Origin of the sequence: Paenibacillus tianjinensis (assembly GCF_017086365.1) — a bacterium.
In the GTDB taxonomy this organism is placed as follows: Bacteria; Bacillota; Bacilli; order Paenibacillales; family Paenibacillaceae; genus Paenibacillus_AQ; species Paenibacillus_AQ tianjinensis.
The window spans coordinates 5,293,842-5,409,184 of the sequence record NZ_CP070969.1 but is presented as its reverse complement, the minus strand read 5'-3'; the positions used below and the strand labels follow the sequence as shown (position 1 = coordinate 5,409,184).

Genomic DNA, 115,343 nt, shown 5'->3' with positions numbered 1-115,343 from the left:
GGGCTGGAAAATTGAAGCAGACTCATGGTGTCCTCCTGTAGATCAGGTTTAGAAATTGAAAGTTTAGGTTGGGAATTTGCTACATTTCCTCGAGTATATCACCTATAATTTACTCCTAGCAAGGTAATCTGCAGGCAGGTTACAAGGGTACTATCCAAGAGTGTAGCAGGATGAGGGGGAGTTCGATTAGTGAAACCCAACGTGAAACTAAAGACAGGAAACGTCGGGCTCTGGGTGCTGGCCTGGCCGATCTTTATTGAAATTTTTCTGCAGACGCTGCTGGGAACCGTGGATACCATTATGGTCAGCCGCATTTCGGACGATGCAGTGGCGGTCGTCGGGATATCGAACCAGCTGTTCGGGGCGCTGACAACATTGTTCACCACCTTTGCCGGCGGGGCGGGCATTCTGATTGCCCAGCGGCTCGGATCAGGACGGCAGGAGGATGCGCGCATAATAGCAATAATGGGAGTTACAGCAAGTACGGTGCTGGGACTTCTCGTCAGCATCATTATGTTCCTGTTCGCCGATCCGGTCGGCGGAGCGCTGAATATTTCCGGAGAACTGATCCCGCTTGCCCATGTCTATCTGACTTATGTCGGCGGCGGATTGTTTCTGATAGGACTGACTGCTTCCCTGGGCTCGGCTATCCGCAACACGGGCAATACCCGGGGGCCGATGTATACAGGGGTTGCAGTCAATGTGATCCACATTGTTCTGAATTATATTTTTATCTTTGGCATGTTCGGACTGCCGCAGATGGGACTTGGCGGAATCGCCATCTCCAATGTAATCAGCAGAGGGCTTGGCGCGATAGTACTGCTGATGATGTTCTGCGGTGCCTTTGAACGCAGAATCCGGCTGCGGGACTTCGCTACCTTCAAGCGGAAGCTGTTCGGGGAGATTGTGAAGATCAGCTGGCCGCTGGGGCTGAATTCCTCGGCTTGGGTCGTATCACAGCTGGCGATTTACTCCTTTCTGGCTATGCTCGGGGCCAAAGAGCTGGCGGCACGCACGTATCTGAATACGCTGGAATCCTTCTGCTTCACCCTGGGCTATGCGGTAGCAATGGCAGGCCAGATCCGGATAGCGACTTTGTTCGGTGCACGCCAGCTGTCAGAGGTCTACCGCAGTGCCTACCGGACGCTGTATATCGGGCTGGCTATTGTCAGTGCGAATGTTGTGCTGCTGTTCGCTTTTGGCAAGACGCTGCTGGGCATGTTTACGGTCGACGGGGAAATTGTCTCCATCGGCGTGGCCCTGCTGGCACTGAACCTGCTGCTGCAGCCCTGTAAAATGCTCAACATGGCCATGGGAAATGCGCTTAACGCTATCGGGGATACCCGCTATACGATGACGATCTCGCTGATCAGCATGACGCTGATCGGGATCGGAGGCTCTTACCTGCTCGGCATCAGCTGGGGCTGGGGGCTAGTCGGTATTTACTGCTGCATGATCGCCGATGAAGCGGCGAGAGGGCTACTGGTGCTGCGGCGCTGGCGCGGGCGGAAGGTGCTGTATGCAGCAGAGTCGCAGGATGGAGGCCAGCAGGCTGTCCAGTGCAAGGCGGCAGAGGCTTCTTTTTGAATAAGTAAAACCGAAAATTCACCCCGGTGTTTTCTTCTGCGGAAGAGATGCCGGGGCTATTTGACGTGCAGTAATAGACCATTATCCTGCGTTCCTTCACAAAAGTTGAAAATGTTCACTCCCCGCTGCTCAACATAATACAGGAATACCCTGAAGGTCCACTGTTCGGCCGGACGCGGCTTTTCTATACTTGGTTCATATACAGGCATAGGAGAGTGAGGGCTTTGAGACAGCGCAAACGCAAGACCGGAACACCGCTCGCGATAGAGCTTCCCTTAAAAGGAGGCGGCCCGGCAGCATCACCACTAGGGTCAGGCACGGTAAAAAAGAAGAGGAAGGGATTCCTCCATGAGCTGATCCATAACCGGGTTCTTTTTCTGATGCTGCTTCCGGCACTGTTGTTCTTCCTGGTGAATTCGTATTTTCCAATGGTGGGTGTGTATTATGCTTTTACACAGTTTGACTTCAATTCTGGATTGTTCAGTGCACCGTTCGTCGGGCTCAAAAATTTTGAGTTTCTCTGGAAATCCGGCACTTTGGTGAAGCTTACCCTCAATACAATCGGTTATAATCTGGCTTTTATTGTACTGGGGAACGTGCTGGCGATCGTTTGTGCGATTCTGCTCAGTGAGCTGCGGGTGAAATGGTTCAAAAAGCTTACGCAGTCCATTATGTTCCTGCCGTACTTCGTCTCCTTCGTAATTCTGAGCGTTATCGTCTACAACGTGTTCAATTATGATAGCGGTTTCTTAAATACGCTGCTGGCCCGGTTCGGCGCAGGTCCGGTCGATGTCTACAATAAGCCGGTGGTGTGGGTATTCCTGATCATACTTTTTTACCTCTGGAAAAATCTCGGCTACAGCATGGTCATTTATCTGGCCGCTATCACAGGAATCAGTGATGAGTATTACGAGGCGGCCAAAATCGATGGTGCGCATATCTTTCAGCGGATCTGGTACATCACGGTGCCGATGCTGAAATCTACCTTTGTCGTGCTGCTGCTGTTCTCGCTCGGAAGTATTATGAAGGGGCAATTCGACCTCTTTTACCAGCTGATCGGCAACAACGGGGTGCTGTACAATACGACGGATATTCTGGATACGTATGTGTTCCGTTCGCTCAAGGTTACTTTTGACATCGGAATGGCGACAGCGGCAGGCCTGTATCAATCGCTGTTCGGCTTCATTCTGATCATGACGGTGAACTACATTATCCGCAAAATAAACGATGATTACGCGTTGTTCTAGGAGGAGACAAGGAGTATGCAAATCAAAGACGATCATTATACGCGGCTGCTGCAGGGCCTGGCGTACACGGTCATCATTCTCGGCTCGCTGGCCTGCCTGATCCCGTTTCTGCTCATTATCTCGGCTTCTCTGACGGCCAATGAATCGATCATCAAGGACGGTTATCATCTGATCCCGGCGCAGTTCTCGGTGGAGGGCTACAAGACGGTGTTCACCTTCCCTGACGAGGTTCTGCGGGCGTATGGGGTTACGCTGTTCACGACGGTAACGGGCACGCTGCTGGGGCTGTTCTTCATGACGATGGCCGGATATGTGCTGGCCCGCAAGGATTTCAAATACCGCAACACCTTTTCCTTCTATATCTACTTCACGACGCTGTTCGGCGGCGGACTGGTGCCCTGGTACATTATGATCACCAAATATCTGCATCTGACCGATTCATACGGCGCGCTGATTTTTCCGGGGCTGATGACCCCGTTCCTGATCATTCTGATGAAGAACTTTATCCGCTCGGCTGTTCCTGAGGAGCTGTTCGAGTCCGCTAAGATCGACGGGGCCGGTGATTTCAAAATCTACTGGCGGATCGTGCTCCAGCTGTCGATGCCCGGCATCGCCACAGTAAGCCTGTTTCTGGCCCTGGCGTATTGGAACGACTGGTTCTCCTCTTCCTTGTTCATCAACGATCCGCATAAATATCAGCTGCAGTTCCATCTGTACAACGTCATCAACTCTGCGGCCTTTATCGCCAACATGGGCGCGGGCACCGGGGTCAGCCTGGGCAGTGATCTGCCGACCGAGTCGACCAAGATGGCGATGGCCATTGTTGTTACCGGACCGATTCTTTTTCTGTATCCGTTCATTCAGCGGTATTTTGTAAAAGGCTTGACGATAGGCGCTGTAAAAGGTTAGAACCGTATAGTGGAGCACGCCGTGAAGGTTGTGCCTGTTGTCCGGCTAACATAGTTTTGTTCGAAGTGACTCGAGGATGCTTAAACTAAACAAAACTAAGTTTATGCTTCCGAGGCAAGTTTTGTTCGAAGTAACTCAAGGATGTGTATGCTAAACAAAACTTTTAGGAGGGTTCATGATGAAAAAGAAGACAGGCCGAAGATCTCTGGTTACGCTTACAACGGCTGCGCTGGCGCTCTCGCTCCTTGCGGGCTGTGGCGGCAATAACAACAGCGGGAACAGCGCAAACGGCGCAAACAGCGGGACAGACGGCAATAAAGACACAGCCGCAGCAACGGACAGCACAACCAGTATGGCAGCTCCGGCAGAGACCGGAATAGACACTTCGAAGAAGGTGGAGCTCCAGTTCTATATGCTCGGCGATGCCCCTAAGGATCTGCCGGTCATTCAAGACGAAATCAACAAGATGGCTCAGGAAGAGCTGAACGCCACGGTTAAGTTCAACTATACAAGCTGGACGGACTGGGATCAGAAGTATAAGCTGCTGCTGTCTTCCGGCCAGGCGATTGATCTGATTTTTACAGCGGACTGGACCCAGTATCAATCGTACGCCAAACGCGGCGCCTTCCTGGCCATTGACGATCTGCTGCCTAAGGCTGCACCGGAGCTGCAGAAATTCGTACCGGAGTCGATGTGGGAAGATGTAAAGGTTGACGGTAAAATCTATACCGTTCCTGCCACTTATAAAGAGTACGTAACCAACGGCTTCGTCTACCGCGAGGATCTGCGCAAGAAATATGATCTGCCGGTGCCTAAGGATCTGGCCAGCTATGAGGCTTATATGGATGGCATTGTCAAAAACGAGCCGGATATGATGCCAATGTCCTTGAACAGCGATATCGGCAATAATCTCCACTACATTTATACCGAGCTTAACAAAATGATTGGCGCTCTCCCTTACGGGATGGGAGTGAAGTATGAATCGCCTACTACTGTCTACTCCTACTGGGGTTCTGATGAACAAAAAGAAGAGTTGAAAACGATGAAACGCTGGGCGGACAAAGGCTTCATCCCCAAAAACGTGCTGAATATCAAGGATACGATGCAGGATCCGGTGACTTCCGGCAAAGCGGCCAGCATGTTCGGAGATAATCCGACGCGCTATAACGACATGAAGATGAAGATCAGCACGACCCATCCCGAATGGGAGCTGGCTTATTCTCCATTCGGCCTGACCACGGGTTATGCTACACCTGTACACCCGATTCACAACGGGTTTGCGATTCCCAAGAGCAGTAAGAACCCGGAAAGAGCTCTCGCGTTCTATGAAAAGCTGGTCCTCGACAAACGCTACAATCAGCTGACGCAGTATGGTATTGAGGGCAAGAACTACACCGTTGAAGACGGCTATTACAAGCTTGTCGGCACCAGCGCCAGCAATGGCTTCTCCCGTGAAGGGATGAACGGCTGGGCTTGGAGAAATCCTGAGTTCATGCTGTTCGATAAAGGCTTTGACGGTGTGAAGGCGATCTTCGATGAGCTGGATAAGATCCAGAAGCCTGACCTGTTCCTGGGCTTTGCGGAAGACTACTCCTCTTACCAGGCTGAGAAAGCGGCACTGGAGCAAGTAGAGAAGCAATACCTCTTCCCGCTGGAGGCAGGCCTTGTAGAGGATATTGATAAAGGGCTGGAAACTTTCATGCAGAAGGCCAAACAGGCCGGGTTAGAAAAAATCCAGACCGAGTGGACGAAGCAATGGAACGCTTATGTTGCGGAGAAAGGCATTAAATAGTGGAGGTGTGCCCCGGAAGCCGATGGCTTTTGGGGCGTTTTATTTGCCGCTGGGTTGTGCGGGAGGAGTTGGTGCTTAAGTGGACGCTCCTAAAACGGAATGTTGTTCCAACCGCTGTTGTGTCCGGATTTTTTGATTTAACCTTGGCGGTGAAAATCCGGACACAAAGGCGGCCGCTGCCGCTTTTCCACAATCATTCCGTTTTATCCGCTGTTTAAGCGGTAACTGCTCCAGCCCAAACTGCTCAAAAAAAAGCCCTCCAGCCACCGGCTTCGGGGGCATAGGGAGGGAGCAGCAGAAAAGCCAGCCTCCATGTACTTGGAGGCTGGCTTGGGTGGCTTTTAAATAACCTCATGAGGCAGCCTCGGCCTTTATTTGCCGAAGCTGCTCATGGAAAGAGCGGGATGGAGGCTAAAGGCAAAGAATAAGTGCGCAGATAGAGGGAAGATTGGCTGCAACCTGAACTAGGCATTTTTAGAGCGCCGGTAGTCGGTAGGGGTGGTGCCGAAGCTGCGCTTGAACATCCGGTGCAGATAGGAGCTGCTGGTGAAGCCGCAGCGCTCGGCAATGGTCGTTACCGGCAGATCGGTGTTCTCCAGCAGGCTGCACACCTCGCGCATACGTACCTCCAGGATGACATCGACGATGCTGGTCAGGGTCTGCTGCTTATAGAGCCGGCTGATGTAGATCGGAGACATATCGAGCTCATCGGCGATCTGGTTCAGGCTAAGATTCGGCTCCATATAGTTCTCGGCTACCTTTTGATTGATCAGGCGGATCAGATCATGCTGCTTGGCGTTTTTTTTCTCAGACAGCTGTCCGCGCATTTCTCTGAACAGGGCGAAGAAGGCATCTTCCAGCTCGGCGACGGTTTCTACGGATTCCAGAGTTGGCAAGGCGGGCACTCCATCACATTGTAAACGGTTACGTTTTTGGACTGTGCTGATGATTTCTTTTATCGTCACACTAAGTCTCGAAACGGCTAATTGCACGGTATGAAAAGGATACGATTCAGCTTCCCGGATAATGGTGCTGAAATGCTCCTTGGCCTCCTCAATCTTGCCGCACATTAGCGCATCGGTCAGACGTTTTTCTTTTTCGGTCGGATAGTGGTACGTATTGGCCTGGAGTGCACTTATGGACTGCGCACTGATGATGCACCCATGCCCGTAAAACAGCCTGTGATTCGAGGCTTCTCTGACCTGCTTGTAAAGCTTATGCAGCTGCACGGCATTCCGGTCGATATGGCTGTAGGTGAGGGTTAGGCTTATTTTCAGATAATCGGAGCAGGCCAGCTGAATTTGCCGCAGGAGTGTCTCAATCAGACCGGTGTCGGTGTATTCTATTGAATCAATGATATTCAGGAGCACAAGTATTCCATCATCATTCATATCGACGGTTTCAACCCGGTAGGTCTGGCCGCAGATTTCCGAGGCGATGTTCATAATTGCAAATTTGTAAGCCAGCAGGTAGGACGACCGTTCATCCCGTAATTCTCTATAGTTGTCAATCCGCAGCAGAATCAGCCGGTAATCATCATTGAAGGTGAAGTGAATGCCAAGCTGCCTGAGTTTCTCCACCTGCTGAATGGATTGCAGCGGCTTAAGGCCCAGGACCAGATCGCGCATGGTATTTTGCCGGATCATAAACATGCTGTCCCTTTTCTCACTCTCGAGAATGTTCATCTCACTGACAATCCGGTTGATCGGCAGATACAGGCTTTTGGAGGTGATCCAGGACAGAAGAATCCCCCCAACCAGAATAAGGGCGGCGATGAGCAGAGTGGCGTTCCGGATGCTGTCGGTCTGTTTGGTGATGATGTCATAAGGGGTGATGCGCACATATTGCCAGCTTAGGTCATCCGGCGCAGTAAAAGAGATTAGCGAATTGACGCCTGCAAACTTGCCGATAAAGTAGCCTTCGGAATCTCCTGTAATCTTTTGCTCTACCATGCGGGCTTCTTCGGCTGAAAGCTCCTGCTGCTCCAGGCTGTTGCCGGACAGGAAGGAACCGTTCCCGGACAGAATAAAGGTTGCGCTTTTGGAATCGGCAGGACTGTTAATCTCTTTGTTGATCCAAGGGGCGGAAATGTTAACAATCACTGCCGAGTTAATCGTCCGGTCCCAGCCGATGGCGTCGTAGCATAAAAAGGTATAAGCCCGGACCTGATCATTCTCCTCGGCACCGTTCGAATAGACGCGCGGAATCGGCGTAAACGGCTTGTATTCCTCGTAATGGTTCAGAATATCCAGAATATTCGTATCCACCAGCTCCTGCTCGGTAAATACACCGTTCTGGCCGTGGGAAGAGGCGATATAGAGCTTTGCGCTTTTCGGGTTATAGACATAGATGGATTCGATATACGGCATAGAGCTTAAATAATTTCCGAGCTCGGACATGGCGGCTGTGACGTCATAAATATCCGGCTTGTCGTAGAAGACGATTTTGGAGATGGTGCTGTTGCGGTAGATCTGAAATGAAAGCGATTGCGCGGCTTCGTTCATGTTCACAACCTCTTTGCTGGTCTGTGTGAGATCGCTGAGGTCGGAACGGAAAGCCTGTGTCTTTTCGACGCCAATATAGTAGTTGTAATAAATAATGGTGGAAACAAGGAAGGTTAAGGATACACAAAGTGTCATACTGACCAATATCCTGCTGTATAGTGCTCTTCGATTGCCAAGCTTGTTCAGTCTCATTAGCATCCCCCTGAATTCATAATGCGCACTGGCGTCAAGGCCTCTCTGTATTGTTCACAGTATGATTATAAACTTCATAGGGGTGAACAGAACAGTGCAGCAAGCTGACAGCAGTGAACAAAATGGAATTCAGGGGGTGTGAACAAATCGGATATCAGTGTACAAAACAGCCTAACCGGTAATCTGCATCAGCAGCGGAGTGACCTTGAACCCGTTGACGGGAGCGAGGTCCTGCGAGCAGGAGGAGAGGGCGACAATCACGTCCGTCAGTGCCAGGAGAGCGACATAATCACCGGGCTTCGAGAGCGGTTCTTCAATGACATAGTCGAGGTTATCATCGAGTGCATTATTCATGAACCAGTTGATCGGATCGGGCAGCTCCTGGTCTCCAAGGTTGTATTTCTGCAATGCCCTCTGCAGATTATCGTGGCAGTTCGGGTGCTGCTCCAGTCCGAAATCAACCTTGTAGCGGTAATAATCACAGGCCGGGAAAAAGAAGTCATGCCGTCCGACCGTATCATGGGTCAGCTGCATCAGCGGCTGCCGGTAGTTGCTGTAGAGGCCGTCGCCGGGTTTAAGGCGGATGCTGCTGAGTGAAGCCCGCATATGCACAGGGGAGACATGCTCGTCAGGGTTACCGGCATTAAAGCAGACGAAATCGCCGACCTGCTTGCCCTCCACGTCTATGATATACAGTGTCTGGCCTTTGCGCACCAGAGCGCTTCTGCCTTCGTATGCCGGTACGATAATTTCCTCGATCAGAGTTCCGTTTCTCATGTCCTTCACCTGCTTAATATTTTATTCTATGAAAACTGCGACGGCCCGGATGGGAGAGCCGGTGCCTTTGCGGATTTTGAGCGGGAGCCCGAAGTAGAGGAACCGCTTCTGCGCGATTTGGTCCAGATTGCAGAGATTCTCGGTATTGGTCAGCTTGTACTCACGGCAGATTAGATGCCCGGCAAAGGTGGTATCCAGCGGGTTGTCGATGGAAGGCGCGTCGATGCCGATATTAACGACACCCTGCCGGGCCAGCCATTCAGCTGCTCCGTAATCCAGTCCGGTGTAGCGGGTCAGCCATTCGTCCGTGCCGTAAGCACGGTTATAATGACCGGTGTAGAGCAGCACGATGTCTCCTTTGTCGAGATGAAGAAACCCTTTGTCCAGGGCCAGCTCCAAATCCCTGCGGGTAATATAGTCATCGGGTGAGATATGAGAGAGGTCAAGACAGACGGCCGGCCCGTAAAAATACTCCAGCGGCATCTCGTCAATCGTCGCCCCTTGCGGGTCATATTCATAAATAGCATCGCTATGGGTCGGACCATGCTCGTTAATAAGCAGGTTATTCGTAGCGAATTCGAAGCCAAGCTTTTGCCGGCTCTCCTCATGGCTCATATTGGGGAAGATCATCGTCTTCTGATGCGGCGGGAACACCGGCATCCCCTGATAGATTTCCTGGGACAGATCGACTACCTGAATACCCAAGTGCAGCAGCCTCCTTTGATAAAATAGTGATGATCAGACCAGCGCCGGCAGTACGGTAAAGGCATCGGCATCGATCAGGCCGATGTCGGTAATTTTCCAGGCCGGGCTGGTGACGAGCGAGAGGAAGGACAGGTGCATAAACGGCACATGCAGGGTGCAGCCCAGTTCCTCACGGGCCAGACGGTGCAGCTCGGTGATTCTTGCGCTCATCTCTTTGCCGGTCAGCTCGTCGGTCATCAGACCGCCGATGCGCAGCGGCAGATCACCAACCACCTTGCCGCCTTCAATCATGGCGATCCCGCCGTCCATGGCAATCACCCGGTTGACCGCTGTCACCATGTCGGCATAATTGGTGCCGGTGACAATGATGTTGTGGGTATCATGGGCCACACTTTCGGCGATGGCGCCGGCCTTCAGCTTCATGCCGCGGACGAAGGTTTTGCCGATCTTGCCGCTGCGGCCATGCCGCTCGACAACGAGCAGGGGCAGGAGGTCATTCTCTACCGAAGGCTGCACGACGCCGTCCTTGACGGCAGCGGTGAAGATCCCCGCTCCGGTCAGATTCTGGTCGGGAATGACCTCAATAGCGCGGACCTGAACGCTGCCATGTGCCCCGCCTGAGGAGAGGTGAAGATCCTCCAGCTTGACGGGCTTCCGCTTGACTGATTTCTTCACGGAAGCGGGATAAGTATAGGATGGGATGTCACGGGTCAATTCGCCGTCCTGGGCCACCTTGACTCCGCTGATATACACTTGCGATACCGTCATCTGTGCCAGATCGCTGATGACAGCGATATCGGCCTTGGCCCCGGGGGCCAGCAGTCCGATATCCTGGAAGCCGAAATGGGTAGCCGGATTGATCGTAACCATCTGTATCGCCTCAACAGGGTCGATGCCTACAGCAATAGTGCGGCGTACAATATCGTTCATGTGTCCATGCTTCAGCAGATCCTCCGGGACCATATCATCGGAGACGAGGATCGCCCTCCGGGAATCCATCCCTTCTTCAGTAATGGCACGGATGCATTCCGCCATGTTCCGCTGCGAGGAGCCTTCGCGTATGAACACGCTGACCCCATAGCGCAGCTTCTCCACCATTTCTTCCTTGGTGGTGGTCTCGTGGCAGGAGACATGGCCGCCGCCACAAATGATATGGGCTGCCAGCTCCCGGCCAAACAAACCGGGGGCGTTGCCCTCGATGGTTTTGCCGATTGATTTGGCATAAGAGACGGAAGCAAGCAGATCATCTATTAAATAAGGCGCATTGTTGTACACCGGATGGACATTGCTGAAGCCCTGCAGCTCGCCGATTCCCTGCACATAGTCATCCTTCAGCAGATCCTGCATATCCTTGGAGCCGATATCCGCCCCGGCAGTTTCCAGGCCCGGTACATCGGGGGTGAGGCAGGGGACGGTGAACAGGACGCGGTTTGGCAGCGTGCGTGCTTCATCAATCATCGCCTTCATGCCGGGGACCCCCAGCACGTTGCCGATTTCATGCGGATCAGCCACCAGCGTGGTTGTTCCTGTAGGAATGGACAGCTTCGAGAATTCCGTAACGGTCAGCATCGCACTCTCAAAATGCATATGGGAATCAATAAAACCGGGGCTGATGAATTTGCCGCTCATGTCTTCGACAATGGTCGAGGGGCCGATCAGCTTATCCGCCTGGCCGACAAGCAGAATCCGTTCGCCTTTGACGGCGACATCGCCGGGATAAATCTCCCGGGTAATTACGTTGATAATATAGCCGCCTTTCAGTACCAGGTCGGCATAAGCATCACCGGAGAGCAGGACATCAATCATCCGGCGGCGCTGAATCGCATCTCTTATCTCTGTTGTCAGCATCTGCTACACACCTCCTGTCCGGGCGCAATCCACACTGTCCACGATCCCGACAATGGCTGCATCAACCGGGGCATTCGGATGCTGTGTTGCTCTTGAAGCCACGCTGCCCACCGCGTAGATGATCGTCTCACCGATGCCCGCGCCTACTGTATCAACGGCAACGACCGGCTGGCCCGCAGGTGCCCCATCAGGCAGGATCGGCTGAATGATCAGCAGCTTGGCACCGATCAGATTCTCATCTTTGCGCGTTGCGACGACATGCCCCGTAATGATTCCCAGCTTCATGTGATTGTCACCTCTTTGGTCTAGAATACAATTTCAATGCCATGCTGCCTGGCCAGATCCACGGCAAGCGGAGTGATCACCGCCGGAGCGGCCAGGCGGATGGACGTGGTGCACATTCTTAGTGCGGCCTGAATATCCCCCGCGGTTAGTACCTGTTTGCCCGATTTTGTCTGGGCGGAAGAGAACCAGTGTTTCACCTGATCCGGTTCAAGCAGCGTAATGCCGAAATCTTCAATGGCTGCAAGCTTATGCTGCAGTTCGTCCTTCAGCCGGGGAGGGGCCTGAAACATTCCTTGCTCCCCCCAGCGGTAATGCCCCGGATTCGCCCCAAGCGTCAGTGTCCCCACGGGTTTGCCGGCACAGAGGAACCGCACAATCAGCTCCACAAAAGGATCACCGGCATCCAGCTGGGCTAACCGGGACAACAGAGACAAAGATAGGACCGGAATAAACAGAATATCGGCATCCTCCGTTGAACAAGAGCGGAGAGCAGCAGTTGCAGTAATATCGTCAACCCCTGTTGCAGCAGCCAGCTCCTGAACTGTAATATCACGGAGCAGCTGTTCATCCCCCGCCAGCCGTAGCCGTGTCCGGGTCCGGTCAAGCTGCTTTATTGCGGAATACCCTTCCTCCATGCCAATAAAGTGACCGGCCAGCAGAATAAAGACCCGGGGAAAGTCCTTGTTCAATTCCTCTTCCCTGGACCGGTACGCCAGGCCGAGAAGGGCGCTGGCTGCAACCGCGCTATGCCGGCTATCCATAGTGAATATTATTCAATTCCCTTGGACAATAGCGCGCGTTCCACTTCACTGTGCGGCCGCGGAATGACATGCACCGACACCAGCTCTCCGACACGCTTAGCTGCGGCAGCTCCTGCATCGGTCGCTGCTTTTACCGCACCCACATCTCCCCGGACCATTACCGTTACGAGACCGAAGCCGATTTTTTCATACCCGCAAATTTCTACATTCGCAGCCTTTACCATTGCATCAGCTGCTTCGATTGCGCCTACCAGACCTTTTGTTTCGATTAATCCCAATGATTCTCCCATCTTAAAAACCTCCATTAGTTTAGTTTGGCTGATCCGGTAAATCCGGTGAATCTGATGCTTGGGCTAAGTCCGCTGACTTAGGCGGCTTAGCGGTTGTTGCATAAGACTGGTGCGGCGGAGGGGTGGAGACATCAGCACCAGCCTCAGAGCGGTTCTCAGGCAACAGGTAATGGTCCAGTATCTTGCCGGTCACATCGCTATGCGCCTTGGCGATTACATGGGCGGAGACCACGGTGCCGACCCGCTGCGCTTCTGCCTTGCCGGCCTCAACGGATGAGGTTACGGCAGCAACATCGCCGCTGAAATGCAGGGTGACGCCCAGTGAACCGCCGACGCCGATGACCTTCTCGACGGCAACCAGCTGCACATCCGCTGCTTTGAGCGCGGCATCCGCCGCGGAGACGGCGGTGGTAAAGCCCAGCGTCTCGATTAAACCCAGTGCTTGCATGAAGGAAGCCTCCTTAATGAATTCATTCGTTGTTCAGCGGTAATTGTAATCATCTACATGTCTCAGCCAGGTTTGCTAACCCGGGAGCTGCCGCTGCCATCTGTTCGGCAGCTCCGCTTATAATGCTGTAACCGTGCTCCGTGCGGAGGTGCAGCCCGGACGAAGGATGGCGCTGCAGCCACTGTTCTGCGATGCCGATGCTGTTCCAGCGGGAAGTACCGGCTACTACTGCAATGGCCTCCTGCTGTCCGCCGCCGAAATACCGCCGCAGCAGCCGGGCGGGCTGCAGGCTGATCCATATCCGGACAGGAGAAGCTGCTCCGGCCTGCATATATGCGGTGAGCTCCTCCAGCTTGGCTGCCACCTTATGCTGATCCTTGCCGAACAGCTTAAGCTCAAACCCGCCACCGTCGTTGCTCCAGCAGATGTCCGATTCCAGCTCAGGCTCGCCGGAGAGCAGCTCTTCGGCGGCGAACAGCTGGCCCGGGTGGCAAGCAGCTGCGCTGATAACCCCGGCAGAGCTGTAATTGCGGCTGGAGCTGCCAAGCAGCGGGCGGAGGTCATCGCGGATGCGGGGGAACAGCCAGACCTCCAGCCCGCCTGCTGCCGGGAGGCGGACCGGCGCAAGTATGTCCTGCGGCTCCGGGGTGATCCGCGGCTGGGTGGAGTTCCCCAAGGGGCTGTTATCCTTCTGCTCCAGCGGAGACAAAGTGCGCAGAAGCAGTGGAGACAGGTATTGTCCGGCCATGTCCCGGCCGGGGACAGCATCCGCTGTCGGCTGTTTTGCCGGCTGCATTACCCTGGCAGCTGCAAGGGAATCCGGCTGCCTGCCGGCAGGAGCCTGTGCCGGTGAAGGGAGCCCGGCCAGAACGGCCAGCCTCCTGGCAGTCTGCTCTTTCTGGTAATTGGTGCGCTGAAGCGGTAGCTCGGGCTTGGAGCAATGCCCCGGCTGAGCACAGGTGTGCGGGCAGTTCTCCCGGCTGCTTACCGTGCAGGAAGGAGCAGGGGCCGCTATCCCCGGAGCGGCGGTGCGATTTCTTTGCAGTACTTCAGAAACAACGTCCTTCATAAAACTGGACAAGGTCATTCACCTCCTTGATGACTTTATTCCGGCAGGAAGCTTAGAGGAGCATCCTGGCGAGATCGGGATGCGGACGCGGGATGACATTTGATGCCACCAGCTGCCCGCCGGTCTTCTGATAAGCGGCTGCACCGGCTTCGACGGCTGCGGCCACAGAGGCGACATCGCCCTCGACGATCACTGTCACCAGTCCTGAGCCAACCCGTTTGAAGCTGGCCAGCCTGACATTCGCCGCCTTGCACATAGCATCCAGCGCTTCCAGCGCCGGGGTCAGGCCGCGTGTTTCAATTAAGCCGATCGCTTGCATCATGCACCTCCTGAAAGTTTTGTGAGCCCATCTTCACAGAGTTCGCATCGTACAAAACTCACTTCGGAAGCATAGGCTAAAGTTTTGTGAGCCATCTTCACAGAGTTCGCCTCGTACAAAACTCTCATCGGAAGCATAGGCTTAAGTTTTGTGAGCCTATCCTTCATAAGGACGTTTAAGCTATATATAGTCGGCCAGCCGGATCTCATCCTGTCCCGGAATATGTGTCCTCCGGTACTGCTCTTTATGTGCGAGCGGGCAGGTGGCGTCGATGCCCATTTTGGCAGATACCCCGCGCAAATTATGTGACGGTTCCAGCGGTGAACCTTTGGCGCCCGGGACGATGAACAGATCGAGATCAGCCTGCACTCGGGTGGCAATGGCCCATTCCACATCCAGCGGGTCGAGCAGATTGACATCCTCATCGACAACTACAGCATGCTTGAGGTCTTTGTCACCGGCAAAAGCAGCCAGCAGCGCCGTTTTTCCGTCACCTTCCTGGACTTTGCGGATCTGGATGACCGCATGATAGCGGCCGACCCCGCCCATCGTAATATGGACATCCTTCACTCCAGGAACAACCTGGCGGACGGAGCCGAGCAGGGCAATCTCGCGGGAGATGGCCATCGGCAGCTTCTCCTCGTAGCTGGCCGGAAGGATGGTTTGCCATATGGGCTGGTTCCGGTGGGTGACGGCAGAGATTTCGACCACCGGCTGCTCTGTGCGCGGGCCGTAATAGCCGCCCAGTTCTCCAAACGGACCCTCCGGCTCGCGGACACCGGGGAGTATCCGCCCCTCGAACACAACCTCCGCCTCTGCCAGCACTTCAAGGTCAACCGTTTTGCACTGGACGACTTCGAGCGGCTGATGGAGCAGGGAAGAAGCCACCTCCAGCTTATCCGTATGGAATAAGTGGGTGCTGATCTGCGAGGCCAGCACGACCGCCGGCACAACCCCGAACATGAACGCCGCTTCCATCGGCTCTCCGCGGTCTTCGAATTCTTTGTACTGCTGGAACAGCTCGGGGGAGGAGATCAGAATACCGGTCCGGTTCCCCTCCAGCAGCTGCATGCGCCGGATGGAGGTATAGCGCTTGCGCCCGTCTTCGCCTTTGACGACCATCACACCGGAGACATAATAAGCGCCGCTGTCCTCCGCGTGGTACGTGCATACCGGAAACAGCTCCTTCAGGCGGATCCGGCTGGTGATAACCTTCTCGTGCACCGGTGCCTGCTCCACCAGCCGGGTTGGCGTAGGCGAGACGATGGCGGCGACCAGCCTTGGCAGCAGCTCGGCTGGAGTCATGTCCATGCTGTCTGCGATCAGCTCCTTAGAGCCGCCAAGACCGACGGTCATCGGGTCGGGATAACCTTTTACCTGTTCGAACAGCAATGGCTGCTTACCCTTTACAGCCTTCACAACGGCCCCAAGCTCAAAGCGGGGGTCAACCTCCCTGCGGATGTGCAGCAGCTGGCCGCTGCTCTCCCAGTGGTTCAGCAATTGTCTGATATTAACTGCAGCCATTTAACCCTCACCCCATCTCTTCATTAACTGATGTTCAATACCGAATGCATCAAGTACCCGGGCATTCATGAAATTCACCAGCTCCCATATTTCGGTTGGATGGTTATAGAAGCCGGGGGAGGCCGGCATAATATCGGCACCTGCCCGGGCAAGACGGAGCATATTCTCCAGATGAATCAGATGCAGCGGTGTTTCGCGGGGCACAATGACCAGCCGCCGCCGCTCCTTCAGCATCACGCTGGCTGCACGGTTGAGGAGGGTATCGCCCATGCCGTTCGCAATAGCTCCAAGTGTATTCATTGAGCAGGGGACAATCACCATTCCGTCCGTTTTGAAGGATCCGCTGGCAACGGGAGCGAACAGATCGGAATTTGGCAGGATGGTCCCGTACTGCGCAAGCTCCTGCATCTCTATGCCGCATTCATATTTCATCACGTTCGCACCGGCCCCGGTAGCGATGATATAGGTTTCGATGCCAAGCTGGTGCAGGCTGCGGATCAGGGAATACCCGTAAATTGAGCCGCTGGCTCCTGTAATGGCTACTACAATTCTCATGTACGGAATCTCCTTTGACCAAGGGCTGCATTGCTGCGAAGCCTTGGAGGTCAGATGTATATAACAAAAAGAAGCCGCTGAAATAGAGAGGGTCTCTAATCAACGGCTTCCTGCAATCTGTAAACAGATATAGGGCGAACCTTAAGGGAATTTCGGCTCATCAGGATGAATCGAGATGAAGCCTGGTATTTTGAATTATCGGAATAACAATCAATGGATACCGGCTGCTGTAAATCCGCGGGATAAATCCCGCATCATTGATCTGGACCGGAATCACAAATAATGACTGTGCAGGCCCAAGCCGTCTGGGGATCGTAGTCCCTGAGCACGCCTGCGGCTGGCAGTTCCAGGTCTTCGGTAAGCTTCTTCTGGATTCTCCGCTTGAATTCCTGATGCAGCGCGGCGTCTACGGACTGCTTCAGCTCGGGATAATGATCTTCCAGTGCGCGAAGGGCTGCGACCCGCTGATGCTTCACCAGGAACATAATCATTGTCTCGTTCACAGCCTCAATCTTTAGCTGGGTCACGCCGACTCCGTACAGCTCCTTATGAACCTCATTGTAGCAGCGGGATAATTTCTTCTTGTATTCATTGGATGAGAGAAGCAAGGTGACCGTCAAGAAATTCACTTCCCTGTAGCAAGGTTAATTGCGTAATGAAATATAACATAAAAGGTTGGGTGTATGCGAAAAGAGTAATTTTTAACGTAACTTAAACATCATTATAGAAGAAAAATCTGCAAAGTAAATGACTTATGTTACATTATATGACTTTGAACCGGAAGTGATTTAATTATTTTTAGAGGGGGTGCAGTTATCCGGACAGCTGACCGGTTTCTTCTTTTTACACACTTCTTCTTCCATGTTTTCACAAATCTATGTTAGCATGGTCTATAGTTATTTTGCAGACATCTCTTTGCAAATTTGAACATGGAGGTGCATGGCACATGTTGAAAGTCCTGATTGTTGATGATGAGCCCTGGGTACTTGAAGGGCTGCGGACGATGGTGGACTGGGAAAGATTTGGATTTGAAGTGTGCGGGGAAGCTCTTAACGGCCCGGATGCACTGCGGATGGCCGAGAGGCTTAAGCCGGATCTTGTGCTAACGGATATTCATATCCCGGTCTTTAACGGTCTTGAGCTAATTACCAGGCTGAATCAATCCATGGTTAAGCCGCCCAGGTTTGTAATATTAAGCGGTTATGACGATTTCCAATATGCAAGAACTGCTCTGCGCCAGCGGGTAGATCAATATTTGCTGAAGCCGATCGATGATGAGGAGATCGAAGCCCTGCTAAGCAGGATCAGTTTGATGATTCATAATGAAATCGCTTCCAATCTGGAGCGTCAGAAGAAACAGGCCATGATTGTCGGCAATCTGATCAACCGCCTGATTCAGGGGGAGGATGATGAGGATATCCAGCTGATGGCAGCCAATTTGATGAATATACCCACAGATGCGGAATTGTTGGGCATTCTTATCGATCCCCCCTCTGCCGCAGCGCTTCTTCAGCAGCATTTGAAGGATTACTTCCCTTGCGAATTAGCAGGCTGCTTCCAGGACAGCGCGGACCGGTTCGGCCTGATTCTGCAATCCGCCTTCCTTTCCCGGGACAGCCTGACTGCCGGAGTCAACCGCCTTCAGCAGGATTTGGCAGAGCAGCTACAGGAGCCGGTAGCCGTTATGGTCAGCGAAAGAATGTCTGGCGCCCTTTCCCTAAAGGATATTTATTTGCAGACGCTGGAAATGTGGAAGCTGAAGTACCGCAGAGAAAAGGGTGGTGTTTTTTTTAATAGCGACTTCAGGAACTCCTCTAAAGAGTTGAGTATCGACCAGGAAACCTTCACAGAGCTGCTGGAAAAAGTAAAGGCAGGCGATATTCAGGCGATTGAGCCATGTGTGAGGGATATCTTCATGTTCTACACGCAGCATTTATTTTCGGTGGAAGCTGTCCAGGCAGGGATTGCCCATCTGGAAATGACTTTATGCCGGCTGATCACTGAACGTAATGGCGAAACCGCCGGAATGATGAACCAGCATCACGAGGAGTTCGGAAACCTGGGCGAGCTGGGCGATTATTTCAGGCTGGGCAGTTATGTAAGCGGGCTGTGCAGACGGGCGGCTGTCTATTTGGCTGAGCTGCAGGAGGCTAACGAAGGGAACACGATCTATAATGTTATCCAGTACGTGGACCTTGAATTCCGCAATAAATTGCAGCTTCAAGAGCTGGCCCGGCAATTTCATATGAATTCTGCCTATTTGGGGCAGGTGTTCCGCAAAGAGACCGGCCGCAGCTTCTGTGAATATTTGAACCATAAGCGGATTGAAGCCGCTAAAGGCCTGCTGAAGCGTACGGAGCTGAAAATCTCTGATGTTGCAGCACAGGTCGGATTCAGCAATACGGATTATTTTATCGATAAGTTCAAGAGGATCGTGGGCGTCCTGCCTTCGGTATACAAAAATTCGAATAACTGTAAGCAGCGCTAAGAAGGACAGGTGCACAGGCCATGCAAAAAAAAAGATTCCGTTTCACCAATATTGTCAACGATATTCCGCTGAATTCTAAATTTATCCTGATCTATATCGTTGGTGTGCTTCTGCCTATTATGGTTATCAACCTCGTGTTTCTGGAACGGATTACTGATCTTATCAAATCAAGGGAGCAGCAGAATCTGGAGATCTCCCTGGAGCGGGCGAGAAAGGATATTCATGATTTTATCGAAGGCGGGGTTGCCGTCAACTACACATTGTCTACGGATAAGAACCTGTATGAAATGCTGGACCGGAACTATAAGGACCTTATTGATTTTTATGGTGCTTTTGATGAACAGCTGCGGGACCGGTTGAACAGCTATATGCCGGTAAACAACCAGATTGAGCGGATCAACGTGTTTACAAATAACCGCTCCATTGTTTCCGGGGGCAACTACCATATCATGGACCAGAAGGTATTGACAAGTGAATGGTATCAACAGGCGGAGTCCTCCAGCAACAGGGTTGTTGTTACCGCATACAGGACAAGTGAGAACGACAATACCTCGTCTTCGACCCCTACACTTAGTGTTATCGGATGGATGGATAATTACAGATCCTTTACCAAATATGGAAAGTTGCTGAAGATCGATCTGGATCTTAGCGAGGTTTATAACGTCATTATCAGAGAAAAAGATTACCTCAGCCTCTATCTGGTCAATGAACAGGATCAGATTGTCATGTCTGAAGACAGCGGTTACCAGCTGGTGACAGATGAGCCGTATCCTCTGTTTAAGCAGCAGGAAAATAATCAGCAGGAGCTTCATGTGCTGCCGCTAGGTTCGGCCAACTATCTCAGGGGCTGGCGTATTATCGGAATTACGCAGGGGGAACGGATCACGCAGGCAATTCTGGATATCCGGCTGTATGCAGCTGTGCTGGCGACCACGGTCACGCTGCTGACCTCTGCTTTTATTTATGTGATGCTGAGATCCTACAATTACCGGGTGAAGCGGCTCTCGAGACACATGCAGAAGGTAACCAACGAGAAGTTTGAGCTGATCCGGATTGACGAGGGACGCGATGAAATCGGCGGCCTGATTCATAATTTCAACAGGATGACCTCGCGGATCAATTCGTTGATTAATGATGTGTATAAGCTGGAAATTCAGAGTAAAAACCTTGAGATGGAACGGGTCAGGGCAGAGCTGAACTTTCTGCAAAGCCAGATGAATCCTCATTTCCTGTTCAATACGCTGAACGCGATCCTTGTGGTCTGCACCAAAAATAAATATGACGATGTGACGGATATTATCAAAAGCCTCTCCAAGCTGCTGCGCAGGCTGCTCCGGTGGAAGGAGGACCTGGTGTCACTGCAGGAGGAAATGCAGTTTATCGAGATGTATCTGAAGATTGAGAAATTCAGGTTCCGTGATAAATTCGACTATCAGTTTGAGATCGAGGAGCAGGCACTGGAGTATAAAATTCCGAAGCTCAGCATGCAGCCGCTCGTGGAGAATTCCTGTAAGCATGGCCTGCAGACGATAGAAGGGCTGGGCATCATCAAGGTAAGGGCAGCGGCCCTAGAGGACCGCCTGCAAATTACGGTTTCGGACAACGGAAAAGGAATCGAAGCTGCGCAGCTCAAGGATTTGCTGCATAATATCCGCACCGAGGATTCGTCCGGCTTGAATATCGGGATGCGCAATGTGTACCGCAGATTGGAGCTGTATTATGCCGATCAGGTGACTTTTGAAATTATCAGCGTACCGGGTGAGGGAACTGCAGTTTCGTTCGGCATCCCGCTGAAGCTGCTGGAGAAGACTCATCCCATGGGAGGCGGGGGAGTGCTATGACTTATAAAGTGCTGTTAATTGATGATGAGCCGAGTGCTCTCGAAGGTTTGCTGCTATGGATTGACTGGCGGGAGCTTGGCTTCGAGATATGCGGGACCTGCAGTAACGGCCAGGAGGGCTTACGGTTAATCCATGAGCTGGACCCAGATCTGGTCATCACGGATGTAAACATGCCGCTATTGAACGGTCTGGAGATGATTGGCGCCTGGCAGCAGGCGGGGGGCAGGGAGACCAGGTTCGTAATCTTAAGCGGGTACAGCGAATTCGAATATGCCCAGACGGCTATCAGATACGGTATTAATCATTATTTGCTGAAACCGGTGTTTCCGGAAGAAGCAACAGAGGAACTGCGGGAGATCTACCGGGAACTGGAGCAGGAGGAGCGCGGCAGGAGGTTTCAACAGATGGCAGCCTCGGAGGAAACAGCGGCGGCAATCAAAGGGCTGTTATATGAGCAGCCGGCCGATCCGCTGTTTCTCGCTGCACTGCCCGCGGATCTTTGCTGCTGGAATGTCTGCCTGGTCCAGACCGCACCGCAGCAGTATGCCGAGGTAAGGGGCAAAGCAGCCGCCTTAATCGTAGGAGCAGCCGCTATGTATCTGGTTGATCTGGAGGCAGGATGCTGCGCGATTGTATCCGGAAGTTCTACGGCTGGCCATGAAAATGATGCAATCACCCGGATGGCAGCCTCGCTGGGGCAGGAGTGTCCCGGCCAGCCCGTGTTTATTGCAGCCGGAACCAGTGTACCTGCATTGACTGGCATCATGGAGAGCTACCGGACGGCTAAGGAAGCACTGCAGCACTTTTTTTACCGGTCCTCCTCTGCCGGATTACTGATGTACCACGAAATCAAGGATACACCGTTCAGCAGGCAATACGATCATATCCGGATGGCAGATGAACTAATCGGATTCATAAACACGCTGGATCTGTCCGGCTTCCGCAGCGCAGTGGACTCGGCGGCTCACAGCTTTCAGGAGAAGCTTGTGGCTCCAGAGGCAGTGAAGAAGTTTGTTATCCATCTCATATACCGGATCAGGGAAATGACCAATGTGACAGAGAGCGGCAAGAGGCAGGAGCTGCCAGACGAGTTCCAGCTACCGGAGATCTACCATTACAGGCTTACGTTGACCGGACTGATGGGCTATCTGCTGACCTCAGGAGAGACTGGAATCGAGCTCCTTCTACAGGAGCGGAGCAGGAAGTCGCCTGATATCGTGCGGGATATCAACCAATACATTCAGGAGCATTACCGTGAAAGTCTGACGATCCAGAAGCTGGCCGAAATCTTTTATCTGCACCCTGTATATCTCGGCCAGCTCCTGATCAAGAAGAACGGTATGGGCTTCAATGAGCTGCTCCATAATCTGCGGATTGAGGAAGCCGAGAGACTGCTCCATGAGCATAAACTCAAGCTGTCGGAGGTTGCCGAGCATGTGGGGTATGCCAATTACGGCCAGTTTTTGAAGCAGTTTGAGAAAAAAATGAAGATGTCTCCGAACGAATACCGCAATACAAAGACCTAAAAAATTTGGGGTTATACCTTTAATTCTGTTGTATTTTACAAAAGAAATCACCTCTATAATTCATAAATGTAAGTGCTTACAAAAAGCGTGATCAATAATATGGAGGTGCTTTATGGGGGGCAAGTCGAAAAAAACGTTTAAGTTTTCCCTGATTATGCTATTAACCCTGAGCTTTACACTCGCCGGCTGCGGCGGGAACAAAAACAGCAATAATAATGCTACAGCGAAAGAAACCAGTGCGGCACAAACTGCGGGAGCAGCCAACACAAGTGATAAGGTTGAACCGTTCAAGGTAAGCGTCTTCATCGGCGCAGCCGGACAGCAGCCGACACCGGACAACAAAATTTACAAGAAAATCAAGGAAGAAACAGGTGCCAGCTTCGATATGGAATTCTTGGCAGGCGACATAAACCAGAAGCTTGGGGTTATGATTGCGGGCCAGGATTACCCGGATTTGATGACCGGTAATACAAAGCTTACAGCTGCGGGGGCTTATATTCCGCTTGAAGACCTGATTGAGCAATACGCTCCAAATTTGAAAGCGCATTATGCGGATTACTGGAACATGATGAAGGACCCGAATGACGGGCATATTTATATCCTGCCGAATTACGGCGTATACAACGGTAAGGTTAACAGTTCATGGTATTCAGGACCAGCCTTCTGGATTCAAAAAGCCGTCCTTAAGGAATTCGGATATCCAAAGGTGAAGACGCTGGATGAATATTTTGATCTGATTGAGAAATATAAAGCGAAATATCCGCAAATCGACGGAAGCCCGACGATCGGATTCGAAATTCTAAACTATGACTGGAAAAACTGGGGTCTGTTCAATGCGCCGCAGCATCTGATCGGCCATCCGAATGATGGCGGTGTTGTTGTAAATAACGGCGTGGCCGAAATTTTTGCAGACAAAGATTATGCTAAACAATACTATCAAAAGCTGAATGAAGTGAACCAAAAAGGTCTGATCGATAAAGAGACCTTTGTACAGAACTATGACCAGTATATGGCGAAGCTGTCCAGCGGTACGGTTCTTGGGATGTTCGACCAGCACTGGAACTTCAATGCCGCCGAGGACTCCCTGACTACCCAAGGCAAAATTGAACGCACGTATGTAGGTCTTCCGCTGGTATATGACGAGTCGACTAAAGACTACTACCGCGACCTCGCAGTTCTGAACCTTAACAACGGCTTCGGAATCAGTATCAACGCTAAAGATCCGGTGAAGATTATCAAGCTCCTTGATACCCTGATTCAGGAAGACTGGCAAAAAACCTTCTCCTGGGGTATTGAAGGCGAAGATTATATCGTTGAGAACGGCAGATTTATGAGAACCCAGGAACAGCGCGACAATGCAGCCGATGCCACCTGGCAGCTGGCCAACAAGGCCAAAGCGATGTTTGACTACCTGCCAAAAACTGAGGGAAGCTTCAGCGACGGCAACTCAACAGATGCAGCTGCACAGCCTGAAGAGTACAAAGCAGGTCTGAAGCCTTTCGACAAGGAAGTTCTTGATGCCTATGGCTTTAACTCTTATGTGGATTTCTTCAGCGAACCGCCTGCCAACCCGGTCTATTATCCTGCATGGTCCATTGACCTGATAGAAGGATCGGATGCCAAAATTGCAAGTACGAAACTGAATGAACTGCAGACCAAGTTCCTGCCTAAAGCCATCCTGGCCGATCCGGCTGATTTCGACTCCGTATGGACCGATTATGTCGGACAGATCAAAAAGGCCAACGTGAAGGCTTACGAAGACAAAATTAATGAACAGATCAAGTGGAGAATTGATAACTGGAGCAAATAACGGAGCATCAGCATCCGGAATCTGAAGGTGGGGGGCCGGTTCCGGCCTTCCACCTTCCTAAATTAAAATGATGGAGTGGGGAGATAACTAGTATGGATGAGACCCTAGAAATAGAAACCGTCGTCCGGCATCCCAAGAAAAAAAGGAAGAAGCAGCCGATCACCTGGTCCCTGTTGAAACGCCAGAATCAGCTGATTTGGATGTCTGTACCGTTAATGCTGTATATTATTCTTTTTGCCTACGTGCCTGTCTGGGGCTGGACCATGGCTTTCCAGAATTATAAGCCGGCCAAGTCATTCAGCGAACAGGAATGGGTAGGATTTAAGCAATTCAAATTCCTGTTTACCGATGATAACTTCATCAGGGTAATGCGTAATACTGTAGCGATGGGTCTGATCAACCTGATTCTCGGTTTTGTCACTGCTATCGTGCTTGCATTGCTGCTCAATGAAATCAAGAACATGTTCTGGAAAAGAACGGTGCAGACGATTTCCTATCTGCCGCATTTCTTATCGTGGATTATCGTTACCGGCATTGTGGCCACTTCGCTGTCGATCAATGACGGGATTGTCAATATCGTCCTAATGAAGCTGCATCTGGTTAAGGAGCCGATTCTCTGGCTCAGTGAAGGCAAATACTTCTGGGGAATTGTCGGGGCATCACATGTGTGGAAGGAAGTCGGCTGGAATACGATTATTTATCTGGCAGCTATTGCCTCTATAGACCCTGCACTTTATGAAGCCGCAGAAATCGACGGTGCGAGCCGCTACAAAAAAATGAGATTCGTAACCCTCCCAGGGATTAAAGCTACAATCGTCATTCTGATGATTATGTCCATCGGACATGTGCTGGAGGCGGGCTTTGAAGTACAGTACCTGCTCGGCAACGGGCTGGTTATAGACTGGGCAGAAACGATTGATATTTTTGTATTGAAATACGGGCTTGCACAAGGTAACTATTCTCTAGCGACTGCCGGCGGGATTTTTAAAACCGTGGTCAGCGTAACATTGCTGCTTATGGCTAACGGAATTTCCAAGCGGCTTGGGGAAGAGAGGTTGTTATAATTATGGATAACCGACAAATCAGCCCTCGGCAGACAGCGGGTTTTACGATGAAAAAAAGCTTGGGCACGGGCAAACTGGAACCGGTTCTGTTTGGCTCCTTCAACACGGTTTTTATGATCTGCCTGGTGCTTGTGACCTTATATCCGTTCCTCAATACGATTGCCGTTTCGTTTAACGCGGGGAATGATACGATCCGCGGCGGCATCTACTTATGGCCGAGAGCCTGGACCCTGCAAAATTACAAGGCGATTTTTGCCTCCGGCACCATTTACGACGCTTTCCTGATTTCCGTGGCCCGGACCGTGCTGTCTACGATCCTTAATATTTTTCTGACCACGATGCTCGCGTATACCTTAAGCCGGAGGGAATATGTATTCCGCCAGCCGATCACTGTCATTTTTGTCCTGACAATGTATTTTAGCGCCGGTTTGATTCCCGGTTACTTCCTGATCAAAGATCTTAACCTGATTAACAGCTTCTGGGTATACATTTTTCCGTCCATGATCAGCGCATTCAATATGATTGTTATCCGCACCTATATCGGCACGATACCGGAGAGTTTGCTGGAATCAGCGAAAATCGACGGCGCCGGCGACTTCAGAATTTTTATGAAGGTTGTGTTCCCGTTATGCAAACCGGTACTCGCAACAATTGCCCTGTTTGTAGCTGTAGGCGCATGGAATTCCTGGTTCGACGCCTTTATCTATACCTCATCCAGACAAAGCCTGAGTACGCTGCAGTATGAGCTGATGAAGCTGCTGTCCTCGACGATGAACTCCAACAGCAATCCGAACGTTGCCGCCGGGGTAGGGATGGACCAGAATTCAGCCCGAGCGCTGGTAACCCCGCTGTCGATCCGGGCAGCGATTACCGTGGTAGCTTCGGTTCCGATCCTGCTCGTGTATCCGTTCATGCAGAAATATTTCGTGGTGGGCCTGAATGTGGGCAGTGTTAAGGAATAGCATAACCTTCATTACGGCTGCGAAAAGGTTGTCTGCTTGAATATGTCTTTATTATTAGATTAAGAATTATAGAAGCCCCGGCAGCCTGTACAATGGCTGCCGGGGCTTCTTTGCAGAAACGCAGGATAATTATTACAGCAGACGCGCATGCTTAGAGATAGGCGAATTCTATCATGCCGCTGATATATCATTTTCAAAAAAATGATGACACAGCGTAGTAAATACCTTATTATTTAAAGAGATTTTTGATGAAACAGATTTTAAATAATTGTAATACACTCCGCGGGGTCAACAGGCTCTAATCAAGTCAGTCCGGAGAGGGGGAGGATTACTATTCTAACGCTGAGTGGAGTAAGCAAGAGCTTCGAACTGAAAAATGGCAGCTATCCGGCGGTCCGCCAGGTTTCGCTTGAGGTTAAAGCCGCTTCAATTCACGGCATCATCGGCCCAAGCGGGGCTGGTAAGTCCACGCTGCTGCGCCTGATTAATCTGCTGGAACGCCCCGATATGGGCACTGTAACAGTAGGCGGCAAGGAGCTGACAGCATTGCCGGAGAGACAACTGCGCCGGGAGCGGCAGAAGATCGGCATGATCTTTCAGCATTTCAATCTTGTCGGCAATGCCACCGTCAGCCGCAATGTTGCGATTCCGCTGGAGCTGGCCGGGGTAAAGCGGGGAGAGCGGCTGAAGCGGACAGCCGAGGTTCTGGAATTCGTCGGGCTGGCCGATAAAGCACAGCAGTATCCCGCCCAGCTCAGCGGCGGGCAGCGGCAGCGGGTAGCAATTGCCCGCGCCCTGGCGAACAGCCCGCAGCTGCTGCTGTGCGATGAGCCGACCTCCGCGCTCGATCCGGGAACTACAGCCGATATTCTTGGCGTGCTGAAGAATATCAATGCTGCGCTTGGTGTAACCATTGTCATCGTAACTCATGAGCTGGATGTGGTCCGCAGCATTTGCACTGAGGTATCCGTGATGAAGGACGGGGGAATTGTAGATTCCTTCTCACGGGGGGAGCATGAATTTCTTCCTCCGGCAGGTCACTCCGGTTCATACCGCCAGCAGATTACCGGCAAGGCAGGTGAAGACCATGTGGGATAGTATGCTGAAATACCAGGAGCAGATGTGGCAGTCCATCGGGGAAACCTTCGTGATGGTCGGCATTTCTGTGGGTGCGGCGGTGCTGCTGGGGCTGCCGCTGGGAACGCTCTTGTATTTTTGCCGCAAGGGCCAGCTGTATGAGAACCGGAGCCTGTCGCTGACGCTGAACAGCATCGTCAATATCATCCGTTCGTTCCCTTTCCTGCTGCTTGTCGTGGCGCTGATTCCTGTGACCCGCTTCCTTGTAGGGACTGCAATCGGTACGGTAGCGGCTACTGTTCCGCTGTCTGTAGTCGCCATAGCTTACTACTCGCGGCTTGTGGAACAGTCCCTGCTTGAGGTGCCCAAAGGCACGATTGAGGCGGCCCTCTCCATGGGGGCATCGAGGTTTGAGCTGATTTTCAAGTTTCTGTATAAAGAAGCCCGTTCAGGGCTGGTGCTTGGACTCACGGCTTCAACGATCAGCTTCATTTCTTTTTCTACAGTTATGGGGGTTGTCGGCGGGGGCGGGGTTGGCGATTTCGCTATCCGTTACGGGTACCAGCGGTTTGAGACGGAAGTGATGGCCTATGCCATCGTTGTAATGATCGTGCTGGTTCAGATGATCCAGTTCACCGGAAGCACAGCAGCCAGACTGCTGGATAAACGCTGACAGAACCTTAAGCTTTGTATGACCGCAATAACAGAGGAATATATACATTACACGGGGGGTTATCTTCAAATTATGAAAAAGTCAATGATAGCTATGCTTATGGTGCTCGTACTGATTGTCGCTGGTTGTGGAAACAACAGCAATAAGGAGAATGCCGAGGCGCCGGCAGCCACATCAACAGAACCTGTAAAGATCAAAGTAGCGACTTTGATCCCTCCGATGACCGAGATTCTGGATATTGTAAAGCCGCTGCTTCTGGAAGACGGAGTCGATATGGGGATTGTAGTACTGTCCGACAATGTGCAGCCGAATGAAGCGCTGGCGAATAAGGAAGTCGATGCGAACTTCTTTCAGCACCTTCCCTATATGGAGCAGTTCAATGCAAGCAAAGGCTCCAAGCTGGTAGGGGTTCAGCCGGTATATGACGCCATCTACGGCGGTTATTCCAAAAAGTACAAGACGATCGAAGAGCTGCCGGAAGGCGCGAAGCTGGTCATGGCCAATGACCCGTCGAACATCGGACGTTCGCTGCAAATGTTCGCAAATGCCGGTCTGATCAAACTGAAGGATGGCGTAGGCATCAAAGCGACACAGGCCGATATCACAGAAAACCCTAAGAACTTCAAGTTCGAGGAAGTCGATCTGCTGATGCTGGCCCGGATGATGGATGACGGCGATCTGGTGGCGATGACTCCTGCTTATGCCAGCCCGCTCGGCCTGACACCGAAGAAGGATGCGCTGATTACAGAAGGCGAAGATTCTGAGTTCACCATCACCCTGGTCGCCCGTGAAGACAATCAGGATTCCGATGCCATCCAGAAGCTGGCGAAGCGCATCAGCGGCCCGGAAGTGAAGAAATTCCTGGAAGAGAACTACGCGGAGATTGCACTGCCTGCTTTTGAATAACAGATCATATATAAAGAGGCTTTCCCATGGGGAGAGCCTCTTTTTTTTGTGAAACCTCCTGAGTTCGACCTGATTGCCGCAGCGGGTGTTAGCCGTGCTTTTTCAGCAGAGAAGGAACCTCATAGCATGCAGCTTCAATCCAGCTTCCGGTAGTGAAGTCCCGTCCCCGCACCAGCACTCTGTCACTATAGACTTCTACATAGTAGCCTTGACTTCCATCTTTGTGTTCATCCGCATTGGTCCAGAGGTAGGCAACGGAAGCGCAGTTGAACATCGTTGCAGTCTCCTCGTTGCCGGGATATATCGTGTTGTCTGCCTCAAGCTCCCAGTGGGTATGGCCGGTAAACAGCAGGGTCTGCGGATACTTGGCCAGTATTGAGCGCAGCTCCATATCCTGTGTAACTCCGTACCATTCCTGCGATTCCAGTGAGCCGGCTACGGTATTCTTCAGCGGCTGATGCAGGAACAGGAAGATGGGTTGAGCTGAGGCTGCCTGACCGTCCGCCGGCTGTTCACCGAGCTTGCGCTCCAGCCATTGGAGCTGTTCACTTGACAGATTGCAGAACGCCGGCAGGCCTTCTTCGGTTCCGAGGAAAATAAAATGATATCCGCCGATCCAATGATCGTGATAAGGTCCAGGCGCACCAGTACGGGAGGTATACATCGCCAGGCGCGATTCCCAGTGGCCGAGGCCAACATCATGATTGCCCAGGGTGAACCGTATTTCCGGCAGGACAGCCTGATGCCGCTTCAGAATACGCTGGACCTCCTCATATTCATCCGGGAAGCCATGGTCTGTAATGTCCCCGATATGCATAATCCCGCTGCTCCCCTGAGCATGAAGAGCCAGATCCTGCAGTGCCCGTTCGAAATTCAGATTATATTCATGCGCGGGATCGGCAGTGACATGAGTGTCCGTAATAATCTGAAAGGTTAACAGCGGCGCTTGTCCGCCCGGGTTGTTGGTATGCATGCGCAAACGTAGCCTCCTTAAGTTAAAGGATAATCAACTGGATAAGCTGTTAGCTGCTGAAGCTTAGTTCTTGATAAGACTGAACAACCGAATCGGCATCAGGCAAAAGATAATAACGTGCCGTCACAGGATCGGCAGCATCATCCCCGGCTGCATTCCCGGGTGTATGCGCCGTTCCGGTTATCCCTATAGCCACTGCTGCACCTGCCGCTTTGGCCATCTTCATATCGCCGTTCGTATCGCCGATTACAGCGGCTGCAGACGGCTGCACCCCGAGCTGCTCACAGGCCAGCAAGGCCATATCGGGAAACGGCTTGCCCCGTTCTGTCTGATCTGTGCCGATCACGGCGGAGAAGTAGCTGCGGATGCCTAGCCAGCTGAGATGCTTCTCCGCCGCCGCGGTTTCGTCAGCAGTTACTACGGCCATAGCCAGACCTTGAGCTGCACAGTCATTAAGGAAATGCAGCAAACCGGGCAGCGGGAGGGCTGGACGGTTCTGCTCCAGCATTTCATCTGCTTCCTGGCGGCAGATGTCCACCAGCTCCATCGATTCTGCCCAGGACAGGCCAAGCAGATAGCCCTGCCAGGAGAGAATAGCGTAAAGGTCGCTCATCGTTCCCATGGCCAGCGGGCCATTGCGGTCGTAGCCAGTGATTTTGCCCTCGGCATTGTGAATGGTACCAAGCAGAGAGGCAAGGTACGGTGCAGGGAATTCGAGACCGCGTACTTCCAGTTGCCGGGTGAATTGCTCCAGGAAACACTCGGCCCAGCTTCCCCAGAGGGGGACGAACTCCAGAAGTGTGCCGTCCTTGTCGAACAGGATCGCGGATATGGCATGATTTCCTTGCGGAGTGATGAGCTCTGGCATGGTGCGGCCCCCTTTAGTCAACTGTTATGTCATGTCATTGAATTATTCGTATGCCAGAATACTGGAACAAATATAAGTCCATTCTCCCAAATCCTCGTTTGGAGTGCCATTGTTCCGCAGGAAAATGGACTTTCTATTGCACAAAGTGCAATCATTCTCGAAAGCATAGACATTCCACAACTGAAAATCACTGAAATCACTCTAGGAGTGAGCCATTTCAGAAATTTCTCTTGAGAGGCCACCGCTTCTTTTGCAGGTCGGTGCCCCTCTAACTATGCCGCTGATTATTTCAGCTTATCCAGTGCCGCCTGGGCAGTCTGCTGCGCTTCCTTGAGTGCTTCGGCTGCCGGAATGTTCTCAATCTGGACCTTGTCCGCAGCGATAGTCAGCGCATCGTTGATTTTGCCGCCGGTTGGATCCTGGAACGGGGCGGAGGCATGAGATGCCTGCATTAATGGGATTTTGATCTGCGGATTGGTCCCGCTGAAAGAGACGAATGCCGGATCCTCCAGTGCAGACTGGCGGACCGCAATATAGCCGGTGTTGATCGACCAGAAGGCAGTATTCTCAGAGTTCGTGAAGTACGCCAGCCATTTCAGGGCTGCCTGCTGCTCGGCTTCTGAAGCCTTGGCGGGAATACCTGCCATGATCGCCTGTGCCACGGGCTTGCCTTCACCAATTCCGGCCCAGCCAGGCTGTTCCATCGCGGAGACGATATTGAAATCGAGATCGCCCTGGTCACCGCTGGAGCCGATGTAGCCGGCCGCCTGGCCTTTCATCACATCGTCAATGGTCTTGTACCAGTACTCCCAGCCTTGTCCGCCGGAATGGATGCGCATGATCTTATCTTCATGAATCCATTTGCGGAAGAGGTCCCACGTCTCGATCCACTCCGGGGAATCAATTGTTACGGTCTTGCCGTCTTCGCTAAGAATGCTGCCGCCCTTGCTCAGCACGGCATCGATCATATTGCCGGAGCCCCACATCGGCTCCCAGCCGTAGAAGCTCGTTTTGCCGCCGTCTTTGACCGCCATTTTCTCAGCTGCCGCAGCTAGGTCTTCCCAGGTCTTGATCTGGCTGGCATCAATCCCGCTTTTCGCAAAAGCATCCTTGCGGTAATACATTATCTGTGTCGTTCCGTACATCGGGAGGAAATACTGCTTGCCGTCGACCTGGCCTTGGTTCAGGAAAGTCTGGACAAAATCCTCTTTATTGAAATCCGGCTGCTCTGCAATCAGCTCATCCATCGGTGCAAAATATCCCTTGCGCGCCCAGTCTATATTGGAAGAGAGCACAGCAGCAGGTACCTGTCCTGTGGCGATGGCCGCCTGAAGCTTCTGCTCGGTTTCCGTATAATCCGCCTGCACGATGCCTTTGACGATCACCTCCTGCTGTGAGGCGTTGAATTTCTGAATGAGCGTCTCCATATTTTCCCCAAGCTTGCCGCCGAGTCCATACCAGAATTCAATCGTTACCGGTCCGCTTGGGGCCACAGCAGCTTCAGCAGCAGGAGCAGACGATGCTCCGCTCGCCTCCGTAACATCATTAGAAGCGGTATTTCCGCCACAAGCAGTGAGTACAGTGAATCCGGCAATCATGGACATCGCTGACAATCTTTTTAATACGTTCATCATCATTCTCCTCTTTGTTTGAAAATGTAAGATTCAGCCTTTACTGGAACCAGCGGTCATATTGACACTTTGCATAATCGTTTTTTGCGCCAGCAGGAAGACAAGCAGCAGCGGGGCGATGGTGAAGCTGCTCGCGGCCATAATCAGCGGCCATTTTAAACCGTAAGCACCTCCTTCCACGAAGAAGCTGCGCAGACCGGCGGACACCAGCTGCAGGCCGGGATCCTTGGTAATCAGCATCGGCCAGAAATAATTGTTGTACTGCTCGATGAAAGTAATCAGCGCAAGTACCGCGAAGGAAGACCTTGTGACCGGCACCAGCACCGTCCAGAGAATCCGCATATGAGATGCCCCGTCCACCTCACCGGCTTCGACCAGCTCATGCGATACCTGCAGGAATGCTTGTCTGACCAGAAAGATCGCAAAGACGCTCACACAGTTGGAGAGAATCAGGCCGCCGTAAGAGTTGAGCAGATGCAGCTCGGACAGCACCAGATAACCGGGCAGGTAGACTGCGGTAGCAGGTACCATGTAACCGAACAGGATCACTCCGGCAAAAACACCCTTCAGGCGGAATTTCATATGTGTAAGCGCATAGGCCATCATGCCTGAGTTGATCACCTGCAGAACGACGATGGCGGTGGCGACGAAGATGCTGTTGCCCATATACCGTGCGAATGGAGCCTCATTCCAGGCTGCGGCAAAATTGCCCCAGAGCGGCACCTCAGGCCAGAGTGTTGGCGGGGAACGCCAGATTTCATCATTGGTTTTGAGTGCGCTGGTAACCATCCAGTAGAACGGAAAGGCCATAAGCAGGGCAATTACGGCGAAAAAAAGTTGGCGGACCGGTTGGCCCAGCCGGGTGAATATACGCAAGCGGGGAGACCTCCTTTTGGATAGACGCAAAATCACTGATAATGAGTAGTCCGTTTACTGACGCCGAGCGAGAATACCGACAGCAGCATACAGATGAAGACCAGAACCACTGCGACGGTTGAAGCCTCACCGATCTGGAAGGACTCGAAGGCCGACTGGTAATACAGATACAGCAGAGTGCGGGTGGAGCCGGACGGGCCTCCCTGTGTCAGGACATTGATCTGATCGTAAGCCTGAAGGGCTTGGATAATCTGCACCACGAACAGGAAAAGGGTGGTCGGCGAGATCAGCGGCAGGGTAATACGGAAGAACTTCTGCAGTGCGCTGGCCCCGTCAAGCTCGCCGGCTTCCAGCAGATCGGAAGGGACATTCCGCAGCGCCACCAGATAAAAGATCATCGCCCAGCCTACCGATTTCCAGATGGTTACGAGCAGTACACCGGTAAGCGCCCACTTGGGATCCTGCAGCCAGCCGATCGGTTCCAAGCCAAGGAAATTCAGCACGGTATTGGCGAGTCCGACATCAGGCTCGTAGATCCAGGACCAGACAATGGAGACGGCAACGGTCGGCGTGACCCAGGGGGAGAACAAGAGCGCCTGGTACAGTGCGGAGCCTCCCAGCTTCCGGTTCATCAGCAGCGCAAGCCCGAGTCCGATCGAGATGACCGGCAGTACGCTGCCTGCACAGAAGAGCACGGTGACCCTCAGCGCTTTGTAGAAAGCCGGGTTGCTGAAGAGATCGGCATAGTTTTGCAGCCCGACAAAGGTTTTGTCCGGACTCATGAAATCCCATTCCGTCAGGCTGAGATACAGCACATACAGCAGCGGGGCAAGCCAGAATAGAATGAATGGGATCATCGCCGGCAGCGTGAACAGCACCGGTTTTAGGCCGTTTATTACCTTGGAGCGTGTCATTTTTGTTCGGATACCCCATTCCATCGTCTAAGTTTTGCGGTATAATGCAGAAGAAGTACACTCTGTTCAAAAAAAATTGTACACTCAAGCAGACGCCTTATGGTCAAGCGGAAGTAAAGCATGTTTAGAAATTATGTAAAATTTGCAGAAATGCTGCTGTGTTGCTTCCGTTTTGTGTAATGTAGAGAAAACAAGTCTAATTGGAGTGAAGGTGCAGCGAATGAAACAGGCCGCATTTGGCGAGGACAACGGGCAGTTATCTCCACGGGAGCAAGTGCTGCGTCCCATGATTGATGCGATTGCGCAGACTATGGATTTATACGGGGCAAATTATTCCTTCGGACAGCTCTACGGGATCATGTTCTTTGAGGATAAGCCGATGACACTTGAGGAAATGAAGCAGGTTATGAATATGAGCAAGAGCAATATGAGCTATGGCGTCCGCTCGCTGATCGCCTCCCGGATGGTAACGAAGCTTGAGGAGAAGCGGGACCGGAAGGAGCTGTATGCGGCGGAGACGGACTTTTTTCAGGCGTTCAGGAACTTCTTCACCTTGAAGCTGCAGCGGGAGATTGACGTGATGCAGGACGCAATGGGAACGGCGGTGCCGGAGCTGGAAGCGTTGATCCAGGCCGAAGATACTCCGGAGGAAGAGCGCCAGTCCTGCCGCAGAGACCTGGACAAGCTGCAGCATGCGATGGATTATTACAGCTGGCTGCAGCGTTTTGTGGACGGGCTGGAGGAAGGGGAAGTGTTTGGCGGGCCTGCAGGCAGGACGTAAGTTCAGTGCATCAGGCCGCAGCGTGCAGCAGTGCTGGATGGCGAGCTAAGGTAACGGGGCAAGCGGTGGAATCAACGGTATAAATCCCGTTGATTCCGCCGCCGGCGGGCCGAACGCGAAAATCAACGGTAAAAATCCCGTTGATTCCGCCGCTCGCGGGCCGAACGGGATATTCAACGGTAAAAATCCCGTTGATTCCGCTGCCGGCGGGCCGAACGTGGAAATCAACGGTAAAAATCCCGTTGATTCCGCAGCTGGCAGGCCGAACGAGGAAATCATCAGGAAAATTTTCCACTATAATCTTGTTGCGTGTGTTTGAGAGAGATTTTGGTGGAGAAATTCCACTTAGATATCACAGTACGGACGATAATTAAGATTCCATAAGTCAGATGATCAACAGGCCATAAATCTATTTGATTGAAAGATGCCTAAGAGCCCCTCAAGGAAACAGCCAAGAGATCGGATGTCCTTCCGCTGTTTGCTGTCATGAAGGGTTTTTTTGCGTAGGGAAAAGGGGGACATTGGCTTACGGATCGTTATTTTTTAGGGCGGATTAGTGCTTGTGTTATGACGAAAAAGCAATATTTCTGGGATGTATCATACGATTCGTTTGGGTTTGATTGCTCGTGTGTACGAATCGTTTATGAAGAAATAAATCATGCTATAATTTTTCCAGGAGGATGGGCCAATGGATGAACTGGATCATAATATTCTCAAGCTGCTGGAACGAAACGGAAGGCTGTCTCATGAGGAGATCGGCAAACTGCTGCATATCTCGCGGCCGTCCGTTCATCAGCGGGTTGCTAAGCTTGAAAAAAGCGGAATTATCAAAGGCTATAGAGGGCTTATCGACTGGAGCCGGCTGGATCAGAAGATCAAGGTGGTCATCTCGGTGAAGGTGGTCAGCCGGCATTTTCAGGAGGTTGCGGACAAAATAGTAGAGATGGAGATTCCGGGGGTAACCCTGATGGAATGTCTGCGGATGGCCGGGGAGTGGTGCATGATGCTGAAAGTGCGGGTAGGCTCACCGGAGCAGATTACGCTGCTGATTGATGAAATTGTCAAAATCCCCGAAGTGAAGGAAACGTCGACCACCTTTGTGTTATCCACTATCTATGAAGACGGCTTGAAGGGAATGTAGCACGCTTTGTAATAATATAGAAAGCTAATATTCAAAGGGAGGGGAATTATGAGTCAGACCGCTAAAGTCCAGGCCAAAGCAACACGCGCCGGCAAAACAAGCAGTTCGCTCTACATAATAGGCTTGGCGCTGGTAGCCGTCTATTTATTCTGGGGAGGCACCTATCTGGGCATGAAGGTAGCGATTGAGAGTATGCCGCCCTTTCTGATGGCTGGAGCCCGCTTCTTCTCAGCGGGACTGGTGCTCTATATCATCTCCAGATTAACAGGCGCCCGGCGTCCCGGATTCCTGGAATGGCGTTCGGCCGTGATTGTAGGTGCCTTGCTGCTGCTTGGCGGCAACGGTATGGTGGCCTGGGCGGAACAGAGGGTGTCTTCGTCGGTAGCTTCCTTAATCATTGCGGCCGTTCCGGTCTGGATGATGCTGCTCGGCTGGTCTGGTAAAAACGGAAAGCGCCCCGGCACAGGAGTGATTACCGGGATTGTTCTTGGCTTCCTCGGCATCGCCGTGCTGGTGCTTCAACCGGGACAGGGCAGTGCTGGCGATAAAGGCTTCGATGTCATCGGCATCACTGCCCTGCTTGCGGCTTCGATCAGCTGGGCAGCCGGTTCAATTTATTCGCGCAGCGCCAAGCTGCCGGGTTCCCCGCTGATGTCGACCGCGGCGCAAATGCTGACCGGCGGCGTCCTGCTGATTATTTTCTCCTATTTCACCGGAGACTGGGGGGAGCTGGAGGTCGCGGGAATTACCGCCCGCTCGTATCTTGCCTTTGGCTACCTGGTCTTATTCGGCTCGATTGTCGCATATACAGCTTATATCTGGCTGCTCAAAAATGCGGAACCGTCTCTTGTCTCCACTTATGCTTTTGTGAATCCGGTTGTTGCCGTCCTGCTTGGCTGGTTGCTGGCCGGTGAGCAGCTTACCGCCGGAACCTGGGCCGCCGCCGTCATTATAATCGCGGCAGTGGCCATTGTCACCGTGTTCCGCAGCCGCGTCCCGGGCGGGAAGCGGAAGGACCCAAGCAATACTTGAAATGCATTTTTTGGATGATCCACTACACTAAAGGCATGTTAAGCAAAGGGTGGAAGCCATGTTTGATATGCTGAAGGTAGGCCGTAATATTGCCAAGTTAAGAGGGCAGACGGGAATTACGCAAATGGGGATGGCGGACAAGCTGGGCATTAGCTACCAGGCGGTTAGCAACTGGGAGCGCGGAGCGAGTATGCCGGATATTGCGAAGCTGCCGCAGCTGGCGGGAATTTTTAATGTTAGCATTGAGGAGATTCTCGAAGAAGGAAAAGGAAGCCGGCTTATTACAAGTATGCTGGAGAACAAAACCGGAGAATACCTGCAGCAGCATGAGGTGTCCGCAGATGAGCTTTCCGGGATCGCGCCGCCTCTGAATATGGAGCAGATTGGGGAGGTTTTCGAACAAGTAAAGGATAAAGCACTCCGGGACCTGTTGCCGCTGGCCTCGTTCCTGAGCGAAGAAGTGCTGGGTGAATGTGCGCAGAAGGCGATGGAAGGTGGAACGCTCAGTGATCTGGTCCCGCTGGCCTCTTTTCTGGACAGCGATATTGCGGATGTAATTGCTCTTCGGATGTTTGCTAAATAACAGCATTAGTTACCGTGCTGACGAATAATACGGATGAACACAAAAACGCAGGCCCGCATATATCGCGGGCCTGCATTTTTGCGTTAACTGTTATTCAACGACAGCGGTGAAATGAAGCAGCTTGCTCTGGAAATCGCCGTGCAGCTCAGGCAGCAGCAGGCCGGCATGCATCAGCCGGTCGCCGCCGTATACAACTCCAGTCTCCTTGAGCACATAATCCTTAGCCGGATCAAGGCCCTGCAGGCGCAGGCGTGTGTGTCCCGGGTTCGGTCCGGCCAGTACCTGGAAGTAGCAGGCAAGCGCCTCGGAGCGGTCCGCGGACACGAACATCCACGCGGTGTCATTGCCTTCAAACGGCGAGAGCAGCCGGTACATCTCGCCCTGCTGAACGAGAGAGCGGATCTCTTTGTAGAAGGCGATCTGGGCTGCCGCCTCTTCCTGTTCTTCAGCCGTGAACCTGGTCAGGTCCAGCTCATAGCCGAAATTGCCGGACATTGCCACATCGCCGCGCATCGACAGCGGTGTGCTGCGGTGCACCTGGTGGTTAGGTACATCGGAGATATGGGCGCCTATGGCGCTGGCCGGATAGACAATACTGGTGCCGTACTGGATCTTGAGCCGTTCGACGGCATCGGTGTTGTCGCTGGTCCAGGTCTGCGGCATGTAGTGCAGGATGCCCGGATCGAACCGGCCGCCGCCGCCGGAGCAGCTTTCGAACAGCACATGCGGGAAGGCGGAGGTGATTTCTTCCATCACCCGGTACAGTCCCAGCATATAGCGGTGGGCGGTTTCCCCCTGACGCTCCGGCGGCAAGGCTGCGGAACCGATCTCGGTCATATGACGGTTCATGTCCCATTTGACATAGGTTATCGGAGCTGAAGACAGCACGCTGCTGACGGCATCGATGATATAGTCGCAGACATCCACGCGGGACAGATCCAGGATCAGCTGATTGCGGCTCTCGCTGCGCCGTTTATCCGGTACATGCAGGCACCAGTCCGGATGGGTGCGGTACAGCTCGCTGTCCGGCGAGACCATTTCCGGCTCGAACCAGAGCCCGAACTGCATACCGAGCCGTTTCACCCGTTCAGCCAAATCGGACAGGCCCAGGGGCAGCTTGCGCTTATCGACGAACCAGTCTCCGAGTGAAGTGGTGTCGTCGTCACGATGCCCGAACCAGCCGTCGTCGAGTACGAACAACTCGATGCCTAGGGCCTGTCCGGCGCGGGCGATGTCTTCGATTTTATCAGCGTCGAAGCCGAAATACGTGGCTTCCCAGTTGTTAATCAGTACCGGACGCGGTTCGTCGCGGAACAGTCCGCGCACAAGCCGCTGACGGTAGAGCCGGTGGTACGTGCGGGACATGCCGCCGATTCCCTGGTCGGAATAGACGAGCACCGCTTCCGGTGTCTGGAAGCTGTCCCCTGGCTCCAGCAGCCACTGGAAGCCGAACGGATTGATACCCATGGTGACACGGGTAGATCCGTACTGGTCCACCTCAGCTTCAGCAAGGAAGTTGCCGCTGTACACCAGATTGAAGCCGTAGGCTTCACCGCTGTTCTCCCCGGCATGCGGGGAGAGCAGGGCGAGGAATGGATTCTGCTGGTGGCTGCTCGCCCCCCGCTTGCTGTCAATGCCCTGCCGGCCGTTGTGCAGCGGAGCACGGACAACATGCCGTTCCCGGGCCCACGAGCCGGAGAGGTGCAGCAGCTCATAATTGGCATGCGGGAAATCCAGCGAAGCGGATAGGGCGCGTTCCAGCTTAAGCGGCTGCTTGCCGGTATTGATCAGGCGTGCTGAGCGGATGATCGCGTCATACCCTGTCATTACGGTATAGGACAATTCTGCCCGCAGCCCCGCACCGGCGTCTTCAAGTATCAGCACCAGCGTTTCAGCTTCTTCGTCGCTTTCCGCATAAACCGCCGGCAGGCCTTCAAGCGGAGCTTTTCCTTTTACAATACTATGGGATACATACGTCAGTTCTGTTACGGATGTGCCGTTTGACAGCCCGGCTACATAGGCCGGTTCCCGGAAATCACCTGAGCCATAACCCGGGTATTCTTGAGGAAGCGTATCCAATGAGAACGCCCATTCTCCGGGAAAAACGCTGCTGCTGAATCCTCTGCCTCGGGGCTCGAAGAGATCGGAGACAGCGGAGCTGCGGATTTTTTTGCCCCAGTACAGATGCGCCGGGTAGGCACCGCGGACAATGTTGAATACATAACTGGTATTTTCGGTTTGCAGATGGAAAATCTGCTGCTCTGGAGCATAGTGAATAGACAAGGAAACAACCTCCTATAGCTGCGTGCGGAATGTGAAGATTCAGCCTCATTATAAGTCTGTTCACCCCGCAAGCGTATGGAGAAAAGCAGAATCAATATGGAGAAATGTCGTTTATTTGGCAGGAATGAAGTTATTCCGTTTGCCGCAGCCGTTCAACAATGCTGGCCTTGCTCAGCATCCGGTAGGAGCTTAGTGTTACTGTATAAGCAATAGCAGCAAGAACCGGAACGACCAGGATAAACGGCAGCCAGCTCATGCGGAAGACGGTAAAGGCCATACTGTCCGCGATGCTTTTCGAGATGCTATAGGTCAGAATGACGCCCAGGGTGGAGGTAATGGCTGTGGTGAGAAGCACATTGTACAGCCCCTCATAGATCAGCATTTTTTTCAGCTGCCGCTTGGTCATCCCGATGCTCTCCAGCAGGGTGAACTCATTCCGCCGTGTAATGACCCCTGTAACAACCGTATTGATGTAATTAAGAACCCCGATCAGGGCGATGACGAAGCTGAGGCCGTAACCGACAATCTGAAAAATACGGATAAACCCGCTGAGCTCCTGCGTGTAATCCTCCCTTGATTTGTATACCAGCTCATCGCTGGAAGCGGCAAGAGACTTGGCGGTCTGCGAAGCACTGTCCAGCTTGGCCGGATCAATATGCAGCGTTGCCGACAGCGCCATCGGCGGAGCACTTCCCTCAGGCAGCCCTCTGGTCAATTCAGAGGAAGGGAAAAATGCATTATAGCCATACGCCGGGAAAGCTTGCGTGGTAGCAGCATACAGGGCGTCGTAGTTCAATACGGCCATCACCTCATAGCTTTTGCCGAACTGCTTATACTCAATATGGTCACCCGGATGGTAGTAGGAGACGTTATGGTCGTCCGGCATGATGACTTGAGTCACCAGCACATAGTTCCCGGAGGCGAATTTTTGCGGATCAAAATGGCCCTCCATGACATCTTTCTGCACCAGGCTATACCAGCCGTCATCAATGCCATACAGTTTAAGGACAATAAAATCATTTTTCAGAACGCCTGTTAGAGCCGGGTTAGACTTATAGGTTTCTGTCAGCGGCTCCAGTATAGTCCGTATGGTGTCATCCATATTGTAAAGCTCGCTGGTATAATAGACCTTCTCCACGCTCTTGACTCCATCGATCCCCGCTAACTTTCTGCTGAACGCTTCCGACAGCTTATAAGGATCACCAGGCTGCTCGCCGGCTGCCTGTACGACTGCATTGTTGCGGATCACCACGTCCCCGGATATATACGAACTAAGGTATTTATTCACATCCAGCGATGAGATGACGGTAAAAATAATGCTGAACAGAATCATGCTTAAGGAGAGCGAGGTCAGCATGAGACTGAGCTTCTTTTTATTGCGGAAAAGGTTAGTAAAGGCCATACTGTAAAGCTTACCTCCGCGTTTCGAACGTTTCTTCCTCCGGCGCTTGGCGTTAACGCCTGTGAACCTGACCGCTTCTACGGGGGCAATCCGCGCAGCCATCCGTCCCGGCTTGCTGGCAGCGATCCATACCGTTACATAGGCGAAAATAGCAGCGCCGATAAAAATCCACGGGCTGGCCGAATAGGCAGCTTCCATTGGTTCGCTTGAGAACGTGTTGAGCAGCGGAGTTAACAGCCGTCCGATTCCGTAACCGGCAGCGAGGCCGAAGGGCAAACCGAGCAGGTACAGCAGCTGGGACTGGACGGTAATGATCCGCTTCAGCTGTTTCGGCGTTGTTCCAATCGCTTTGAGCAGACCGTAAAATTTTACATCACGCACGACGGATATGTAAAAGATGTTATAAATCAGCAAATACCCGCTGAGCATAATAATGAGGATGACAGCCAAATAGGGGACGAAGTCGATGAGGTTGTCAGAGAAGGAGGAGGCTGTATAGCCCCAGTTGATCCCGATTGGCACCTCCACACCTGTATCCGCGAGCACTTTGTCCAGTTTCTTTTCGATATCAAATGAATTCCTGAACATTACGCTCAGCTCTAAGGTATTTACATAGGAACCGCTGGCTGCGGACTTTACCGGATCGATTCCGGACACATTCTCTTGCACCCAGGCTTCCGAGACAAAGGCCAGTCCTGCGAGCGCCAGATGTTTATCCGCCTCATAATAGCCCGACACGATAAAATCCTGCTGAATCACACGCTCCCCCATATCAATGTCCAGTTGAACCTGCTGCCCCAGCGCATGGCGGATACCGAGTTTATCCATAACCCATGTGTTCAGCACAACCTCGTTCTCAGCGGCGGGCAGGCGGCCTTCTATAAAGGAAATAAAACCATGTCTGGCATAGGCCTCATCAATCCGTTTAACCTCCACCGGGCTGTCCCGGAAGACCTCATTCCGCAAGTTTCCTGCATTTAGGGAAACGCTGTATTCCTGAATCGAGGGATGATTCTTTAACGTTTCTATCTGTTCCGGAGTCACATGTTTGAAACTGCCGTGAAAATCAGTGCCGACGGTCTTCATCCGGGTCAATTCTACAGATTTATTGAGGCTCAGAGTCATGGTGAAGATCGACGTAATGAGCAGGGTCGTCAGTACCACAGCACAGATCACAGCCAGATTGCGCAGCGGATTCGCCCGCAGGATTTTAAAGGAGAGGCGGGTAATAATCTTGCGGTTGTTCGTGGTGATCATAATAGGTGGGCTCCGTTTGTGGCTGGGTTACCGGACACAATCCGCCCGTCTTCAATTCGGATAATACGGTCGGCGGTCTGGGCGATAGCCTCGTTGTGGGTAATCATAACAATGGTCTGATTAAATTTCTCGCTCATCTGCTTCAGCAGAATCATGACCTCCTGGCTGGTTTTGCTGTCGAGATTGCCGGTAGGCTCGTCCGCCAGAATGATTGAAGGTTTGGCAGCCAGCGCTCTGGCAATAGCGACACGCTGCTGCTGGCCGCCGGACAGGTTCGCAGGCAGATTGTGGATTTTTTCCTGCAGCCCCAGGGCCCTGATTACCTCATCCAGATACTCCTGATCGATTCTGCCGCCGTCAAGCTCTATGGGAAGCAGGATATTCTCGAGCACATTCAGGACCGGTACCAGATTGTAGCTCTGAAAAACGAATCCGACCGACCGGCGTCTGAATATCGTCAGCTTCTCATCACTCATGGCAAAAATATCATTTCCGCCCACGATAACTTTGCCTGAAGTAGCCCGGTCCAGACCGCCAAGCATATGCAGCAGGGTGCTTTTTCCGCTGCCGCTGGTGCCTACAATCGCCAGGAATTCCCCTTGCTCAACGGATAGTGAGATATCGTCCAGCGCCTTTACCGTGGTCTGCGGATCTTTTCCATAATATTTCTTCAGATGCTCAATGCTTAAAATAGGCATTGCATTCCCCTCCATCATCCTTGATTGCTCCTTAAGATAGCAGACAAATCTAACCCAGCAGTGTCTGAAATCTGACAGAACTGACACAATTAGAGCTGAGGGAGGAAAATGGAGAGCTTGGTTCCCTGGCCGGGCTCAGATGCCGCCGTAATAAAACCTCCCTGGATGCTGATGATCTTCCGCGCCAGATACAGTCCGATTCCGATACCTTCAACTTCCCTTACGCTGTGTCCCCGGTAAAAACGTTTGAAAATATGCTCAAGCTCATCCTTCCCAATCCCTATGCCTGTATCGGAAATATCAATCCGCGTAAACATTTCATTACTCTCGGCTACAATCCGGATGCTGCCGCCAGGATTCGTATATTTCACAGCATTCTCCAGCAGGTTGAACAGCGCTTCACTGGTCCACTTATGATCATGACGGGCCGCCGTAACTGGATCGCATTCAAGTTGAATGCCAATCCCTTTATTTTCCGCGCGTGTATAGATGTGTGATAAGGCGCTGGTAAGCGTCGCAAGGACGGGTTTAACCTCACTGTGCAGGGTGATCATGCCCGTTTCCAGCCGGGATAATTTGATTAGCGAGGTAATCAGCCATTCCAGCTTGTCCGCTTGGGCCTCGATCTGATCCAGCAGTAGCCGGGTATCCCCGCCCAGGTCCGGTGTTTCGGCAAGCAGCTGGCTGTAAAGCAGGATATTGGAGAGGGGTGTTTTGGTCTGATGGGAGATATCCGAGATCAGTTCTTTGATGGTATTCTTTTCAGTCTCCAGATGCTGCTTATTCGCTTTGGTGATCTCAATGTAGCGTAATAATTTATGCTCCAGGGAAGAGAGGCTGGTCTCGTCAAAATGGGTCAGTTGCTCCCGTCCGTGAATCGCCCGGTCCACCATTCCATCCAAAGCATTCATAAAGCCGGCAGCCTGCCGCCGCAGCATCCACGTCCATAGAGCACCTACAATTAGTATAGAAATCACGAAGAGGGCGGTAAGGTTAAGGAAGACAGGATTTTCTCCGTTCAGATAGGTGGCTGTTCCAGCGTAACCCGATACCAGCAGCAGAAAGATCGTTAAGAATATTAAACTCACGCGTATGGAGTAGCGTGCATCCTTGCCGCTTTTCATGGGTTTGGCCTTTCCGCCCACATATATCCCAGGCCATAGACTGTTTTTATGTATTTTGGCGCAGCAGGCTCATCCTCAATCTTGGTCCGCAGCCGTTTGACTGCTACCGTCAATGCATTTTCATCCACAAACTCCGCGTCCTGCGACCAGATTTTATCGATTAACTGCTCTCTATTTAAAATGATGCCGGGGTTTGAGACCAGGATGCTCAGCAGCTTAAGCTCAGTTTTGCTCAGGGTCAATGGCTCCTTGTGCTTATAGAATTCCAGTTTTCCAAAGTCTAGGCTCAAGGGGCCGATGATTACTTTGTCCTCCGGATGCTTGGCGGCTCTTTTGAGAACAGCCATTACCCGGGCCCGCAGAATCATCAGGCTGAACGGTTTGGTGATATAATCGTCTCCCCCCAGGGCAAACCCCGTGACAATATCCGCCTCCATGTCGTTGGCAGTCAGGAAAATAACCGGTACCTGTGAGGTTCTCCGGATCGTCTCACAGAAATCCAAACCGTTTCCGTCAGGGAGATTAATATCCAGCAGAATCAGATCTACCGGGGTCGAGGCGAATATTTGCTTAGCCATAGCCAGCGTATAAGCTTGTTCAATATTCAGGCCGTTCTGGGCAAGCGACAGGGAGATTCCTTTGTTCAGGCTCCGGTCATCCTCGACAATCAATAGTGTCTTCAATGAAACTGCTCCTTTGCTCTGCCACATCTAATCAGCAGCTATATTAAGGAATACCTGCAACAATTATACACAGTTTGGAGCTTTAAAGTCGCTGATTGGCGACAAAGGGGCTTGTTTCATCCCTCAGCGGCCTGCAGTCCTAACTCTGCCCCGTCTAAGGTCCAGTTCATAAAACCGTCCACGGTCTGTTTTGAAAGTCTGCGGATTACCCTAGAATAAGGCTATAAGGTTAAGGTCAACGAAAGGCGGTGAGAAAAAATGCAAAATAGAAAAGGTAACGGACTTGCGGTTGTCCTGATTGTGATTGGCGCGATTATGCTGATGGGAGTGCTGCCCCACCTGATTCACGGAATCTTCGGAATCCTGTTTCCGGTCCTGCTGGTGGCTCTCGGGTACTACGGAATTAAAAGCGGACGCAAGATTATCGGCTGGGTAGTGCTGTTCATCGGTGTCATGGCTTTGATCTCGAAGCTGTCCTGGATTATTGGACCGCTGCTCGGGGTTGCACTGGTTGTCTGGGGCATCTCGGTACTGAAAGGCAGAAGAGGCAGAACATACTAAGCTTTAGAGAATTACTTAATTAAGAAGCAGGGAGGGTGCAGGAAATCATGAGTGTTTTTCGCCGCATGAGGGATATTACGGTAGCTAATCTAAATGAACGTTTGGAACAAAGCCAGGACCCCGTGAAGCTGATCGATCAATTCTTACATTCAACCCGTGAGGAGATCGCTGAAGCGGAAAGGTTGTACCAGCAGTACGCTTCCCATACGAAGCAATTGCAGCAGCAGGTGAATCAGGCTACGGCCATGAGAAATAAACGTGAAGAGCAAGCGCTGCTGGCACTAAAAGCCGGAGAGGATAATCTGGCGAAGATGGCTTTGCAGGAGAAGATTATTCACGAGGAAAAGCTGGAGCAGTACAGCGGGCTGCTGGAACAGAGCCAAGGATCGCTGTATGAGCTGGAAAGTCAGCTGAATGAGCTGAAGGTCGAATATCAGACGGTGTATAACAAACGCCAGTATTATGCGGCACGGATGGAGTCACTTAGGCTTCAGCAGCGCATGAACCAGAGAGCAACTGCCTACGGCAACGGCAGTGACGTTCCCAAAATGTTCGGCCGGCTTGAAGACCGCATGAATGATTGGGAGCTGGAAGCGAAGAGTCTCCGCGACCTGCGCCGCATGGGACAGGAGTACGCGGTGCAGGCCGGTGAAACGGTGGCAACGGTGCTGGAAAGAGAAATGGCCCGGCTGAAGGAGAAGCTTAACAATGGCGGAAAGGAGTAGTTCTATGACCCGATTGTATCGTTCAACCCGTGACAAGGTGATGACAGGGCTGGCTGGAGGATTGTCCGAGACTCTCGGTATTGATTCTACCCTGTTCCGGATTCTGCTGCTGGTCAGCATTCCGTTTACCGGAGGCACGACAATTCTGGTATATCTCATCGCAGCATTGATTATTCCGAAGGAGCCTACACAGTACAATCCGTTCGGACCTGGACCGGGAGCACCCGGCGGCCCATACGGCGGACCGTTCACTGGCGGCCCCGGATATGGACGCGGACCGCAAGGCCCGCAAGGTCAGGGCGGATATGGCGGACACGGCGGACAGCCCGGTTATACCCCAGGGTATGATAAAGCCAATGCTTACTCGGCTCAAGACTCCGGTCTGGATGCCATGATGAAGGATATTGAGAAGAAGGCACTGCAAAAAGAAGTAGAAGAACTGAAACAAAAACTTGCTAAATACGAGAAGGGAGAAGTGTAAATCATGGGAGTATTTCAACGGATTAAGGATATGACAAAGGCGTCGGTAAACGACTTGCTGGATAAAGTAGAGGACCCAATCGTAATGCTGAACCAATATCTGCGCGATATGGAGGCTGAAATTCACGAAGCTGAGGTAACAGTTGCCAAGCAAATGGCTAACGAGCGCCGCATGAAACAGCGTGTTGAGGAAGCAGCCAAAATGTCCGGACAGCGTGCAGCCCAGGCTGAACTTGCGCTGAAGAACGGACAGGAGGAAGTTACCCGCAAGCTGCTGGAAGAAAAGATCTACTTCGACCAGAAGCAAGTGGAATACGGCGATCTTCACGCTCAGGCAGAAGTGCAGGCTAAAGAACTGGTGCAGCAGCTGCATGACATGAAGGATGAGTTCTACAAGCTGCGCAACAAACGTAATGAACTGGTATCCCGCGCCCAAATGGCCAAGGCCAAAAAGCAAATGTCACAGATCAGCAGCGTTCATTCTATTGAGAGCGGCAGCGCATCCCTCGGCTTCCACCGCATGGAAGAAAAAATCATGCAGCTCGAAGCAGAAGCAGATGTTATGCGCGCCCCTTACAGCCCGTCGGCTGGTGTGTACACCAAACCGGTTGACGCCGAAAAACAGCTGAAAGTGGAAGAACAGCTTGCAGCACTGAAGAGCAAATTGAACCCGCCGGCTGGAGCACCATCTTTAGACAAAAAAGAAGACTAATGCCTGTTCCTAAAAACTAGGCAGATATGATATGCTGAACAAGGTAAAGCCATACGGTATGGATCTCCATACCGGTATGGCTTTTATAGCGGGATGCGGTAAACAGATTTTATACTATAGCAACAATTAAATTAGGCTAATGAAGCTGATTCTCCGCGGAACAGGTGGAGATTCCCTTTTTATATAAGATTTATGCTTACGAAGTAGTTTTGCTCCGCAAAACTTTTAGGAGGTGCGAAATGGATAAACGGAACCGTTTGATTGCCATCGGACTTATTGGTGTGGGCTGCTTGATGATTTTTGGCAAATGGATCGGATTTTTCTCCGTTGTCGCGCTTCTGTTCCTGCTGCTGGGGATCTACCGGACGACGTCGGGCAAGGTCAAGCAGGGCTATAAGCTGCTCGGAATCGGTGCAGTGCTGCTGCTGCTGGATCATTTGCTGCTGGTGCTGGGCATCTGCCTGATCTCGCTCGGGATGTTTTTTGTGAAATCCAAACGGCTGCAGCGCGGAAAAGGGTTCATGCAGAAGCAGAGCTTCTCTTCCCGGTTTGATTGGGACCTGTCACCTTGGGTAATGCGCAGTTTGAGCGCGTGGCATGTGCTTGGGGAGGCTGATGTTGATCTTTCGCTGGCGATGGCCGAGGATAAGGAGACAGTAATGCTGTTTCAGGGTGTATTCGGTGACATGGACCTTCATCTGTCCGAGGATTATGGTGTGGAGATTGAAGCGTTTGTGCTGTTCGGGTCGATTGAATTCGGCAGCCACCGCGACACGGGGATGATGAACAGGCTGAACTGGAGATCGGCCAACTATGATACCAGTGAGCATAAGGTAAAGTTCAATATCTCCTATCTGATGGGCGATCTGGATGTGCGGATATCCTGACAGCATGACATTTGAGTAGAGAGGGAGGACTCCTTAGCGTGGATAAAAAGAACAGTAATATGGTGACGCGCAGCATGGGCGAGGGAGCTTTATTCTCCTTTGTCATGCTGCTGGTTATCCTGTACATTATGTATACATATGGTTATTTGCAGCCTTTTGAGAATTGGGAAATCGGGATCAGGACAGCCGTGACGCTGACTCTGCTGCCGGTGGCCTTTGGCCTTGGTTTCGGCTTCTATCAGAGCTTCCGTATCAAGCACCGGCTGGAGCTGCTGCGGGGGACACTGGTGGCGTGGGAAAAAGGCAATCTTACCCCGGCGATGCCGGAGCTCGGCAGTGATGAGCTGGGCAGACTCGGTGAGCAGCTCGGCCGGATCAGCGGCAAGTGGGAGAATCAGGTCAATACGCTACAGCGCCTGTCAACCAATAACGCCAAGCTGGCCGAGCAGGCGCGGGTAACGGCGATTATGGAGGAGCGGCAGCGGCTTGCGCGGGAGCTGCATGATGCCGTGTCCCAGCAGCTGTTCGCCATTTCCATGACGGCGACGGCTGTAGGCAGAACGCTGGAGAAGGATTTTGATAAGGCACAGCGGCAAATTGCGCTGATTGAAGAGATGTCTGCAGTAGCCCAGTCGGAGATGCGGGCGCTGCTGCTGCACCTGCGGCCGGTGTACCTGGAGGGCAAAGGGCTCGAGCAGGGGCTGCAGGAGCTGATCAAAGAGCTGAGGATCAAGGTTCCGATGGAGATTATTTTCGAGATGGACCCGGATGTGCATTTGCTGAAAGGCATTGAGAACCATCTGTTCCGCATCGTACAGGAAGCAATCTCGAACACTTTACGCCACGCCAAGGCAGAGAAAATGGAGATTCGGCTGCACCGCCGGGGCGATACCGTCCGGCTGACGCTGCGCGATGACGGCATCGGGTTCGAGATGGATGAGAGCAAGCAGACCTCCTACGGACTCTCGAATATGCAGGAGCGGATTACGGAAACCGGAGGCTCGATCCAATTTATTACGGCGCCAGGTAAAGGCATGCGTATTGAAATTACCGTACCGTTAGTCAATGAATAGGAGGCAGGGGTAGCCATGGAAACGGAAGAAATTAAAGTTTTGCTGGTAGATGATCATGAGATGGTGCGGATCGGACTTGCCGCAGTGCTTGGTACCGAAGACGGAATTGAAGTGGTCGGCGAAGCCGGAAGCGGCGAAGAAGGCATCCGTCTGGCACAGGAGTATAATCCGGATGTCGTGCTGATGGACCTTGTCATGGAAGGCATGGACGGCATTGAGACGACCAAACGGCTGCTCAAGCTGTATCCGGATTGCAAAGTCATTGTGCTGACCAGTTATCTGGATGATGAGAAAATGTACCCCGTTATTGAAGCCGGAGCATTCAGCTATCTGCTCAAAACCTCGCGGGCCAGTGAAGTAGCGGATGCCATCCGCGCTGCGGCCCGGGGCCAGTCGGTGCTGGAGTCCCAGGTGGCTTCCAAAATGATGAACCGCTTCCGCGACAATGCCAAAGGCGAGGTTCCGGCCTACAAGGAGCTTACCGAACGTGAGATGGAAGTACTGAAGCTGCTGGCCCAGGGCAAATCCAACCAGGACATTGCCGATCAGCTGATTATCGGAATTAAGACTGTAAAATTCCACGTCACGAACATCCTCGCCAAGCTGGGTGTGGAAGACCGGACCCAGGCAGCCATTTATGCTTATAAGAACGGGCTGGCGGAATAACCTTAACAAAACAAAGGCTGGTGGGCTAGGAAACGGATTGTAGAGCATACGAATACGCGGCTGTCTTTATATTTTTTATGTAGAACGCAGGTATGCGTTCTTTTTTTTGCTATATAAGATGAACTTGGATTTGATAAAAAATATATTGAAGGAAAGATATTGTTATGGTAAAATTTATATATAATAACATATTTTACAACGTTAAATTATCAAATCTATGTTGTTTAAGTTTTAATCAATTGGATTCAACTATTTCACGAAAGGAGAACCTATGGATAGAGTCCAAATCTTGGATGTTATTCGTGATATCGTAGCTTACGAGCTGAAATTGGTCGCCCACCCTCAGGAGATTCAAGAGGAGTCGGATCTATTGTCCGACTATAGCATCGATTCGATCAAGATTATCCAATTAATTGTGGAGATCGAAACAGCCTTCGATTTTGAAATCGATACCGCTATGCTGTCTACGGAGACAATCACACGAATTTCAGAACTGATTACCTACGTCGGGCGCCAGTTGTTGCATGCAGACGGGGACTGACTGGCAGAGGGGAGCGAAGAAGAACTCCAAATAAATTATTGGAGAGAAGGGGCAATATGAATCGGGCTCTGGCAACGGTAAAGGTAAGAGGTTTGGCAGATGTAATTCGTGTGTTCGATTTAATTGTTAAGAATACATATGTCGAACTGGTCAAGGTACTTCATGAAACGATGGGAGGATCGCTTGTCATCATTTTTAGAGGCAGTCTGGGACAAGTCAGGGAAGCAGAGGCTCTTGTAATGGAGATGTGTATTCTAAGAAATATTGATTATGAGTTGAATGTCATTCCTAATTTTGATTTTGATATTGTTGCTCTCGACAACAAAGGAATTGAAATGAATTGAGCGAAGGTTTTTTTGGTTTCAAATTCAAACGTTTGCACTGCTTTTAGATTTTCCAACCTCACAAAAATCACCATGAATTATCGATACCCTGGCTCGGAATTGATAGTGTTTTTTATTTTTATTGCAAAATTCAAACGTTTGCATTAAATGTGTACCCGGAATGCGTTTTTAGCGCCACGTATTGTCAAGAATAGTGACGGGCAATTCTTCGGCGAAAAAGTCAGATGACATACAAGAGTGTCTTTTGACTTTAGTGCGACGACGCGTCATAGCGTCAATTCTGAGATTCGTTAACCTTTGATTGAGGAGGCTATGAGTTGATAGAAGAAGCAAGAATGGAGGATCTCCCGGAAATTTTGAATCTGCAGAAACTGGCATTCCAGAGAGAAGCGGAAGAAATCTACGGCATGGATATTGAGCCGCTCAAACAATCGCTGGAGGAAATTCAGGGAGAGTTTAAGCGATCCACGATACTGAAATTCTCGGAGCAAGGCAGGATTATCGGCTCGGTCCGGGCATTCCTGGATGTAGATAACGTCTGCCATGTAGGGAAATTGATCGTGCATCCTTTGGAACAAAATAAAGGTATCGGTACGCAATTGATGAATAGGGTACACGAAATTTTTAGGGAAAGCAGCAGCTTTCTGATCTTTACAGGTGAGCGAAGCAAAGATGTCAAACGCCTCTACGGCAAGCTGGGCTATTGGGATGAGTCATTGAAGAACGTGGGTAGCTTTCAGCTGTGCTATATGAGGAGGATCAAATGAAAGATTTGAGAATGCGAAAATTATTTCATCCTTCCACCGGCAAAATTCTGATAACTCCTCTTGATCATGGCATTACACTGGGACCCATCGACGGAATTGTGAATATTCGGGATACAGTAGCGAAGCTGTGCCATTCCAAGGTAAATGCGGTTGTATTGCATAAAGGAAACATACACGTATGCAAGGATATTTTCAAAGAAAACAGGGATATGGCTGTTATTATGCATCTGAGTGCTTCCATCGGATTCAGTCCCAACCAATTGAGGAAAGTGCTGATAGCTTCTGTAGAGGAAGCATCAAAGACCGGTGTAGATGCCGTTTCAATACATATCAACATCGGCAACGACTTTGATTATCAGATGATCAAGGATTTCGGCAAAATATCGGAAGAGTGCAACCAGTGGGGGATACCCCTTATAGCCATGATGTATCCGCGGGGGGATATGGTTGACGAGTACAATGTGCAAAACGCTTTGGTGAGTGCGCGGGTCGCCATGGAAATTGGTGCCGACGTTGTTAAGGTGAACTATACGGATAAGTATTCCTTTGAAAAAATTGTAAATGCAGTGGATATTCCAGTCGTCATTGCCGGTGGTGAAAATCACCATGACAAAAAAAGACTGCTGCAGACGATAAGAGATGCCATTGATGTTGGAGCAAGCGGCGTAGCGATTGGAAGGAATGTGTTTCAGGACAATCATATGCAGGGGATTATTGAAAGCATTGATTTAGTGGTTAACCATGGGGCAGACCCTGAGGATTTGATACAAACAATTTATAGGGGGAGTGTGGCGAATGGAGAAAGAGAGAGAGATTTGGTTTGAGGCAACTGCTGATACTAAGGTGGACACAATTGATAAGGTGTGTCAGCTTAACTACTCCACCATCTATATTGATTACCGGCATTTTTCTCTATTAGGGAAAATCCAATTGCCACAGCGGATGGAATTAGCGGTACTGGTATCCGAGATGGCCGATGTCGAGAATTTGGTAAAAGAGCCTTTGTTTAAGAAAGTTAAGTATATTGTTGCGAACAACTTGAAGCTGCTTCAACAAACCAAGGTGAAACTAAATGGACAAAACATAAAAATCGCTCTAACCATCAATGTGAAGGATCGCGAAACGTTAGATCAAACTGTCGAATTGGTCAATTCTGTGGATTTGGTCATCATTGAGTTCAAAGATCCTACCAACATTCCGTTGGAATTGATACTGGCAACGACACAGCTTACATCCTGTCAAGTATTTAAAAAGGTACGAACGGCAGAAGATGGAGAAGTTAGCTTGATGACGATGGAGGTTGGCAGTGATGGAATTGTACTTTCTACCAATCAGGTTCAAGATATCATCAGGTTCAGCGAAACTGTAAGCCGTTCCAAAATAAAAAAATTCGAGCTGCGGGAAGGCGTAGTTAAAAAAATCAGACATACGGGCATGGGAAGCCGGGTCTGCATCGATACGACTTCAGAATTATATCAGGATGAAGGAATGCTTCTAGGCTCCACCTCAAGTGGAGGAATCCTGACTTGTAGTGAAACTCATTTTCTGCCGTACATGAATTTAAGGCAATTTCGGGTAAACGCTGGTGGGTTGCACCTGTATGCCTGGGTACCGGGGGACAGGGCAGTATATTTATCCGATATCAAAGCAGGAGATGAGGTGTACATCGTCAATTCAAAGGGTGAAGCAAGAGTGGTTACTGTAGGCCGCTTAAAGATTGAATCCCGGCCTTTGCTGTATATTGAATGCGAAGTGGACGGAACGATCCTGAATACGTTTATCCAGGATGATTGGCATGTCCGCATGATGGGAGGCAAGGGGGAAATTCGCCCGTCAAGCGAGATCAAAATCGGAGATAAGCTGCTGGTGCATCTGGATGTTCCGGGAAGACATGTAGGCTTGAAAATTCTCGAAACAATCAGAGAAGTATAATTGAATATTGGAGTGATTGCCTAATGAGACTGCGACAACTACTTCACCGGCGGCAATTGGCCCCTGACCGCCCTGCTTTTATTCACCGGGATAGAACTTGTGCAGATACAGAATTCCTGCAAATGGTAACTAACGCTGTTTATTTATTCCGGTCTATAGGGCTTGAACGGGGAGACCGTTTGATCATCGCTTCCGCCAAGTCCATTTCCGTAATCGCGGTTATTTTCGCCTGCCTGGAAGAAGGGATTGTGTTTGTACCCATTGATTATTCCAGTCCCAAAGAACGAATACACTATATACTTGGCAATTCCGGCGCGATGGCGATTTTTTTGGATCAAGTTGTTATGGACCGGGTGGGGGGAGCCACTTTTACCAGTGTGAAGGACCTCACTGTTATTCGGGATATTCCGATGGAACCGATTGTTCACGAGATCAGCAACGCTGTTTCGATTAACGCGGCTCCCGAGGGGGAAGATCTGGCTTACTTGATCTATACTTCGGGTTCCACAGGTATACCTAAGGGAGTGGCCGTGCAGCGGGCGGCATTGGCCAGTTTTTTAGAAGCCGCTGCTGCTAAAGCCGGTTATTCGTCAGATACCCGGTTTCTTAATTTCTTTCCCTTACACTTTGACCCGGTGCTGATGGAGCTTCTTGTTCCGTGGGTTGTCGGGGGGACCACCGTAGTTTTCGACAGGTTCGTCTTTATTGATTCCCTGATAGAAGTGCTGCAGAAGCATCGTATTACAGATTTCTCCTGCACTCCTAATATTATCTCTATGCTGGTAAGCCGTTTCTCCAATTATCCGCGTTACTCCTGGGATTTCCTGCGTTCGATCTGGTTCGGCGGAGAATCTGCCAATGCCAGTGATCTGCAGAAATTCCATGGAATATCACCGCATGTAAAACTGTTGAACGGCTACGGACCGACGGAAACGGTCGTTGCCTGCTGCGTCCATGAATTGGAGAGGGGGGATTATGAAAAGGGAGTTATTCCGATTGGCAGACCGCTTCCAGGCGTTGAGTTTCTACTTATAACAACCGGAGAAGTTATTATTGGTGATGGTGAGGGGGTTGGTGAACTATATGTTGGAGGTGCACAGCTGATGAAAGGATACTGGGGCCATTTTAATGATCCTTCGGCCAATAAATTTGTCATGCTGCGCGACCAAATCTATTACAAGACAGACGATCAAGTATATCAGGAGAACGGTGTATACTACTTTGCCGGACGCAGCGGCAATATGATCAAAATGAGGGGATACCGAATCTATCCGCAGGAAGTCGAGAATACGATCAGGCAAATAGAAATGGTAGGGGCTTGTTATGTTTTTATGGATGAGAGAGGGGACTATCTGGTCGCCGCTGTCGAGGTGGATCAGCCGGATATTAAGTTTGAGGCGGTCCTGCTGGAAATCAAAGAATTTGTTTCAACCAGGCTTCCTGCCTATATGATCCCGGGATACTATGCCATTGAACGTAAGTTGCCCCGGTTAAGCAACGGAAAGCTGGATCTGAACAAAATTAGGGGGCTGGTTGCACATTGATTCAACAAGCAGTTGAAATGAAGACGACGATAGATTATCTTTCTGCCGGACTGAGCACATGGATGAAGCTTGGTTATCTTCCGCGGGAGGCGTGGAAAGAAATGGGCGATCAGGAATGGATCGGATTGTCCAGCCGTGCAGAATCAGGGTTGGAGTCATACTATTCACTGTGCCAGGAACTGGCAGTCCACAAAAGTGTGGGCCTTATCGGCACCTATTCGGTTAATGAAATTGCCCTTCGCCTGTTGCGGAGGTTCAGAAATCCGGCTGCGGAGAAGGCGGCAGAGGAAATCAGAACGGGCAATAAAAATATTGCTCTATGTATTTCCGAGGAAAATGCCGGTTCGGATATCAACAAGCTGACAACGCAGGCGATTGCTGCAGATAATGAAGGCTACATGATTACCGGCAAAAAGATGTACATTACAAACGCCCCAATAGCCGATTATTTTCTGGTGGCTGCCAGAACGAATGAAGCCGGTGAAGCCTGGAAATCCATCAGCCTGTTCCTGGTTGAAAGACATCAGAAGGGGATTGATGTATCGGAAGAGACGGATAAGGCCGGTGCCAGACTGATGCCATTCGGAGAGGTGCATTTTGCAGACTGCCCGGTGGCTGCTGATTGTTTGCTGGGCAGGAAGAACCGCGGGTTTGAATACTTGGCGGGCGCATTGGATTTTGAGCGGACACTCATCTCGATTATGGCGCTGAGCATGAGTGAAATGATCTTTACAGAATTGACGGAGCACTTGAACCGGCGGGAAATATTCGGTAAACGTCTCATTGAATTTCAGCGGAACAAGTTCCTTATCTCTGATTTTTACTCGAAGATCAGCGTGCTGAAACAATTCGTACTTAACTTAATTAATGATTTGAAGCAAAATCAGGCCGACAAAAACCATGTTTTTGTTGCCAAGATTCAGTCAACCGAGCTGTTGAGGGAGTTGGCTGACGCTGCCCTGCAATTGTATGGCGCCAAAGGATATGTATCTGATCACTGGATCGCCAATCTGTACAATGATATTCGTTGGTTAAGCATTGGCGGAGGGGCGAATGAAATGCTTAAAGACATGCTGGGGAACAAGGTTGTCCGAAACCCAAAAATATAAAAGGAACTCAAGCGATGATACTAGGTAGAGTTGTGGGGAACGTGGTGTCTACGATGAAAAAGAAGGAGCTCGACAAGTACAAGCTGTTTCTGATTGAGTCTCTGCACCCGAAATTAGGGAAGAACCGCGAAGTATTCGTTGCCCTTGATCTGGTCGGGGCCGGTATCGGCGACTGTGTGCTAGTTGTGAAGGGCAGTCAGGCGCAGCATGTCTTTCAGGAAAAGACACCGGCAGACGCCGCCATTGTTGGAATTGTGGATACAGTCAATACGATAGACCCAAAAATATTCTAGGAGGATTACAGTATGAATGCTATTGGATTGTTGGAAACCAAAGGATTGACGGCGGCGATCAATGCCGCAGATGCCGCAGTAAAGGCAGCTTCGGTAAATATTATCAAAGTGGAGAAGATCGGCTCCGCCTTTGTGACGGTCATTCTCAGAGGTGACGTAGCGGCGGTCAAAGCAGCGATTGATGCCGGCGCCGAAGCAGCGGTTAAATGTGGCGAGTTGATCAGTGCCCATGTGATTCCTAGACCGCATGAAGAAGTCGAGAAGAGATTCAACATTCAACATGTTAAGGAAGAGTCGTAATTACACAATCCCAGAAGCGGTTCGGGTTGTCCAGCATCCCGGGCCACTCGTGTAGGAGGAGCTATGAACAGAAATCATTCATATAGTCAAAAAAGCGACATCCCCACCCATTGGTACAATATCATGGCCGATTATCCGGAGTTTTACGTGCCGCATCTGGATTCCACAACACATCAGCCGGTTAATGTCCATTCGCTGTCTAATATTTTTCCCGAGCTGTTGGCGGAGCAGGAAATCAACAGGAAAGACGTAAACATCCCCATTCCCCCGGAGCTTCTGGATTATTATGCGATGTGGAGACCGAGCCCTTTGATCAGAGCACGGAATCTGGAGAAGTATTTGGATACAAACTGTAAAATCTTCTACAAATATGAAGGCGTCTCGCCAATCGGCAGCCATAAAGCGAACTCAGCCATCGCGCAGGCTTATTTCAGCAAAAAGTGCGGCTTTACCAACGTTGTTGCTGAAACCGGAGCAGGGCAGTGGGGCAGCGCAATGAGTATGGCGTCCAGCTTTTTTGATCTGAATTGCAATGTGTTTATGGTGAAAAACAGCTTTGATTCCAAACCGCAACGGCGGATTCTTATGCAAACCTACGGCTCCAAAGTGCACAGCAGTCCTTCAAATCTGACGGAGTTCGGCCGCCAGATCCGCAAGAATGATCCGGATTCACAGGGCAGTCTGGGGATTGCCATCGCTGAAGCGGTGGAGTATGCGTCTTCCGACCGGAATACGGTATACACCTTGGGGAGCTCGATGAATTTTGTCTGCCTGCATCAAACCATCATCGGCAATGAGCTTAAGAATCAGCTGAATTCCTTGCAGATCACGCCTAACTATATTATCAGCTGCATTGGCGGAGGCAGCAGCTTTGCGGGAATTTGTTTTCCTTTCCTGCGCGAGAAGCTGGAGAGAAACCGTGACTTGCATTTTATCGCGGTGGAGTCCAACGCTGTGCCTACTGTAACCAAAGGAATCTATACGTATGATTATGGTGATACAGCCAGATTGACCCCGCTCAGCAAAATGTATACGCTGGGGCATGAATTCTCAGCTCCCGTTATCCATTCCGGAGGCTTGCGCTACCATGGTCTGTCGCCGTTGGTCAGCAAGTTCATCGCAGACGGGCACGCCGAAGCCCGTGCATATTCCCAGCTGGATATTTACGGGGCGGCGAGATTATTCGCCAAGCTGGAAGGTTATGTTCCGGCGCCTGAATCGGCGCACAGTGTAAAAGCGGCAATCGATGTCGCTCTGGAAAACCGGAATTCCGGCAAAACAATTGTATTCTGTCTAACCGGGCATGGCTTTTTCGATCTCGCGGGATATGAGAAGTTCAACGCCGGAAAGATGGAGGATTCCGAAAGTCCTGATACAAACATTCATGAATCCTTGCGGAAGCTCGCACACACCGTCCGGCCGGAAACGGAAAAAGGAGCAGCGTTGCCGCCCCAGCCGCCACTGAATGCCGGCGTTCAGGCCAATAACCCGTTTGAAGCCTGGTGGAACCGCAATTTCGAGTCCCAGTCCCCGGCGGACAGCTTCCAGTCTGGACACACCATTGACAGCGCCGGCGCTTCTCCTAAAACCGCCGGCGGCATAGAGCAGGACAAAGGGAATCCCAATCTGTACAACTTACTGACAGAGAGCAAAGTGAGAGAGCTGATTGACAAGGGCCAGAAGGTGGCGTTTGTTTCCAAAGGGTGTGTAATTACTCCGCTTGCCGGTGAACTGATCAAATCCCATGGAATTGAGATTAAATACGCTTAAGCAAAGAGGGGGTTATTATGCGTTCAGATGAGGTATATGATTTGCGCACCGCCCTTTCTTTCCTGAATCACAAAGGGCATGCCATTGAAGTTATGGACAAAGAGATGGATACCTGCTGCGAGATTCCCAATCATTACGCCTATTACGGGTCCGGTATTCCGAACAAACACCAACCGGCTTACGGCCATCCTGTAATTTATAATCGTGTAAAGGGACACTCGATGCCGGTGCTTATCGGGTTGCTCAACTCAAGAGAAGCTTGTGCCGAACTTCTGGGAGTAGGACCACATTCCATTGGCCGTGAACTGGCCGGGATGATTCATGACCGTTATGAGCCGGAATTGATCGATTCTCCTCCTTCACAGGAAAATATCATTACCCAAAACATCAACTTGTATCAACAGCTGCCTGTGCTTACCTATACTCCTGAAAGCGCAGGGCCATACATTACAACGGGTCTGGTGTACGCCCAAGATCCGGAAACTGGAGAGGAGGATGTAACGATACATCGCCTATGCCTTCAATCCGAGGATACGATGTCCATTTATTTTGTTCCGGGCAGACATATCGGCCACTTTTACGAGAAGGCGAAAAAACGGAATAAGCCGCTACCGGTTACAATCAATATTGGCCTTGATCCGGCTATTTATATCGCGGCAGGTTTCTCTTACCCGGCTTGTCCTTTGGGCTTCAACGAGCTGAATATAGCAGGTGCCATCCGCAAAAAAGGGGTAAAGGTAGCCAGGGCGTTCAGCAACGGGGCGAAATGCATTGCGTTCTCTGAAATCGTAATTGAAGGTTTTGTGCTGCCGGAAGAAGTGCAGGAGAATCCGCGCAAGCACGACGGCGACTCTCTGCCGGAGTTTCTGGGATATATCGGCGCGGCCCAAAGTAAGCTTCCGCTTGTCAAAGTAACGGCAATTACGTACCGTAACCGGCCTATATATCAGACCATTGTAGGTCCTGGGGCGGAAATGTCCAATTTATGCGGCATTCCCACCGAGGCCAGCTTGTACAAGAGCATCAAAGAATCGATAACCGGCAACATATTGAACTGCTACTGCAGTGCAAGCGGCGGGGGGAAATTGCTGGCGCATCTTCAGTTCAGCAAATCCGAGCCCCGCGATGACGCCAAGACGAGGCAGGCCGGAGTGGCCGCGTTTACTGCGTTTCATGAACTGAAGAATGTGTTTCTGCTGGATGATGATGTGGATATCTTTGACGAAAGAGAAGTGCTGTGGGCATTATCTACGAGATTCCAGGGCAACCACTCTATCATTTCCATTCCGAATTTGGATGGGCATCCTCTCGATCCTTCACAAAGGCCGGAGTTCTCTTCCTATAACACCGAGATCGGATCGACATATAAGACGGTGTTCGATTGCACGGTTCCCTACCGGATGAAGGAGCATTTCAGGAGGGCTGACTATGCCTTCAAATAAAAGAATAGCCATTCTGACTGGCGGCGAACTGGACACCTTACAGGCCAAGATGGCCCATGGAGTGATGAGGTACCGTAATGACATTGCTGTTGTTATCGACGCTAAGCACGCCGGCGGGAATGTGAAGAGCATTGTGCCCTATGTGGACAAGGACATCCCGGTGGTAGCGGATTTCAGCGGAGCGTCGGCTTATGATTTGGAGGAGCTCCTGGTAGGTGTTGCCCCCCCGGGGGGGCAGCTGCCCCCAGACTGGATAGGAATTATTATTCAGGCGCTTCAGGCAGGAATCCGCGTAATCAGCGGGCTGCATCATAAGCTCAATGAGATGAACCAGTTATTGAGGTATGCCCAGCCCGGCCAAATGATTGACCTGCGGTATGCCGGCCGGTACGAGGAAGTAGCCAAGGGACAAGCAGGGGCGCTGAACAACAATGTTATTTTGACCGTCGGATCGGATTGCGCCAGCGGGAAAATGACCACCGCCTTGGAGCTTTACAACGCTTCGCTAGACCGGGGGCTTCGTTCTGACTTTATTCCAACCGGGCAAACCGGAATGTACATTGCAGGCAAGGGATTTGCCATTGATGCGGTTGTATCAGATTTTATGGCCGGGGCGATTGAACATTTTGTCTGCCAATCGGCCACAGAGCATGACTTTATTTTTGTAGAAGGCCAAGGATCCATTCTGCACCCGGCTTATTCGGGCGTAACACTTGGCCTGCTGCATGGTTCTGCACCTAACCTGATTGTCTTTGCCCATGACGTGTCCAGACCTAAACTGGCTTACTATGATAAAAGTATTCCGGCGCTGGAAGAGCAGATCGAACTTGTGGAGCGGCTGGCTAATTATCAAAGAGGTTGCAGGGTTCTCGGCATATCGCTGTTTGCCAAGGATCTGCATCCCGAGGAGGTCCGGGAAATGATTTATCAAATGGAATTAAAGCACCGCATTCCTGTATTTGCCCCGCTGGTATTCGGGTGTGACAAATTTATTGATATTTTAGAGGAGTACAGATGAGCATACGCTGCCAGCCGATGCCGCTGCAATTAAAGCAGCCGTTCAGAATTAGTCATTCCGTGTTCACCAAGCTGGATCATCTGTTATTAAGCATACACGCGAGGGGCGTATCAGCATTTGGAGAAGTGGCCCCCCTGCCTTTTTTTAATGAGAATTATGCTATCGCTGAGCGGCAAATAAGCTATATTATCGAGCACCACTCATCCGCCATTATCCGCATTGAGGATAGGGAGCAGCTCGTGGCCTTTGTTTGTACATTGAGCGAAGGCCCTTATCTAAAATGTGTCGTCTGCGGCTTCGAAATGCTGCTTCTGGATTATGTGGGCAAGCTTCTGAAAAAGCCTGCCTGGTCGCTCCTGCAGGTGGAATGTCCTAGGCCGAGGGAATCGGCGGTAACTCTGCCCATCTGCGAAAGAGGGGCAGTAGGAGCTCTTACAGATATTCAGTTACCCCTCGTCAAGCTGAAATTGGGGGGAAAAGATGACCTTGCACTGTTGGATTATATCCGGAACGAAGGAAACCCAGGGCAGAAATATATTATCGATATGAACCGGGGCTGGACGCTGGAGGAACTCGCCACTCATCGTGACAGGCTGGCGCATGAATCCATCCTGTTTGTGGAGGAGCCTGTCGCCGTCAGCTCGATTGATATTGCCCGGAAGATTGCGGATCTGAAACTGGAGGTCCCAGTCTTTTTGGATGAGTCGGTTACGTCGGAAGCGGAGCTGCACCGGTACCTGCCATTTATTGACGGGGTGAATATTAAAATTATCAAGATGGGCGGACTGCTGAAAAGTCTGAGTCTTATCGATGCTGTCGAAGGGCAACTGGATTTGCTGCTGGGATGCTTCCTGGAATCCAGCCTCTCGATTGCTTATGCTTATCAGATTTCCGCGAAATTCAAATATGCGGATCTGGACGGGGCCAGTTTTATCGGGAATGATCACTTTTCAGGCCTGAGATTCCATGACGGACAGATCGGCTTGCCGGATGACTATTACGGTTTAGGAGTTCAATATGTGTGATAAAAAGATCATTGTGGCGGTTACGGGCGCTTCCGGTGCATTGTATGCCTTGCATCTGATTGAACAATTGAAGAAGCGGAGCTGCAGGGTCTATGTCATTATGTCACAGGCGGCTGTGATCACTATGAAGCATGAAGTAGCGGACAGGCGCTATATCAGACAGGTGCTGTTCGCTGCTGACGGAATCTTTGACAATGACAATATCGGCGCTTCACCTGCGAGCGGTTCCTTTCACTATGATGCTCTGGTAGTGGTTCCTTGCTCTGTTAACACCATAGGGATGATTCATTCGAACCTTGCCCACAATCTGATCGCACGGACCGCTGCGGTTGCCCGGAAGGAGAGGCGGCAAGTCATTCTGGTCCCCCGGGAAACGCCAGTGTCGGCAGGGACACTGAAGCAATTATACGAACTGTGCCTTGAAGGGCTGGATGTCTGTTTTGCTGCGCCGGCGTTTTACTCCAAGCCGCAATCGCTGGACGATATCATTGATTTTATGGTGTTCAAAATCATGAATCTATTGAAGATAGACAATGATTTATCTCCGGAGTGGAACTCCGGCTGCCTGCATGAAACGGAACACTCAAGTTGAACGGAGGAGACAATTTGGGATTTAGAGATAAAGAGTTTAGGAGAAGCATCTTTGTCATTGCCCTGCCCATTATCATTCAACAGCTGGCCACGTCGTCTTTGAATTTCATTGATGTGATTATGGTGGGACGGCTAGGAGAGACCTCAATCGCCTCCGTAGGGCTGTCCAGCAACTTCACCTTTATTTACATCTGTCTGCTTAACGGAATCAGCACCGGGGCATCTATATTCGCCGCGCAATTTTGGGGAAAGAAGGAGGTACATCATGTACGGTCTGTCCTTGGCTTTTCATTGCTGCTCAGTTTATCCGTCAGCCTGTTATTTTCCTTTGCGTCCATTTTCTTTCCCGGCCGCATCCTGTCCATATACACCAATGATCCGGAGGTTATTGAACAGGGCAGGATCTTTTTAAGGCTCATCGGCTTCAGTTTCGTGGCTACCTCCATTACCTTCTGCTATTCGGCGGTGTTGAGGAGCATAGGGAATGCCAAGCTGCCAATGTTTGTCAGTGTGTTTGCGTTAAGTCTGAATACACTGCTTAATTATTTGCTAATCTTTGGGAATTTGGGGTTTCCTGCGCTCGGGCTGAAGGGAAGCGCTATCGCCACGCTGGTCTCAAGGCTGGTAGAGTTCGGATTAATTGTCAGTTCAGTTTATATTTTTAAGATACCGCTCGTCTTTAAAAGGATCAGGGATTTCTTTTCGGTTGGTTCAGGGTTTGTAAGAAAGTATTTTATAACGACGATCCCCCTTGTTTTAGGGATAACATTTTGGTCGTTAGGCCTGAACTTTTACAACATATCGTATGCCCATATAGGTACTCAGGCAGTAGCTGCCTATAGTGTGGCGGGTACGGTGGAACAGATCGCTTTTGTAGTGTTCACCGGTCTCTCGGGAGCCTGCAATGTACTGATTGGAAACAGAATCGGCGCGGGACACAAGGACAAGGTGCTCAGTTATTCGCGAAGTTTCATATGGCTCGCTTTTACCGGCTCTCTAATTGTGGGGGCTTGCATCTACTTGCTCTCAGGACCGGTTCTTACCCTCTACAGCATGTCAGCTGAGGCACACATGGCGGCCAGAACGCTGCTGCTCCTCATGTCTTGTTTCCTCTGCGTAAAAGTTGTCAATATGATACTGATTCAGGGTGTACTGAACGCCGGAGGAGATACAGTCTTTACGCTTGTGCAAAATAGTGCAGCCATGTGGGCAGTCGGCATCCCAATGGCTTATATTGCGGTTTACCGGCTGCATCTGCCCATTTACTGGGTGTACATTTTCATTATGTCGGAGGAATTTGCAAAGCTGATTATCGGGGTGCCCCGTTTCTTGTCCAAAAAGTGGATTCATAATTTAACGGAGAATACAGCTTACCCAAATCAAAGGGGGCAAAGTGAAGAATGGATCGAAAACTCGATGTGACGGAGCTCGATGTGGCCATAGACAACCGGATGAAGGTTATTCCGCAGGCGCTTAACAGCAGATATGTCAGAATCATTGACCAGCTGCTTCCCAATGATGATCGTTTTTCTTGGAAGCAGCTGAACTGCTTTTATAAGCCGCTCGGAATGATATTTGGTTCCTTTCAGCAGCGGTACAATAGCCTTTTTTTGATGTATGTGACCTACTACAGCACGTATATGGCTGAATCCTGGTTTCAGGAGGTGCCGATGAGCATGGAGGATTTGCTGGAATCCTTTTTTGAATATTATGAAGGTTATCTGAAGAAACGGTTCCTGCTGGACATTCAGACGCACACTGTTGTTGACGAGGCCGATTTTAGACGAAGGATTATTGAGCAGATTGACAGGAATGCGCGCGTGCTTGTCCCCGGAGATTTATACACCATTTACTATGACAATTGGTATAAGGCGAAACATCATCAACATTTCTTTCTGATTAAGGGCTACGACCAGCTCAGGGATATTTGCTATGTGCTCGATTCGCTGCAAATTGACGGGGGGACGAATGCCCTATACAAGGATTTCACCATTCCGTTCAGTATGCTCTACGATACCCTGGCGGGCTATGCCCACACCTTTGCCAAACAGGAAGGGACAATGTATTTCTGGACGGTTTCTGATCACGGGAACAGCACATGTGGTCTGAGTATGGAGGATGCTCTCAAGGACCATCTGGTTCATCTTAGGGAAGTGGAAGCCGGGCAAGCGGCAGTGAAGTATCCTGAACGGGAGATTATCCGGGTGATTAGGGCTTACGGATATACCGATAATACATCGAGGCTGCTGGAATCGACATTTCTCGTTATGAATATGAGATCAGTCTATTATCAGCTGATTTTTTCGTTCATAGAGCAAGCCGGCGCTGAAAAACCGGAGGTGGACAGCTTACGGGCCAGTCGTGAACAACTGGATGTAGAATGGGGACAGGTAAAGTCCAAGCTGATTTATAAGACACTGAAGCATAAACTGGATTTTGCGGATGTCGATTCCTCAATAGAGGCCTTAATTGGTAAGGAGGACTGCTTTAGATCTCAACTAATCGGCGTATTGTCTGGAGCTGTTGAGGGGAGCGGAGAATTCAGTACTGCAGACACCTATAGTTCGCCATTCACTCCAATCAATGAAAAGAATGCGGAAATCCTAATTCAGCAAGATCAAATTATATTAATTCATACGAGCGAGAAGCTGAATCTCAGCAGCATTGCTTACGATAATGCACCTCAAGCGCTTATGGCTGTTGGCGAACATAAAAATTGCAATCTGGAAGCGAAAGTTCAGATCAATGCTTCGGTCGGACGATATTTCAAAAGCGGGCTTATGCTGAAATTCGGCAATGGCACTAAGTTGCTATTTGGAACGAACCAGGGACAGTCCTTGCAAATCGAGCATCTCGGTGTATTGAACGATCTAATGTATGATGAGGTTTTCCTGGATAATCCCTTCTTTCTGAAAATCAGCAAAATGGATAACATATATACGATGAGCTATAAAATAAAACAGTCTGAGCAGTATACAGAAGTGTACAGCTTTCATTGTGATGAAAAGGCGCTTGCGGCAGGGTTCTATTCTTTGACCTTCGAGCCTCTGGACCTCAAGTCGGTTTTCTCTGAATATAAGTTTACGGAAGAAGAACTTTCCGGAATTTAGCTGGATGCTCCTGAGTATTGGGATTCTGGTCTCTGGTGTATATCCCCTCTCAAAGTTGGTTATCCTGTCTAGTAGATTGCTAGATTGGATGAGAGGGAGATGCCGTATGGGACTGGGGAACCGGGGACAAGGGAAGAGTAAACTGATGCTGCTGATTCTTTGCATGTGTATGCTGGTGCTCTTGCTGGCCGGGTTCCGCAGCGGTGCAGACCAGGGAAGTGCAACCGCGTCAGCGGCCGCTCCCGCTTCATCCGACCCTGCTGCGTTGCCGCAGTCGCTGGAACTCCTGGCAGCTGTAGGACAGGAAGTAACGGCAGCAGGGTCTCCGCTGCGGCTTGTCCTGAAATGGCAGGGAGAATACAGCGGGAGTGCTGTGGATACTGTTAGGGACGCTGACCTGCTGGCTGCACAGCTCGGACTCGGCAAGGCGGAGTCTAGCGAAGAAGATGGACATGCTACTTACAGAGCCTCCGGCTCTCCGGATTTGTATAGTAAGATATCGATGTTCTGGAGTGTGCTGGGTCATGGCAGCAGCTATGTGATTGTGACCGTTGAAACAGAGGATCTGCTGAAAGCTGTGGCTTTGCAGAAAGTAGCACAAGAAGCGGGGACACTGATGCAGGCGGCTGGCATTACGCCGGAGTGGAATGCTTCACTTCAAGGTGTAGCGTCACTGCAGGACTCCCCCCGTGAAGCACTTGCCGGAATTGAAGGAACGATTTCCGGGCGGTTATCCGGGCTGAAAGCGGTGGAAGATTATGAGGATGATACGACCTACAGCCGGTCTTATAATGTTCCGGGGCTGAACCGGTTTGTGAATAGCGGAGATCATAAGGTAGCTCTGCAGGCAGCCGTACATAAGAACGGCAATGACAACAGCAATCGTGTGACAATCGGTTTGCCGCTGATTACCATTGAGTATTGATTCCGCAAAATATTAATAATCAGCAAATTTCAGCAAAAAGCTTCGTACACCGGCTCCGCGTTTGCGGAGCTTTTTGCGTAACGTTATAATAGAATATGGCTGGCAGTGGCCTACCCTTATCCCGGAGTATAAGCTGGAGTATGTAAAGGGATAAGAAAGAGTAATGGAAATTTGCGAAATCCCGAGAAAAACTGTCAGGAATGTGATAGCATCCTTACTGCAGATATGATAAAATGACATCACGCCGTATGCGTATTTTATGTTTCGACCGGCGCTGAGAATGATTGTCAACTATATTACATACAGAGAGATGAGGAGCCATGGCTGAAAATCAAACCCTTGATGCACTGCATACACCCGGTGCTGTATTCTTTATTTTTGGGGCAACCGGAGATCTAGCCCGGCGTAAGCTTTTCCCGGCGATTTATAGTTTGTACCGTGAAGGCAAGCTGACACATGATTTTGCGGTAATTGGCGTGGCTCGGCGTCCCCGTACCCAGGAGGAATTCCGGGACGATGTGAAGGAGTCCATTCGTGAGTTCTGCCGCTACCAGGCGGGAGATGCTGCGGAATGGAATGAGTTCGTACAGCATTTTGAATACAAATCGCTGGACATTAATAATATCGACGGCTTCCGTGAGCTGAATGCACAGACGGAAGTGCTCGAAGAGAAGTTCCATATTCCGGGTAACCGGATGTTCTATCTGGCTCTGGCTCCCGAGCTGTTCGGAAGCGTCTCGTATAACCTCAAAGCCGGCGGCATGCTGCAGGGCTCAGGCTGGAACCGTCTGGTGATCGAGAAGCCGTTCGGCTACAACCTGGAATCTGCGGAGCAGCTCAACGAGCAGATCCGCCAGGTGTTCAAGGAAGAGGAGATCTACCGGATCGACCACTATCTGGGCAAGGAAATGGTGCAGAACATCGAAGTGATCCGTTTTGCCAATGCATTCTTTGAACCGCTATGGAACAATAAGCATATCGCCAACATTCAGATCACTCTCGGTGAAACCGTAGGGGTGGAAGAGCGCGGCGGGTATTACGATCATGCCGGAGCACTTCGCGATATGGGCCAGAACCATATTTTGCAGCTGCTGACGATGATCGCAATGGAGCCGCCAAGCCGTCTGCTGGCTGAAGATATCCGTGATGAGAAGGTGAAGGTGCTGCGTTCGCTGCGTCCTTACGCTTCCTCCGAAGAGGTACGTGAGAATGTAGTGCGCGGGCAATACACCCAAGGCTTGTACAAAGGCAAGAGCCTTCCGGCTTACCGCCAGGAGGATAAGGTAGACCCTGAATCCAACACAGAAACGTACTTTGCGGCGCGTATTTTTGTAGACAATTTCCGCTGGGCGGGAGTTCCGTTCTATATTCGTACCGGCAAACGTCTCCCTGTGAAGACGACGGAAGTGGTTGTGGAGTTCAAGGGCATGCCGACCAATGTGTATTTGGGCCAAAAGCATAATCTTGAGCCGAACTTGCTCGTCATCCGCGTGAATCCGATGGAAGGCATCTACGTGAAGATCAACGCCAAGAAGCCGGGCTCGGAGTCTGAAATCCAGCCGCTGGCGATGGATTTCTGCCAGAGCTGTATGGTCGGCATCAACTCGCCGGAAGCTTACGAACGCCTACTTCATGATGCAGCACGCGGCGACTCCACCTATTTCACCCGCTGGGATGAAGTATCGTCGGCCTGGTCGTTCGTCGACCGGATCGCCAAAGCCTGGAAGGAAGAGAGCAGTGATCTGGCCTCATACCCTGCAGGTTCGTGGGGACCGGTTGAAGCGGATCAGCTGCTGGCCCAGGAGGGCTTCCACTGGTGGCCGGTGAACGGACAGGATGAAGACAATGTGGTATGGAGCGTTAACAGCTAACAGCGCACTCTATAATGGAGTTATATAATAAGCTCCCCCTGCAGATGATGTAGGGGGAGCTTATTTGCGGTCTTCCTGCGCAGGTTGTGAAGGAACACAGGCCGGGAAAGTATTGATTTTGACAAAGTGGCTTACTTGATCTGCACCGGTGGGCCCACTTCCTGCCTATTGTCGAATAGGGCTATGGGAACGATGGAATACGTGCCTTGTGCTAAATCAACGGGCCCGTACCGGACATAGGAGAGTTCGCCTGCTTCGCCGGAATCATAACTTTCCCGGGAAGGGATTTCACCACCGAAGGGGGAGACCAGTTTGAAGATAACCGTGTCCTCAAATGTCGCTGCATCTGCAGCAGTATAGTACAGTAAGGTCGAAACCGGGGAAAGTACTATCTTATTAATCTGAATCTTGTTGCCGTTGTTAAGCGTTATGGTTTGGTCCATGTCTATAGTTTGTATATCCTTGGCAATTTGTTCAGCAGATACGGTTACATCAAATAGCCACGGATTGTCTAATGTTAGTCGCGTATCTCCGCTGAGTGTGTCATAAGAAATCTTCAGCTGCAATGTGTCCTGCTCAGGCAGAGCGCTTAATTGGATATCTCCATAAATGGTATACTGGCCTTCGGTCACTTTCACGGATTGTGAACCTGTGATCAGCTGAAGCTCCTGTCCATTAACGAGTACATGTGCCGGAAGCTGAGTCTGGTAATTAAAGCGCATGCCCTCTGCAGGTTCAAAAGTCGAGCTTAGAAGCAGCCTGTCAGAATCGATTAATACTTCATTCAGGGTGAGCCGTCCCAGCTCATTTTCGGCAGTTTCACCAATGGCTGTTTTGTAGGGGGAGTAATCGGGCGGATGTTCATTGTTGATAAAACGCTCAATCAATCCGCCGACAAGCGGCAGCTGTGCCAGCGAAATATTCCCGAATGAGAACGTCAGGCCGATAATCAGTGCGAAGACAGCGGCTGCAGCGGCCCGTTTGGGTAAGGCATAGGGCTTGCGCAATTTATGCAGGACGCGTATTGCCCACCTTTTCTGCTCCGTGTCTGTTAAAGGGGATTCATCATACGGGGCAAGGTCCAGCTGCAGATCGTTCAGCTCATGATAGATGGACATGAATTACACCTCACTTTTGGAAATGAACAGCTGCTTTAATTTCTTGCGTCCGCATGACAGCTTGTTGTGGATCCAGGACTCTTGTACATTTAATTGCTGTGCCAGCTCACGGGAAGGAACACCCTGCAAATAATATTGTTCAAAAAGCTCCCGGTCAGCAGCGCTCAGTCCCGCCAGTATATCCGTTAACTCATGCTGCGCCTGAGTGTGGGGATTGCTGTGAAACGCATCATTATATTCTGTATTGCTGGTTATCTGCGTAGTTCTGATGAGTCTGCGCTGATAATCGATGGCCCGGTATTTTGCGATGGCGGCGATCCACTGTTTGAATGTGTTTTTACGCCCGTCAAAGGCATCGATATTGTACCAGACCGCCAGCAGCACATCATCCAGACATTCCTCATATTCCTGCTGATTGAACTGCACATGACGTTTGATGATCGCGGAGAGTAGTCCGCCGTACCTTTGAATAATGAAGGTGATTGCTTTCTCATTGCGCTTCTTAATTTGCTCTGTCAGATTCTCCTCTGTTATGGTCACCTGCTTCTGCCCTCCTTTTGGTTACCGATCCAAACCTGCTATGTAATACGAATAATAAGACAGAAACCTATCAAACGGATCAAAAAAACAAAATAAACCGTGCAGCGGCCCGTTATTTAGTTGCATATCGCCTGTAAAGGCATATAATTACGCACAGAGGTTGAAAATAATAGATACGACTGCCGGATTTTGTTATACTTTAAAGGATGCTTTTTGAAGCGGAATAGGTAGTGGAGTTATTATAATGTAATGAATCCAACCAATGAAGGGATTTGTACAAATGAGCAGAAGACCGATTTGATGGAACCCTCAGCAATTGGCGCGTAAAGCATGAATTTATATATGAAGGGATATGTGCAATGAATAAGGCACTAGATCAGAAACTGCAACAGGAAGTGGACAAACGCAGAACGTTTGCGATCATTTCCCACCCGGATGCGGGTAAAACAACACTGACGGAGAAGCTGCTGCTGTTCGGCGGCGCGATCCGTCTCGCGGGTACCGTCAAGGCCCGTAAAGCAAGCAAGCACGCGACCAGTGACTGGATGGAAATCGAGAAGCAGCGCGGAATCTCGGTCACTTCCTCTGTGATGCAATTTGATTATTTGGGCCACCGGGTGAACATTCTGGATACGCCAGGTCACCAAGATTTCAGTGAGGACACCTACCGTACCTTAACGGCGGCGGACAGTGCGGTCATGCTGATTGACGTAGCGAAGGGTGTGGAAGCGCAGACGATCAAGCTGTTCCAGGTCTGCGCCAAGCGCGGCATTCCGATCTTTACCTTCATTAACAAGCTGGACCGTGAAGGCCAGAGCCCGTTTGATCTGATGGAGGAGCTGGAGAACGTACTCGGCATCCGCTCCGTACCGATGAACTGGCCGATTGGCAGCGGACGCGAGCTGTGCGGCGTATACGACCGGATGAAGAATCAGGTGGAGCTGTTCCAGGGTGACGATCACTCTGTTATCAAGGTTCAGAAGGTGGAAAGCTACCGCGACCCGATTATCCGCGAGATGGCCGGAGAATATCTGCATGACCAGCTGTGCCAGGACCTGGAGCTGCTGGATGTGGCAGGCGATGCTTTTGACTATGAAAGGGTGCTGCGCGGAGAGCTGACTCCGGTCTTCTTCGGCAGTGCAATCAATAATTTCGGAGTGCAGACGTTCCTCGATAACTTCCTGGAGCTGGCACCGAAACCGGAACCGCGCCGCAGCACTGCTGGTCCGATTGAACCGACCAATGAGAAATTTACCGGCTACGTGTTCAAAATCCAGGCCAACATGAACCCGGCACACCGCGACCGTATCGCTTTCCTGCGGATTGTGTCCGGCAAGTTCGAGCGCGGCATGAGCGTGAAGCATGTCCGGGCAGGTAAGGATATCAAGCTGTCCCAGCCGCAGCAATTCCTGGCGCAGGACCGCGACATTGTCGAGGAAGCTTATCCGGGTGACATTATCGGGCTGTTTGATCCGGGGATTTTCCGGATTGGCGACACGCTTAGTCAAGCCGGTGATATGGAATTTGATGAGCTGCCGACGTTCTCACCGGAGATTTTCTCCAAAGTGAGCATCAAAAATGCACTGAAATCGAAGCAGTTCCAGAAGGGGATTGACCAGCTGACGGAGGAAGGTATGATTCAGGTGTTCCGTACGGTCAACTTCGACGATATTCTGCTGGGCGTAGTGGGCCAGCTGCAGTTCGAAGTCTTCGAGTACCGGATGAAGGGCGAATATGGCGTGGACGTTCAGCTTCAGCGGATGAGCTACCAGTTCGCACGCTGGATTGTGGACGAGAACAAACCGGACCCTGCCAAGTTCCGCATCAACTCTACACTGGTGACGGACAAGAAGGGGAACTATGTCGTGTTGTTCGAGAATGAATACGCGATGCGTACCGCTATGGAGAAGAATCCGACCGCAAAATTCCTGGAAACAGCTCCTTGAGTAAACGGCAGTAAGCTGCGGGAGATGTAATCCCTGCCGCCATCTTAACGAAAAACCTCCGCCCCCTGGAGTGCAGCCGCATTCCGGGTAGCGGAGGTTTTGTACGTATGTGCCTGCTCAGGACATAATCGATCCGGGAGTCATTTCTTCCAGATGTCTGTGCAGCATAGAAATGACACGGTCCTGCTTGGCCTTTTCAAGGTCTTTCCAGACCATTTCGAACATCACACCAAGTCCTGGAAGCGCAGCTTCAGGTCCGTCTACGGAGCCTTCAATCATAGCCCGCAGATCCTCTTCGGACTGGCCGTGCACTTTATGGAGAACAGCCTGGCGCAAATCGATGGTAACCGGCATCATTAACCTCCTCAATGTTTTACTCTGTAAGTATGCTGAAACGCCCTGTACTAATGTACCCTGCGTGGGCGGTGAAAATTCAAGTTTAGATAACCATATGCTATACTGTTTGAAACGAAAAATGCTTACGGGAGGTACACGGACATGGCCAAAAAACAATATGCCGTCATCGGAATGGGACGTTTCGGCTCAAGTGTAGCCAAGGCGCTCAGCGGGATGGGATTTGATGTACTGGCGATCGATGCCGATGAGCAGCGTACCCAGGAAATCTCTGGTATTGTAACCCATGCCGTATCCGCAGACTCCACCGATGAGGAAGCGCTGCGCGCGCTGGGCATCCGCAACTTCGATGTTGTGGTTGTGGCAATCGGAGAGGATATCCAAGCCAGCATCCTAACGACGCTGATCCTGAAGGATCTTGGTGTGCCGGCAATTCTGGTCAAGGCCAAAAGCGAGCTGCACGGCAAGGTATTAAGTAAGATTGGTGCGGACAAAGTGATCTATCCCGAACGGGATATGGGCATGCGGGTGGCGCATCATCTGGCTTCGCCGAACATCCTGGATTATATTGAGCTGTCGCCGGATTACAGCATTCTGGATATGAAAGTGCCGAAGCCGATGCTGGGCAAAAATCTCCAGGAGCTGAATATCCGCGCCAAATATGGCTGTAACGTCATGGCGATCCGCCGGGGCGAGGAGATGAACATTTCTCCGCGGGCTGAAGACCGGCTCAGTGAAGGCGATGTGCTCGTCATCGTCGGGCGTAAGGAGCATCTGACGAAGCTGGAAATGGCTTATCAGTAGGGTGAATGTAAAATAGAAAGGTAGGACCTCATGGAAATTATATCTGCGCAAAATACGCGGGTGAAGGAATGGGCCGGGCTGCAGGAGAAGAAGCACCGCGACAAGACCGGCAAATATATCGTAGAAGGTATTCACCTCGTGCAGGAGGCGCTGCTGGCTGAAGCCGAGGTAGAGATCCTGGCCTATGATCTCGACAAAGGCATGCCGTCCGAGCTGAGGGCTCACCTTCAGGCCGTGCAGGGTATGGAGGTCATTGGTGTCTCAGCGGCAGTCATCGCCAAGTGCAGCAGCACGAATACCCCGCAGCCGGTGTTTGCTGTTGTCCGCAAAGAGCGGCAGGGCATGGAGGGTATCCTCGCGAAGCCGGACAGCCTGGTTGTTGTGCTGGACGGCGTCCAGGATCCGGGCAACGTGGGCACGATCATCCGCAGCGCGGATGCGGCAGGCGCAGACGGAGTCATTCTCGGCCAGGGCTGCGCGGATCTGTATAACCCTAAGACCATCCGCTCCACAATGGGCTCGATGTTCCATCTTCCTGTAGTGGAGGGGGATTTAAGTGTGGTTCTTCCGCAGGCGCGGGAACACGGCGCACTTCTCGTCAGCACTTCGCTGACCGGAGAGGACTCCTGCTATACGCACGATTTTCGCGGCAGCCAGTGGCTGCTGATCGGCAGCGAGGGTAAGGGGATCTCAACGGAAACGGCAGCGCTCGTCGACAAAAGCATCATCATCCCGATGGCCGGCCGGGCCGAATCACTGAACGCGGCGATGGCGGCAACCATTCTGCTGTTCGAAGGAATGCGGCAGCGCGGGGCCGGACGCTTATAGGGGGTCTGCTGTGTGAGTTGTAATTCACATTGGCACCGAATTGGAACGTAGTTTTGTCACAACAAAAGTCAGTCCCGATGTGTCTGAAAGCCTTGGTACATCGGACTGACTTTGTTTTTTTTGTTAACTATTTTTGTCAGATAACTAAGAGTAGATAGTCAAATTTGAGCGAAGGAGATACATCTTGACTAATAAAAGCTATCATAACTGCAATTTAAATATAGGGCATTATCTATCCGAGTTGGAATGGAATAAAATCGCAGATTTATATGAACGTATGCCTGGATGGATAGGCTATACCAATGGAGTTCCGTATTGGTTTGGACAGGAGGATTATGACAGATTTATTACGGCATCAGTCGAACCAAGTGGCTTATCATTTTATGCACAGCTGAATAATAGCGACTGGAATGCTTGGATTGAAAGATTTAAATCGGAAGCAACAATGGTGTTAGGTTATGAAGTGGGTGAACCAGAGGATGGATTTATGTTCACGCATCGGCAGCAAGCCTTCCCGGTCCCGGAAGATAAATCGAGGAACTGATTGCCGGACACCGGCGCACAAACATCTGAAACCATTTCCAAACACAATCGTAGCATTCCGCCAGTTTACAGTAATTTCTCCATAATCATAACATCAATAAATTCTCCATCCATAACACCCTGTTTTTCAAACACACCAACCTGCCGGTAGCCCATTTTTTGATATAATCGCTGGCCCCCAGGATTGAAAGGGAAGGTAAAGAGAACGATTTTATGAAATTCATGTTCTTTTGCTGCTTTTACTAAGGTGTCCAAGAGAGAACTGCCTACACCTTGCCCGCGATAGTCACGATCAATGTAAACCGAAAGGTCGGCGACCCCTTTATAGGCGCAGCGGTGAGAGTAAGGGTTAAGGGAGGCCCAACCAATAACTTCCCCTTCTTTTTCCGCCACCAGAACGCAAAAGCGTCCCTGATGATCATGAAACCATGCTTCCATATAGGACGAATCTTTCGTCTCGGTCTCAAGTGTAGCAATCCGGTCCTCGATACCCTGATTGTAGATGCGCAGGATACTTTCCGTATCCTCTAAGGTTGCCTGCCGAACAGTAGGTGTCACCATCATCATGAATCTCCTCCTGAAAATTACTTTTTTGCTTTGATTTCACCCAGCACCGGGACCCAATGTTTAATAGATTGTAAAATGCAAATATAAATCAAGAGTAATCACCCTTTTACAGGTGTGCCGCAATTGCTGGATTTCCCCATAGCTTCGTTGAACAGCTTAATGGACCGCAGTAAAGTTTCTACTTCAAATTCACTCATATTCGAAAAAGCTTCACTCAGATACGCATTCATCTGTTGATCAATTGTTGCAGCGACGACTTTTCCTTCGGGGGTAAGCGAGAGGGTATAGACTCTTCGATCGGCCTTATCAGGCGTTTTTTTGACCAGATTCATATTGATCAAGGATTGTACCTGCCGGCTAAAAGTAGTAATGTCGGTCCCGAGCGTTTCAGCGATCTGCTGCATGGAGGGACTGTGGCTCCGGCCGATTTCGTAGAGCAGATGGCTCTGGGTCGTGGAGAGAGTACATCCGCCTACGCTGCAGCAGTTTTTATTTAATAATCCCAAACGTCGGGTCATCATTTGAAATAATTCCCGGGGTGTTTCCATTTGTATTCTTCACCTCATAGTTAAGTTATAAATATAATAGTTGCAAAATGCAAGTTAAATATATATGAAGATATTCTCCCTTGTTCATATAAGTGTATAGTTATATACTGATAATGTGGAAGGGGGACTGAAGATGAGCTTACATATGGATGAGTTAGATGAAGTCTCGCATATTTTAAAGCTACTGGGTGATAAAACTAGGCTGACGATGATGAAGCTTCTGGAAAAGCGGGAATGCTGTGTATGCGAGCTGGTTGAGATTTTTAAGATGAGTCAGCCATCGGTAAGCCAGCATTTGCGGAAATTAAAAGATGCAGGCCTGGTAAAAGAGAACCGGAAGGGCCAGTGGATTTTTTACTCGGTCAATCCTAATAGCGTTCAGCATGAACTGGTTCAGAATCTGATAGCCTTTGTTCCTTCACAAGATCATCAATTGGAAGAGCTCGATAAGAAAGGTTTAAGAATTTCATGTGATTAATGGAGGTTAGCGGATTGGTTTCGGTATTCTTAGCGTGTTTCATTTTTGTTGTTACCTTAATATTTGTCATTTGGCAGCCCCGGAATTTGTCGATAGGCTGGTCGGCCTGCGGCGGGGCGGTCATCGCTTTGCTAGTAGGTGTTGTGAGCTTTGACGATGTTAAAGATGTCACCTTAATTGTGTGGAATGCTACTCTGGCCTTTGTTGCAATCATTCTGATTTCACTGATTCTTGATAAAATTGGTTTCTTCGAGTGGGCTGCCTTACATATGGCCATAGCGGCCCGAGGCAACGGAACCCGGATGTTTGTCTATGTCGCCATTCTTGGGGCCATTGTATCCGCGTTTTTTGCCAATGACGGTGCAGCGCTCATCTTAACTCCGATTGTGCTGGCGATGGTCCGTGCACTCAATTTTGATGAGAAAAAAGTCTTTCCGTTCATCATCGCCAGCGGGTTCATAGCAGATACTACATCTTTGCCGCTGGTTGTAAGCAATCTGGTCAATATCGTGTCGGCAGACTTTTTCGGGATTACCTTTATGGAATACGCTGGCCGGATGCTAATGCCTACCTTGTTCTCCTTGGGGGCAAGTATTCTGGTCCTGTACTTCTTTTTCCGAAAAAGCATCCCCGTTAAATTTGACAGCTCTGAGCTGAGAAATCCGCAAGAAGCAATTAAAGATAAGAAAATGTTCAAGCTATCCTGGTGGGTACTGGCGGTTCTGCTGGTTGGATACTTCATTAGTGAGTTCCTGAACATTCCGGTATCCGTGGTGGCCGGGGTAATCGCAATTTTTTTCCTGCTTATGGCAAGAAGAAGCCCTTACGTTCCCACGATGGAAGTGGTGAAGGGTGCGCCTTGGGCGATTGTGTTCTTTTCGATTGGGATGTATGTCGTCGTGTACGGGCTGCGCAATGTAGGGCTGACGGACGTCCTTGCTGATGTGATTCAGGCTGTTTCCGATCAGGGGCTGCTTGCCGCAACGCTGGGAATGGGCTTTATTGCCGCTGTACTCTCTTCGATAATGAATAACTTGCCTACTGTGATGATCGATGCTCTAGCTATTGATGCTACGCATACGTCAGGGCTGATTAAGGAAGCTTTGATTTATGCGAATGTCATCGGTTCTGACTTAGGTCCGAAGATTACTCCAATCGGTTCACTGGCAACCCTGCTGTGGCTCCATGTGCTGTCCACCAAAGGGGTGAAAATATCCTGGGGAACGTATTTCAAAACAGGTATTATTCTGACGATTCCCACGCTCTTCATCACACTGCTCGGATTATATATAACCTTGATCCTATTTTAAAACCAAAGGAGATTATCAATCATGGATAAGAAAAGCATTTACTTTTTGTGTACAGGAAATTCCTGCAGGAGCCAAATGGCTGAAGGCTGGGCTAAGAAATACCTGAGTGACGAGTGGAATGTGTACAGTGCAGGCATTGAAGCTCACGGCCTAAACCCTAAAGCCGTACAGGCTATGAATGAAGTGGGTATTGATATCACAGGTCAAACCTCAGATATTATTGATCCCCAGCTGCTTAATAATGCAGATCTCGTGATTACACTATGCGGAGACGCCGCAGATAAATGCCCAATTACGCCGCCGAAGGTGAAACGTGAGCACTGGGGATTCGATGATCCTGCCAAAGCGCAAGGAACAGACGAAGAGAAATGGGCTGTCTTCCAGCGGGTGCGTGACCAAGTGGGCGAGCGCATTAAACATTTTGCGGAAACCGGAAAGTAATTGATGATATAACAAAGACGTAGGGGAGAACTATAATGGCAAATTATCATGAACTGATTCCAGGTAAAGTATATATTGGCGGAGAAAATGCACTGCTTGAAGCTCTTCAAGAGCAGGAGATTTCGGATGTGTTTGACTTAAGAGATAATGGTACGGAGGCAGAAGGCTTCCCTGCTAAAGTAACGCGTCATCATTTTCCGATTGTGGAGGATGCGAGCGGCCAGGAGAATTCTGTTCAAGCAGCCATCCAGGCGGTTACAGCAGCAGTAAATAGCGGGAAAACCGTGTATTTCCATTGTGCGGGTGGAAGGAATCGTACAGGGACGGTAGCTACGGGAGTTCTTCTGGAGCTTGGTTTGGCTTCAACGGTGGAAGAGGCAGAAGCTTTGGCTAAAGAAAAACGTCCGGATATTAATATCAAGCAAGAAATGCGTGAAGTATTGCAAGGCTTTTATCCGTTAAAATAATATATTCCTACATTAGAGAAAGACTATTTCCTATGAGAAATAGTCTTTTCGTTCTTTTCCGCCTTTTCCGCGTTTGGATAGTCGGATCGTATTTTGAGAAAGTTTAAATTTATAGTTGCATTATCTTGATTAACATGATATATTATTAATCTAGTCGCTTTTGTTGCGGCTAAACAGTAGAAGACTTGATCTTTGAAAACTGAACAACGAGTGAGTATCGGAAATCACTTCGGTGAGATCCAAAATTAGAGAATGCAAATTCTCGTCAGATGTTTCAAAATGAGCAATCGCTCTTTCTAAATACCAATTTGGAGAGTTTGATCCTGGCTCAGGACGAACGCTGGCGGCGTGCCTAATACATGCAAGTCGAGCGGAGCTTATCCTTCGGGATAAGCTTAGCGGCGGACGGGTGAGTAACACGTAGGCAACCTACCCCTCAGACTGGGATAACTACCGGAAACGGTAGCTAATACCGGATAATTCCTTTTCTCTCCTGAGAAGAGGATGAAAGGCGGAGTAATCTGCTACTAAGGGATGGGCCTGCGGCGCATTAGCTAGTTGGTGAGGTAACGGCTCACCAAGGCGACGATGCGTAGCCGACCTGAGAGGGTGAACGGCCACACTGGGACTGAGACACGGCCCAGACTCCTACGGGAGGCAGCAGTAGGGAATCTTCCGCAATGGGCGAAAGCCTGACGGAGCAACGCCGCGTGAGTGATGAAGGTTTTCGGATCGTAAAGCTCTGTTGCCAGGGAAGAACGTCCGGTAGAGTAACTGCTACCGGAGTGACGGTACCTGAGAAGAAAGCCCCGGCTAACTACGTGCCAGCAGCCGCGGTAATACGTAGGGGGCAAGCGTTGTCCGGAATTATTGGGCGTAAAGCGCGCGCAGGCGGCTATTTAAGTCTGGTGTTTAAACCTTGGGCTCAACCTGGGGTCGCACTGGAAACTGGATGGCTTGAGTACAGAAGAGGAAAGTGGAATTCCACGTGTAGCGGTGAAATGCGTAGATATGTGGAGGAACACCAGTGGCGAAGGCGACTTTCTGGGCTGTAACTGACGCTGAGGCGCGAAAGCGTGGGGAGCAAACAGGATTAGATACCCTGGTAGTCCACGCCGTAAACGATGAGTGCTAGGTGTTAGGGGTTTCGATACCCTTGGTGCCGAAGTTAACACAGTAAGCACTCCGCCTGGGGAGTACGGTCGCAAGACTGAAACTCAAAGGAATTGACGGGGACCCGCACAAGCAGTGGAGTATGTGGTTTAATTCGAAGCAACGCGAAGAACCTTACCAGGTCTTGACATCCCTCTGAATCCTCTAGAGATAGAGGCGGCCTTCGGGACAGAGGAGACAGGTGGTGCATGGTTGTCGTCAGCTCGTGTCGTGAGATGTTGGGTTAAGTCCCGCAACGAGCGCAACCCTTGACTTTAGTTGCCAGCAGGTAAAGCTGGGCACTCTAGAGTGACTGCCGGTGACAAACCGGAGGAAGGTGGGGATGACGTCAAATCATCATGCCCCTTATGACCTGGGCTACACACGTACTACAATGGCCGGTACAACGGGAAGCGAAGCCGCGAGGTGGAGCCAATCCCAGCAAAGCCGGTCTCAGTTCGGATTGCAGGCTGCAACTCGCCTGCATGAAGTCGGAATTGCTAGTAATCGCGGATCAGCATGCCGCGGTGAATACGTTCCCGGGTCTTGTACACACCGCCCGTCACACCACGAGAGTTTACAACACCCGAAGTCGGTGGGGTAACCCGCAAGGGGGCCAGCCGCCGAAGGTGGGGTAGATGATTGGGGTGAAGTCGTAACAAGGTAGCCGTATCGGAAGGTGCGGCTGGATCACCTCCTTTCTATGGAGAATCGTTCTCTGCAATGAGAACATTCAAATCGGAAGTATAACTTCCAAAACTCAGGTTTAGGCCTGTTACTCACTCGTTGGTCAGTTTTGAGAGTTTAAGCTCTCAGCAGTACCTTGATCCTTGAAAACTGGATACCGAAACGAATTTGCGTTTTAGAACATTCTTTAAGCTGAACTTGTGTAAACAAGTTTCAATTATAGCAATGCTAGCGATTTTCCTAACGGAGAACGCATGGTTAAGCTAATAAGAGCACACGGAGGATGCCTAGGCGCCAGGAGCCGACGAAGGACGTGGCGAACAACGAAACTGCCTCGGGGAGCTGTAAGCAAGCTTTGATCCGGGGGTGTCCGAATGGGGAAACCCAGCTGTGGTAATTCGCAGTTACTCACACCTGAATACATAGGGTGTGTAGAGGCAGACCAGGGGAACTGAAACATCTAAGTACCCTGAGGAAGAGAAAACAATAGTGATTCCGTCAGTAGCGGCGAGCGAACGCGGAACAGCCTAAACCAAGGGGCTTGCCCCTTGGGGTTGTGGGACGTCTCACATGGAGTTACAAAGGAATATGGTAGGTGAAGAGGTCTGGAAAGGCCCGCGATAGAGGTAAAAGCCCTGTAACCTAAACTGTGTTCTCTCCGAGACGGATCCCGAGTAGTGCGGGGCACGTGAAACCCCGTATGAATCCAGCAGGACCATCTGCTAAGGCTAAATACTACCTGGCGACCGATAGTGAAACAGTACCGTGAGGGAAAGGTGAAAAGCACCCCGGAAGGGGAGTGAAATAGAACCTGAAACCGTGTGCTTACAAAAAGTCAGAGCCCGATCTATGGGTGATGGCGTGCCTTTTGTAGAATGAACCGGCGAGTTACGTTTAACATGCAAGGTTAAGGTGAGAAGCCGGAGCCGCAGCGAAAGCGAGTCTGAATAGGGCGACTAAGTATGTGGACGTAGACCCGAAACCGTGTGATCTACCCCTGTCCAGGGTGAAGGTGCGGTAACACGCACTGGAGGCCCGAACCCACGTATGTTGAAAAATACGGGGATGAGGTGGGGGTAGCGGAGAAATTCCAATCGAACTCGGAGATAGCTGGTTCTCCCCGAAATAGCTTTAGGGCTAGCCTCGGTGAATGGAGTGGTGGAGGTAGAGCACTGATTGGGTGCGGGGCCCGCAAGGGTTACCAAGCTCAGTCAAACTCCGAATGCCATTTACTTCTTGCCGGGAGTCAGACAGTGAGTGCTAAGATCCATTGTCAAAAGGGAAACAGCCCAGACCATCAGCTAAGGTCCCCAAGTGTGTGTTAAGTGGGAAAGGATGTGGAGTTGCACAGACAACCAGGATGTTGGCTTAGAAGCAGCCACCATTGAAAGAGTGCGTAATAGCTCACTGGTCGAGTGACTCTGCGCCGAAAATGTAACGGGGCTAAACACACCACCGAAGCTATGGCTAGATGCTTTGCATCTGGGGTAGGGGAGCGTTGTATGTGGGTTGAAGGTGTACCGTAAGGAGCGCTGGACAGCATACAAGTGAGAATGCCGGTATGAGTAACGAAAAGATCAGTGAGAATCTGATCCGCCGAAAGCCCAAGGTTTCCTGAGGAAGGCTCGTCCGCTCAGGGTAAGTCGGGACCTAAGGCGAGGCCGAAAGGCGTAGTCGAAGGACAACAGTTTGAAATTACTGTACCACCGTAATCCGCTATGAGCGATGGGGTGACGCAGGAGGGTAGTGACGCGGACTGATGGATGTCCGTCTAAGCAGTGAGGCTGGTGTGTAGGCAAATCCGCACACTATTAAGGCTGGGCTGTGATGGGGAGCGAAAATTATAGTAGCGAAGGTCATGATCTCACACTGCCAAGAAAAGCCTCTAGCCAGGAGAAGGTGCCCGTACCGCAAACCGACACAGGTAGGCGAGAAGAGAATTCTAAGGCGCGCGGAAGAACTCTCGTTAAGGAACTCGGCAAAATGACCCCGTAACTTCGGGAGAAGGGGTGCCTCGGTAGGGTGAATAGCCCGAGGGGGCCGCAGTGAAAAGGCCCAAGCGACTGTTTAGCAAAAACACAGGTCTGTGCGAAGCCGCAAGGCGAAGTATACGGGCTGACGCCTGCCCGGTGCTGGAAGGTTAAGGGGAGTGGTTAGGGGTAACCCGAAGCTATGAACCGAAGCCCCAGTAAACGGCGGCCGTAACTATAACGGTCCTAAGGTAGCGAAATTCCTTGTCAGGTAAATTCTGACCCGCACGAATGGCGTAACGACTTGGGCGCTGTCTCAACGAGAGATCCGGTGAAATTTTAATACCTGTGAAGATGCAGGTTACCCGCGACAAGACGGAAAGACCCCATGGAGCTTTACTGCAGCTTGATATTGAATTTGGGTACGATCTGTACAGGATAGGTGGGAGCCGTAGAGGCAGGAGCGCAAGCTTCTGCGGAGGCGCCGTTGGGATACCACCCTGATCGTATCTAGGTTCTAACCTGGTACCCTAAGCGGGTACGGGGACCGTGTCAGGCGGGCAGTTTGACTGGGGCGGTCGCCTCCTAAAGAGTAACGGAGGCGTTCAAAGGTTCCCTCAGAATGGTTGGAAATCATTCGAAGAGTGCAAAGGCATAAGGGAGCTTGACTGCGAGACCTACAAGTCGAGCAGGGACGAAAGTCGGACTTAGTGATCCGGTGGTACCGCATGGAAGGGCCATCGCTCAACGGATAAAAGCTACCCTGGGGATAACAGGCTTATCTCCCCCAAGAGTCCACATCGACGGGGAGGTTTGGCACCTCGATGTCGGCTCATCGCATCCTGGGGCTGAAGTAGGTCCCAAGGGTTGGGCTGTTCGCCCATTAAAGCGGTACGCGAGCTGGGTTCAGAACGTCGTGAGACAGTTCGGTCCCTATCTGTCGTGGGCGCAGGAAATTTGAGAGGAGCTGTCCTTAGTACGAGAGGACCGGGATGGACGTACCGCTGGTGCACCAGTTGTTTCGCCAGAAGCATGGCTGGGTAGCTACGTACGGACGGGATAAGCGCTGAAAGCATCTAAGCGTGAAGCCCCCCTCAAGATGAGATTTCCCAATACGTAAGACCCCTTGAAGACGACGAGGTAGATAGGTTGGAGGTGGAAGTGCAGTAATGCATGGAGCTGACCAATACTAATCGGTCGAGGGCTTATCCAAATTTCAAAGAACGCAGATTTGTTTCGGATTCAGTTTTCAGGCGATTAAGCCTGCCGTTTGGTGGCGATAGCGGAAGGGTTCCACGCGTACCCATCCCGAACACGACCGTTAAGCCTTCCAGCGCCGATGGTACTTGGACCGAAGGGTCCTGGGAGAGTAGGACGCCGCCAAGCACTTTGAGAGCATCCCCTAAGGGATGCTTTTTTTGTTTCTGGGGCGTATATTGATTGAAAATATTGACCAACCGGGAGTTACATAATGAGAACGATCGGTAAAATAATACTTTACTGATCGTTCTCATTATGTTAAGCTATGACCATAGCAAGGAAAAAGAACAGTAGTGATGGCAATCTAGAACGGTCGTTCACAAAAATCAGAAATTCCGTTGGCAATAGCTTATTTTTTTGAAGTAATTAGAATGATCGTTCTCATAAACAAGGAGGAATTATGATGAGTAAAAAAATCGCACTAGTAACAGGAGCCAGCAAAGGGATCGGTTTTGAAGTAGCAAAACAATTAGGAGAGCAGGGAATTACGGTATTGGTGTCGGCGCGTACTAAGGCAGATGCTGATTCAGCAGCCGGCCAGTTGAAAGGACTGGGGATTGATGCCTTAGGTGTAGAGCTTGAGGTGACCAATGGTGAGCATATCGCCGTTCTGGCTAAATGGATCGGCAAGGAATACGGCAAGCTGGATATTCTGGTCAATAACGCTGGTATCTGGGCGGAGCCGTCGAAAGCCGAGGGTGCTTTTGAAACTACTTTTGAGGTCAATACATTTGCACCTTATCACATTACCGAAGCTTTGCTGCCGCTGCTGCTGGAGAGCGATGCAGGCAGAATCGTAAACCAGAGCAGTGCCTTGGGGTCAATTCAGTTCCTGCTGAGCAATGAGCTCGCACAACGGCTTGCTACTCCTGCTTATGCAGCATCCAAGGCGGCACTTAATATGCTGACTGTGTATTGGGCGAAGAAGTACGAGGGGACGAATTTGAAGATTAATACGGTACATCCAGGTTTGGTAAAGACCCGCATGGGCGGAGAGAAGGCTGAATTGTCACCTGAAGAAGGTGCACGGACAGCTGTTCAGTATGCGACACTGCCAGCAGATGGTCCAACAGGCGGGTTCTTTTATATGGATAATGAGCTTCCATGGTAATCCTGCACTTCGGTGTATGGTGTTCTGAGCCTTGTCCTTGAGTTTTAATAGAAACGGCAGCGCTGTCCTTTGCTAAGGTGGCGGTGCCGTTTTTTTTGTTGGAAAGGAGTGTTTTTCTTATGATTTAAATTTTAACTTTGACTTTCCGGAAAATCACATATAAGATAACTAGTATGAATAAAAATGATAATCATTATCATTGTAATGATAATCGCTATCATAGGAACATTTATCTGAATATCAGGGGGATATTACAAGATGCACAAAAGGTTATTGAGTTTGGTTATGGTTATTGCTGTTGTACTGGTTGTGGCAGGCTGCGGTTCAAACAATACGAACAATAGTCCGGCAGCAACTGACGCTGGAGCGGCCGCCAACAATGCAGCTGCTGCAAACAACGGCAGTGAAGCCGCTGTAGGCCCGGTTGTACTGAAAGATGCTAAAGGTGAGATCACACTGGACAAGCCTGCACAAAAGGTCGTGGTGCTGGAGTGGACATTTACTGAAGATATTATTGCTTTGGGCATGCAGCCGGTAGGGAATGCCGATAATGAAGGCTATAAAGTGTGGGTAACCGGAGAAGCTCCGCTGGATGATAAAGTAACAGATGTCGGTACGCGCGGTGAGCCGAATCTGGAGACGATTGCTGCACTGCAGCCGGATCTGATTATCGCCAATACCGATAGTCACGAAGCGATTTATGAGCAATTGAAAGGTATTGCGCCAACACTGATTTTCGGCTTGTACCCGCCGGAAGGGCAAGGCGATCAATACACGATGATGGAAGATACCTTCAAAACCATTGCAGCCGCTGTCGGAAAAACCGCAGAAGGCGATAAGGTACTGGCCGATTTGGATGCACATTATGCGGAGGCAAAAGAGAAGCTTGCAGCAGCAGGCAAGGAAGGCCTCAATTACGTGCTGACCCAAGCGTTCAGCTATCAGAATGCAGCGACGATGCGTCTTTTCACCGACAACTCTCTTGCGGTACAGACACTGGACCGGATTGGCCTGAAGAACGATTGGAAACCTGATACATTTGAGGCTTACGGATTCAGCACATCGACGGTTGAAGCCCTGCCATCTGTACAGGATACGAATCTGATTTATATCGTCCAAAAGGATGATGACATTTTTGCGAACGAGCTCAAGGATAATTCGGTGTGGAAGGGTCTTAACTTCGTCAAGGAGAAACGTACCTTCGCACTGGACAGCGCTACCTGGGTGTTCGGCGGTCCGGTTTCCTCTAAAGTTATTGTGGATGAAGTTGTAAAAAGTTTGACGAAATGAGCATCGTGATGAACGGGAACAACAGCAAGGAATCGTCTAGCGGGTTGACCTGGCAGCTGATTGGGATATTCGGGGGCGGCATTGCCGCCCTTTTCGTTCTGTTCGTGCTGAGCCTCGGCTTCGGGGAGGCGAAGATCCCGGCAGGGACTGTATTGAATGGACTGCTTCACCGCCAGGATGTGATGGAGCATAATCTGCTCTGGGATATTCGGATGCCGCGCACGGTGATTGGCATTCTGGCCGGGGCGGCTTTGGCCGCAGCCGGCGCTTTACTGCAGACCATAACGAAGAACCCGCTGGCATCCTCAGACACCCTGGGAATAAATGCCGGGGCTTACTTTACGGTTGTTCTGGGCTTGGTATTTTTCCCGGCGCTGCAGCAGCAGTTTCCATTCCTGCTGGCGGTTGCAGGGGGACTGCTGGCTGCCCTGGCTGCTTATCTGCTCAGCGGCGGGAAGTCGGCTACGCCTGTTCGGCTAGCACTGTCGGGCATGATCGTGTCGCTGGTGCTTGGAGCGTTCACGTCAGCTATACATATATTCAAGCAGACAGAGACGCAAAATTTATTTCTGTGGGGAGCAGGTTCCCTGATTCAGCTGGATTGGGACGGCGTCCGGTATGCCTGGCCTTATGTTCTTGTACTTCTAGGGGCAGCGATGTTCGCGGGCAGGCAGTTCGATGCGCTGGAGCTGGATGAGTCTACTGCCCGTTCCCTGGGACAGCGAGTGGGGTTAACCCGGGCGCTGGGTCTGGCTATCTCGGTCCTGATGGCCGCAGTCGTAGTCAGTGTCGTCGGACCGATAGGCTTCGTCGGCCTGGTTGCCCCGCATCTTGTCCGGCTTAGCGGGATCCGTAAACATAGCCTGTTACTACCCGCGAGCGCCCTGTGGGGAGCGCTGCTCATTACGGCAGCGGATACCCTTGCCCGTGTAGTGAGGAGCAGTGTAGGGGAAATGCCAGTCGGTGCCGTTATGGCCCTTATCGGGGCACCTTGGCTTATTTGGCTGGTGCTCACCAAAATGAAAAATATTTCGGGGTCCAGCCCCGGGCAATCATCTATGAGTGTCGGGGGCGCTGCGCTGCGTATGCGTTTTGTTCCGACTGTAATCCTGATGACGGTACTGCTTCTCGCAATCATCCTCGTGAGTTTATCGCTCGGAGGAACGAGAATACCGCTCGATGAGCTGCTGGGCAGCCTTGTCGGCAAGGGAGAAGGATCCTATTCCGTTCTGCTGAACTTACGGCTGCCGCGCACGCTCGTAGCGGCTTGCGGCGGGATCGCGCTTGCCGTCAGCGGCGTCCTGATTCAAAGCGCTGTCCGGAATCCGCTGGCCGACGCCTCCATTATCGGTGTAACCTCAGGCGCAGGCTTTGCCGCGATGCTCGTGATGGTCGCCTGGCCTGCAATGACGATTGCAATGCTTCCGTTTGCCGCGATTGCGGGCGGAGCTGTCGCAGCCGCCGTTGTATTTTCGCTGGCCTGGCACCGAAGCCTGAATCCGTCTGTTCTTATCCTGCTCGGCATCGCCGTCTCGGCTGTCGGCTCTGCAGGCATCCAGATTATGATTGTCAAAGCAAGTCTGTATGGCGCCAGCTCTTATATCTGGCTGACGGGCTCTACCTATGGACGGAGCTGGGATCAGTTCTATAGCCTGTTTATATTCCTGCTTATCCTTTTGCCGCTTGCGTACTATCTGGGGCGGAAGTTCGATCTGCTGGGGTTTGGCGACGATAGTTCAGTAGGTTTTGGCCTGCCGGTCCGGGGTACGCGGCTCTATGCGATGATTCTGGGAGTTCTGCTTGCAGCTGGAGCCGTTGCCAGTGTAGGAACGATTGGTTTTCTCGGGCTTATGGCGCCGCATGCAGTGCGGATGATGATCGGGCATCACACAAGACGTTCGATTATTTTGTCCGGACTGTTTGGGGGACTGCTGCTGGTGATTGCCGATACGATCGGAAGAACCGTTATGGCGCCGGTCGAAATTCCATCCGGACTGATTATAATGCTGATCGGAGCGCCGTATTTCCTGTTCCTGATGTACCGTTCACTCATCCGAAAGGGATAAAGAATTTGACTTAAGCTCATACTAATTGTCCTGATGGTCAAAATCCTTGATCCATCAGGGCTTTTTTATTCATCTGAATTTATATCAGATAAACCCTTGACTTTATGTCGGGAATTGAGTACATTGATATCAATAAATATCTTAATTCAAAGATAATTATAAACCTAATATCTTAATGTTAAGAGTCTTTAAAGCGTAGTATTGTTTAACATCTTTTTCTTAAACCAAACTAATAACATAAAGGAGTCGATTCAAATGACAAACACTAAGCAAACCATGGGGATTCATCATATCACGGCGATTGTCGGGCATCCTCAGGAAAATATGGATTTTTACGCGGGGGTACTTGGACTGCGTCTGGTTAAACAGACGGTTAATTTCGATGATCCGGGTACGTATCACTTTTATTTCGGCAATGACGGCGGGAAACCAGGTACGATTATTACGTTCTTCCCTTGGCCGGATGCTTATCAGGGAAAGATCGGCGGAGGTCAAGTCGGCGTAACGACTTACAGCATTCCGGTGGGTGCTATGGATTTTTGGAAAGAGAGACTTGTGAAGTTTAAGGTTGCTTTTACGGAAATGGAACGCTTTGGGGAACAGGTGCTTGAATTTGACGACCCGCACGGGCTGCATTTAGAATTGGTGGAACGGGAGTCCGGTGACCTCAACTCCTGGAATTTCGGGGGAGTTACGCCAGAGGTTGCGATCAAGGGCTTCGGTGGTGCCACACTATTGTCCACTCATCCCGATGCAACAGCTGAGCTGTTAGAGAAGGTCCTGGGACTGACGTTCATCGGCAAAGAGGATGATATCGCCCGTTATCAGTCTGCTGCCGATCTCGGGAACATGATTGATCTCAAACTGACTGCGGTAGAACGTGGAGAAATGGGTGTCGGAACGGTGCATCATATCGCCTGGAGAGCTAAAGACGACCAGGATCAGCTGGAATGGCAAAACTATGTGCACGATAACGGATATGGAGTAACTCCGGTGCAGGACCGGAATTATTTTAACGCCATTTACTTTAGAGAGCACGGAGAAATATTGTTCGAAATCGCCACCGATCCTCCGGGCTTTGCTCACGATGAATCACCGGAAACGATGGGCTCCCACCTGATGCTGCCTGCACAGTATGAGCCACACAGAGACAAGATTGAACAGATCCTGCTGCCGTTTCAAGTAAGAGAGCTGGACTAAACCGCTAATAAGAAAGGGATGATCGACGTGATTGCAATTGATCCGTTAACGAATACGGAGAGAGACAACTATAAATTGCTGGTGGGAACGATTATCCCGAGACCGATTGCTTTTGTAACGACCGTGTCGGAGGAGGGGGTCCTGAACGGTGCGCCCTTCAGCTATTTCAATATTGTCTCTTCGAATCCGCCGATGATTTCACTATCTATCCAGCATTCAGCGGGCCAACCGAAGGATACGGCGAGAAACATATTGGACACCAAGGAATTTGTTGTACACATCGTGGACCAGCAAAATGTGGAGCAGGTCAATATAACCGCCGCTCCCCTTGCCCCCGATCAAAGTGAGATTTCATTAGCCGGTTTAACACCGGTGGACAGCTCGGTGATTGCCGTACCGGGGGTCAGGGAAGCCAAAGTCCGGATGGAGTGCAGACTGGAACAGGCGGTGGAATTCCCCGGATTTGAGCTGATTATCGGCAAGGTCGTACAATTCCACATTGACGAGGCCATCTACGACCAGGGCAGAATCGACCCGGTTCAATTAGCGGCGGTAAGTCGTTTAGCGGGTAATAACTATGCAGCTATTGGTGAGATTTTTACGATTGAACGGCCTGTTTAAATGCTGTCCCTAGAGCTGTCTACTGCTAAACCTGATAACGCGGCAGCTCTACAATGACGGAAGTTCCTTTGGTGAATTCACTCTCGATGCGCAGTTTGCCGCCATGCAGTCCGATGATTTCCTTGCAGATAGCCAGACCCAGACCGCTTCCCGACTGGCGTGATTTGCCTTTGAAGAATTTGGTGCCCAGCTTCTCCAGATCAGCCGCCTCAATACCCTCACCGTTATCGGTTACTGTGATAACAATCAACGCATCCCGGCTGACCGCTGTAATACGGACTGCTCCCTCAGCCGGTGTGAACTTGAAGGCATTGTCCAGCAGATTGACAAATACCTGCTTCAGCCGGTTGAAGTCGCCGTCGACCGGCAAGGGCTGATCGGGAATATCGGCGTAGAGCCGGATTTGCTTCGTCTGCCCGCGGTATCTGAACTGCAGCAGCAGATCCTCAAGCAGTCCTCTAAGATCATACGGCTGAAGCTCCACAGTAATCTCGCCAGCCTGGAATTTGGAGAAGTCGAGCAGATCCTCTACCAGACCGATTAGCCGGTCCGTTTCTCCAGTCATTACCTCGAGACCCTGAAGGGTCTCTTTTTTATCGGACAAATCACCCATTAGCAGTGTCTCGCCCCAGCCTTTAATTGAGGTTAGGGGAGTACGAAGCTCATGCGTGACGGAAGAGATGAAGTCATATTTGATTTTTTCGCTCTTGAGGATTTCCTCAGACATGTAATTGAGGGTGACCGCAAGCGTGCCGATCTCATCGTCATGCTGCTTCGCCGCCTTGGCTGCAAAGTTCCCGGTAGCCATTTCTTTGGCCACTGAGGTTAGCTGCTGAATCGGACCTACGATGCGCTTGGCGATAAGCAGGCTGAGTACGAAGCCGAAAAGGATGACAAGCAGCCCAACCCATACCGCATTCAGCACGATTGTGAGGATCACGTGGTATAGAGGTTCCGCAGAAATAGAGTAACGCAGTACACCGATATTCATACCGGATTCCCTTAAGGGGATGGAGACAGCCATAATCCGTTCACCGTTCACCGGCGTGAGGCTCTGGTAGCTTCCCTTGCCGCCGGCCAGAGCAGATTTGACATCAGGAGTATCGATCAGCTCCGAGCTGGAGAAGCCGAAAGAGTTGATTATGACATTCCCGGCAGTGTTAAGCACCTCAACCTTGCTGCTCTCTTCAGGGGAGAGATTCTCCAGAATATATCGGGCCCGCTCATTGATCGAATAGCCTTCCAGATACTTATTGAAAAAAGTAGCGGAGGTTGTGGCCCGTGAGGATAGCGTCTCCATCGCACTGCCCAGATAAAAGTAGTGGACAGCCACAATAAACACCCCTTCCAGCAGCAGAACGATCAGGAGCAGGACAATAGTTATATAGAGTATGAGCCGGGACCTGATACCTTTCAGCAATGTTGTACCCTCCATAGATAGCCGAATCCCCACACCGTCTCCAGATATTGCGGCCCGGAGGCGTCTTGGCCGATCTTTTGCCGGATCCGGCTGATATTTACATCAACGATCTTAAGCTCGCCCATGAAATACTGCCCCCAGACCGAGGTCAGAATATCATCCCGGTTCATCGCCTTGTTAGGCTGCTCCATGAGGAGCCTAACAATGGAGAATTCCGTCGGCGTCAAAGGAATCTCGGCCGTATTCTTCAGTAATTTACGTTCATCAAGCATAAGGGTAAAGGGGGGCAGCTGGATGCTGTTCTCCTGAAGCACCTCTTCCCCCGGATACATCCGCCGGTATAATGACCGGACCCGGGCCAGTAATTCAACCGGACTGAAGGGCTTGATTACATAATCATCGGCACCGGAATCCAGCCCCATCACTTTATCGATTTCCTGGCTCTTGGCGGTCAGCATAATGATTCCGAGCCGGGGGAATTCCCTGCGCAGGTGTGCGCATACCTCAAATCCGCTGATCCCGGGAAGCATCAGGTCCAGAATAGCGATGTCAAAATCCCGCTGCTGCCGGGCGGCCGCCAATGCGGCTTCGCCAGTGGCTGCTTCGGCAACCTCAAAGCCTGCACGCTTCAGATTCACCAGAAGAAAATCACGTATAGGCTTTTCATCTTCCAATACCAGCACCTTCATGGAGACCCTCCTTGTTATTGCAAAGGCTGCTGCGGTGTGCCGGCCAGCTGCCGGACTTCTGTAAGCGATAATTTAAGCTGGTTATACTCCGTAAGGGAAGCACCGCTCAGCTTACCGGCAGCATCCGCCGGCGGCAGCACTGCAACAAGCACCGTCGGTGCCGTAGTATCTTCTGTATTCTGAAGCTCATAGAGCAGCTGATAGGACCTGTTCTCCGCCTTCAGTACAGCTTCTGCGGCCTGCCAGTCCTGCTTGGTGAGCAGGCGCAATTCAAGCAGCTCAGCTTCTTCTCCGGATGCGTGATCATGGTAGTTAAAGCTGATACTCTCCCACGGGGTAGGAGATTCCGCGGCAATCTCAAGCGTGTATTTCCCTCTCCAGCTCTGTGGGATATGGAAATTGAAGCCCCATCTGTCGAATTTCTCTTCTGTGAACTTCAGACCCGATTGTCCGTCCCACTGATAATATTTGGTGATAAACGGGGTGGCCAGCGGAGCCATGCTCTCTGTTCCCGCAGGCGGAACAAGGAATCCGACCTCAACAATACCGTCACCGTTCGCGTCCGAGCTGTACAGCGGGTAATCCTTGATCGCCATATTGTTCTCTCCCAGTTTACCGCCTGGGCCAGGAGTAAAAGGTGCCAGTGTAATATCCTTGCTGTCCGCAAGCTCTGCATGATGATAATCATCTGTTGCCAGTATATCAATAAATTTACCATTTTCCCAAGTCAGGAGCAGGGTATAGGAAGAATGTGCACCAATAGCCATATCTACGAACAATGCGCTGGTGGATGGCGCTGCCTTAGCGAATACAGCCTGAATCACAGCCCCGTCAAGCGTCTGGTCGGCAAGGCTCTGCTGCTTGCCCCCGCTCAGCCGGAATAATTGCAGGCGGGCAACCGGCTGCATATCCGTGGTAAAGGTAGTCTGGAACAGTGCGATATCTGTCTTTCTCTCCCCTGTCAGATCCCCGACCGCCAAATAGTCATAAGCCTGCTTAAGCACTTCCGTCAGCACGCCGCTATTCAGACTGTAGACAGACAGCTCATTGCTGAGTCCCTGGCCCCCGCTGAAACCCAGTAGCATATCCGTCTGCCCGTCTGCAGTAACATCTGCAAACTGTACATAATCCAGCTGGCTGCCCACTCCGGTAATTGTGGTCAGCTTGTTCCAGTCCCCGCCGGTTTGCTTAAGGACAAGCGTATTGATCTCATAGTCAGTTTTGTCTGTTTTATAAAAGGCCAGAATCTCATTCTGACCGTCTTTGTCGAGATCCTGAAGCTGGATGGCGCTGCCCGATTCGGAATGGACAGGAACTGTCAGGTGGGCATTAGCCGGGAGAAAAGATTTCACGACACTGGTAATGGTCCCATTGGTGCTCCCCTGTGAGGGCGCCCGGAGCAAATCACTGGGAGCCTTGGGGGCACCGCAGCCTGAAGCTATTAAGGTTAAGAAGAGAAGTGCGCTTAAGGCGGATTTATTCATAAGTTATAATCTCCTTTGGTTCATCTGTGGCTAGTATATCCCAACCTGCCGGCAAAGTAGTTGCAAAATGGTAAAGGTGAAGCAGCGTATTGGCGGTTAGGATAAGAGGATAGCGGGTTAACCTGGGATCGAAAGGGAAGAAAGGAGCGGGATATATAAACGCAGAAACCGCCTGTGGCTGAGCCAAGGCGGGTAGGAGTATTACTATTATAAAGCGAGGAATCAGCCGATATTAGCATTCATTAACTTCTCATAGAACGCTCTGACATCCATTTGCACAGGCAGACCTGAAACTCCGCCGTCTCCCAGTTCAACAATGATCCAGCGGCCCTCTGCTGTTTTGGCGATGTCCATGGTGAAGAAGCGGCTTGTAATCGTCCGGGCGATGTCCCTGAAGGGGGTCAGCTCCGGCTGCAAAGCAGATTGGCCGAAGGCGGCAATTTGTGCGAACAGCTCCGTCCAGTCTTCCGGCCCGCCTGGACTTGTGCGCCATATCGTACGCGGGGTCATGGAGGCGATTAACGGATAGGAATAGGGCAGGTAGTGGCAGTGAGTATAAGCAGAAGGATCGTTGATGAGTTCAATATCCTCCAGCGACAGCAGCTCCGTCTTGAAGCCGGCAGCCTGCGCCCCGTGCCATTCTGCTTCGTAATCCATATCCACCCGTTTGGCATCCAGCGGGTCCCGGCAGAAAATAACTCTCATCACAATCCCCCCTTATCTCTAAAGCAGGCTCTCATCCATTGCAGCTCTTACTTAATGTCCGGTGTTGATGCTCTGTAGACCGGTTTCGTATAGATATGAGAGACCTGATAAGGCTGTTCTGGAGTATTGATCCGGGACAGCAGCATTTCGGCAGCTTTCACACCCATTTCATTGCTGTAGATATGAACGGTGGTCAGGTGCGGCTCAATAATTCTCGATTCCGGACCATTATCAAATCCGCAAACGACAATATCACCGGGAATGGAATGATTCAGATTTTTCAGAGATTTCATAATGTTTACAGCGATATAATCGTTTGCGCATACAAAAGCGGACGGGAGCTCAGCGATGCCGTTCAACTTCTCATCCGCCCACCCGGGGCTGGAGAAGAAAAGATCATCCTCATCTAAAATACACTGGTTGCGGTCCAGCCGTATTCCGGCCTCGGTCAGTGCGCGGTTAAACCCTACCCACCGCTCATTAAAGCTCCGGCAATGATTATAATCCCCGATGAACCCCAAGCTCGTGTAACCGCCATCAATCAACTTTTTGGTAAGCTGATACGTACTGTGTTCGTTCTCCATTAATAGGACATCCGCACTGAAATCCGGGTAGCAGACATGTGCAGAGCAGTCGATGAAGATCGTCGGAATTCCAAGACTTGTAATCAGATTGCTGTAAGCCAAATTAAACAGCTCGATACAGATGATCCCGTCCACATTAGCGACATCGAAATTATTCGGAAGGGACAGCGATTTCTGGTCAATCTCCCGGATGATGTGAATGGATAGATTATACCCCTCAGCACTGATCCGCTTCTCCAGGCCGCTGATTAACGTCGATCCAAAGTGGGAGGTGTTCGGCAGATTTTCTGTTAATAAAGCGATATTCCGGGAGCTCTTTGGCAGGACCGTTTCCGGTTCCATCAAAGAAAATTGTTTATACTTTAACTCAATCGCCTTCTTGATGACTTTGTTTCGGGTTTCTTCAGGCAGGCCTTCGGTTCCGTTCAAAGCTTTGGAGGCCGTGTTTCTGGAAATCCCCAACGCATCGGCGATATCCTGTATCGTTACTTTTCCCCGTGCCATATATGTAGGTTCACCTCAATAGTATTGATTCTCTTCGTTTTACTCCCTTAAATGTATAATAGTTTTCTCAAAATAGCAATCTCAATTTTACAAATGCACATTTTAGTTTACATTATTTATTGTTAATGTTTGCTAGTACTTTCTTGAATAGCAGTCATTATGAGTGTATTAGGTTGAAATAAGGGCCTTTTTGTACTATGAATAAGGTTTTTATGAGTTTTGACAAGTTTATCAAGACATTTACGAGTGAATTAATAGTCAAATGAACAAATTTATTTTTACAAAATGTATTGACTGATCCAACGGTCTTTGTTAAATTGTAAAAGAACCAGAGGGCATATGCGCCAAAATGTAAGCCTTTTTAATGGCGTTCCTGAAGCGGTGAACTATAAACCATGTAAAGAATGGAGGTAAAGTCATTGCATAACTCAATAGAAGTGAATCACAGAAAAGTGGCGGCTAGGCAGAAGAGTTCCCTGATGGAATATTTCAAAAAGCATTATTTCCTGTATTTAATGCTGTCACCAGCGCTGATCCTTACCCTGATTTTTAAATACGGTCCTATGTATGGTGCGATTATCGCCTTTAAGGATTTCAGCCCGATCAAAGGCATCCTGGGCAGTGAATGGGTGGGGCTATACAACTTCGAGAAATTCCTGTCTTCCCCGAACTTCGAAGTTATTTTTATGAATACGCTTAAATTGAGTTTTTTCGGTCTGATTCTGAGCTTCCCTGTTCCTATTCTGCTTGCACTGATGCTCAATCAGGTCCGCCGGGCCGGAGTGAAAAAGAACATCCAGCTGTTCCTGTATGCCCCTAACTTCATATCTGTCGTTGTCGTAGTGGGTATGCTGTTCATCTTCTTATCCCCGACAGGACCGATTAACCAGCTGTTTAGCTGGATAACAGGCGAACCGGTAATGTTTATGTCGCGGCCGGAGTACTTCCGCTGGATTTATATTCTGTCTGATATATGGACGGGTGCGGGCTGGGCCTCCATCATCTATGTGGCGGCGCTGGCCAATGTGGACCCGGAGTTACATAATGCAGCAAACCTGGACGGCGCGAACCTTCTGCAAAGAATCCGTCATATCGATCTTCCGACCATCCGGCCGATTATGGCCATTGTATTTATCCTAGCCGCGGGCGGTATCATGTCAATCGGATTTGAAAAGGCTTATCTGATGCAGACGGCCACGAACCTGCCGACCTCGGAGATTATCCCGACCTATGTTTACAAAATCGGCCTGCAGTCAGGCGATTATGCCTACTCAGCTGCAGTAGGGCTGTTCAATTCAATCATCAATGTCATCCTGCTCCTCACGGTGAACTTCACAGTGAAGAAGCTGAATGAGGGCGAAGGTCTTTACTAAAGAAAGGAGCAACAAGTCATGTTTGTAAAACATTCGCGGCTGGACCGTTTTATGCTCGCATTGAACGCCGCCTTTTTAACACTGGCCGTACTGATTGTGATTCTTCCGCTCATTTATGTGGTGATCGCCTCCTTCATGGACCCGTCGGTCCTGCTCAGCCAAGGGCTGTCGTTCAAGATTTCCGACTGGTCCACTGAAGGCTATAAGATGATCCTGACCAATCCGGCGATGCTGCGGGGATTTGCAAACGCTGTTTTTTATGCTTCTGCTTTTGCTGTTCTGACCGTGATGGTCTCTGTCTGTGCCGGGTATGCCCTGTCAGATGACCGGATGAAGGGGAAAGGTTTTTTCATGACCCTGTTCCTGTTCACGATGTTCTTTGGCGGCGGGCTTGTCCCGACTTACCTGCTGGTTAAGAATCTGGGACTGCTGGATACCGTATGGGCTGTAATTATCCCGGGGGCCGTCAATGTATGGAATATTATTTTGTCCAGAACCTTCTTCAAAGGTGTGCCGAACGAGCTAAAGGAGGCGTCCAATGTAGACGGGGCCTCGGAGATGAGGATTTTTTTCAGCATCGTATTGCCGCTCTCTAAACCGATCATCTTTGTACTTGCGCTGTATGCTTTTGTCGGCCAGTGGAATTCGTACTTTGATGCCATGATCTATCTCGATAATCCGAACCTTCACCCGCTGCAGCTCGTTCTGCGCTCCATCCTGATCCAGAATCAGGTAGACCCCGGCATGATCAGTGATCAGCTGGCTGCAGCGGAAATGAAACGTTTGTCTGAAATCATCAAATATGCCGCGATCGTTGTCTCCAGCCTGCCGCTGATCATTATGTATCCGTTTTTCCAGAAGTACTTTGAGAAAGGTGTCATGGTCGGCTCCATCAAATAGGAAGCGGACTGCACATAGATAAGGTTCTTTCATTCATTATTACTTTGGAGGTCATATCCGATGAAAAGATCAAAACGGTCAAAAGTATTGTCAAAAGCAGCTTCTGCCTCAGTCCTTGCTTCCTTCATGTTCCTTGCCGCATGCGGAGGCGGGAACGGGGGAGGAAACGCTGCCAGTGAAAAACAGGATCCAGACGGGAAAGTAACCTTGAACTTCATTACCCAAAGCTCCCCGCTGGCCCCGTCCGACCCGAATGACAAGCTGATCAATAAACGGCTCGAAGAAAAAACGAATGTGCATATCAACTGGAAAAACTTCACCAGAGATGTGTTTGTGGAAAAAAGAAATCTGGCCGTTGCCAGCGGCGATCTTCCGGATGCGATTTTTAATGCCGACTACAGTGACTATGAGCTGCTGAAGCTTGCCAAGGACGGCACGATCATTCCGCTGAATGATCTGATCGAGCAGAATATGCCTAACTTTAAAAAAGTGCTGGAAGAAGCTCCGGAGTACAAAAGCATGATCACGGCGCCTGACGGCAACATTTATGCCTTCCCTTGGATCGAAGAGCTGGGGAACGGCAAAGAAAGAATCCAGGCGGTGGACAGCATGCCTTGGATCAACGTGGAATGGCTGAAGAAGCTGGGCCTCAAGATGCCGACAACGACGGAAGAATTGAAGCAGGTGCTGATTGCCTTTAAGACAAAGGATCCGAACGGCAACGGTCAGGCTGATGAAATCCCTCTGTCCTTCATTAATAAGCCGGGAGCGGAGGATCTTGCCTTCCTGTTTGGTTCGTTCGGACTCGGTGAGAACCCTGACCATGCGGTCGTAAGCAATGACGGCAAGGTGATTTTTACGGCTGCGCAGGAAGATTATAAAAAAGCGGTGTCGTTTATCCATGAGCTGTATACAGAAGGACTCATTGATATCGAAGCGTATACCCAGGACTGGAGTACTTACCTGGCCAAGGGCAAGGATCAGAAGTACGGCCTCTATTTCTCCTGGGATAAAGCGAACATCTCCGGAGCTAACGATGCTTATGAAGTTATGCCGCCGCTGGCTGGGCCGGACGGTGAAATCAACGTTACACGTACAAACGGTCTCGGTCTTGGACGCGGCAAAATGGTCGTGACCAGCGCGAATAAAAACCTGGAAACCACGGCGAAGTGGGTGGATCAGCTGTATGACCCAATCCAGTCCGTACAGAACAACTGGGGAACCTACGGGGATGATACCCAGCAGAACATCTTCGAATTTGATGAAGCCAAGGGCATGCTGAAGCATTTGCCGCTGGAAGGCACGGCCCCTGTTGAGTTGCGCGAGAAAACAAGCATCGGCGGACCGCTGGCAATTCTGGATTCCTACTATAATAAATACACAACCATGCCGGATGATGCCAAGGGCAGAATGGATATCATCAAGAACATCATGGCTCCAAAAATGAAGGCAGAGAACGTTATGCCAAGCGTATTCCATTCCATTGACGAGCTGGACCGCCTGACGACCATTGAAACCGACTTGTTCGCTTATGTGCTCAGAATGCGTACCGAATGGTATCAGAACGGCAAAATCGATGCCGAGTGGAATGACTATCTCAAGGAGCTGGACCGCCTGGGACTGCAGGAATGGCTGAAGATCAAACAGAGCGGCTACGACAGAGCAACGCAAAAATAATATAAATATAAAAATATTTTTAGATTGAACTGAAGTCTTGAGGAAAGGGAGTGAAGCAGCGGAGGGGAAGTTTGGAACTGAAAGCCGGCATCGGAAGGATGGGCTGTCTTCGGATTTCAACCGCTAAGGAGAATGAACTCGGAAATATTAATTTAGGGGAAAGTGATGGAAGGGGATTTTTGGAACTGTAGGAGCGTTAGCGTCCGCCTTTGTGTCCGGATTTCAACCGCAATGAGCGGTCAAATTCAAGAAATCTGGACACAACAGCGGCCGGAAGTCCAAACATTCTCTGTAGTCACACCATTCCCCAAAAATGAAAATCATAAGTTCATTCTATATAACAGCGGTATAAATCAAGAAATCTACCTAAGGGCAGCGGCCGGAAGTCCAATCATCCCCGCAGTTGCAACTGACCTTTGCTCAAAACTTCCCGGTTCAATCTATCCAGGAGAAAAGGAGAAATCATAATGTCAGCGATAACCAAACAAAACTACCGAGGTGTCTATCATTTTTCACCTCAGCAAAATTGGATGAATGATCCGAACGGGCTGGTATATTTCGAGGGCGAATACCATCTGTTCTTCCAGCATCACCCGGATGGGATGACTATGGGGGAGATGCACTGGGGCCATGCGGTGAGCAGGGATCTGGTGGCTTGGGAGGAGCTGCCGGTTGCGCTGGTGCCGGATGAACTGGGCATGATCTTCTCGGGCAGTGCCGTTGTTGACTGGAAGAATACAACGGGATTTTTTGAAGATAAGCCTGGGCTGGTTGCAATCTTCACACACCACCTGAATAGGCCGGAAGGAAAACCTCCGGTACAGTACCAAAGTATTGCGTACAGCAAGGATAACGGCAGAACGTGGATTAAATACGCCGGGAATCCGGTGCTGACCCATGATACCTTCATTGATTTCCGTGATCCCAAGGTGTTCTGGGATAAACAGCAGAGCCGGTGGGTGATGATCGTGGCTTGCGGCCAGACGGTGTGCCTGTATCATTCGCCTGATCTGATTCACTGGACGTTTGCCAGCGAATTCGGCATAGGCATCGGTTCACATGACGGGGTATGGGAGTGCCCGGATCTGTTCCCGCTCGCTGTAGATGGAGATAAGGATAACACCAAATGGGTGATGCTCGTGAGCATCGGCGCTGATCCGGCCTTTGAGGAAGGCTCAAGAACACAGTATTTCACAGGTGACTTCGACGGAGCGGTATTCACTCCTGACGAAGCATCCCGGAGCATCCGCTGGGTGGATTACGGCAGGGATAATTATGCCGGAGTGAGCTGGTCGGATCTTCCCGAGGAAGCCGGAAGACGCCTGTTCATCGGCTGGATGAGCAATTGGATGTATGCTCAGCAGACACCGACGGAAGGATTCCGCGGAGCGATGACCATTCCCCGTGAGCTTACGCTGGAAACGAGAAACGGGGAAGCGACACTCATTCAGAAGCCTGCTAAAGAGCTGGAAGCAGCGCGTATCCCGGTCTTGTCCCTTACAAATGTTTCTGCACAAGAGATCAATGTGGCTTGTGCCAGCCTTCAGCTGGATGCTTACGTTATTGAGGCGAAGCTCACACCTGGTACGTCTGCCGGTTTTTGGGTAAAAGCAGGGGCCAAGCAGCAGACCGTTGCCGGGATAAACGCGAAAACGGAAGAGCTGTATATAGACCGCACAGCTTCCGGGAAGAGTGACTTCCATGAGTTGTTCCCGGGGCTGCATTCTGCAAAGCTTGCGGCAACAAATGTTGCCTATGATCTGTGTATTTATGTGGATCGTACCTCAGTTGAGGTGTTCGCGGGCGGGGGGCAGGCAGTCCTTACGGATCTGATTTTCCCTGAGCCTGAATCCGCTGGTCTTGCTGCTTTTGCAGAACATGAAGAGGATGTATTCCTTTCGCTGGATATCTATAAGCTGTCCTCATCTGCTGCAGACGGCAGCAAGCAGTAACCGGGAGGAGAAACTTTCATGCGTATAGGAGCGATTGAGGCTGGCGGAACGAAATTTGTCTGCGGGATTGGTGATGAAAGCGGGCGGATTGAGGATCAGATCAGCTTCCCGACCGGACATCCGGATCAGACGATGCCCCAAGTAATTGAATATTTTCAAGACAAAGGGGTAGAAGCGATCGGCATCGGATCATTTGGTCCGATTGATATCCGCCCGGATAGTCCCACCTACGGTTACGTTACGACAACACCTAAGCCGGGATGGGCGAATTATAATCTGCTCGGGACTCTAAAGCAAGTTTTCCCTGTTCCCTTCGGCTGGGATACGGATGTTAACGCAGCTGTATATGGCGAGGTCAAATGGGGGGCTGCTCAGGGTATGTCCAATTGCTTGTACATTACAGTAGGTACGGGTATTGGTGTCGGGGTATATGCAGAAGGCCGGTTAGTCCATGGTCTTGTACATCCTGAGGGCGGGCATGTGCTGACAAGGCGCCATCCGGAAGATCATTTTGCCGGTATCTGTCCATATCACGGGGACTGTCTCGAAGGAATGGCGGCGGGTCCAGCGATTGAAGCCAGATGGGGGAAAAAGGGTCATGAGCTTCCGGCGGATCACAAGGCATGGGAAATGGAGGCCTTCTATATTGCAGGGGCTTTAACGGATGCTGTTTTACTGCTCTCTCCACAGAAAATTATTTTGGGCGGCGGTGTGATGCAGCAGCCGCAGCTGTTTCCCCTGATCCGGGAGGCCGTACGCCGGAACCTGAACGGGTATGTCAGTTCTAATACTATTCTGGATCACATGGAGGAATACATTGTTCCACCGGGTCTCGGCCAGCAGGCGGGATTATGCGGCGCTCTGGCCTTGGGACTTACTGCATTGAGCAATCCAGCTTCTATTATATAAACAGCAAGCAAGGCCGGCGGTTATGAATACGTAACCAGCCGGCCTTACCTTCAAAAGGGGACTTATCATATCCAGGAAAAGAGGGGAATGGATGAACCGGAAAGCAAAGTTAACATTAAACATCCTGCTCACTGCGGGAATCTTGGTGACTTCGATGATTACAGTTAATCGTGAGACAGACTGGGCCCTGGCTGCAGATGAGACGTTCGCCAAAGAGACAAAGGAGGGGATATCTATTTCTGAAACCGCTACCAATTTAAACAGCAACCTGACGGGATGGCATGTAGCCGGAAAAGGCCGGATGGAGAACACAGCGGAAGGGCTTCTGCTGACATCGGACCCGCAGGAAAATGTGCTGGCGTTATCGCAGACCACTGCGGATGATTTTATCTATGAAGCTGACGTAATGATTAAGGAGGGGCAACCTGATGCTACGCTGCTCTTCCGTTCAAGTAGGGATGGGCAGCGGGCTTACATGCTGCAAATCATACCTCAGGCCGGCATGATCCGTTTACGGGACGCTGGCGGCGGGGAAGGCAGGCTAAAAGAGGAGCGCCAGATTCCCTTGGTCCAGGGTGAAATCTATCATCTTAAGGTGAAGGCAGAGGGCTCCTCACTTAAGGTATATTGGGGAAATCAATACAAGCCTGTGATGGATATTGAGGACGAGGCATATCGCTCCGGGCAGCTCGGACTCCATGTCTGGAATGGGGCTGCGTTGTTCCAGAATATCACCGTAAGCGATCTGCAGGGGAACCTGGGGACAGTGCTGGCGAGTACAGGTCAATGGCAGCCTGATCTAGGCGGTAAAAAAGGGATCTCTGCCAATCAGAGCAAGGCACTGCTGATCTATAACAAGCCGGCTGATGATCTGGTGTACGAGGGGCAGATATCATTTTCTGACGATGGGACTGCAGGCCTTGCCTTCCGGTCCTCTGCTGACGGATTAAGCGGTTATGAAGCTTCTCTTGTGAGGGAGGCGAATCAAATTAGCGTCCGTTTAACCAAAGCGAACGGAACGGTCATCGCAAGCTCAGCACGTACTTATCCAAGCCGGGCGGGGGCAAAGCATGCGGTAGAGGTACATGCGAAGGGGGAAAGGATTCAGATTTTTGTAGATGGATATACTCCGGCGGCCATTGATGTTTCGGATAGTATGTACACAAGCGGCAACGCAGGACTTGTGGTAAACAGCGGGACCGCTTATTTCCAGAATACTTATGTGACTGATGCGGTCAGCTATAATAATGAAAAATACCGGCCGCAGTATCATTACACACCGATGCGCGGTTCTGTGAGTGATCCGAACGGCCTGGTCTATTTTGCCGGGGAATATCATCTCTTCCATCAGGATGGGGGGACATGGGCGCATGCCGTCAGCAAAGATATGCTAAGTTGGAAGCGCCTTCCTATCGCCCTTCCCTGGAATGATTACGGGCATGTCTGGTCCGGATCTGCTGTAGCGGATTTGAGTAATGCCTCAGGCCTGTTCGCGGATTCGGGCGGCCAGGGGCTTCTCGCCTACTATACTTCCTTCAATCCGGATGCCTTTAACGGCAACCAGCGGATTGGTCTGGCTTACAGCAAGGATCAGGGGCGCACGTGGGAATATGCCAAGGATCGTCCTATTGTTATTGAGAACCCCGGAAGAAGCGGAGAGGACCCTGGAGGCTGGGATTTCCGTGATCCCAAGGTAGTGCGTGATGAGGTGAATAACCGCTGGATTATGGTTGTGTCAGGCGGCGATCATATCCGTTTTTTTAGCTCAACGAATTTGCTTGATTGGACGCTGACTGACAACTGGGGTTACGGCAAATATGTCCGTGGCGGTGTGTGGGAATGTCCCGACCTGTTCCCGCTTACGGTACAGGGGACTACAGAGAAAAAATGGGTGCTAATGATCAGTACAGGAGCGAATCCGGCAACAGGCGGTTCGGATGCGGAATATTTTGTGGGGAGTTTTACGGCTGAAGGGAAGTTCGTGAACGATAATCCGGCTGGAACTGTGCTGAGAACTGATTTTGGCAAAGAGTTCTATGCCTCCATGACCTTCTCTGACATGCAGGATGGACGCAGAGTGATGCTGGCCTGGATGTCGAATTGGGATTATCCGTTCGCCTTCCCGACCTTGGGCTGGAAGGGGGAATTGACGGTCCCGAGAGAAGTGACCCTGGTTAAGACGAACGAGGGTATCCGGCTTGCCCAGAGTCCGGTCAAAGAACTGGAATCGCTGCGCAGCGCCCTTTATTCGGCATCTAACAAGGATGTTAGTCCTTCTTCGCCAAACTTGCTGAAAGGCCTGACTTCCGGTGCCTACGAAATCGAAGCAGCGGTGGAGATTCCCGCCGGCAGCAGTGTATCAGAATTCGGATTTAACTTGCGTGAGAGTGTTGGTGCTGCCCAGAAGACGGTTGTGGGCTACAAGCCGGGCGTAAGCACGGTGTTTGTGGACCGTTCCCTTTCCGGGATAACCGATTTCTCCAGCCTGTTCAGTACCAGACATGAAACGCAGGCGTTAACGGAGAACGGCCGGATCAGGCTGCGTATACTGGTGGATGAATCCTCGGTTGAGGTGTTTGTGAATGGCGGGAAGTCCGTGTTCTCGGACGTCATATTTCCGGACCCGGCCAGTCGGGGGATGAGCTTCTATACCAAGGGCGGCAATGTGAAGATGGTCTCCTTGAAAGTCAATAAACTAAGGTCGGTGTGGAATGCTGAGACGGATCTCTCCACCCGGATTGTCATGGATACCCGTGACCGTGAATTAGGTATTGGGCATAGTGACACGCTGCAAGCGATTGTAGAAAATGGACCCGGAAACGGTACAGAGCCGCTGAAATGGAAGTCCAGCAATCCGGAAGCCGTCAACATAAAGGTGGCAGACCATTCCCAGGCGGTGATTGAGGCAGTAAAAGCTGGGACGGCCGTCATTTCGGTATCCACCCCCAATGGAAAAGCATCTGCAAGTGTTTATGTGCAAGTCTCCGGCGGGGAGTTCCGCACAAATCTTAGCAGCTGGATCAAGGATTTGTCCATGTCTTCCTGGCTGGACAGTGAAGATGGCATCCGCGGAAGTTACTCCGGCGACGCCAAATATGTTGCCGGGGAGCAGGCGGGGGATTTCACTTATGAAGCTGAGATGAAGCTCGGCACGGCCGGAGGAGCGGGCTCCCTCCTGTTCCGGGCAAGCCCGGACGGGCGCAGCGGTTATTACCTCAATCTGGACCCGAATATGAAATCGGTCCGTCTGTTCTATAAAATTGACGGGCGTTTTGAAGAACGGCAGGTGCTGGCGAAGGTTCCAGCCTTTATTCTTCCGGACCGTACGTATAGTTTAAAGATACAAGCGGACGGGCCTCATATTGCAGTATACCTGGGAGGGGAGCGAATCATGGATGTCCAAGACGGAACCTTTGCGGCAGGCCATTTTGGACTGCATGTATTCGGGGGATCTGCTTCATTTCAGAACGTAAATGTAAGCGGAGCGGTTCCGGCAAACCTGATGACCTCAAGCGTGGTAAACGAAGTATTCCGGAAATCCCTGTATACGGCTAACCAGGTAAATGGTGAACCCGTCACGGTCAGCGATACACATGAAACGTCAGATCAAAAGTGGACGTTCGTGCCGACGGGCGATGAAGCAGGCTCTTACTCCATCCGCACGGCTTCCGGCCAGGCCCTTGATCTGAACACGGAGCAGAACGTAATCCAGCTCTATTCCTACTTAGGTTACAACAATCAGCGCTGGATCATCCAAAAGAATATGGACGGCTCAGCGGCCATCCTCTCTGTTCATAATCATCTGGCGCTGGCTGTCTCTGAGGATGGACTAAGCCTGACCCTGGCTGCCATTCAACCCGGTGCCGACGCTCAGAAGTGGTATCTGGATTTCTAAAATCTCTCCGAAGTTTCAATATGAATTCATTACAGCAGAAGGATTTACGACAAACAGTCCCGGTGCAGAGCTAATGCACACGGGACTGTTTGTTTGTGTGATGGATATAGAGCTTAAATCTGCCGACCATTCTCCCCCTTTAGCTCCTTACGCAGCAGCAGTGATTCGGCGTAGGTAACCATGGCCTGGAGAAAAATAAGTAAAATCTGATTCAGCAGGCTCATTTCGGAAGCGATAATAATAACGAGAGCGATGAGCCCGGTAAGCAGTGACAGCAGGATCAGACCGATGGACGGTCTGCGGTTAACACTTGGCCTGAACAGATTCAACAGCGTGATGAACACACCTTGGGCCAGAAAACAATTCACGAGTAAAGTGAATTTGTCCCACATCAGCGAATCCAGGGATGAGCCGAAGATATTAATGAGTACAAGAGCTGCGACTAGAACGAAGAGCGAGATACCATCCTTTTTGGTAAGCACAGCACAACATCCTTTCCTGGCAGATTGTATCCATTATTACCCAGGAATCTGCAGGATCAAGCAATGCTTATGCGCCGTGCACCGCAGCGTTCACCGGGAAAATTCTTGTGAACAGGAAGCGGGTTAATGGTCCGACCACCAGCAGCTGCAGCGGCAGGGCACAGATGAAATTAAGTCCGAGGATGGACAGATAGTGACGGAGGAAGTTGTCTCCGAATCCGTAGTGTGCTAGTGTGCCATATAGGGACATGCAGATAACCATACCGCAAACCATGAAGACGGAAATGGCCAGCACTTTTTTGATCATCGGATCGGAGGGCTTTACCAGCTTGAAGGCCAGACCCTTGGCAATTTTGCTGATGACCACAATGTCCAGGAATAAGGCGACAATCAGTGCCGGCAGCAGGCCGGCGGCAACTTCAAGAAATACTTTATTAGTTGCACCATTGAATAGAATTACGTTATAAAAGCTCATTCCGACGACCATTAAGAAGCACATTATACTGGTGAAAATCAGTGCTTCTTTTTTATTTTTACCCATTGTTCAAACTCCCTTAAGGTTAAGTTTTCAAGCTTCACTTATAGTATCAGGAGGATGAAATATTGTCAACCAAGTTGACATAAATGAAGACATTCCTTCAAACTGAATCTGCATCCCATTACTGGAGGGCTTTATATGAAGGAGTATATCCGCGATTTAAATCTGATTGACCTGGTTAGTGAAAAACATAAGGTTTTGCGGGAACAGGTAACCGTACGGAGCGGTGATCCGCTGAATCATACTGAAACACATATTCTGGCGAAGCTGGAGCTGCACGGCAGACTGTCTATCTCGGAAATCAGCCGGCAAATCAGTATTTCCCGCCAGGGAGCACAAAAATCGATCAATGTGCTGCTGGACGAGGGTTATGTAGAGACCGTTCAGGTGGAGGGGAACAGCCGTGATAAATATATCGTACTGACGTCAAAAGGAATCGAAGTGTGCCGGAGGATGCTGGAGATCAAGCAGGGGATTGAGCGGGAAATAGCAGCGCGGATCGGGGCGGAGCAGGTGCAGCTGCTGAAACAGCTGCTTGCCGAGGACTGGCTTTAAGTTGCTCCGAATTAAATCTGTTGCGCAATCGCCTGGTGAAATGTATATTATGGATTGAATTTAATCAATACTTTTCGGGGTAATATAACTTTAAAAAAAGTCGGGTGAGGCAGATGATGATTTCGGTAAAAAGATTCCTGATTGGACGGCCGCTGAAATCAGATCAATTGGGCGACCAGAAATTAAACAAAACCAAAGCGCTAGCCATTCTATCATCAGATGCATTATCTTCTGTTGCTTATGGTCCTGAGCAGATTCTGCTGGTTCTGATTACGCTCAGCACGGCAGCGTTCTGGTATTCAATTCCTATAGCTATTGGAGTACTTATACTGCTGACGGCCCTGATTTTATCTTACCGGCAAATTATTTTTGCTTACCCTCATGGAGGGGGAGCTTACGTTGTGTCCAAAGAGAACCTGGGCAAATATCCCGGCCTGGTGGCCGGCGGCTCACTGCTCGTGGACTATATATTAACAGTTGCCGTGAGTGTATCTGCGGGTACAGATGCAATTACTTCCGCTTTTCCCAGCCTGCATTCCTACAATGTAATTATCGCCGTCCTATTTGTACTGCTGATAACGACCCTGAATTTACGGGGGGTCACGGAGTCCGCATCATTCCTGGCCTATCCGGTGTATCTGTTTATACTTGCAATCTTAGTAATGCTCGGATTGGGGCTGCTGCGGATTATGTCCGGAGACGTACCGGCAGATCTTCATACCCCTATAGGCACACCGGTAGCAGGGATCAGCCTGTTTCTGCTGCTAAAAGCGTTCTCGTCGGGGAGCTCGGCCCTGACCGGGGTCGAAGCAATTTCCAACGCCATTCCCAACTTCAAGGCACCGGCGCCGAATAACGCGGCCAAAACGCTCGCAGCGATGGGTGTACTGCTGGCTTTGTTATTTTCAGGAATTGTGCTCTTGGCATATTACTATGGCGTAACGCCGAATGAAAAAGTTACCGTCGTTTCTGAGATTGCTGAACAGGTCTTTGGGCGGAACTTCATGTATTTCTTTGTCCAAGGGACCACGGCTCTGATTCTGATCCTGGCGGCGAATACGGGATATTCCGCATTTCCGCTGCTGGCGGTCAATCTGGCCAAGGATAAATTTATCCCGAGAATGTTCACAGTCCGCGGTGACCGGCTAGGGTATTCGAACGGTATACTCAGCCTTGGAATCCTCTCCATAATTCTGATCATCGCCTTCGAGGGACGCACGGAGCATCTGATTCCGCTCTATGCGGTGGGGGTCTTCATTCCCTTTACGCTGTCCCAGACCGGCATGATGATTAAATGGATCCGCCAGAAGCCGGAAGGCTGGGTCAGCAAGCTGATTATTAACACGACCGGCGCATTGATCAGCTTCATCGTTACAATCATGTTCTTCCTGACCAAGTTCCCGCAGGTATGGCCGGTGCTGGTCTTCCTGCCGCTGATCATCCTGCTCTTTTACCGGATCCGCAAGCATTACGAGGCAGTGGCTGACCAGCTGCGGATTTCAACCTGTGAAGAAGAGCCTATGGCGATTGAAGGCAATATTATCATCCTGCCAGTTGCCGGGATTACCCATGTGGTGGAGAACTCGCTGCGCTATGCGCAATCCTTGTCTGCCGATCAGATCATCGCTGTGCATGTCCCGTTTGAACGGGATGATGAGAATATATTTGAAGAGAAGTGGAAGAAATTCCACCCCGAAATCAGGCTGGTGACGCTGTATTCGCCTTACCGCAGCATCATCCATCCGCTGACCAAGTTTATCGATACGGTTCAGCGCAAGGCGAGTGAGTCCGACTACCAGGTCACAGTAATTGTGCCGCAGTTCATTCCCAAGAAGGGCTGGCATAACATTCTCCATAACCAGTCCAGCCTGCTGATCCGCGCCCATCTGCTGTACCGCAGAAATGTAATTATTACTACAGTGCCCTATCATTTGAAAAAATAACCGCTGGTAAGCACAAAGACCGCGGGCGTCCGGCTGGCCGGCTGCTTGCGGTCTTTTGTATTATGTATAATGAATAGAGAAAAGAAGAATGGGGAGGAATGAGATTGAAGGGGAAGAAACTTTGCTTTATCGCACTTATTGCTTCGATGCTCTTTCTCCTGGCCGGCTGCGCCAGCGGAACGGCGCATATGACTGTGAAGAAGGACGGAAGTCTAGATCTGGCGTTCAGCATTATACTGGATGACCGGGCGGAATCCATGGTTGGCGGCAAGCTGGAGGAAGTGCTCACGACAAGACTTACTGCCGCAGGGATTCAACTGAACAAGAGCCAAAGCGGGAAATCCACCAAATATGAATTCCTGAAGTCGTATGATTCCTTCGAGGATATGCAGGAGAATGCCGGGAGTCTCGATATTGTAGATACGAAGGTCGTTACAGCGGACAAATGGCTGTACACCAAATATGATATCGTGGCCAGGCCGAAGCTGAATGCGTATTCGGATCAGATCATAGACGGCATTGGAACACTGAATATGCCGAAATCACTGGCAAGGCTGCTGATGCAGAGCCTGGCTTTAAATTTTAAAATAACGCTGCCTTATGACTTATATGGAGCGAATAATGCAGTCTCCCAAGAGGGAAACACCTTAACATGGCGCATAACGCTGGCAGATTCCGAGCCGCTCCGCCTGGTGGTTTATGTACCGGATATGAAGAATATTCTGATCGCAGGCGGAGGTCTCATTTTGATTATCGCGGCGGGTGTTCTTTGGTTCATCAGATTCAGAAAATCGCGTAACTCCCTTACTCAGTAATCATCCGGTACCGCTTTGGGCCGGGAACTTGTGTTGTCACGGTATTGGCCCGGCGTCATGCCTTCCTGCTTACGGAACGGATGAAGTTCTGTGAATTATTGTATCTATGTCAGCTCTCAACGATCATTGGGGATGCGACTTACAATTATATTATCGGCAATATCAATGCTGCAGATTTTAAGAAGGAAGTGGAAAAATGGAAATCCAGCGGCGGCAGTCTGATCATGCAGGAGTACGCTGAGGCGGAGACTAGAGCGGGGAGTGTGCAGTAGGAAGGCATATTGTCATAGATTCGTCTTGTTTGCAGCACTGGTGCTTAGACTATAATAATAGTAGAGAGACTGGAGGATGACATTCTATGAGAAAACAAGTCTTGCTGACTGCCGGATTTGCCGTAGTCATTGGCTTAGGAACATACCTGTATGCAGAAAATAACGCCCCGGAAAGTGCAGGCCCAAGCCCGGCGGATACGCAAACCCTTAAACAGCTGGTGCACGATTACAGCAGCCGCAGTATCACCGCTGAATCGGCTTCCATTTCATCAACCCAGCTGATCGTCAAAGAGAGCGGTGGCAAGTCGGCTACTTATAGCTTGCCGGACGATGAGTTTTTTGTCTCCATTGCACCCTACATCAATCAGACACATCCATGCGCAACCCATAGCTTAACTGGGTGTCAGGGCGAGATGGTGGAACAAGAGTTTAACATATCCGTTCAAGACACCGAAGGCAATCCGGTAATGGACAACGAGACGGTGAAATCCCAGCCTAACGGATTTATCGATCTGTGGCTCCAGCGGGATAAGACGTATCACATTACCATTGAACAAAATGGAAAAAAAGCCGAGTCTGACATTTCTACATTTGAGAAGAATGATACTTGCGTAACGACTATGCATCTAGGCTAAGTAGAAGCTGACCCTTAGCTCCGGAATAAAACAGAGCAGTGCCTCTCCTGGGATCAGGAGGGGCACTGCTTTTTTAGGCTGTGGCTGCTGCTAACGGACACAGGAGACGCTAATTCCTGATTTTTCCGCGTTTTGGCGCCCTTACGGACACAGATGCAGTTAAGTAAGCTGAAAAGCGCTGATTTGGACAAATCCATAGCAAATAACGGCGCTGGAGTCCGCTACGCCGCGTCTGTGTCCGGAATCCCGTAATTAGAGTCATCTGAGTCCGTAAATATTTGTTGCCTTCCTAACACACGCCAAAATTCTTCCATTAACGAATGCGGTTCCCGGCCAACCGGATATGATGACAGGTATCATAAATATGAATAACTGCGGATTTTTACTGGGGAATGTGCGTGATGTCCAGTTTCAGCAGGTGACGGTCGAGAACCATGAAGTTCCTGCTTTTTATGTCGAGAATGGTGAGAATGTTCAGGTCATCAGCTGTGTATCCAGAAACACCGCCAAGCCGGAAATGCTGGTCGAGCAGGTTGAAGTTATGCCGGCGAACACTTGAAGGATAACACCTGAAGGGCAACACGTAAATAGGTTTGCTATTTAGCAAGCATTAGCATCATAAGTAATTTATGCGGAGCCGTGGCTTCACTTGAGGTCATGGCACTTTTTTGTCGGCTTTCCAGTATTCTTTTTTTGCAATTTACTGTGCGTCCGGATATACTTAGTACCAAGTACTAATACCAGATACTATAAACTATATGAGGTGAGTGAAAAATGAAGGGTGCGAAAATTACAGCCATCGGAACCTATGTCCCTGCCCGCAGGTTGTCTAACAGCGATTTGGAGCAAATGGTGGAGACGAATGATGAGTGGATTGTACAGCGGACGGGTATCCGTGAACGCAGAATAAGCCGTGAGGATGAATATACCAGTGATTTATGCGTTGCTGCTGTCCGGGATTTGCTTACACGTTACGGAAAAACTGCCGCGGATGTGGACATGGTTATCGTGGCTACGAGCACAGCTGATTTTTCCTTTCCCTCGGTAGCCTCCATCATCCAGCACCGTCTCGGCATACCGCTGACTGCCGGAGCGGTTGATATGAGCGCGGCCTGTGCCGGCTTTGTCTATGCGCTGCATACTGCCCATGCATATGTAGCATCCGGTCTGCACCGTAAGGTGCTTGTGCTCGGAGCTGATGCGCTGTCCAAAATTACGGACTATAGTGACCGCAGTACCTGCATCCTGTTTGGGGATGGGGCCGGAGCAGTGCTTGTGGAGGCGGATGAGCAGCAGGACCGTTTTCTGGGATTCCATCTCAACAGTGCCGGCGGCGGGGCGCATCATGTCTACCGCACGGGACTGGCAAGTAGGGTTAACGGCATAGCGCTATCGGATACCGGGAAGCTGGTGCAGAACGGCCGGGAGGTGTTCAAATGGGCGGTGCGTACGGTTCCGCAAGGGGTGCGGCAGGTACTGGACAACGCCGGAGCAACGCTTGCGCAGGTGGACTGGTTCATCCCGCACAGCGCCAATCTGCGGATGATCGAGCCGATTTGTGAACGCTTGGCGTATCCTTTTGAACAGGCGCTGTACAGCCTTGAATACTTCGGCAATACCTCTGCCGCCAGTATTCCGCTTGCGCTGGACCTCGGTATCCGCGAAGGCAAGGTGCAGAGCGGCCAGCGTGCACTGCTCTACGGCTTCGGTGCCGGTCTGGCACAAGCCGGTCTGCTGGTTGAACTCAGTCTGGATGAGCAGGTTATGCCGCCTGCTGTTTTATAGAGCTGCGTAAGCTGCTGCGGGGGAGAGGCTGAATTGGGGTTCTCCCTCCCTCATATCCGAAAAATGGACCCTTAAATCAGAAAAACCGTGCCTTGAAGGCTAACTTCAAATGAGAGATTATATTATCGAAAACGTTTTCGGTGAGGGGGGATAGCTTAACGCCTGTTCATAATGAGTTTTCTTAATCAGAGCGTTGGAATCTCAGGTGAGCCATCTGCAGAGTTCATTTAATGGTTTACATGGCAGTCTGCTTGGAAGAACTTGGAGTAATATCTGGAAGAGTTCAAGGCCGTATTCGTTGTAATTGCATTTTGTGCAGTAGAATCGCTCAGTTGGGGCTGGAAACCGGGTTTAATTGCATTCCGTACAACTGAATTTGTGGAAAAAGGGTGTTTGGAGCGATTCAGACCATTTTAACTGTACAGAGTACAATAGAATCGCTGCGGGCAGCTTTATGGCCTGTTCCTACTGTAAAAAGTGCAATTAAATTCGGAATTGCCTAAAAGCCGGGGTTCGTAAGCTGAGTCTTAGAGGATAACGCCGCCGGATTTCGTATTCAGCGCTTCAAACCGCTGCCGCAGGATTCACGAATGATCAGGGCCGGTTCGACGACAAATGAGCCGCCTTCTGACTGGTTGTTGATGAGGTCAAACAGCATGTGGGCGGCAAGCAACCCAAGGCGTTCCTTGTTCTGGCGGATCGTGGTCAGCGTAGGGCTGGTATATTTGCAGGCTTCGATATCATCACAGCCAATTACGGCAACATCCTCAGGAATGCTGAGTCCATGCTCCTTCAGGGCGCGGATCGCCCCGAGGGCCAATAAATCAGATGCGGCAAAAATGGCCCGGGGCAGACTGCCGCTCTCAAGCAGACGCTGCATCGCCGCGTAGCCGCTAGACTCGAAGAAATCATCGCCATGCGCGAACCAATTGGGATTCAGCGTCAGGCCGAAACTTTCGATCGCCTTGATGTACCCCGCTTCCCGCTGATTGGAGATATCCGAGTCGCCTGTGCTGCCGATGAAGCCCAGCTCCCTGTAGCCCAGCAGATAGAAATGCTCCACAACCTTAGAGGCGATCTGAAAATTATCCGACATCACGTAACCCGACTTTTTGCCCTTAAGCTCCAGGTCGACACCGATGCAGGGAATACTGCTCATATCCAGATCACGGATGGCCGGCTCCATCTTTTCCCCTGAGATGATAACACAGCCGTCCACATGGAAATGTACGCAACGGGATAAGTAGTCTCCGCCGTTGATGAACTTCTCGTTGGAGAAAAAAATAAGGTCGTAACCCAGCACGCCCATCTGCTTCTTGAAGGAGTTCAGCACCTCCACAAAAAAAGGATGCGTAATTTCCACGTTAAGCTCACCGGCAAAAATAACACCGATTAAATTGGACTTTTTGGTGGCCAGCGTTTTAGCGGAGTTAGAGGGAGAATATCCGGTTTGTTCGATAATCTCCAGTACCCGTTGTTTCGTTTTTTCGGAAACATCACTGTAATTATTCATGATTTTCGAAACGGTAGAAACAGAAACACCGGCCAATTCGGCAATTTTTTTGATGTTCATTGGTACGCTTGTCCACCCTCCGCTTAATAATGATCTATAACTAAAAGACTGCTATAATACCGTTATTTTATGAATTTTAAGCTTATGTCCGGTACAAAAAATAATCACATTTAAGTCTATTCAACTTCCCGAAACAAGTCAAACAATTCTTGCCGGATAAATCGAAACCGATTTCGATATTCACAAGAGTAAACGTTACTGTAAATTGAGGAGGAATACACTGGATGAAAAAGAATATTTCGGCGGCGCTTGCTGCCGTGG

At 50.7% G+C, this 115,343-nt stretch carries 107 protein-coding genes, 3 rRNA genes and 1 pseudogene (2 of these 111 cut by a window edge); 73 read left to right on the top strand and 38 right to left on the bottom strand.

Translation table 11 applies throughout. The features are described from left to right. Positions 1 to 26 carry the 5' end (the start) of an AraC family transcriptional regulator gene (locus tag JRJ22_RS25075; RefSeq protein WP_206102020.1) on the bottom strand. It extends 856 nt beyond the left edge of the window, so 26 of the gene's 882 nt are visible here — the first part of the coding sequence; it begins with the start codon at positions 24 to 26; its stop codon lies beyond the left edge, outside the window. 163 nt (positions 27 to 189) lie between these two features. On the opposite strand from JRJ22_RS25075, the gene JRJ22_RS25070 reads away from it, so the two are divergent. The 4 genes from JRJ22_RS25070 to JRJ22_RS25055 all read left to right on the top strand — a co-directional run bounded on the left by JRJ22_RS25070 (position 190) and on the right by JRJ22_RS25055 (position 5,535). Further along, positions 190 to 1,587: an MATE family efflux transporter gene (locus tag JRJ22_RS25070; protein ID WP_232380951.1), complete on the top strand. Its 1,398-nt coding sequence runs from the start codon at positions 190 to 192 to the stop codon at positions 1,585 to 1,587. Positions 1,588 to 1,967: 380 nt separating this feature from the next. Then, positions 1,968 to 2,834 carry an ABC transporter permease gene (locus JRJ22_RS25065; RefSeq protein WP_232381220.1) on the top strand — a complete coding sequence of 289 codons (867 nt, stop codon included), beginning with the start codon at positions 1,968 to 1,970 and terminating at the stop codon, positions 2,832 to 2,834. A 15-nt stretch (positions 2,835 to 2,849) separates the two neighbouring features. Continuing rightward, the gene (locus JRJ22_RS25060; RefSeq protein WP_206102018.1) at positions 2,850 to 3,743 is read left to right on the top strand and encodes a carbohydrate ABC transporter permease; all 894 of its coding nucleotides are present in this window, start codon (positions 2,850 to 2,852) and stop codon (positions 3,741 to 3,743) included. A 178-nt stretch (positions 3,744 to 3,921) separates the two neighbouring features. After that, positions 3,922 to 5,535, top strand: a complete 1,614-nt coding sequence (locus JRJ22_RS25055) for an extracellular solute-binding protein (RefSeq protein WP_206105298.1) — start codon at positions 3,922 to 3,924, stop codon at positions 5,533 to 5,535. Between the two features lie 464 nt (positions 5,536 to 5,999). Here JRJ22_RS25055 and JRJ22_RS25050 read toward each other — a convergent pair whose 3' ends face one another. The 13 genes from JRJ22_RS25050 to JRJ22_RS24990 all read right to left on the bottom strand — a co-directional run bounded on the left by JRJ22_RS25050 (position 6,000) and on the right by JRJ22_RS24990 (position 17,432). Continuing rightward, the gene (locus JRJ22_RS25050; RefSeq protein WP_206102017.1) at positions 6,000 to 8,231 is read right to left on the bottom strand and encodes a helix-turn-helix transcriptional regulator; all 2,232 of its coding nucleotides are present in this window, start codon (positions 8,229 to 8,231) and stop codon (positions 6,000 to 6,002) included. A 171-nt stretch (positions 8,232 to 8,402) separates the two neighbouring features. Beyond that, the gene (locus JRJ22_RS25045) at positions 8,403 to 9,008 is read right to left on the bottom strand and encodes a DUF1989 domain-containing protein (RefSeq protein ID WP_206102016.1); all 606 of its coding nucleotides are present in this window, start codon (positions 9,006 to 9,008) and stop codon (positions 8,403 to 8,405) included. Between the two features lie 21 nt (positions 9,009 to 9,029). Continuing rightward, entirely contained in the window at positions 9,030 to 9,713 is a 684-nt protein-coding gene (locus JRJ22_RS25040; protein ID WP_206102015.1) for a cyclase family protein, read from the bottom strand. 33 nt (positions 9,714 to 9,746) lie between these two features. Then, on the bottom strand, positions 9,747 to 11,561 hold the full coding sequence (locus tag JRJ22_RS25035) for an adenine deaminase (protein WP_206102014.1): 1,815 nt from the start codon (positions 11,559 to 11,561) through the stop codon (positions 9,747 to 9,749). Positions 11,562 to 11,564: 3 nt separating this feature from the next. Next, on the bottom strand, positions 11,565 to 11,846 hold the full coding sequence (locus tag JRJ22_RS25030; protein WP_206102013.1) for a EutN/CcmL family microcompartment protein: 282 nt from the start codon (positions 11,844 to 11,846) through the stop codon (positions 11,565 to 11,567). A gap of 20 nt (positions 11,847 to 11,866) precedes the next feature. After that, positions 11,867 to 12,607, bottom strand: a complete 741-nt coding sequence (locus JRJ22_RS25025) for a hypothetical protein (protein ID WP_206102012.1) — start codon at positions 12,605 to 12,607, stop codon at positions 11,867 to 11,869. A gap of 8 nt (positions 12,608 to 12,615) precedes the next feature. Next, positions 12,616 to 12,897 (bottom strand): BMC domain-containing protein, encoded by a 282-nt coding sequence (locus tag JRJ22_RS25020; RefSeq protein WP_019908484.1) that lies wholly within the window; start codon positions 12,895 to 12,897, stop codon positions 12,616 to 12,618. A gap of 19 nt (positions 12,898 to 12,916) precedes the next feature. After that, positions 12,917 to 13,345, bottom strand: coding sequence for a BMC domain-containing protein (locus JRJ22_RS29505; RefSeq protein WP_206102011.1), 429 nt, complete (start codon positions 13,343 to 13,345; stop codon positions 12,917 to 12,919). Positions 13,346 to 13,394: 49 nt separating this feature from the next. Continuing rightward, complete coding sequence (locus JRJ22_RS25010; RefSeq protein ID WP_206102010.1) at positions 13,395 to 14,426, bottom strand: hypothetical protein; 1,032 nt, start codon at positions 14,424 to 14,426, stop codon at positions 13,395 to 13,397. 40 nt (positions 14,427 to 14,466) lie between these two features. Then, positions 14,467 to 14,736, bottom strand: coding sequence for a BMC domain-containing protein (locus JRJ22_RS25005; protein WP_206102009.1), 270 nt, complete (start codon positions 14,734 to 14,736; stop codon positions 14,467 to 14,469). Positions 14,737 to 14,913: 177 nt separating this feature from the next. Beyond that, complete coding sequence (locus tag JRJ22_RS25000) at positions 14,914 to 16,257, bottom strand: UbiD family decarboxylase (protein WP_206102008.1); 1,344 nt, start codon at positions 16,255 to 16,257, stop codon at positions 14,914 to 14,916. Next, positions 16,258 to 16,812, bottom strand: a complete 555-nt coding sequence (locus JRJ22_RS24995) for a UbiX family flavin prenyltransferase (RefSeq protein WP_206102007.1) — start codon at positions 16,810 to 16,812, stop codon at positions 16,258 to 16,260. A gap of 254 nt (positions 16,813 to 17,066) precedes the next feature. Next, positions 17,067 to 17,432, bottom strand: coding sequence for a DUF2294 domain-containing protein (locus JRJ22_RS24990; RefSeq protein WP_206102006.1), 366 nt, complete (start codon positions 17,430 to 17,432; stop codon positions 17,067 to 17,069). A 326-nt stretch (positions 17,433 to 17,758) separates the two neighbouring features. Between JRJ22_RS24990 and JRJ22_RS24985 the strand changes: the two genes are divergently transcribed. From JRJ22_RS24985 to JRJ22_RS24945, 9 genes are all read left to right on the top strand, one after another. Then, positions 17,759 to 19,300 (top strand): response regulator, encoded by a 1,542-nt coding sequence (locus JRJ22_RS24985; RefSeq protein WP_206102005.1) that lies wholly within the window; start codon positions 17,759 to 17,761, stop codon positions 19,298 to 19,300. 20 nt (positions 19,301 to 19,320) lie between these two features. Then, positions 19,321 to 21,141: a sensor histidine kinase gene (locus tag JRJ22_RS24980; RefSeq protein ID WP_206102004.1), complete on the top strand. Its 1,821-nt coding sequence runs from the start codon at positions 19,321 to 19,323 to the stop codon at positions 21,139 to 21,141. Continuing rightward, positions 21,138 to 22,667, top strand: coding sequence for a response regulator (locus JRJ22_RS24975; RefSeq protein ID WP_206102003.1), 1,530 nt, complete (start codon positions 21,138 to 21,140; stop codon positions 22,665 to 22,667). The genes JRJ22_RS24980 and JRJ22_RS24975 overlap by 4 nt, the downstream gene beginning before the upstream one ends. A gap of 112 nt (positions 22,668 to 22,779) precedes the next feature. Further along, a complete protein-coding gene (locus JRJ22_RS24970; protein WP_206102002.1) occupies positions 22,780 to 24,477 on the top strand; it encodes a type 2 periplasmic-binding domain-containing protein in 1,698 nt (565 codons plus the stop codon). 92 nt (positions 24,478 to 24,569) lie between these two features. Continuing rightward, positions 24,570 to 25,541, top strand: a complete 972-nt coding sequence (locus JRJ22_RS24965) for an ABC transporter permease (protein ID WP_206102001.1) — start codon at positions 24,570 to 24,572, stop codon at positions 25,539 to 25,541. 2 nt (positions 25,542 to 25,543) lie between these two features. Next, positions 25,544 to 26,503, top strand: a complete 960-nt coding sequence (locus JRJ22_RS24960; protein ID WP_206102000.1) for a carbohydrate ABC transporter permease — start codon at positions 25,544 to 25,546, stop codon at positions 26,501 to 26,503. Between the two features lie 333 nt (positions 26,504 to 26,836). Next, positions 26,837 to 27,601, top strand: a complete 765-nt coding sequence (locus tag JRJ22_RS24955; protein WP_206105297.1) for a methionine ABC transporter ATP-binding protein — start codon at positions 26,837 to 26,839, stop codon at positions 27,599 to 27,601. Further along, positions 27,591 to 28,253, top strand: a complete 663-nt coding sequence (locus tag JRJ22_RS24950; protein ID WP_206105296.1) for a methionine ABC transporter permease — start codon at positions 27,591 to 27,593, stop codon at positions 28,251 to 28,253. The genes JRJ22_RS24955 and JRJ22_RS24950 overlap by 11 nt, the downstream gene beginning before the upstream one ends. Before the next feature lie 72 nt (positions 28,254 to 28,325). Next, positions 28,326 to 29,159: a MetQ/NlpA family ABC transporter substrate-binding protein gene (locus JRJ22_RS24945; RefSeq protein ID WP_206101999.1), complete on the top strand. Its 834-nt coding sequence runs from the start codon at positions 28,326 to 28,328 to the stop codon at positions 29,157 to 29,159. Between the two features lie 88 nt (positions 29,160 to 29,247). Here the strand turns inward: JRJ22_RS24945 and JRJ22_RS24940 are convergent, their stop codons facing one another. From JRJ22_RS24940 to JRJ22_RS24920, 5 genes are all read right to left on the bottom strand, one after another. Beyond that, positions 29,248 to 30,132 carry a metallophosphoesterase family protein gene (locus tag JRJ22_RS24940; RefSeq protein WP_206101998.1) on the bottom strand — a complete coding sequence of 295 codons (885 nt, stop codon included), beginning with the start codon at positions 30,130 to 30,132 and terminating at the stop codon, positions 29,248 to 29,250. Between the two features lie 49 nt (positions 30,133 to 30,181). Then, entirely contained in the window at positions 30,182 to 31,000 is an 819-nt protein-coding gene (locus tag JRJ22_RS24935; protein WP_206101997.1) for an HAD family hydrolase, read from the bottom strand. Positions 31,001 to 31,284: 284 nt separating this feature from the next. Next, positions 31,285 to 32,631: an ABC transporter substrate-binding protein gene (locus JRJ22_RS24930; RefSeq protein ID WP_206101996.1), complete on the bottom strand. Its 1,347-nt coding sequence runs from the start codon at positions 32,629 to 32,631 to the stop codon at positions 31,285 to 31,287. A gap of 33 nt (positions 32,632 to 32,664) precedes the next feature. Further along, positions 32,665 to 33,507, bottom strand: coding sequence for a carbohydrate ABC transporter permease (locus JRJ22_RS24925; protein WP_232380949.1), 843 nt, complete (start codon positions 33,505 to 33,507; stop codon positions 32,665 to 32,667). 32 nt (positions 33,508 to 33,539) lie between these two features. Then, positions 33,540 to 34,421, bottom strand: a complete 882-nt coding sequence (locus JRJ22_RS24920) for a carbohydrate ABC transporter permease (RefSeq protein ID WP_232380948.1) — start codon at positions 34,419 to 34,421, stop codon at positions 33,540 to 33,542. Between the two features lie 220 nt (positions 34,422 to 34,641). On the opposite strand from JRJ22_RS24920, the gene JRJ22_RS24915 reads away from it, so the two are divergent. Continuing rightward, on the top strand, positions 34,642 to 35,202 hold the full coding sequence (locus JRJ22_RS24915; RefSeq protein WP_206101994.1) for a GbsR/MarR family transcriptional regulator: 561 nt from the start codon (positions 34,642 to 34,644) through the stop codon (positions 35,200 to 35,202). A gap of 10 nt (positions 35,203 to 35,212) precedes the next feature. Here the strand turns inward: JRJ22_RS24915 and JRJ22_RS24910 are convergent, their stop codons facing one another. Further along, positions 35,213 to 35,497 carry a hypothetical protein gene (locus JRJ22_RS24910; protein WP_206101993.1) on the bottom strand — a complete coding sequence of 95 codons (285 nt, stop codon included), beginning with the start codon at positions 35,495 to 35,497 and terminating at the stop codon, positions 35,213 to 35,215. Between the two features lie 393 nt (positions 35,498 to 35,890). Here JRJ22_RS24910 and JRJ22_RS24905 point away from each other — a divergent pair, with 393 nt between their 5' ends. Genes JRJ22_RS24905 through JRJ22_RS24895 form a run of 3 tightly spaced genes read left to right on the top strand, consistent with a single transcriptional unit; the run spans position 35,891 to position 37,958 of the window. Continuing rightward, positions 35,891 to 36,343: an Lrp/AsnC family transcriptional regulator gene (locus JRJ22_RS24905; RefSeq protein ID WP_206101992.1), complete on the top strand. Its 453-nt coding sequence runs from the start codon at positions 35,891 to 35,893 to the stop codon at positions 36,341 to 36,343. A gap of 48 nt (positions 36,344 to 36,391) precedes the next feature. Then, entirely contained in the window at positions 36,392 to 37,375 is a 984-nt protein-coding gene (locus JRJ22_RS24900; RefSeq protein ID WP_206101991.1) for an EamA family transporter, read from the top strand. 58 nt (positions 37,376 to 37,433) lie between these two features. Further along, positions 37,434 to 37,958 (top strand): helix-turn-helix domain-containing protein, encoded by a 525-nt coding sequence (locus JRJ22_RS24895; protein WP_206101990.1) that lies wholly within the window; start codon positions 37,434 to 37,436, stop codon positions 37,956 to 37,958. A 90-nt stretch (positions 37,959 to 38,048) separates the two neighbouring features. On the opposite strand, the gene JRJ22_RS24890 is transcribed toward JRJ22_RS24895, so the two are convergent. The 5 genes from JRJ22_RS24890 to JRJ22_RS24870 all read right to left on the bottom strand — a co-directional run bounded on the left by JRJ22_RS24890 (position 38,049) and on the right by JRJ22_RS24870 (position 45,405). Next, complete coding sequence (locus JRJ22_RS24890) at positions 38,049 to 40,241, bottom strand: alpha-galactosidase (protein ID WP_206101989.1); 2,193 nt, start codon at positions 40,239 to 40,241, stop codon at positions 38,049 to 38,051. Between the two features lie 130 nt (positions 40,242 to 40,371). After that, entirely contained in the window at positions 40,372 to 42,900 is a 2,529-nt protein-coding gene (locus JRJ22_RS24885; protein WP_206101988.1) for an ABC transporter permease, read from the bottom strand. Continuing rightward, positions 42,897 to 43,598 carry an ABC transporter ATP-binding protein gene (locus JRJ22_RS24880; RefSeq protein WP_206101987.1) on the bottom strand — a complete coding sequence of 234 codons (702 nt, stop codon included), beginning with the start codon at positions 43,596 to 43,598 and terminating at the stop codon, positions 42,897 to 42,899. Before JRJ22_RS24880 ends, JRJ22_RS24885 begins: the two co-directional genes overlap by 4 nt. An 89-nt stretch (positions 43,599 to 43,687) precedes the next feature. Further along, on the bottom strand, positions 43,688 to 44,686 hold the full coding sequence (locus JRJ22_RS24875) for a sensor histidine kinase (protein ID WP_232380947.1): 999 nt from the start codon (positions 44,684 to 44,686) through the stop codon (positions 43,688 to 43,690). Between the two features lie 32 nt (positions 44,687 to 44,718). Then, positions 44,719 to 45,405, bottom strand: coding sequence for a response regulator transcription factor (locus JRJ22_RS24870; RefSeq protein ID WP_206101985.1), 687 nt, complete (start codon positions 45,403 to 45,405; stop codon positions 44,719 to 44,721). Positions 45,406 to 45,663: 258 nt separating this feature from the next. On the opposite strand from JRJ22_RS24870, the gene JRJ22_RS24865 reads away from it, so the two are divergent. From JRJ22_RS24865 to zwf, 25 genes are all read left to right on the top strand, one after another. After that, on the top strand, positions 45,664 to 45,966 hold the full coding sequence (locus JRJ22_RS24865; protein WP_206101984.1) for a LiaF transmembrane domain-containing protein: 303 nt from the start codon (positions 45,664 to 45,666) through the stop codon (positions 45,964 to 45,966). Positions 45,967 to 46,013: 47 nt separating this feature from the next. Beyond that, positions 46,014 to 46,691 carry a PspA/IM30 family protein gene (locus JRJ22_RS24860; RefSeq protein WP_206101983.1) on the top strand — a complete coding sequence of 226 codons (678 nt, stop codon included), beginning with the start codon at positions 46,014 to 46,016 and terminating at the stop codon, positions 46,689 to 46,691. Between the two features lie 4 nt (positions 46,692 to 46,695). Then, positions 46,696 to 47,172 (top strand): PspC domain-containing protein, encoded by a 477-nt coding sequence (locus tag JRJ22_RS24855; RefSeq protein ID WP_206101982.1) that lies wholly within the window; start codon positions 46,696 to 46,698, stop codon positions 47,170 to 47,172. 3 nt (positions 47,173 to 47,175) lie between these two features. Then, positions 47,176 to 47,883, top strand: coding sequence for a PspA/IM30 family protein (locus JRJ22_RS24850; protein ID WP_206101981.1), 708 nt, complete (start codon positions 47,176 to 47,178; stop codon positions 47,881 to 47,883). A gap of 239 nt (positions 47,884 to 48,122) precedes the next feature. Beyond that, on the top strand, positions 48,123 to 48,770 hold the full coding sequence (liaF, locus tag JRJ22_RS24845; protein ID WP_206101980.1) for a cell wall-active antibiotics response protein LiaF: 648 nt from the start codon (positions 48,123 to 48,125) through the stop codon (positions 48,768 to 48,770). A gap of 59 nt (positions 48,771 to 48,829) precedes the next feature. Next, complete coding sequence (locus JRJ22_RS24840; protein WP_206105294.1) at positions 48,830 to 49,843, top strand: sensor histidine kinase; 1,014 nt, start codon at positions 48,830 to 48,832, stop codon at positions 49,841 to 49,843. 15 nt (positions 49,844 to 49,858) lie between these two features. After that, a complete protein-coding gene (locus JRJ22_RS24835; RefSeq protein WP_206101979.1) occupies positions 49,859 to 50,509 on the top strand; it encodes a response regulator in 651 nt (216 codons plus the stop codon). Positions 50,510 to 50,780: 271 nt separating this feature from the next. Continuing rightward, positions 50,781 to 51,050 (top strand): acyl carrier protein, encoded by a 270-nt coding sequence (locus tag JRJ22_RS24830; RefSeq protein ID WP_206101978.1) that lies wholly within the window; start codon positions 50,781 to 50,783, stop codon positions 51,048 to 51,050. A 56-nt stretch (positions 51,051 to 51,106) separates the two neighbouring features. Next, complete coding sequence (locus JRJ22_RS24825) at positions 51,107 to 51,394, top strand: BMC domain-containing protein (protein ID WP_206101977.1); 288 nt, start codon at positions 51,107 to 51,109, stop codon at positions 51,392 to 51,394. 317 nt (positions 51,395 to 51,711) lie between these two features. Continuing rightward, complete coding sequence (locus JRJ22_RS24820) at positions 51,712 to 52,161, top strand: GNAT family N-acetyltransferase (protein ID WP_206101976.1); 450 nt, start codon at positions 51,712 to 51,714, stop codon at positions 52,159 to 52,161. After that, the gene (locus JRJ22_RS24815) at positions 52,158 to 52,985 is read left to right on the top strand and encodes a 2-amino-3,7-dideoxy-D-threo-hept-6-ulosonate synthase (protein ID WP_206101975.1); all 828 of its coding nucleotides are present in this window, start codon (positions 52,158 to 52,160) and stop codon (positions 52,983 to 52,985) included. Before JRJ22_RS24820 ends, JRJ22_RS24815 begins: the two co-directional genes overlap by 4 nt. Continuing rightward, entirely contained in the window at positions 52,957 to 54,093 is a 1,137-nt protein-coding gene (locus JRJ22_RS24810) for a 3-dehydroquinate synthase II domain-containing protein (protein ID WP_206101974.1), read from the top strand. The genes JRJ22_RS24815 and JRJ22_RS24810 overlap by 29 nt, the downstream gene beginning before the upstream one ends. Before the next feature lie 23 nt (positions 54,094 to 54,116). Continuing rightward, the gene (locus JRJ22_RS24805; RefSeq protein WP_206101973.1) at positions 54,117 to 55,637 is read left to right on the top strand and encodes an AMP-binding protein; all 1,521 of its coding nucleotides are present in this window, start codon (positions 54,117 to 54,119) and stop codon (positions 55,635 to 55,637) included. Beyond that, entirely contained in the window at positions 55,634 to 56,746 is a 1,113-nt protein-coding gene (locus tag JRJ22_RS24800; RefSeq protein ID WP_206101972.1) for an acyl-CoA dehydrogenase family protein, read from the top strand. The genes JRJ22_RS24805 and JRJ22_RS24800 overlap by 4 nt, the downstream gene beginning before the upstream one ends. A gap of 14 nt (positions 56,747 to 56,760) precedes the next feature. Beyond that, positions 56,761 to 57,039 carry a EutN/CcmL family microcompartment protein gene (locus JRJ22_RS24795; protein WP_206101971.1) on the top strand — a complete coding sequence of 93 codons (279 nt, stop codon included), beginning with the start codon at positions 56,761 to 56,763 and terminating at the stop codon, positions 57,037 to 57,039. A gap of 12 nt (positions 57,040 to 57,051) precedes the next feature. Continuing rightward, entirely contained in the window at positions 57,052 to 57,339 is a 288-nt protein-coding gene (locus tag JRJ22_RS24790; protein ID WP_076112590.1) for a BMC domain-containing protein, read from the top strand. Positions 57,340 to 57,402: 63 nt separating this feature from the next. Then, positions 57,403 to 59,109, top strand: a complete 1,707-nt coding sequence (locus JRJ22_RS24785) for a TrpB-like pyridoxal phosphate-dependent enzyme (RefSeq protein ID WP_206101970.1) — start codon at positions 57,403 to 57,405, stop codon at positions 59,107 to 59,109. A gap of 17 nt (positions 59,110 to 59,126) precedes the next feature. Beyond that, on the top strand, positions 59,127 to 60,551 hold the full coding sequence (locus tag JRJ22_RS24780) for a UbiD family decarboxylase (RefSeq protein ID WP_206101969.1): 1,425 nt from the start codon (positions 59,127 to 59,129) through the stop codon (positions 60,549 to 60,551). After that, positions 60,538 to 61,569 carry an N-acetyltransferase DgcN family protein gene (locus JRJ22_RS24775; protein WP_206101968.1) on the top strand — a complete coding sequence of 344 codons (1,032 nt, stop codon included), beginning with the start codon at positions 60,538 to 60,540 and terminating at the stop codon, positions 61,567 to 61,569. The genes JRJ22_RS24780 and JRJ22_RS24775 overlap by 14 nt, the downstream gene beginning before the upstream one ends. Beyond that, on the top strand, positions 61,566 to 62,594 hold the full coding sequence (locus JRJ22_RS24770) for an enolase C-terminal domain-like protein (RefSeq protein ID WP_206101967.1): 1,029 nt from the start codon (positions 61,566 to 61,568) through the stop codon (positions 62,592 to 62,594). The genes JRJ22_RS24775 and JRJ22_RS24770 overlap by 4 nt, the downstream gene beginning before the upstream one ends. Then, positions 62,587 to 63,186 carry a UbiX family flavin prenyltransferase gene (locus JRJ22_RS24765; protein WP_206101966.1) on the top strand — a complete coding sequence of 200 codons (600 nt, stop codon included), beginning with the start codon at positions 62,587 to 62,589 and terminating at the stop codon, positions 63,184 to 63,186. The genes JRJ22_RS24770 and JRJ22_RS24765 overlap by 8 nt, the downstream gene beginning before the upstream one ends. Before the next feature lie 14 nt (positions 63,187 to 63,200). Next, positions 63,201 to 64,607 (top strand): MATE family efflux transporter, encoded by a 1,407-nt coding sequence (locus tag JRJ22_RS24760; RefSeq protein WP_206101965.1) that lies wholly within the window; start codon positions 63,201 to 63,203, stop codon positions 64,605 to 64,607. After that, on the top strand, positions 64,586 to 66,295 hold the full coding sequence (locus JRJ22_RS24755; protein ID WP_206101964.1) for a cysteine peptidase family C39 domain-containing protein: 1,710 nt from the start codon (positions 64,586 to 64,588) through the stop codon (positions 66,293 to 66,295). Before JRJ22_RS24760 ends, JRJ22_RS24755 begins: the two co-directional genes overlap by 22 nt. A 106-nt stretch (positions 66,296 to 66,401) precedes the next feature. After that, positions 66,402 to 67,220: a YwmB family TATA-box binding protein gene (locus JRJ22_RS24750; protein ID WP_206101963.1), complete on the top strand. Its 819-nt coding sequence runs from the start codon at positions 66,402 to 66,404 to the stop codon at positions 67,218 to 67,220. 320 nt (positions 67,221 to 67,540) lie between these two features. Continuing rightward, positions 67,541 to 69,091: a glucose-6-phosphate dehydrogenase gene (gene zwf / locus JRJ22_RS24745; protein WP_206101962.1), complete on the top strand. Its 1,551-nt coding sequence runs from the start codon at positions 67,541 to 67,543 to the stop codon at positions 69,089 to 69,091. A gap of 131 nt (positions 69,092 to 69,222) precedes the next feature. On the opposite strand, the gene JRJ22_RS24740 is transcribed toward zwf, so the two are convergent. Continuing rightward, positions 69,223 to 70,209, bottom strand: a complete 987-nt coding sequence (locus tag JRJ22_RS24740) for a DUF4179 domain-containing protein (RefSeq protein WP_206101961.1) — start codon at positions 70,207 to 70,209, stop codon at positions 69,223 to 69,225. Between the two features lie 3 nt (positions 70,210 to 70,212). After that, positions 70,213 to 70,749 (bottom strand): sigma-70 family RNA polymerase sigma factor, encoded by a 537-nt coding sequence (locus tag JRJ22_RS24735; protein ID WP_206101960.1) that lies wholly within the window; start codon positions 70,747 to 70,749, stop codon positions 70,213 to 70,215. 359 nt (positions 70,750 to 71,108) lie between these two features. Between JRJ22_RS24735 and JRJ22_RS24730 the strand changes: the two genes are divergently transcribed. Then, a complete protein-coding gene (locus JRJ22_RS24730) occupies positions 71,109 to 72,695 on the top strand; it encodes a peptide chain release factor 3 (RefSeq protein WP_206101959.1) in 1,587 nt (528 codons plus the stop codon). 117 nt (positions 72,696 to 72,812) lie between these two features. Here JRJ22_RS24730 and JRJ22_RS24725 read toward each other — a convergent pair whose 3' ends face one another. Next, the gene (locus tag JRJ22_RS24725) at positions 72,813 to 73,049 is read right to left on the bottom strand and encodes a small acid-soluble spore protein SspI (RefSeq protein WP_206105293.1); all 237 of its coding nucleotides are present in this window, start codon (positions 73,047 to 73,049) and stop codon (positions 72,813 to 72,815) included. 144 nt (positions 73,050 to 73,193) lie between these two features. On the opposite strand from JRJ22_RS24725, the gene JRJ22_RS24720 reads away from it, so the two are divergent. From JRJ22_RS24720 to JRJ22_RS24710, 3 genes are all read left to right on the top strand, one after another. Continuing rightward, positions 73,194 to 73,853, top strand: coding sequence for a potassium channel family protein (locus JRJ22_RS24720; protein ID WP_054943882.1), 660 nt, complete (start codon positions 73,194 to 73,196; stop codon positions 73,851 to 73,853). 30 nt (positions 73,854 to 73,883) lie between these two features. Continuing rightward, positions 73,884 to 74,681, top strand: a complete 798-nt coding sequence (locus tag JRJ22_RS24715; RefSeq protein ID WP_206101958.1) for a TrmH family RNA methyltransferase — start codon at positions 73,884 to 73,886, stop codon at positions 74,679 to 74,681. 184 nt (positions 74,682 to 74,865) lie between these two features. Continuing rightward, a complete protein-coding gene (locus tag JRJ22_RS24710) occupies positions 74,866 to 75,225 on the top strand; it encodes a type 2 periplasmic-binding domain-containing protein (protein WP_206101957.1) in 360 nt (119 codons plus the stop codon). 65 nt (positions 75,226 to 75,290) lie between these two features. Here JRJ22_RS24710 and JRJ22_RS24705 read toward each other — a convergent pair whose 3' ends face one another. Together JRJ22_RS24705 and JRJ22_RS24700 are read right to left on the bottom strand one after the other, a co-directional pair. Then, entirely contained in the window at positions 75,291 to 75,785 is a 495-nt protein-coding gene (locus JRJ22_RS24705) for an arsinothricin resistance N-acetyltransferase ArsN1 family A (protein ID WP_206105292.1), read from the bottom strand. Positions 75,786 to 75,889: 104 nt separating this feature from the next. After that, on the bottom strand, positions 75,890 to 76,339 hold the full coding sequence (locus JRJ22_RS24700; protein WP_206101956.1) for a MarR family winged helix-turn-helix transcriptional regulator: 450 nt from the start codon (positions 76,337 to 76,339) through the stop codon (positions 75,890 to 75,892). Positions 76,340 to 76,472: 133 nt separating this feature from the next. Here JRJ22_RS24700 and JRJ22_RS24695 point away from each other — a divergent pair, with 133 nt between their 5' ends. The 12 genes from JRJ22_RS24695 to JRJ22_RS24640 all read left to right on the top strand — a co-directional run bounded on the left by JRJ22_RS24695 (position 76,473) and on the right by JRJ22_RS24640 (position 90,392). Next, positions 76,473 to 76,817 carry an ArsR/SmtB family transcription factor gene (locus tag JRJ22_RS24695; RefSeq protein WP_206101955.1) on the top strand — a complete coding sequence of 115 codons (345 nt, stop codon included), beginning with the start codon at positions 76,473 to 76,475 and terminating at the stop codon, positions 76,815 to 76,817. After that, the gene (locus tag JRJ22_RS24690; RefSeq protein WP_206101954.1) at positions 76,817 to 78,127 is read left to right on the top strand and encodes an arsenic transporter; all 1,311 of its coding nucleotides are present in this window, start codon (positions 76,817 to 76,819) and stop codon (positions 78,125 to 78,127) included. The genes JRJ22_RS24695 and JRJ22_RS24690 overlap by 1 nt, the downstream gene beginning before the upstream one ends. Before the next feature lie 21 nt (positions 78,128 to 78,148). Continuing rightward, a complete protein-coding gene (gene arsC, locus JRJ22_RS24685; RefSeq protein ID WP_206101953.1) occupies positions 78,149 to 78,568 on the top strand; it encodes an arsenate reductase (thioredoxin) in 420 nt (139 codons plus the stop codon). Between the two features lie 35 nt (positions 78,569 to 78,603). Further along, positions 78,604 to 79,035, top strand: coding sequence for a protein-tyrosine phosphatase family protein (locus JRJ22_RS24680; protein ID WP_206101952.1), 432 nt, complete (start codon positions 78,604 to 78,606; stop codon positions 79,033 to 79,035). A 305-nt stretch (positions 79,036 to 79,340) separates the two neighbouring features. Then, positions 79,341 to 80,888, top strand: a 16S ribosomal RNA gene (locus tag JRJ22_RS24675). 242 nt (positions 80,889 to 81,130) lie between these two features. Beyond that, positions 81,131 to 84,057: ribosomal RNA gene (locus JRJ22_RS24670) — 23S ribosomal RNA — on the top strand. Positions 84,058 to 84,113: 56 nt separating this feature from the next. After that, positions 84,114 to 84,230, top strand: a 5S ribosomal RNA gene (gene rrf, locus JRJ22_RS24665). The 16S, 23S and 5S rRNA genes sit together here, the layout of an rRNA operon. Positions 84,231 to 84,507: 277 nt before the next feature. After that, positions 84,508 to 85,215: an SDR family oxidoreductase gene (locus JRJ22_RS24660; RefSeq protein WP_206105291.1), complete on the top strand. Its 708-nt coding sequence runs from the start codon at positions 84,508 to 84,510 to the stop codon at positions 85,213 to 85,215. A gap of 258 nt (positions 85,216 to 85,473) precedes the next feature. Then, complete coding sequence (locus tag JRJ22_RS24655) at positions 85,474 to 86,505, top strand: ABC transporter substrate-binding protein (protein WP_206101951.1); 1,032 nt, start codon at positions 85,474 to 85,476, stop codon at positions 86,503 to 86,505. Further along, positions 86,502 to 88,571 (top strand): iron ABC transporter permease, encoded by a 2,070-nt coding sequence (locus JRJ22_RS24650; RefSeq protein ID WP_332461345.1) that lies wholly within the window; start codon positions 86,502 to 86,504, stop codon positions 88,569 to 88,571. Before JRJ22_RS24655 ends, JRJ22_RS24650 begins: the two co-directional genes overlap by 4 nt. Before the next feature lie 255 nt (positions 88,572 to 88,826). Continuing rightward, positions 88,827 to 89,771: a ring-cleaving dioxygenase gene (locus JRJ22_RS24645; protein WP_206101950.1), complete on the top strand. Its 945-nt coding sequence runs from the start codon at positions 88,827 to 88,829 to the stop codon at positions 89,769 to 89,771. 27 nt (positions 89,772 to 89,798) lie between these two features. After that, the gene (locus JRJ22_RS24640) at positions 89,799 to 90,392 is read left to right on the top strand and encodes a flavin reductase family protein (RefSeq protein WP_206105289.1); all 594 of its coding nucleotides are present in this window, start codon (positions 89,799 to 89,801) and stop codon (positions 90,390 to 90,392) included. A gap of 25 nt (positions 90,393 to 90,417) precedes the next feature. On the opposite strand, the gene JRJ22_RS24635 is transcribed toward JRJ22_RS24640, so the two are convergent. From JRJ22_RS24635 to JRJ22_RS24615, 5 genes are all read right to left on the bottom strand, one after another. Continuing rightward, complete coding sequence (locus tag JRJ22_RS24635) at positions 90,418 to 91,812, bottom strand: ATP-binding protein (RefSeq protein ID WP_408637854.1); 1,395 nt, start codon at positions 91,810 to 91,812, stop codon at positions 90,418 to 90,420. Beyond that, entirely contained in the window at positions 91,806 to 92,501 is a 696-nt protein-coding gene (locus JRJ22_RS24630; RefSeq protein WP_206101948.1) for a response regulator transcription factor, read from the bottom strand. The genes JRJ22_RS24635 and JRJ22_RS24630 overlap by 7 nt, the downstream gene beginning before the upstream one ends. A 14-nt stretch (positions 92,502 to 92,515) precedes the next feature. Beyond that, positions 92,516 to 93,985, bottom strand: coding sequence for a VCBS repeat-containing protein (locus tag JRJ22_RS24625; RefSeq protein ID WP_206101947.1), 1,470 nt, complete (start codon positions 93,983 to 93,985; stop codon positions 92,516 to 92,518). A gap of 222 nt (positions 93,986 to 94,207) precedes the next feature. After that, positions 94,208 to 94,690, bottom strand: coding sequence for an ATP-grasp domain-containing protein (locus JRJ22_RS24620; RefSeq protein ID WP_206101946.1), 483 nt, complete (start codon positions 94,688 to 94,690; stop codon positions 94,208 to 94,210). Positions 94,691 to 94,737: 47 nt separating this feature from the next. After that, positions 94,738 to 95,778, bottom strand: coding sequence for a LacI family DNA-binding transcriptional regulator (locus JRJ22_RS24615; RefSeq protein WP_206101945.1), 1,041 nt, complete (start codon positions 95,776 to 95,778; stop codon positions 94,738 to 94,740). Positions 95,779 to 96,257: 479 nt separating this feature from the next. Here JRJ22_RS24615 and JRJ22_RS24610 point away from each other — a divergent pair, with 479 nt between their 5' ends. The 7 genes from JRJ22_RS24610 (at position 96,258) to JRJ22_RS24580 (ending at position 106,484) form a co-directional block, all read left to right on the top strand. Then, positions 96,258 to 97,151, top strand: coding sequence for an ABC transporter permease (locus tag JRJ22_RS24610; RefSeq protein ID WP_232381218.1), 894 nt, complete (start codon positions 96,258 to 96,260; stop codon positions 97,149 to 97,151). An 18-nt stretch (positions 97,152 to 97,169) separates the two neighbouring features. After that, a complete protein-coding gene (locus JRJ22_RS24605) occupies positions 97,170 to 98,051 on the top strand; it encodes a carbohydrate ABC transporter permease (RefSeq protein ID WP_206101943.1) in 882 nt (293 codons plus the stop codon). A gap of 60 nt (positions 98,052 to 98,111) precedes the next feature. Beyond that, entirely contained in the window at positions 98,112 to 99,728 is a 1,617-nt protein-coding gene (locus JRJ22_RS24600; protein ID WP_206101942.1) for an ABC transporter substrate-binding protein, read from the top strand. A 231-nt stretch (positions 99,729 to 99,959) separates the two neighbouring features. Continuing rightward, positions 99,960 to 100,196, top strand: a complete 237-nt coding sequence (locus tag JRJ22_RS24595; protein WP_206101941.1) for a hypothetical protein — start codon at positions 99,960 to 99,962, stop codon at positions 100,194 to 100,196. After that, entirely contained in the window at positions 100,196 to 101,680 is a 1,485-nt protein-coding gene (locus JRJ22_RS24590; protein ID WP_206101940.1) for a glycoside hydrolase family 32 protein, read from the top strand. The genes JRJ22_RS24595 and JRJ22_RS24590 overlap by 1 nt, the downstream gene beginning before the upstream one ends. A gap of 18 nt (positions 101,681 to 101,698) precedes the next feature. Continuing rightward, a complete protein-coding gene (locus JRJ22_RS24585; RefSeq protein WP_206101939.1) occupies positions 101,699 to 102,589 on the top strand; it encodes an ROK family protein in 891 nt (296 codons plus the stop codon). A gap of 91 nt (positions 102,590 to 102,680) precedes the next feature. Next, entirely contained in the window at positions 102,681 to 106,484 is a 3,804-nt protein-coding gene (locus JRJ22_RS24580; protein WP_206101938.1) for a GH32 C-terminal domain-containing protein, read from the top strand. A 113-nt stretch (positions 106,485 to 106,597) separates the two neighbouring features. On the opposite strand, the gene JRJ22_RS24575 is transcribed toward JRJ22_RS24580, so the two are convergent. Then, a complete protein-coding gene (locus tag JRJ22_RS24575; protein WP_206101937.1) occupies positions 106,598 to 106,966 on the bottom strand; it encodes a hypothetical protein in 369 nt (122 codons plus the stop codon). A gap of 67 nt (positions 106,967 to 107,033) precedes the next feature. Beyond that, positions 107,034 to 107,507 (bottom strand): DUF2798 domain-containing protein, encoded by a 474-nt coding sequence (locus JRJ22_RS24570; protein ID WP_206101936.1) that lies wholly within the window; start codon positions 107,505 to 107,507, stop codon positions 107,034 to 107,036. Between the two features lie 135 nt (positions 107,508 to 107,642). On the opposite strand from JRJ22_RS24570, the gene JRJ22_RS24565 reads away from it, so the two are divergent. The 7 genes and pseudogenes from JRJ22_RS24565 to JRJ22_RS24535 all read left to right on the top strand — a co-directional run bounded on the left by JRJ22_RS24565 (position 107,643) and on the right by JRJ22_RS24535 (position 113,509). Next, on the top strand, positions 107,643 to 108,059 hold the full coding sequence (locus JRJ22_RS24565; RefSeq protein ID WP_206101935.1) for a MarR family winged helix-turn-helix transcriptional regulator: 417 nt from the start codon (positions 107,643 to 107,645) through the stop codon (positions 108,057 to 108,059). Positions 108,060 to 108,172: 113 nt separating this feature from the next. Continuing rightward, entirely contained in the window at positions 108,173 to 110,002 is a 1,830-nt protein-coding gene (locus JRJ22_RS24560; RefSeq protein ID WP_206101934.1) for an APC family permease, read from the top strand. A gap of 104 nt (positions 110,003 to 110,106) precedes the next feature. Then, positions 110,107 to 110,817, top strand: a complete 711-nt coding sequence (locus JRJ22_RS24555; protein WP_206101933.1) for a hypothetical protein — start codon at positions 110,107 to 110,109, stop codon at positions 110,815 to 110,817. 44 nt (positions 110,818 to 110,861) lie between these two features. Then, on the top strand, positions 110,862 to 111,089 hold the full coding sequence (locus JRJ22_RS24550; RefSeq protein ID WP_206101932.1) for a hypothetical protein: 228 nt from the start codon (positions 110,862 to 110,864) through the stop codon (positions 111,087 to 111,089). Between the two features lie 86 nt (positions 111,090 to 111,175). Continuing rightward, positions 111,176 to 111,724 carry a CueP family metal-binding protein gene (locus tag JRJ22_RS24545; protein WP_206101931.1) on the top strand — a complete coding sequence of 183 codons (549 nt, stop codon included), beginning with the start codon at positions 111,176 to 111,178 and terminating at the stop codon, positions 111,722 to 111,724. 319 nt (positions 111,725 to 112,043) lie between these two features. Then, positions 112,044 to 112,283 (top strand): annotated as a pseudogene (locus JRJ22_RS24540) (glycoside hydrolase family 28 protein); the annotation flags it as partial. Between the two features lie 215 nt (positions 112,284 to 112,498). Continuing rightward, positions 112,499 to 113,509 carry a ketoacyl-ACP synthase III gene (locus tag JRJ22_RS24535; protein WP_206101930.1) on the top strand — a complete coding sequence of 337 codons (1,011 nt, stop codon included), beginning with the start codon at positions 112,499 to 112,501 and terminating at the stop codon, positions 113,507 to 113,509. Positions 113,510 to 114,065: 556 nt separating this feature from the next. Here the strand turns inward: JRJ22_RS24535 and JRJ22_RS24530 are convergent. Continuing rightward, positions 114,066 to 115,082, bottom strand: a complete 1,017-nt coding sequence (locus tag JRJ22_RS24530; protein WP_206101929.1) for a LacI family DNA-binding transcriptional regulator — start codon at positions 115,080 to 115,082, stop codon at positions 114,066 to 114,068. Between the two features lie 224 nt (positions 115,083 to 115,306). Between JRJ22_RS24530 and JRJ22_RS24525 the strand changes: the two genes are divergently transcribed. Beyond that, positions 115,307 to 115,343 carry the beginning of a carbohydrate binding domain-containing protein gene (locus JRJ22_RS24525; protein ID WP_206101928.1) on the top strand. It continues 5,021 nt past the right edge of the window, so only the first 37 of its 5,058 coding nucleotides appear in the window; its start codon is at positions 115,307 to 115,309; the stop codon falls past the right edge of the window.

Coding starts and splice junctions, on each gene's coding strand:
- JRJ22_RS24960 (WP_206102000.1), top strand. CDS start 25,544: ATGGATAACCGACAAATCAGCCCTCGGCAGACAGCGGGTTTTACGATG.
- JRJ22_RS25025 (WP_206102012.1), bottom strand. CDS start 12,607: ATGGATAGCCGGCATAGCGCGGTTGCAGCCAGCGCCCTTCTCGGCCTG.
- JRJ22_RS24600 (WP_206101942.1), top strand. CDS start 98,112: ATGAAAAGATCAAAACGGTCAAAAGTATTGTCAAAAGCAGCTTCTGCC.
- liaF (WP_206101980.1), top strand. CDS start 48,123: ATGGATAAACGGAACCGTTTGATTGCCATCGGACTTATTGGTGTGGGC.
- zwf (WP_206101962.1), top strand. CDS start 67,541: ATGGCTGAAAATCAAACCCTTGATGCACTGCATACACCCGGTGCTGTA.
- JRJ22_RS24740 (WP_206101961.1), bottom strand. CDS start 70,209: ATGTCCATCTATCATGAGCTGAACGATCTGCAGCTGGACCTTGCCCCG.
- JRJ22_RS24975 (WP_206102003.1), top strand. CDS start 21,138: ATGACTTATAAAGTGCTGTTAATTGATGATGAGCCGAGTGCTCTCGAA.
- JRJ22_RS24915 (WP_206101994.1), top strand. CDS start 34,642: ATGAAACAGGCCGCATTTGGCGAGGACAACGGGCAGTTATCTCCACGG.
- JRJ22_RS24755 (WP_206101964.1), top strand. CDS start 64,586: ATGGATCGAAAACTCGATGTGACGGAGCTCGATGTGGCCATAGACAAC.
- JRJ22_RS24920 (WP_232380948.1), bottom strand. CDS start 34,421: ATGACACGCTCCAAGGTAATAAACGGCCTAAAACCGGTGCTGTTCACG.
- JRJ22_RS25020 (WP_019908484.1), bottom strand. CDS start 12,897: ATGGGAGAATCATTGGGATTAATCGAAACAAAAGGTCTGGTAGGCGCA.
- JRJ22_RS24655 (WP_206101951.1), top strand. CDS start 85,474: ATGCACAAAAGGTTATTGAGTTTGGTTATGGTTATTGCTGTTGTACTG.
- JRJ22_RS24880 (WP_206101987.1), bottom strand. CDS start 43,598: ATGCCTATTTTAAGCATTGAGCATCTGAAGAAATATTATGGAAAAGAT.
- JRJ22_RS25055 (WP_206105298.1), top strand. CDS start 3,922: ATGAAAAAGAAGACAGGCCGAAGATCTCTGGTTACGCTTACAACGGCT.
- JRJ22_RS25005 (WP_206102009.1), bottom strand. CDS start 14,736: ATGATGCAAGCGATCGGCTTAATTGAAACACGCGGCCTGACCCCGGCG.
- JRJ22_RS24715 (WP_206101958.1), top strand. CDS start 73,884: ATGGAAATTATATCTGCGCAAAATACGCGGGTGAAGGAATGGGCCGGG.
- JRJ22_RS25030 (WP_206102013.1), bottom strand. CDS start 11,846: ATGAAGCTGGGAATCATTACGGGGCATGTCGTCGCAACGCGCAAAGAT.
- JRJ22_RS24980 (WP_206102004.1), top strand. CDS start 19,321: ATGCAAAAAAAAAGATTCCGTTTCACCAATATTGTCAACGATATTCCG.
- JRJ22_RS24695 (WP_206101955.1), top strand. CDS start 76,473: ATGAGCTTACATATGGATGAGTTAGATGAAGTCTCGCATATTTTAAAG.
- JRJ22_RS24835 (WP_206101979.1), top strand. CDS start 49,859: ATGGAAACGGAAGAAATTAAAGTTTTGCTGGTAGATGATCATGAGATG.
- JRJ22_RS24860 (WP_206101983.1), top strand. CDS start 46,014: ATGAGTGTTTTTCGCCGCATGAGGGATATTACGGTAGCTAATCTAAAT.
- JRJ22_RS24945 (WP_206101999.1), top strand. CDS start 28,326: ATGAAAAAGTCAATGATAGCTATGCTTATGGTGCTCGTACTGATTGTC.
- JRJ22_RS24805 (WP_206101973.1), top strand. CDS start 54,117: ATGAGACTGCGACAACTACTTCACCGGCGGCAATTGGCCCCTGACCGC.
- JRJ22_RS29505 (WP_206102011.1), bottom strand. CDS start 13,345: ATGCAAGCACTGGGTTTAATCGAGACGCTGGGCTTTACCACCGCCGTC.
- JRJ22_RS24650 (WP_332461345.1), top strand. CDS start 86,502: ATGAGCATCGTGATGAACGGGAACAACAGCAAGGAATCGTCTAGCGGG.
- JRJ22_RS24765 (WP_206101966.1), top strand. CDS start 62,587: ATGTGTGATAAAAAGATCATTGTGGCGGTTACGGGCGCTTCCGGTGCA.
- JRJ22_RS24885 (WP_206101988.1), bottom strand. CDS start 42,900: ATGATCACCACGAACAACCGCAAGATTATTACCCGCCTCTCCTTTAAA.
- JRJ22_RS24705 (WP_206105292.1), bottom strand. CDS start 75,785: ATGGTGACACCTACTGTTCGGCAGGCAACCTTAGAGGATACGGAAAGT.
- JRJ22_RS24790 (WP_076112590.1), top strand. CDS start 57,052: ATGAATGCTATTGGATTGTTGGAAACCAAAGGATTGACGGCGGCGATC.
- arsC (WP_206101953.1), top strand. CDS start 78,149: ATGGATAAGAAAAGCATTTACTTTTTGTGTACAGGAAATTCCTGCAGG.
- JRJ22_RS24810 (WP_206101974.1), top strand. CDS start 52,957: ATGGAGAAAGAGAGAGAGATTTGGTTTGAGGCAACTGCTGATACTAAG.
- JRJ22_RS24795 (WP_206101971.1), top strand. CDS start 56,761: ATGATACTAGGTAGAGTTGTGGGGAACGTGGTGTCTACGATGAAAAAG.
- JRJ22_RS24940 (WP_206101998.1), bottom strand. CDS start 30,132: ATGCATACCAACAACCCGGGCGGACAAGCGCCGCTGTTAACCTTTCAG.
- JRJ22_RS24580 (WP_206101938.1), top strand. CDS start 102,681: ATGAACCGGAAAGCAAAGTTAACATTAAACATCCTGCTCACTGCGGGA.
- JRJ22_RS24970 (WP_206102002.1), top strand. CDS start 22,780: ATGGGGGGCAAGTCGAAAAAAACGTTTAAGTTTTCCCTGATTATGCTA.
- JRJ22_RS25000 (WP_206102008.1), bottom strand. CDS start 16,257: ATGGCTGCAGTTAATATCAGACAATTGCTGAACCACTGGGAGAGCAGC.
- JRJ22_RS24775 (WP_206101968.1), top strand. CDS start 60,538: ATGCCTTCAAATAAAAGAATAGCCATTCTGACTGGCGGCGAACTGGAC.
- JRJ22_RS24590 (WP_206101940.1), top strand. CDS start 100,196: ATGTCAGCGATAACCAAACAAAACTACCGAGGTGTCTATCATTTTTCA.
- JRJ22_RS24565 (WP_206101935.1), top strand. CDS start 107,643: ATGAAGGAGTATATCCGCGATTTAAATCTGATTGACCTGGTTAGTGAA.
- JRJ22_RS24570 (WP_206101936.1), bottom strand. CDS start 107,507: ATGGGTAAAAATAAAAAAGAAGCACTGATTTTCACCAGTATAATGTGC.
- JRJ22_RS24630 (WP_206101948.1), bottom strand. CDS start 92,501: ATGAAGGTGCTGGTATTGGAAGATGAAAAGCCTATACGTGATTTTCTT.
- JRJ22_RS24995 (WP_206102007.1), bottom strand. CDS start 16,812: ATGAGAATTGTAGTAGCCATTACAGGAGCCAGCGGCTCAATTTACGGG.
- JRJ22_RS24730 (WP_206101959.1), top strand. CDS start 71,109: ATGAATAAGGCACTAGATCAGAAACTGCAACAGGAAGTGGACAAACGC.
- JRJ22_RS24905 (WP_206101992.1), top strand. CDS start 35,891: ATGGATGAACTGGATCATAATATTCTCAAGCTGCTGGAACGAAACGGA.
- JRJ22_RS24725 (WP_206105293.1), bottom strand. CDS start 73,049: ATGCCGGTTACCATCGATTTGCGCCAGGCTGTTCTCCATAAAGTGCAC.
- JRJ22_RS25050 (WP_206102017.1), bottom strand. CDS start 8,231: ATGAGACTGAACAAGCTTGGCAATCGAAGAGCACTATACAGCAGGATA.
- JRJ22_RS24720 (WP_054943882.1), top strand. CDS start 73,194: ATGGCCAAAAAACAATATGCCGTCATCGGAATGGGACGTTTCGGCTCA.
- JRJ22_RS25065 (WP_232381220.1), top strand. CDS start 1,968: ATGCTGCTTCCGGCACTGTTGTTCTTCCTGGTGAATTCGTATTTTCCA.
- JRJ22_RS24690 (WP_206101954.1), top strand. CDS start 76,817: ATGGAGGTTAGCGGATTGGTTTCGGTATTCTTAGCGTGTTTCATTTTT.
- JRJ22_RS24785 (WP_206101970.1), top strand. CDS start 57,403: ATGAACAGAAATCATTCATATAGTCAAAAAAGCGACATCCCCACCCAT.
- JRJ22_RS25035 (WP_206102014.1), bottom strand. CDS start 11,561: ATGCTGACAACAGAGATAAGAGATGCGATTCAGCGCCGCCGGATGATT.
- JRJ22_RS24585 (WP_206101939.1), top strand. CDS start 101,699: ATGCGTATAGGAGCGATTGAGGCTGGCGGAACGAAATTTGTCTGCGGG.
- JRJ22_RS24605 (WP_206101943.1), top strand. CDS start 97,170: ATGTTTGTAAAACATTCGCGGCTGGACCGTTTTATGCTCGCATTGAAC.
- JRJ22_RS24620 (WP_206101946.1), bottom strand. CDS start 94,690: ATGAGAGTTATTTTCTGCCGGGACCCGCTGGATGCCAAACGGGTGGAT.
- JRJ22_RS24985 (WP_206102005.1), top strand. CDS start 17,759: ATGTTGAAAGTCCTGATTGTTGATGATGAGCCCTGGGTACTTGAAGGG.
- JRJ22_RS24965 (WP_206102001.1), top strand. CDS start 24,570: ATGGATGAGACCCTAGAAATAGAAACCGTCGTCCGGCATCCCAAGAAA.
- JRJ22_RS24850 (WP_206101981.1), top strand. CDS start 47,176: ATGGGAGTATTTCAACGGATTAAGGATATGACAAAGGCGTCGGTAAAC.
- JRJ22_RS24750 (WP_206101963.1), top strand. CDS start 66,402: ATGGGACTGGGGAACCGGGGACAAGGGAAGAGTAAACTGATGCTGCTG.
- JRJ22_RS24615 (WP_206101945.1), bottom strand. CDS start 95,778: ATGGCACGGGGAAAAGTAACGATACAGGATATCGCCGATGCGTTGGGG.
- JRJ22_RS24900 (WP_206101991.1), top strand. CDS start 36,392: ATGAGTCAGACCGCTAAAGTCCAGGCCAAAGCAACACGCGCCGGCAAA.
- JRJ22_RS24865 (WP_206101984.1), top strand. CDS start 45,664: ATGCAAAATAGAAAAGGTAACGGACTTGCGGTTGTCCTGATTGTGATT.
- JRJ22_RS24770 (WP_206101967.1), top strand. CDS start 61,566: ATGAGCATACGCTGCCAGCCGATGCCGCTGCAATTAAAGCAGCCGTTC.
- JRJ22_RS24830 (WP_206101978.1), top strand. CDS start 50,781: ATGGATAGAGTCCAAATCTTGGATGTTATTCGTGATATCGTAGCTTAC.
- JRJ22_RS24780 (WP_206101969.1), top strand. CDS start 59,127: ATGCGTTCAGATGAGGTATATGATTTGCGCACCGCCCTTTCTTTCCTG.
- JRJ22_RS24700 (WP_206101956.1), bottom strand. CDS start 76,339: ATGGAAACACCCCGGGAATTATTTCAAATGATGACCCGACGTTTGGGA.
- JRJ22_RS24950 (WP_206105296.1), top strand. CDS start 27,591: ATGTGGGATAGTATGCTGAAATACCAGGAGCAGATGTGGCAGTCCATC.
- JRJ22_RS24680 (WP_206101952.1), top strand. CDS start 78,604: ATGGCAAATTATCATGAACTGATTCCAGGTAAAGTATATATTGGCGGA.
- JRJ22_RS24610 (WP_232381218.1), top strand. CDS start 96,258: ATGGAATATTTCAAAAAGCATTATTTCCTGTATTTAATGCTGTCACCA.
- JRJ22_RS24840 (WP_206105294.1), top strand. CDS start 48,830: ATGGTGACGCGCAGCATGGGCGAGGGAGCTTTATTCTCCTTTGTCATG.
- JRJ22_RS24815 (WP_206101975.1), top strand. CDS start 52,158: ATGAAAGATTTGAGAATGCGAAAATTATTTCATCCTTCCACCGGCAAA.
- JRJ22_RS24855 (WP_206101982.1), top strand. CDS start 46,696: ATGACCCGATTGTATCGTTCAACCCGTGACAAGGTGATGACAGGGCTG.
- JRJ22_RS24660 (WP_206105291.1), top strand. CDS start 84,508: ATGAGTAAAAAAATCGCACTAGTAACAGGAGCCAGCAAAGGGATCGGT.
- JRJ22_RS24625 (WP_206101947.1), bottom strand. CDS start 93,985: ATGAATAAATCCGCCTTAAGCGCACTTCTCTTCTTAACCTTAATAGCT.
- JRJ22_RS25045 (WP_206102016.1), bottom strand. CDS start 9,008: ATGAGAAACGGAACTCTGATCGAGGAAATTATCGTACCGGCATACGAA.
- JRJ22_RS24545 (WP_206101931.1), top strand. CDS start 111,176: ATGAGAAAACAAGTCTTGCTGACTGCCGGATTTGCCGTAGTCATTGGC.
- JRJ22_RS24530 (WP_206101929.1), bottom strand. CDS start 115,082: ATGAACATCAAAAAAATTGCCGAATTGGCCGGTGTTTCTGTTTCTACC.
- JRJ22_RS24535 (WP_206101930.1), top strand. CDS start 112,499: ATGAAGGGTGCGAAAATTACAGCCATCGGAACCTATGTCCCTGCCCGC.
- JRJ22_RS24825 (WP_206101977.1), top strand. CDS start 51,107: ATGAATCGGGCTCTGGCAACGGTAAAGGTAAGAGGTTTGGCAGATGTA.
- JRJ22_RS24645 (WP_206101950.1), top strand. CDS start 88,827: ATGACAAACACTAAGCAAACCATGGGGATTCATCATATCACGGCGATT.
- JRJ22_RS24935 (WP_206101997.1), bottom strand. CDS start 31,000: ATGCCAGAGCTCATCACTCCGCAAGGAAATCATGCCATATCCGCGATC.
- JRJ22_RS24895 (WP_206101990.1), top strand. CDS start 37,434: ATGTTTGATATGCTGAAGGTAGGCCGTAATATTGCCAAGTTAAGAGGG.
- JRJ22_RS24560 (WP_206101934.1), top strand. CDS start 108,173: ATGATGATTTCGGTAAAAAGATTCCTGATTGGACGGCCGCTGAAATCA.
- JRJ22_RS24930 (WP_206101996.1), bottom strand. CDS start 32,631: ATGAACGTATTAAAAAGATTGTCAGCGATGTCCATGATTGCCGGATTC.
- JRJ22_RS25060 (WP_206102018.1), top strand. CDS start 2,850: ATGCAAATCAAAGACGATCATTATACGCGGCTGCTGCAGGGCCTGGCG.
- JRJ22_RS24595 (WP_206101941.1), top strand. CDS start 99,960: ATGAGCGGTCAAATTCAAGAAATCTGGACACAACAGCGGCCGGAAGTC.